At 36.8% G+C, this 115,343-nt stretch carries 94 protein-coding genes, 11 tRNA genes, 3 rRNA genes and 1 pseudogene (1 of these 109 only partly in view); 27 read left to right on the top strand and 82 right to left on the bottom strand.

Going from position 1 to position 115,343, the window contains the following annotated elements; translation table 11 throughout:
- Nucleotides 1-53: 53 nt before the first annotated feature.
- The 13 genes and pseudogenes from LV469_08310 to hflX form a co-directional block, all read right to left on the bottom strand.
- On the bottom strand, nucleotides 54-587 hold the full coding sequence (locus tag LV469_08310; protein UHR02625.1) for a class IV adenylate cyclase: 534 nt from the start codon (nucleotides 585-587) through the stop codon (nucleotides 54-56).
- 31 nt (nucleotides 588-618) lie between these two features.
- Nucleotides 619-1,305, bottom strand: coding sequence for a metallophosphoesterase (locus LV469_08305; GenBank protein UHR02624.1), 687 nt, complete (start codon nucleotides 1,303-1,305; stop codon nucleotides 619-621).
- Nucleotides 1,302-3,596, bottom strand: a complete 2,295-nt coding sequence (locus LV469_08300) for an AAA family ATPase (protein UHR02623.1) — start codon at nucleotides 3,594-3,596, stop codon at nucleotides 1,302-1,304. Before LV469_08300 ends, LV469_08305 begins: the two co-directional genes overlap by 4 nt.
- A complete protein-coding gene (locus LV469_08295) occupies nucleotides 3,593-4,633 on the bottom strand; it encodes a DNA repair exonuclease (GenBank protein UHR02622.1) in 1,041 nt (346 codons plus the stop codon). Before LV469_08295 ends, LV469_08300 begins: the two co-directional genes overlap by 4 nt.
- Nucleotides 4,630-5,526, bottom strand: a complete 897-nt coding sequence (locus tag LV469_08290) for a fumarylacetoacetate hydrolase family protein (protein ID UHR02621.1) — start codon at nucleotides 5,524-5,526, stop codon at nucleotides 4,630-4,632. Before LV469_08290 ends, LV469_08295 begins: the two co-directional genes overlap by 4 nt.
- A gap of 346 nt (nucleotides 5,527-5,872) precedes the next feature.
- A complete protein-coding gene (locus tag LV469_08285) occupies nucleotides 5,873-6,022 on the bottom strand; it encodes a FeoB-associated Cys-rich membrane protein (GenBank protein ID UHR02620.1) in 150 nt (49 codons plus the stop codon).
- A pseudogene (gene feoB, locus LV469_08280) lies at nucleotides 6,019-8,147 on the bottom strand (ferrous iron transport protein B). The gene LV469_08285 and the pseudogene feoB overlap by 4 nt, the downstream one beginning before the upstream one ends.
- Complete coding sequence (locus LV469_08275; protein UHR02619.1) at nucleotides 8,147-8,377, bottom strand: ferrous iron transport protein A; 231 nt, start codon at nucleotides 8,375-8,377, stop codon at nucleotides 8,147-8,149. The pseudogene feoB and the gene LV469_08275 overlap by 1 nt, the downstream one beginning before the upstream one ends.
- Nucleotides 8,378-8,614 (bottom strand): ferrous iron transport protein A, encoded by a 237-nt coding sequence (locus tag LV469_08270; protein ID UHR02618.1) that lies wholly within the window; start codon nucleotides 8,612-8,614, stop codon nucleotides 8,378-8,380. It abuts the gene before it with no gap.
- A gap of 553 nt (nucleotides 8,615-9,167) precedes the next feature.
- Nucleotides 9,168-11,516: a phosphodiester glycosidase family protein gene (locus LV469_08265; protein ID UHR02617.1), complete on the bottom strand. Its 2,349-nt coding sequence runs from the start codon at nucleotides 11,514-11,516 to the stop codon at nucleotides 9,168-9,170.
- Nucleotides 11,517-11,602: 86 nt separating this feature from the next.
- Nucleotides 11,603-12,319 (bottom strand): NAD(+) synthase, encoded by a 717-nt coding sequence (nadE, locus tag LV469_08260; GenBank protein ID UHR02616.1) that lies wholly within the window; start codon nucleotides 12,317-12,319, stop codon nucleotides 11,603-11,605.
- 8 nt (nucleotides 12,320-12,327) lie between these two features.
- Nucleotides 12,328-12,966 (bottom strand): YigZ family protein, encoded by a 639-nt coding sequence (locus LV469_08255; GenBank protein ID UHR02615.1) that lies wholly within the window; start codon nucleotides 12,964-12,966, stop codon nucleotides 12,328-12,330.
- Nucleotides 12,948-14,192, bottom strand: a complete 1,245-nt coding sequence (gene hflX, locus LV469_08250) for a GTPase HflX (protein UHR02614.1) — start codon at nucleotides 14,190-14,192, stop codon at nucleotides 12,948-12,950. Before hflX ends, LV469_08255 begins: the two co-directional genes overlap by 19 nt.
- Nucleotides 14,193-14,331: 139 nt before the next feature.
- Here hflX and LV469_08245 point away from each other — a divergent pair, with 139 nt between their 5' ends.
- Nucleotides 14,332-17,070 (top strand): transglycosylase domain-containing protein, encoded by a 2,739-nt coding sequence (locus tag LV469_08245; protein UHR02613.1) that lies wholly within the window; start codon nucleotides 14,332-14,334, stop codon nucleotides 17,068-17,070.
- A gap of 228 nt (nucleotides 17,071-17,298) precedes the next feature.
- On the opposite strand, the gene LV469_08240 is transcribed toward LV469_08245, so the two are convergent.
- From LV469_08240 to LV469_08090, 31 genes are all read right to left on the bottom strand, one after another.
- Nucleotides 17,299-17,373, bottom strand: a tRNA-Gly gene (locus LV469_08240).
- A gap of 56 nt (nucleotides 17,374-17,429) precedes the next feature.
- Nucleotides 17,430-17,515: transfer RNA gene (locus tag LV469_08235), tRNA-Tyr, on the bottom strand.
- Nucleotides 17,516-17,520: 5 nt separating this feature from the next.
- Nucleotides 17,521-17,596, bottom strand: a tRNA-Thr gene (locus LV469_08230).
- Between the two features lie 35 nt (nucleotides 17,597-17,631).
- Nucleotides 17,632-17,708 (bottom strand) — tRNA-Asp (locus LV469_08225).
- A gap of 5 nt (nucleotides 17,709-17,713) precedes the next feature.
- Nucleotides 17,714-17,789 (bottom strand) — tRNA-Val (locus LV469_08220).
- A 9-nt stretch (nucleotides 17,790-17,798) separates the two neighbouring features.
- Nucleotides 17,799-17,873, bottom strand: a tRNA-Glu gene (locus LV469_08215).
- A gap of 14 nt (nucleotides 17,874-17,887) precedes the next feature.
- Nucleotides 17,888-17,964, bottom strand: a tRNA-Met gene (locus LV469_08210).
- 15 nt (nucleotides 17,965-17,979) lie between these two features.
- Nucleotides 17,980-18,056 (bottom strand) — tRNA-Met (locus tag LV469_08205).
- 4 nt (nucleotides 18,057-18,060) lie between these two features.
- Nucleotides 18,061-18,149: transfer RNA gene (locus LV469_08200), tRNA-Leu, on the bottom strand.
- A gap of 17 nt (nucleotides 18,150-18,166) precedes the next feature.
- Nucleotides 18,167-18,241: transfer RNA gene (locus tag LV469_08195), tRNA-Asn, on the bottom strand.
- 24 nt (nucleotides 18,242-18,265) lie between these two features.
- Nucleotides 18,266-18,382: ribosomal RNA gene (gene rrf, locus LV469_08190) — 5S ribosomal RNA — on the bottom strand.
- A 29-nt stretch (nucleotides 18,383-18,411) separates the two neighbouring features.
- Nucleotides 18,412-21,271, bottom strand: a 23S ribosomal RNA gene (locus LV469_08185).
- A gap of 178 nt (nucleotides 21,272-21,449) precedes the next feature.
- Nucleotides 21,450-21,525, bottom strand: a tRNA-Ala gene (locus tag LV469_08180).
- 97 nt (nucleotides 21,526-21,622) lie between these two features.
- A 16S ribosomal RNA gene (locus tag LV469_08175) occupies nucleotides 21,623-23,150 on the bottom strand.
- Together the 16S, 23S and 5S rRNA genes with 11 tRNA genes alongside form the textbook arrangement of a ribosomal RNA operon.
- A 286-nt stretch (nucleotides 23,151-23,436) precedes the next feature.
- Entirely contained in the window at nucleotides 23,437-24,546 is a 1,110-nt protein-coding gene (locus LV469_08170; protein UHR02612.1) for a tetratricopeptide repeat protein, read from the bottom strand.
- Nucleotides 24,539-25,327 carry a hypothetical protein gene (locus tag LV469_08165; GenBank protein ID UHR02611.1) on the bottom strand — a complete coding sequence of 263 codons (789 nt, stop codon included), beginning with the start codon at nucleotides 25,325-25,327 and terminating at the stop codon, nucleotides 24,539-24,541. Before LV469_08165 ends, LV469_08170 begins: the two co-directional genes overlap by 8 nt.
- Before the next feature lie 150 nt (nucleotides 25,328-25,477).
- Nucleotides 25,478-26,959 carry a sodium:solute symporter family protein gene (locus LV469_08160; protein ID UHR02610.1) on the bottom strand — a complete coding sequence of 494 codons (1,482 nt, stop codon included), beginning with the start codon at nucleotides 26,957-26,959 and terminating at the stop codon, nucleotides 25,478-25,480.
- Nucleotides 26,960-26,982: 23 nt separating this feature from the next.
- Complete coding sequence (locus LV469_08155; GenBank protein ID UHR02609.1) at nucleotides 26,983-28,569, bottom strand: D-aminoacylase; 1,587 nt, start codon at nucleotides 28,567-28,569, stop codon at nucleotides 26,983-26,985.
- A 14-nt stretch (nucleotides 28,570-28,583) separates the two neighbouring features.
- Nucleotides 28,584-29,759 carry a YgeY family selenium metabolism-linked hydrolase gene (locus LV469_08150; protein UHR02608.1) on the bottom strand — a complete coding sequence of 392 codons (1,176 nt, stop codon included), beginning with the start codon at nucleotides 29,757-29,759 and terminating at the stop codon, nucleotides 28,584-28,586.
- On the bottom strand, nucleotides 29,756-30,967 hold the full coding sequence (gene dpaL / locus LV469_08145; protein ID UHR02607.1) for a diaminopropionate ammonia-lyase: 1,212 nt from the start codon (nucleotides 30,965-30,967) through the stop codon (nucleotides 29,756-29,758). Before dpaL ends, LV469_08150 begins: the two co-directional genes overlap by 4 nt.
- Nucleotides 30,968-30,977: 10 nt before the next feature.
- Nucleotides 30,978-31,355, bottom strand: coding sequence for a Rid family detoxifying hydrolase (locus LV469_08140; protein UHR02606.1), 378 nt, complete (start codon nucleotides 31,353-31,355; stop codon nucleotides 30,978-30,980).
- A 164-nt stretch (nucleotides 31,356-31,519) separates the two neighbouring features.
- A complete protein-coding gene (locus tag LV469_08135; protein ID UHR02605.1) occupies nucleotides 31,520-32,206 on the bottom strand; it encodes a PAS domain-containing protein in 687 nt (228 codons plus the stop codon).
- Nucleotides 32,207-32,343: 137 nt separating this feature from the next.
- Nucleotides 32,344-32,664: an alkylphosphonate utilization protein gene (locus tag LV469_08130; protein ID UHR02604.1), complete on the bottom strand. Its 321-nt coding sequence runs from the start codon at nucleotides 32,662-32,664 to the stop codon at nucleotides 32,344-32,346.
- Nucleotides 32,657-33,280 carry a pyroglutamyl-peptidase I gene (locus LV469_08125; GenBank protein ID UHR02603.1) on the bottom strand — a complete coding sequence of 208 codons (624 nt, stop codon included), beginning with the start codon at nucleotides 33,278-33,280 and terminating at the stop codon, nucleotides 32,657-32,659. The genes LV469_08130 and LV469_08125 overlap by 8 nt, the downstream gene beginning before the upstream one ends.
- 171 nt (nucleotides 33,281-33,451) lie before the next feature.
- Complete coding sequence (locus LV469_08120; GenBank protein ID UHR02602.1) at nucleotides 33,452-34,144, bottom strand: LrgB family protein; 693 nt, start codon at nucleotides 34,142-34,144, stop codon at nucleotides 33,452-33,454.
- Entirely contained in the window at nucleotides 34,144-34,494 is a 351-nt protein-coding gene (locus LV469_08115) for a CidA/LrgA family protein (GenBank protein UHR02601.1), read from the bottom strand. The genes LV469_08120 and LV469_08115 overlap by 1 nt, the downstream gene beginning before the upstream one ends.
- 54 nt (nucleotides 34,495-34,548) lie before the next feature.
- On the bottom strand, nucleotides 34,549-35,958 hold the full coding sequence (locus LV469_08110) for an FAD-binding oxidoreductase (GenBank protein UHR02600.1): 1,410 nt from the start codon (nucleotides 35,956-35,958) through the stop codon (nucleotides 34,549-34,551).
- Between the two features lie 22 nt (nucleotides 35,959-35,980).
- On the bottom strand, nucleotides 35,981-36,988 hold the full coding sequence (locus LV469_08105) for an electron transfer flavoprotein subunit alpha/FixB family protein (protein ID UHR02599.1): 1,008 nt from the start codon (nucleotides 36,986-36,988) through the stop codon (nucleotides 35,981-35,983).
- 11 nt (nucleotides 36,989-36,999) lie between these two features.
- The gene (locus LV469_08100) at nucleotides 37,000-37,803 is read right to left on the bottom strand and encodes an electron transfer flavoprotein subunit beta/FixA family protein (GenBank protein UHR02598.1); all 804 of its coding nucleotides are present in this window, start codon (nucleotides 37,801-37,803) and stop codon (nucleotides 37,000-37,002) included.
- A gap of 71 nt (nucleotides 37,804-37,874) precedes the next feature.
- A complete protein-coding gene (locus LV469_08095; GenBank protein ID UHR02597.1) occupies nucleotides 37,875-39,014 on the bottom strand; it encodes an acyl-CoA dehydrogenase in 1,140 nt (379 codons plus the stop codon).
- A 326-nt stretch (nucleotides 39,015-39,340) separates the two neighbouring features.
- Nucleotides 39,341-40,930: an ATP-binding cassette domain-containing protein gene (locus tag LV469_08090; protein ID UHR02596.1), complete on the bottom strand. Its 1,590-nt coding sequence runs from the start codon at nucleotides 40,928-40,930 to the stop codon at nucleotides 39,341-39,343.
- A gap of 204 nt (nucleotides 40,931-41,134) precedes the next feature.
- Between LV469_08090 and LV469_08085 the strand changes: the two genes are divergently transcribed.
- Nucleotides 41,135-43,123: a hypothetical protein gene (locus tag LV469_08085; protein ID UHR02595.1), complete on the top strand. Its 1,989-nt coding sequence runs from the start codon at nucleotides 41,135-41,137 to the stop codon at nucleotides 43,121-43,123.
- Nucleotides 43,124-43,185: 62 nt separating this feature from the next.
- Nucleotides 43,186-44,358, top strand: coding sequence for a polysaccharide deacetylase (locus LV469_08080; GenBank protein ID UHR02594.1), 1,173 nt, complete (start codon nucleotides 43,186-43,188; stop codon nucleotides 44,356-44,358).
- 84 nt (nucleotides 44,359-44,442) lie between these two features.
- Here the strand turns inward: LV469_08080 and LV469_08075 are convergent, their stop codons facing one another.
- The 15 genes from LV469_08075 to mgtE all read right to left on the bottom strand — a co-directional run bounded on the left by LV469_08075 (nucleotide 44,443) and on the right by mgtE (nucleotide 58,157).
- A complete protein-coding gene (locus LV469_08075; GenBank protein UHR02593.1) occupies nucleotides 44,443-46,077 on the bottom strand; it encodes a putative manganese-dependent inorganic diphosphatase in 1,635 nt (544 codons plus the stop codon).
- A gap of 79 nt (nucleotides 46,078-46,156) precedes the next feature.
- Nucleotides 46,157-47,107, bottom strand: coding sequence for a prolyl aminopeptidase (pip, locus tag LV469_08070; GenBank protein ID UHR02592.1), 951 nt, complete (start codon nucleotides 47,105-47,107; stop codon nucleotides 46,157-46,159).
- A 13-nt stretch (nucleotides 47,108-47,120) separates the two neighbouring features.
- Complete coding sequence (locus LV469_08065; protein ID UHR02591.1) at nucleotides 47,121-47,885, bottom strand: polysaccharide deacetylase; 765 nt, start codon at nucleotides 47,883-47,885, stop codon at nucleotides 47,121-47,123.
- A gap of 89 nt (nucleotides 47,886-47,974) precedes the next feature.
- Complete coding sequence (locus LV469_08060; GenBank protein ID UHR02590.1) at nucleotides 47,975-48,199, bottom strand: DUF951 domain-containing protein; 225 nt, start codon at nucleotides 48,197-48,199, stop codon at nucleotides 47,975-47,977.
- A complete protein-coding gene (locus LV469_08055) occupies nucleotides 48,177-49,046 on the bottom strand; it encodes a mechanosensitive ion channel family protein (GenBank protein UHR02589.1) in 870 nt (289 codons plus the stop codon). The genes LV469_08060 and LV469_08055 overlap by 23 nt, the downstream gene beginning before the upstream one ends.
- Entirely contained in the window at nucleotides 49,021-50,097 is a 1,077-nt protein-coding gene (locus LV469_08050) for a hypothetical protein (GenBank protein UHR02588.1), read from the bottom strand. Before LV469_08050 ends, LV469_08055 begins: the two co-directional genes overlap by 26 nt.
- A 116-nt stretch (nucleotides 50,098-50,213) precedes the next feature.
- Nucleotides 50,214-51,560, bottom strand: coding sequence for a hemolysin family protein (locus tag LV469_08045; protein UHR02587.1), 1,347 nt, complete (start codon nucleotides 51,558-51,560; stop codon nucleotides 50,214-50,216).
- Between the two features lie 8 nt (nucleotides 51,561-51,568).
- The gene (locus LV469_08040) at nucleotides 51,569-52,144 is read right to left on the bottom strand and encodes a glucosaminidase domain-containing protein (GenBank protein UHR02586.1); all 576 of its coding nucleotides are present in this window, start codon (nucleotides 52,142-52,144) and stop codon (nucleotides 51,569-51,571) included.
- Nucleotides 52,141-52,620: a tRNA adenosine(34) deaminase TadA gene (gene tadA / locus LV469_08035; GenBank protein UHR02585.1), complete on the bottom strand. Its 480-nt coding sequence runs from the start codon at nucleotides 52,618-52,620 to the stop codon at nucleotides 52,141-52,143. The genes LV469_08040 and tadA overlap by 4 nt, the downstream gene beginning before the upstream one ends.
- Nucleotides 52,621-52,738: 118 nt before the next feature.
- Nucleotides 52,739-52,984, bottom strand: coding sequence for an HPr family phosphocarrier protein (locus LV469_08030; protein ID UHR02584.1), 246 nt, complete (start codon nucleotides 52,982-52,984; stop codon nucleotides 52,739-52,741).
- On the bottom strand, nucleotides 52,984-53,928 hold the full coding sequence (gene whiA / locus LV469_08025) for a DNA-binding protein WhiA (protein UHR02583.1): 945 nt from the start codon (nucleotides 53,926-53,928) through the stop codon (nucleotides 52,984-52,986). Before whiA ends, LV469_08030 begins: the two co-directional genes overlap by 1 nt.
- Nucleotides 53,929-53,985: 57 nt before the next feature.
- The gene (locus LV469_08020; GenBank protein ID UHR02582.1) at nucleotides 53,986-54,951 is read right to left on the bottom strand and encodes a YvcK family protein; all 966 of its coding nucleotides are present in this window, start codon (nucleotides 54,949-54,951) and stop codon (nucleotides 53,986-53,988) included.
- Nucleotides 54,948-55,784, bottom strand: coding sequence for an RNase adapter RapZ (gene rapZ / locus LV469_08015; GenBank protein ID UHR02581.1), 837 nt, complete (start codon nucleotides 55,782-55,784; stop codon nucleotides 54,948-54,950). The genes LV469_08020 and rapZ overlap by 4 nt, the downstream gene beginning before the upstream one ends.
- The gene (murB, locus tag LV469_08010; protein ID UHR02580.1) at nucleotides 55,784-56,686 is read right to left on the bottom strand and encodes a UDP-N-acetylmuramate dehydrogenase; all 903 of its coding nucleotides are present in this window, start codon (nucleotides 56,684-56,686) and stop codon (nucleotides 55,784-55,786) included. Before murB ends, rapZ begins: the two co-directional genes overlap by 1 nt.
- Nucleotides 56,687-56,792: 106 nt before the next feature.
- Nucleotides 56,793-58,157, bottom strand: coding sequence for a magnesium transporter (gene mgtE / locus LV469_08005; GenBank protein ID UHR02579.1), 1,365 nt, complete (start codon nucleotides 58,155-58,157; stop codon nucleotides 56,793-56,795).
- Between the two features lie 180 nt (nucleotides 58,158-58,337).
- On the opposite strand from mgtE, the gene LV469_08000 reads away from it, so the two are divergent.
- Nucleotides 58,338-59,246: an AAA family ATPase gene (locus LV469_08000; protein ID UHR03602.1), complete on the top strand. Its 909-nt coding sequence runs from the start codon at nucleotides 58,338-58,340 to the stop codon at nucleotides 59,244-59,246.
- Nucleotides 59,243-60,838, top strand: coding sequence for a hypothetical protein (locus LV469_07995; protein UHR02578.1), 1,596 nt, complete (start codon nucleotides 59,243-59,245; stop codon nucleotides 60,836-60,838). The genes LV469_08000 and LV469_07995 overlap by 4 nt, the downstream gene beginning before the upstream one ends.
- Nucleotides 60,839-61,064: 226 nt before the next feature.
- Here the strand turns inward: LV469_07995 and gdhA are convergent, their stop codons facing one another.
- The 8 genes from gdhA to LV469_07955 form a co-directional block, all read right to left on the bottom strand.
- A complete protein-coding gene (gdhA, locus tag LV469_07990; GenBank protein UHR02577.1) occupies nucleotides 61,065-62,399 on the bottom strand; it encodes an NADP-specific glutamate dehydrogenase in 1,335 nt (444 codons plus the stop codon).
- 80 nt (nucleotides 62,400-62,479) lie between these two features.
- Entirely contained in the window at nucleotides 62,480-63,913 is a 1,434-nt protein-coding gene (gene gatB, locus LV469_07985; GenBank protein UHR02576.1) for an Asp-tRNA(Asn)/Glu-tRNA(Gln) amidotransferase subunit GatB, read from the bottom strand.
- Nucleotides 63,903-65,348, bottom strand: a complete 1,446-nt coding sequence (gatA, locus tag LV469_07980; GenBank protein ID UHR02575.1) for an Asp-tRNA(Asn)/Glu-tRNA(Gln) amidotransferase subunit GatA — start codon at nucleotides 65,346-65,348, stop codon at nucleotides 63,903-63,905. The genes gatB and gatA overlap by 11 nt, the downstream gene beginning before the upstream one ends.
- Nucleotides 65,349-65,350: 2 nt before the next feature.
- Nucleotides 65,351-65,632 (bottom strand): Asp-tRNA(Asn)/Glu-tRNA(Gln) amidotransferase subunit GatC, encoded by a 282-nt coding sequence (gene gatC / locus LV469_07975; protein UHR02574.1) that lies wholly within the window; start codon nucleotides 65,630-65,632, stop codon nucleotides 65,351-65,353.
- Nucleotides 65,629-67,614, bottom strand: a complete 1,986-nt coding sequence (gene ligA, locus LV469_07970) for an NAD-dependent DNA ligase LigA (protein UHR02573.1) — start codon at nucleotides 67,612-67,614, stop codon at nucleotides 65,629-65,631. Before ligA ends, gatC begins: the two co-directional genes overlap by 4 nt.
- A 1-nt stretch (nucleotide 67,615) precedes the next feature.
- A complete protein-coding gene (locus LV469_07965; GenBank protein UHR02572.1) occupies nucleotides 67,616-69,802 on the bottom strand; it encodes a UvrD-helicase domain-containing protein in 2,187 nt (728 codons plus the stop codon).
- Nucleotides 69,799-70,497: a tRNA threonylcarbamoyladenosine dehydratase gene (locus tag LV469_07960; protein UHR02571.1), complete on the bottom strand. Its 699-nt coding sequence runs from the start codon at nucleotides 70,495-70,497 to the stop codon at nucleotides 69,799-69,801. Before LV469_07960 ends, LV469_07965 begins: the two co-directional genes overlap by 4 nt.
- Nucleotides 70,481-71,470, bottom strand: coding sequence for an S-layer homology domain-containing protein (locus LV469_07955; protein UHR02570.1), 990 nt, complete (start codon nucleotides 71,468-71,470; stop codon nucleotides 70,481-70,483). Before LV469_07955 ends, LV469_07960 begins: the two co-directional genes overlap by 17 nt.
- 247 nt (nucleotides 71,471-71,717) lie before the next feature.
- Here LV469_07955 and LV469_07950 point away from each other — a divergent pair, with 247 nt between their 5' ends.
- From LV469_07950 to LV469_07910, 9 genes are all read left to right on the top strand, one after another.
- The gene (locus LV469_07950; protein ID UHR02569.1) at nucleotides 71,718-72,509 is read left to right on the top strand and encodes an electron transfer flavoprotein subunit beta/FixA family protein; all 792 of its coding nucleotides are present in this window, start codon (nucleotides 71,718-71,720) and stop codon (nucleotides 72,507-72,509) included.
- Nucleotides 72,510-72,518: 9 nt separating this feature from the next.
- A complete protein-coding gene (locus tag LV469_07945) occupies nucleotides 72,519-73,508 on the top strand; it encodes an electron transfer flavoprotein subunit alpha/FixB family protein (GenBank protein UHR02568.1) in 990 nt (329 codons plus the stop codon).
- 267 nt (nucleotides 73,509-73,775) lie between these two features.
- The gene (locus tag LV469_07940; GenBank protein ID UHR02567.1) at nucleotides 73,776-74,663 is read left to right on the top strand and encodes an extracellular solute-binding protein; all 888 of its coding nucleotides are present in this window, start codon (nucleotides 73,776-73,778) and stop codon (nucleotides 74,661-74,663) included.
- 15 nt (nucleotides 74,664-74,678) lie between these two features.
- Entirely contained in the window at nucleotides 74,679-75,587 is a 909-nt protein-coding gene (pstC, locus tag LV469_07935; GenBank protein ID UHR02566.1) for a phosphate ABC transporter permease subunit PstC, read from the top strand.
- Nucleotides 75,580-76,461, top strand: coding sequence for a phosphate ABC transporter permease PstA (pstA, locus tag LV469_07930; protein UHR02565.1), 882 nt, complete (start codon nucleotides 75,580-75,582; stop codon nucleotides 76,459-76,461). Before pstC ends, pstA begins: the two co-directional genes overlap by 8 nt.
- Nucleotides 76,461-77,216, top strand: coding sequence for a phosphate ABC transporter ATP-binding protein PstB (pstB, locus tag LV469_07925; protein ID UHR02564.1), 756 nt, complete (start codon nucleotides 76,461-76,463; stop codon nucleotides 77,214-77,216). Before pstA ends, pstB begins: the two co-directional genes overlap by 1 nt.
- Nucleotides 77,216-77,857 carry a phosphate signaling complex protein PhoU gene (phoU, locus tag LV469_07920; GenBank protein UHR02563.1) on the top strand — a complete coding sequence of 214 codons (642 nt, stop codon included), beginning with the start codon at nucleotides 77,216-77,218 and terminating at the stop codon, nucleotides 77,855-77,857. Before pstB ends, phoU begins: the two co-directional genes overlap by 1 nt.
- A gap of 27 nt (nucleotides 77,858-77,884) precedes the next feature.
- Complete coding sequence (locus LV469_07915; protein UHR02562.1) at nucleotides 77,885-78,565, top strand: response regulator transcription factor; 681 nt, start codon at nucleotides 77,885-77,887, stop codon at nucleotides 78,563-78,565.
- Nucleotide 78,566: 1 nt separating this feature from the next.
- The gene (locus tag LV469_07910) at nucleotides 78,567-80,231 is read left to right on the top strand and encodes an ATP-binding protein (GenBank protein UHR02561.1); all 1,665 of its coding nucleotides are present in this window, start codon (nucleotides 78,567-78,569) and stop codon (nucleotides 80,229-80,231) included.
- A 108-nt stretch (nucleotides 80,232-80,339) separates the two neighbouring features.
- On the opposite strand, the gene LV469_07905 is transcribed toward LV469_07910, so the two are convergent.
- From LV469_07905 to lepB, 10 genes are all read right to left on the bottom strand, one after another.
- Nucleotides 80,340-80,999: a 3-oxoacid CoA-transferase subunit B gene (locus tag LV469_07905; protein ID UHR02560.1), complete on the bottom strand. Its 660-nt coding sequence runs from the start codon at nucleotides 80,997-80,999 to the stop codon at nucleotides 80,340-80,342.
- Nucleotides 80,992-81,660 carry a 3-oxoacid CoA-transferase subunit A gene (locus LV469_07900; protein UHR02559.1) on the bottom strand — a complete coding sequence of 223 codons (669 nt, stop codon included), beginning with the start codon at nucleotides 81,658-81,660 and terminating at the stop codon, nucleotides 80,992-80,994. The genes LV469_07905 and LV469_07900 overlap by 8 nt, the downstream gene beginning before the upstream one ends.
- Nucleotides 81,661-81,763: 103 nt before the next feature.
- Nucleotides 81,764-83,917, bottom strand: coding sequence for a polyphosphate kinase 1 (gene ppk1 / locus LV469_07895; GenBank protein UHR02558.1), 2,154 nt, complete (start codon nucleotides 83,915-83,917; stop codon nucleotides 81,764-81,766).
- A 380-nt stretch (nucleotides 83,918-84,297) separates the two neighbouring features.
- Nucleotides 84,298-84,567 carry a hypothetical protein gene (locus LV469_07890; protein ID UHR02557.1) on the bottom strand — a complete coding sequence of 90 codons (270 nt, stop codon included), beginning with the start codon at nucleotides 84,565-84,567 and terminating at the stop codon, nucleotides 84,298-84,300.
- Nucleotides 84,560-84,847: a DUF2089 family protein gene (locus tag LV469_07885; GenBank protein ID UHR02556.1), complete on the bottom strand. Its 288-nt coding sequence runs from the start codon at nucleotides 84,845-84,847 to the stop codon at nucleotides 84,560-84,562. The genes LV469_07890 and LV469_07885 overlap by 8 nt, the downstream gene beginning before the upstream one ends.
- A gap of 162 nt (nucleotides 84,848-85,009) precedes the next feature.
- Nucleotides 85,010-86,380 carry a short-chain fatty acid transporter gene (locus LV469_07880; GenBank protein UHR02555.1) on the bottom strand — a complete coding sequence of 457 codons (1,371 nt, stop codon included), beginning with the start codon at nucleotides 86,378-86,380 and terminating at the stop codon, nucleotides 85,010-85,012.
- 361 nt (nucleotides 86,381-86,741) lie between these two features.
- Entirely contained in the window at nucleotides 86,742-88,349 is a 1,608-nt protein-coding gene (locus LV469_07875) for a hypothetical protein (GenBank protein ID UHR02554.1), read from the bottom strand.
- A 16-nt stretch (nucleotides 88,350-88,365) separates the two neighbouring features.
- Nucleotides 88,366-88,881, bottom strand: coding sequence for a manganese efflux pump MntP family protein (locus LV469_07870; protein UHR02553.1), 516 nt, complete (start codon nucleotides 88,879-88,881; stop codon nucleotides 88,366-88,368).
- A 48-nt stretch (nucleotides 88,882-88,929) separates the two neighbouring features.
- On the bottom strand, nucleotides 88,930-90,282 hold the full coding sequence (locus tag LV469_07865) for an MATE family efflux transporter (protein ID UHR02552.1): 1,353 nt from the start codon (nucleotides 90,280-90,282) through the stop codon (nucleotides 88,930-88,932).
- Nucleotides 90,272-90,775: a signal peptidase I gene (lepB, locus tag LV469_07860; GenBank protein UHR02551.1), complete on the bottom strand. Its 504-nt coding sequence runs from the start codon at nucleotides 90,773-90,775 to the stop codon at nucleotides 90,272-90,274. Before lepB ends, LV469_07865 begins: the two co-directional genes overlap by 11 nt.
- Before the next feature lie 178 nt (nucleotides 90,776-90,953).
- On the opposite strand from lepB, the gene LV469_07855 reads away from it, so the two are divergent.
- From LV469_07855 to LV469_07815, 9 genes are all read left to right on the top strand, one after another.
- Nucleotides 90,954-91,310 (top strand): GntR family transcriptional regulator, encoded by a 357-nt coding sequence (locus LV469_07855; protein ID UHR02550.1) that lies wholly within the window; start codon nucleotides 90,954-90,956, stop codon nucleotides 91,308-91,310.
- A complete protein-coding gene (locus LV469_07850; protein UHR02549.1) occupies nucleotides 91,303-92,163 on the top strand; it encodes an ABC transporter ATP-binding protein in 861 nt (286 codons plus the stop codon). The genes LV469_07855 and LV469_07850 overlap by 8 nt, the downstream gene beginning before the upstream one ends.
- Entirely contained in the window at nucleotides 92,156-92,875 is a 720-nt protein-coding gene (locus LV469_07845) for a hypothetical protein (protein ID UHR02548.1), read from the top strand. The genes LV469_07850 and LV469_07845 overlap by 8 nt, the downstream gene beginning before the upstream one ends.
- Nucleotides 92,876-92,998: 123 nt before the next feature.
- The gene (locus LV469_07840; protein UHR02547.1) at nucleotides 92,999-94,090 is read left to right on the top strand and encodes a hypothetical protein; all 1,092 of its coding nucleotides are present in this window, start codon (nucleotides 92,999-93,001) and stop codon (nucleotides 94,088-94,090) included.
- On the top strand, nucleotides 94,090-94,731 hold the full coding sequence (locus LV469_07835) for a polysaccharide deacetylase family protein (GenBank protein UHR02546.1): 642 nt from the start codon (nucleotides 94,090-94,092) through the stop codon (nucleotides 94,729-94,731). Before LV469_07840 ends, LV469_07835 begins: the two co-directional genes overlap by 1 nt.
- A gap of 14 nt (nucleotides 94,732-94,745) precedes the next feature.
- Nucleotides 94,746-95,822: a flippase-like domain-containing protein gene (locus LV469_07830; protein ID UHR02545.1), complete on the top strand. Its 1,077-nt coding sequence runs from the start codon at nucleotides 94,746-94,748 to the stop codon at nucleotides 95,820-95,822.
- Nucleotides 95,823-96,291: 469 nt separating this feature from the next.
- Nucleotides 96,292-96,561: a DUF6110 family protein gene (locus tag LV469_07825; GenBank protein UHR02544.1), complete on the top strand. Its 270-nt coding sequence runs from the start codon at nucleotides 96,292-96,294 to the stop codon at nucleotides 96,559-96,561.
- A 3-nt stretch (nucleotides 96,562-96,564) separates the two neighbouring features.
- On the top strand, nucleotides 96,565-98,640 hold the full coding sequence (locus LV469_07820; protein UHR02543.1) for a heavy metal translocating P-type ATPase: 2,076 nt from the start codon (nucleotides 96,565-96,567) through the stop codon (nucleotides 98,638-98,640).
- 144 nt (nucleotides 98,641-98,784) lie between these two features.
- Entirely contained in the window at nucleotides 98,785-99,207 is a 423-nt protein-coding gene (locus tag LV469_07815) for an acyl-CoA thioesterase (protein UHR02542.1), read from the top strand.
- 33 nt (nucleotides 99,208-99,240) lie between these two features.
- On the opposite strand, the gene LV469_07810 is transcribed toward LV469_07815, so the two are convergent.
- Complete coding sequence (locus tag LV469_07810) at nucleotides 99,241-100,893, bottom strand: hypothetical protein (protein UHR02541.1); 1,653 nt, start codon at nucleotides 100,891-100,893, stop codon at nucleotides 99,241-99,243.
- A complete protein-coding gene (locus tag LV469_07805; protein UHR02540.1) occupies nucleotides 100,865-101,806 on the bottom strand; it encodes an aromatic acid exporter family protein in 942 nt (313 codons plus the stop codon). The genes LV469_07810 and LV469_07805 overlap by 29 nt, the downstream gene beginning before the upstream one ends.
- A 118-nt stretch (nucleotides 101,807-101,924) precedes the next feature.
- Here LV469_07805 and raiA point away from each other — a divergent pair, with 118 nt between their 5' ends.
- The 3 genes from raiA (at nucleotide 101,925) to LV469_07790 (ending at nucleotide 106,178) form a co-directional block, all read left to right on the top strand.
- On the top strand, nucleotides 101,925-102,461 hold the full coding sequence (gene raiA, locus LV469_07800) for a ribosome-associated translation inhibitor RaiA (GenBank protein UHR02539.1): 537 nt from the start codon (nucleotides 101,925-101,927) through the stop codon (nucleotides 102,459-102,461).
- Between the two features lie 135 nt (nucleotides 102,462-102,596).
- The gene (locus tag LV469_07795; GenBank protein ID UHR02538.1) at nucleotides 102,597-105,125 is read left to right on the top strand and encodes a ribonucleoside-diphosphate reductase subunit alpha; all 2,529 of its coding nucleotides are present in this window, start codon (nucleotides 102,597-102,599) and stop codon (nucleotides 105,123-105,125) included.
- Nucleotides 105,126-105,134: 9 nt separating this feature from the next.
- Complete coding sequence (locus tag LV469_07790; GenBank protein ID UHR02537.1) at nucleotides 105,135-106,178, top strand: ribonucleotide-diphosphate reductase subunit beta; 1,044 nt, start codon at nucleotides 105,135-105,137, stop codon at nucleotides 106,176-106,178.
- A gap of 92 nt (nucleotides 106,179-106,270) precedes the next feature.
- Here LV469_07790 and LV469_07785 read toward each other — a convergent pair whose 3' ends face one another.
- The 3 genes from LV469_07785 to LV469_07775 all read right to left on the bottom strand — a co-directional run bounded on the left by LV469_07785 (nucleotide 106,271) and on the right by LV469_07775 (nucleotide 114,667).
- On the bottom strand, nucleotides 106,271-112,225 hold the full coding sequence (locus LV469_07785; protein ID UHR02536.1) for an S-layer homology domain-containing protein: 5,955 nt from the start codon (nucleotides 112,223-112,225) through the stop codon (nucleotides 106,271-106,273).
- Between the two features lie 434 nt (nucleotides 112,226-112,659).
- Nucleotides 112,660-113,487, bottom strand: a complete 828-nt coding sequence (locus tag LV469_07780) for a bifunctional 5,10-methylenetetrahydrofolate dehydrogenase/5,10-methenyltetrahydrofolate cyclohydrolase (GenBank protein ID UHR02535.1) — start codon at nucleotides 113,485-113,487, stop codon at nucleotides 112,660-112,662.
- Between the two features lie 67 nt (nucleotides 113,488-113,554).
- Nucleotides 113,555-114,667 (bottom strand): C40 family peptidase, encoded by a 1,113-nt coding sequence (locus tag LV469_07775; GenBank protein ID UHR02534.1) that lies wholly within the window; start codon nucleotides 114,665-114,667, stop codon nucleotides 113,555-113,557.
- 230 nt (nucleotides 114,668-114,897) lie between these two features.
- Between LV469_07775 and LV469_07770 the strand changes: the two genes are divergently transcribed.
- Nucleotides 114,898-115,343, top strand: partial view of an ATP-dependent helicase gene (locus LV469_07770; GenBank protein ID UHR02533.1) — the start only. 1,384 nt of this gene lie beyond the right edge of the window; 446 of the gene's 1,830 nt are visible here — the first part of the coding sequence; the start codon lies at nucleotides 114,898-114,900; its stop codon lies off the right edge, out of view.

Here is a 115,343-nt window from a genome sequence, read left to right as displayed (position 1 = left end):
ACTCCCCCTTTGCAAGAATTATTATAGCACATTGTTTTAATTTGTTATACTATTTATTTTTTATTTTCTTCTTCTCTTTTTAATTCTCTTATCGACTTAGTTGAAATATTGTTTTTGTCGATTTCCAATTCATCAAGTATTTTTTCTATCTCATTTCTGGAGCTGCCCTCTATCTCACAATATGCAAGTCCATCTTCCCATCTGTCCAAATCAAATCTAAGACCCTTGTAGATGTATGATTTTCTATGTTTTTTTAAGTATTTGACATCCTCGTAACCTAAGAGGGCTAGTATTTTTAGGCACTCATCTATGTCGCTTATCTCTGTGGTATGCTCGAGGCTTTCTCTTGCTCCCTCTGTCGATAGCCTTTCTTTGAAGGTCAAATAATTTTTTTCTTCTCTTGTATTTGTATCTCTTGTATGTCTTATTCTCAAATCTCCATATTTTCGATAGTCCTTGTAGTTTTGTGATTCTATTAAAATGTTTACTTGTTCTTCTTCTAGCAAAAATAGTGCGTCTTTTTTTATTTTATCTTCTATTTTTTCAAGCTCGGTATTTAGTATTTTTACTTCTATTTCTCTTTCCATGTTTCCTCCAAAAAAATAATCCCCGGAGGGATTATTCATAAATCTTTACAGGTTTAAAGTCTATGTAGTCTGAAGCCACACAAAGATATTCCACTCCGTTTATGTTTCCATTTACTGCAAACCTGTGGCCATCTGCATGAAGGTGGCCATAAATACATAAATCAATTTTTTCTTTTTCTAATATCTCGGCAAATTCATTTGGACTCATATCTTGGTTAAAGGGCGGATAATGTAGCATACAAATAGTGTAGTTGCCGTCTTTTTTTATAGAGCCTAATGAGTTTTTAAGGCGCAAAAGTTCCCTGGCGAAAATTTTTTCATCATCTTTATCAAAATTCGCACTGTCCTTGGGCGACCATGCCCTTGTGCCGAAAATTCTTATATTTCCATATTCAAATGAATTGTTGTTTAAAAATTTTATGGATTCAAGCCCGAGTCCATTTAGCTTGGATAGACTTGACCACCAATAATCATGATTGCCCTTAGATATTATCTTTTTGCCTGGAAGTCTGTCTATTAAGATGAGATCATCTTTGGCTTCTTCTAGTTTAGTTGCCCAGGAGATATCCCCTGGTACTAGTACTAGATCATCTTCTCCTACTATTTCCTTCCAAGCATTAAAAATCTTTTGATCATGATTTATCCAGTTGGCCCCAAATATATCCATAGGCTTTTGTCCGAGCGAGTCCAGGTGCAAATCTGCTATTGCATAAATCATATCTCCTCCAAATTCAAAAGATTATAGCTTATATTCAAACTTTTTAAGACTTCTTCTTCTCTTTTTTGATGGGTGAAAATTATAATTTGCCTTTCTCTTTCGTACTCACTCAAATATTTCAAGAGGTTTCCAAGCCTTTTGTCGTCATATTCTATAAAACCATCGTCCAAAATCATGGGTAGCTTTTTATTTATTGCTCTTAAAAGGGCAAGCCTGAAGGCGAAATAAAGCTGGTAGAGACTTCCGCTTGAAAGTGATGAGGTCTTTACATATAGGTCCGCTTTTTTGTCAAACACTATGAGGTTGAGATTCTCGTCCATCTTTATTTTTTCGTATCTTCCTTTGGTGATTTCAGAATAGACCTCTTCTAAATTTTGCATGAAAAATGGCGTGGATTTTTTTGAGATTTCATTATCCACATCTTCCAAGGTTTCAAGGGCAAGCAAGATAGCATCTCTTTCAAAATATAATTTTTCGAGATTTTCTTCGAATATGTCCAATCCCTCATTTATGCCTTGCGCTAGTTTCATCTGCTTTTCTTGATTTTTTAAAATTTCAGCCTGACTGCCTATTTTGTTTTCTAAAAGTCTAATTTTTTCAAAGTCACATTCCATAGGAGCCTCAAATCGGGTGTAATTTTTGTTGAGATCTTTCAAAACTCTGCCATCTAGAATGGACTTATTTTTTTCTAACAAAAGCTTTATCTCACTATCTAGCTTTTGCACAGGATTTTCTCTTTCTTGAATTTGTCTTAATTCTTCGAAATCTGTCAAGCCCTTAGATTCTAAAATGTCTTTGAGTTCATCTTCATAGAGCTTTTGTTCCTGCTTCATCTTTTCGATTTTTAAGCCTTCTTCCCTCTTTCTTTCTTCAAGGCTTAGGGCTTTTATCCTTTTTTTGTCCTCATTCTCTTTCATTTCTTCAAAAGAACTTGCCAGTTCTTCGATGCTTTTGAAATCATATTTTTTGCAAAGAGTCATGAGTTTTTTCTTGGCAAGTCCTCTTTCGTCCTCATATTTTAAGACTGCGGCATTGATGTTTTTTAGTCTTTTTTTGTTTCTTTTTTTGCTATCTGCATATATTTTCATCTTTTTGACTGTGAAAATTCCCAAAATCAAGGCTGGCAATATTAATAAAAGAGGATAAGAGGACTTAGTTAGGATAAAGGAAGTAAGGGCTGCAAAAATAAGTGCTGCTGAGATTCCAAGTCTAAAAAAGCAAAATTTTAAGGTCTTATTTAAGACTAACTTGTCCTCTTCTGCTGATGACTTCTCAAATAAAATCTCATGACTGCCTTGACCTCTATATATCTTTATGAGCTTGTCAAAGTCCTCATAATCTAAAGAAAACTCCCTGTCAAATGAGGGGTCTTTTATCTTTTTATCTTGTAAGTCTTTTATCTGCTCTTTGAGATTTTCTATCTTCAAACGCAATTCAAGAGCATTTTCATAGTCCTTGTAGTCGTTTAAATCACACTTTGACAAGTCATATTTCAAAGCATTTATTTTTTTGGTGTTGAGCTGTACTTTTTCAAAAATTTCTTGCGATTCTAGATACTCTTTATTTTTCAGGCGATTTTCAAGGACCTTTCTCTTACTTATGAGAAAGTCCAGCATTTCCTTTTCGCCAAGATAATCTTCCATGCTCTTTAAATCTTCTAGCTTAGTTTTTAATTCTAAAATTTTATCGCTGGTTCTACCTATAAGGGTCTTCTTTCTTCTCTCGTTGCCCAAGTCCTCTAGTTTTTTTATGAGTTTTTCCCTTATTTCTTTTATGGAAAAATTCTCATCCCTGCTAGAATAGTAGTTGGTCAATTTTTCTAAAATTTCATCTTTTTGATCTGCAGCTGTCGCCGGATTTAGAAAAAGCACCGTGGATTCAAAGAGGTCTTTAGTCATATTAAAAAATGCCACACCAGGTTGCGCCACCTTGGAATACCTATAAAGATCTATCTCATCTGTGATATCTCTTGCTTTATCTAAATCTAAGACTAAAACCGAGTCCTTGTCTTTGGAAAAATCTTTAGATATCCTGTAATTTTTCCCATCTTCTAATTCTATGTAGCCGGCAAAATCCCCACCAGTCCAAGGTGTGTACTTGTCTAAGGCTTCTTCAAAAATTCTCCTCTTTGAAGATGTTGAAAAGCCATAGAAAAGTCCTCTTATAAAAGAAAAGCAGGTCGACTTTCCAGATTCATTAGCTCCATAAATCACATTTATCCCTTTAGAAAGGGGCAATTCTTTTTCTTTTAGCTTGCCAAAATTTTTAATTTTAATTTTTGTAAGCCTCATCTTCCCCCTCCTACTATTTCTTTTAAGATGAGATCAAGGGCTCTTTGTTTTAAAGCATCCTTTGGATCAGCTAATTTTTTTATTATTGAGCCAAGAGCCCTATCCTTGTTGGCCTCATAGATTTTTTTAAGATCGTAGTTCGGCTGCAAATCAGATATTATTTCAAAATAAAAAGCCTTCTGGTAAATTTCCTTATCGAAATCTTCTTTGTAATAGAAATCACTCTTTCCTACAAGTCTTATCCTTATTAAATCATCCTTATTTTTATAGACTATATCTTCAATTTTTCTAAATATTTCTTTTAGGCTAAGACCCTCGCAATCAAGACTTATATCTACGATTTTTCTAAGTGAAGTCTCAAGAAAGTTCACACTTTTCTCGTCAAAATAAATCACCCCATGATGCCATGCCTCTTTAAAAGAAAGCCCCTCTGGGCTTCCGGGATAGTAGGCATTTGGCAAAAGTTCAGCCGCCTTGTGAATATGACCAAGGGCAATATAGTCAAAATGCTTGGATAAATCTTTAAGCTCCACAGGTAGATAATTGCCATCTTCCACGCCTGTGTGAAGGACTAGGATATTTTTCCAACTAGGATGAATCAAGCCTTCATCTATTTCAAATTTTTTATTATAAAAATCTTTTCTCCAGCCCATGCCATGGACTCTCACTTGCAAATCTTCAAAATCAAAGTAGGAGTGTTTATCCTTCATAAAAACATAGGCATATTTAGAAATCTCCTCATAGGGCGAGTTCTTGTCGATGTAGTCGTGGTTTCCAGGAGCTATTACAAGTCTGGTCTTTTCTAAACTTGCTATGAGATCGAGTAGCCTTCTTTGGTCTTTTTGCGAAAAGGACTCCCTCTCGAAAAGATCTCCAGCTATAAAAAGAAAATCAACATTTTTTTCATTGCAAATATCAATTGTATTTTCGAAATTTCTCCAAAGATCCCTTCTTCTTTTTTCATAGACATTTGGATCCAAGAAGGCTCTTTTAAAAGTCCTTTCCAAGTGAAAATCTGCTGCATGAATAAATCTCATGGTCTTACCACAACTCTATTCTTTAGTATTCCTAAATTTCCAATTTCAACTTCTACTATATCACCATTTTTTAGATACTTGGGAGGATTAAACCCTGCTCCGACTCCTGCAGGTGTACCCGTAAATATTAGATCTCCTGGCACTAGAGTAAGTATTGAAGAAAGATTTTCAATTAGCTTTTCTATTGGAAAAATCATATTTGATGTGGTATTTTCTTGACGCAATTGACCATTTACATATGATCTTATATTCAAATTATTGTAGTCGAAGTCATCACATTTTAAAATGGATGGGCCTATGGCACAAGCTCCATCTAAACTCTTTCCCATGAGCCACTGATCGTGTAGCTTTTGAAGTCTTCTTTGAGAAAAGTCATTTCCACAAGTGAAACCAAAAATATGAGCTCTGGCATCTTTGGCTTTTATATTTTTACAAGTTTTTCCTATCACTATTACAAGCTCTGCCTCATAATCAAGAGCATCAGCCTTATCTTGGTCAACTATGAAATCTTGACCATGACCAGTGGTGCTATAAACTAGCTTAGAAAAGTAAATTGGCGTCTTTGGTATATCAATTATAGGTCCAAGACCCTTTACCTCATTTACATGCTCCTTGTAATTTTTGCCGACACAAATAGGATTTCTGCGAGGTCTAGATATGGGAGCCAAAAGCTCCAGACTCTTAAAATTTTCTATTGCCTCCGCTCTTTTTAATAAAACATCTATATCAAAAGAAGCATAGTCTTCTATAAACTCCGAGAGATTTCTAATTTCTCTGTCATATATTTCTTTTATGGCAGCTTTTAAATTGATTGTCTTTTCATCTGTTGCCAAACCGAAAATCTCTTCTCCCTTATAAAGAGCTGAAAAAAACTCCATTCTTTTTGACTTCATGTAAAATCACCTCATCTTGATTATACTAGAAAAATCCCCTTAAATAAATTTTATATAATTTATTTTTAGGCAAGCTAAAATCATCTACATTCCTAATCCTACTAATATATCCATCCTTTACAAATTTTATTTAATCTCCATTTGACTTTTATGTAAACTCCTGCAAGCCCAAAGAGTAAATGCCAAGCATATATGTTTTAAATCTTCTAGTGCAAAAAATTTTAAAAATGTTTTTAGAGAACTAAAAAATCGGCATGAAGAAAGAAAACTTCACGCCGATTGAATTATAGTCCTTATTTGCAGATTTAATCTGCCATTTTTATAAGAATTAATATTTAAAATTTTCCTACTTTTTTTCTGGTACTTCTTCGTTGCAAGTAGAATGGCAAGATGAACATCCGCAAGAGCAAGTCGACTTGTTCTTTATCATGTATCTTATTACCAAAAATACGATAATAGCCAATACTACTATAATACCTATTGTAGGTCCGTTCATTCTTTTACACTCCTTTTTACTTTATAAGTTCCCTTGTATTTATCAGGTCTGAATAAGAAGAACAGATAAACTGCCAATACTACTAGGGCAATTCCAGTCCAAATTGTAGGAGCATTTTCTGTTACTACAGGTCCTATTTGATAAATCATAAGGTCTATTGTATATGAAAAGCCTAGTTGGTAAATAATGGCATACCATGTCCATCTAAAGTCATGCATTTCTTCTCTTATTGCTCCGACAGCTGCGAAGCATGGTATTGTCAATTGGTTAAATACCATAAATGAGAAGGCTGAAAGCATTGTAAATTGTGTCATTACAAGACCTGGAAGAGAATCATCACCACCGGCCATAATGCCGTAAGTTGAAACTACTACTTCCTTAGCTACAAGTCCTGTTACAGATGCAACTGTTGCCATCCAATCTCCAAATCCAAGTGGAGCAAATATAATAGATATATGTCTTCCTATAGTTGCAAGAATTGAATCGTTTATATCATCTTCAGCTAAGAAGTGGAAAGAGAAGTCAACTCTAGTTAAGAACCAAATTGCTATTGATGATAGTAGGATTATTGTACCTGCTTTTATTACGAAAGCCTTGCATCTGTTGAAAGTTGCCCTCAATACGTTCTTTGCACTTGGCAAGTGGTATGAAGGAAGCTCCATGATAAATGGTGCAGGGTCTCCGTGGAATTTCTTAGTCTTTTTAAGCATAACCCCGGAAATTATAACAGCCAAAATTCCTGTAAAATATAGAAGTGGAGAAAACCACCATAGAGGTCTTGATCCATCTGCTGATACGAATAGAGTTGATGCAAATAAAGCAATGATTTCAGTCTTGGCACCGCAAGGCATAAAGGATCCAACCATAATGGTCATACGCCTATCGTTGTCATTTTCAATAGTTCTAGTTCCCATGATTCCTGGTACTGAACAACCTGTACCCATTAGAATCGGGATAAATGATTTACCAGAAAGACCGAATTTTCTGAAAATTCTATCCAAGATAAAGGCTATTCTAGCCATGTATCCAACATCTTCTAGGATTGAGATCAAAAGGAAGAGACAAGCAATTACAGGCAAGAATCCTAATACTCTACCTACTCCGCCGATTACTCCGTCAACAACTAGAGATTGAACAACTTATGATACATTAGCAGCTTCCAACCAGCCGCCTACAAGTCCACCAAGGCCATCGCCCATTACTCCATCAGCCCACCAGTCGTTTACTGGACCGCCGACAATCGTTACAGCTACAAAATATACAGCGAACATAATTATCGCAAAAATAGGTATTGCTAAAAATCTATTTGTAACGATTCTGTCGATTTTATCTGAGGTGATTTCCTTGCCACGAACTTTTTTTACAGTTCTGCCTACAACTGAAGATACGTAATTATATCTTTCGTCTGTAACTAGGACTTCACCGTCATTGTCAAAAGCTTCTTCAGCATCTTCTATAATCTTGTCTAGTTTTTTAATTTCTTCTTCTAAAAGCTTAACTTCATCATGGATTTTTTCATCTCTTTCCAAAAGCTTTATAGAAACCCATCTAGAAGCCTTGTGTCCCTTTATCTTTTCTGAGATATTTTCTATATCTTCGATAACTTTTTCAGCTTCTTTTGAAAAGTTTTTCAAAATTCCTTGATTTTTGCCAGCTTCTTTTTTAGCAACATCAATCAACTTGTCGATATTCTTATTCTTTAGAGCTGAAATTTCTACAACAGGAACTCCAAACTCAGCTGAAAGCTTGTCAACATCAATCTTGTCGCCACTTTTTTGCACTACGTCCATCATGTTTAGGGCAATTACAACCGGAATTCCCAATTCACGAATTTGAGTAAAAAGATACAAGTTTCTTTCTATATTTGTCGCATCTATTACATCAATTATTACATCCGGCTTTTCATGCAAAAGAAAATCTCTGGATACAACTTCTTCCAAAGTGTAAGGGGATAGAGAGGAAGGTCTGTAAACTCAACATCCTTGTCCTTCTTATATTTACCTGTCTTTTTTTCAACTGTAACGCCAGGCCAGTTTCCGACATATTGATTTGCGCCTGTCAATGTGTTAAAAAGAGTGGATTTACCACTGTTAGGATTGCCGGCTAAGGCTATATTAATCTTCATCAAGCACCCACCTTTTCAATCTCAATAAGTTCTGCATCTTCTTTTCTAATCGAAAGTTCGTAATCCCTCAAGGATATTTGAACAGGATCTCCAAGAGGAGCTACCTTTCTTACATAAAATTCAGTTCCCTTAGTTATTCCCATGTCCATGATCCTTCTTTTCAAAGGGCCTGCACCAAGAATTTTTACGACTTTGTAGGTTGAGCCAACCTCTGTGCTTTTCAAAGTCATTTACTCATCTCCTTTGATCTTAACTTGAATTCGTTTCGCAAGATCCTTGCCGATCGCTACCCTTGAATCTTTCACAAGGACAATAAGATTGCCGTTGGTCTCACTAACGACTTTTATATCTGCACCTTCCACAAAACCCAGGTTAACTAGGTGTCTGTGAACAGACGGGTCGTTTGTTTTTTCCTTCACCTTGACTATTTCTAGTTTAGCCATTATTGGTGCCATCGGTAAAATCATAAAATCTACCTCCTAGAAATATACTTCAGCAGAAATAAAACTAAACCATTTTCCAAGCAAAATGAAAATGAGCCCATCTCAGTCTGAATTTCAATCCCCCTAAAAATAATTTGATAAAATCATTCATCTATGACGATAACATAGTGATAGTAGATTTCAAACCAAATCTTGAATTCTTATTAACAATTAAGTATTTGCTGACTTCATTGTTTTTAAAGTGTTTAAGCGGTTCTTCTACATTTGTAAAAAAATTTTTATAAAATTTCTTGTCTGAATATATAATAAACTTTGATTGAAAGATGTATTTTTATTTCTTTTTCTCAAAAACTTTCTTATAAAAATACAAGGCTTTTACCGAGACATTTCCTTAATATAGAAAGTTTAAACCACACTTAAAAGAGTATTTAATCTATTTTTAGATACATTTTTTCATGGATTTGAATAAAGCCTGAAAATAAGCGCATAATTTACTATTTATATTTACAAATCAAATTAAAAAATGCACTTCTTCGCTTGCGAAAAAATGCATTTTTGTTTTTATATTTTTTAAATTTTAACTTGGGTTTGTCTTTGCATCAATTTTGTCGTCTATTTTTTTCTTTTCTTCTTTTTTCTTTTCTTCTTTTTTCTTTTCTTCTTTCCTATTTTCTACTTTTCTATTTTCTGTTTTTCTATTTTCTGTTTTTCTATTTTCTGTTTTTCTATTTTCTGTTTTTCTATTTTCTACTTTCCTATTTTCTGTTTTTCTATTTTCTACTTCTTTTTCAGAATTTACATTAGGTTGTGTTTCAGAAATAATTTCTTCATTTGGCGTCTTGTTAAGACCAGCCTTAGAAAGTATAAATACTTTCTTTTCCGGGTGGTTATAGACTACTTCCATGCCCAAATTTTCTGCGACAAATCTTATTGGAACAAAGGTCCTTGATGATTTTATCTTGGCACTAGAGTCAATATCCATTTTCTCTCCATTGACATAGAATTCTTTTTTGTCGACAGGGATTTCAAATTTTTTGTCAGAAAAGTTCAAAATTGCAATTCTATTTTCATTGTCCCAGTCTACCTTTGCCCCCATGGCTTCGGCTATAAATCTTATAGGCACTAGGGTCCTTGAGTCTTCTATAAAGGGTTTGGCATCCAATTTGGCAGGCTTGTCATTTATCTTGTAGTTTAAAGAATTTATGCCGAGTTCTACAAGAGCATAAGACTTGTCAAATATATTGTACTCTAAAGTCTTTTCTCCTCTCTTGTAAACCACCTTGGCATTAGTTGAGCCGGCAAAATCAAAAAGGCTCACATTTCCATAAGCATCGACTTCGCCATTTGCTCCTTCCAAACTTGCTTCAAAGACACTTGGGCTAAGCATTACTTCATTTCCATTAGATTTTTTGCCAATGATTTTTACGGTGAAGTTTTCTCCTGGTCCAAAGAGCCTTTTTTCGCTCTCCAGTCTCACCTTAACTTGATCTAAGTCTTTTACCTCTACTTCTTTTGTGCTTCCTATGCCCTTATCAGTATTTAAAACGACCTCTGTCTTTCCAAGAGTTTTTGCCATCATGTAATTGCCATTCCAATATTGATTTTGAGCCTTGTCATAAAATTCATAAGTGATTTGTGATTTATCCATGGGTTGGAGGGCAGTGTCATAAGCTCCGACAAATTTAAATTCTGCCGACTCTCCTATAATCATTTCTGATGGTCCTTGCATGGTTACGCCTTTTAAAATGCCTGTTGCAGGCATCAGATTATAGACTCCAAGTCCATTTACTACTGGTCTTTCCCCTGCATTTCTTTCAGGGTCTACTACTCTTTTTTGCTCTGTTGCTCCAAGCTCTCTTATGCTCATGGCTGTGGAGCCACCTCCGTCAAGATTGATGGCCCTATAAGCTCCGATTTTTACAAAAAAATCTGAAAGCGCATTTAAGGATATGCCTCTGGATCTTGCAGTTCTTCCTTCAACAGATGCTATATAGAGCGTTTTTCCATTTTCTGATACACCAGCAGCTGTCCTTGCCCTTACACCTCCTAAAACTTTTATATCTTTTGTATATGGTACTTTTTGATACTTGTCTACTAAAAGAGCATGACCTCCCAATAGATTTATCCAGTTATTATCTGGTGTAATTTCCATTTTTAAATCGACTTTTTCGCCGACAGACACATTCTTATATATAAAATCCATAGCCTTGCCTGATGCTTGGATTATGGTCTTTCCTTCAGGTACAGGAAAATCAAAGTTTTTGCCTTCAGAAACTTGCTCAACTCTGCCGTCCTTGTCTAGAAGGATTTCAGAATTTCCCTTGTCTCCTCTTGTTTTTGCCGCCCAAAAATCATTATATACTTGAAAACGGTCTTGATGAGAGTAGGAGTTGTCGGGTTCATACCAATAATATGATTTGTTTAAGCCATCTATTGGAAAGCTTGCCCCGTTGGCAGCTGTAAGTTTACCTTGAAATTTGATTTGATCGATAAAGGCCCCTTCTTCGTTTATGCCAAGTGTGTAAGTATTTTCTATCACGCAGGGTGAAACCATAAGTTTCTTTTCAAGTAGGCTGACTCCCTCGGGTGTGCCTTGCAAACGCATATTGAAAAAGTCTCCATTTACCATGGCAACAGAATTAGATGCTTTTGCCATCTGACTTACTGTCGCTTTTTGGGTGGCCTTTCCAGCTCCCGGGACTATTTTGATGCCCATGTCCTTGTTATTCAAATCCAAGACTAAGAGATTTACTAAAATCTGTTCATCTCCTATGGGGATTCTATAAACCTGCCTTATCGCACCGTGAGTAAGCTTTTCTTCTTCAATTTTTACAAGATTCAAATCTTCCGCTCTTGCAAACGAAAGAATGAAAAGAAGAAAAACTGTAAAAAGAGACAAAATATTTTTAAGTCTTATTTTTTTCATTTTTAATTTAACCTCCAAAATTATATTATGTGAAAAATAGAAATCTCCCCCTGGTTTTGGAGGAGAATTTCATAAATTTAATATTATTATTCTTCTTCCGATGAAAAAGACGGAGCCATGGCCCGTTTATGCTCAGAACGCAAATTTAACTCTTTGATTCTTTTTAAAGTATCGGGATTTATTTTCTCTCCCTTGAGATGCCCGTCAATCTCTCTATAAGAAAATCCCATCTCATCTTCGTCTGTTTGCCCCTTCCAAAGACCTGCAGAGGGTTTTCTATTTATTATCTTTTCTGGAATATTTAATTCTTTTGCCAGCTTGAACACGTCTTCTTTTACAAGATCGGCAATTGGAAGGATGTCCACTCCAGAATCTCCATGCTTAGTAAAATATCCTAAGTAGAGCTCACTCGCATTTGACCCACCGGCGACCAAATAAGATAGGTCTTGGGCATAATAATATAGGCTAGTCATCCTAAGTCTTGGCTTTATATTGGCCCTTGCCAGGGGATTTTTGCTCTCGAAGCTAGCCTTTAGCAAGGCTTGGTAGGTGGATGTCAAATCTACCTTTTCTACCTTCAAATTTAAAGAATTTGCAATTAATCTAGCATCTTGCTCGTCTTCTTCTATGCTCTCACAAGGCATTATCAAGCCAAGGCTATTTTCTGGGAAAACTCTCTTTGCAAGAGCTGCCACAACAGCAGAATCTATCCCGCCAGAAAGTCCAAATACTAGGCCCTTGGCATTTGCTTGTTCAACTTTTCTTTTAATCCATTCTAATCTCTTATCAAGTTTTAAATCCATAAATCCTCTCATTCTACAATTTTACCATCTAAAGTCTTTAAAAGAACTTTTTCTTTCATGGGCAAAGTGTAATTCGCACTAGTTATATCATTCAAATTTTCTATAAATTTATCATAATTTTCTTCTTCTATAAAGACCTCAATATTTACTTTGTCAGTGAAAGATTCTTTCTTTACATATATCTTCTCAGTATTTATATAATAAGACAAAGTACCATGCAAGCTATAATCGTAGCTTAGCTTTAAGTGATAAAAATATTTTATTATAACTATCTTAGCAGCTTTAATGCCAACTTGGGCCCCTCTTGAATAGGCTCTGTAAAGTCCTGCCTTTCCTAAAAGAACTCCGCCGAAATATCTCGTCACAACTATACAAGCATTGACAAGCTCTTCCTTTTTCATAGCATCCAAAATAGGCATACCCGCACTGCCCTGGGGCTCTTTATCATCAGAATATCTTTGTATGCCCATATTCTCTCCGATTATGTAGGCATAGCAATTGTGCCTTGCATCTGAATGTTTTTTCTTGATTTCTTCTATAAAACTTAAGGCCTCATCTTCCGATTGGCAAGGAGCCGCATATCCTATAAAACGCGATTTGTTCTCTTCAAACTCGTCATGTCCCCTATCTAGCAAGCTTCTATACATAGTCCACCCGCTTTTTTTATATCATCTAGGGTTCTGCTACTTATAATAGCTTTGAACTTGGCTCCATTTTCATCATATTCTATTTCTTCGACACAATACTTGGTCTTTATTTTCTCCAAAAGGCCCAAAGAATTATAAGGAAGACTTATTGAATATTTTTTCAAGTCCAAATCTAAAAGTCTTGTAATCTCATCTTGCAGCCTTCTTATGTCCTTTTCGTCAAATGCAGATATGAATATTTTATCTCCGTCTGAACTTGGTAAAACTACATTTTCTATATCCACAAGGTCTTTTTTATTGTAGACCGTCAAAATCTTTTTATCCTTTATTCCAACATCTTTTAATATATCCATGGTGGTCTTATATTCAAGCATCATATCTTCTCCTGCCAAATCAATGACATGAAGAATCAAATCAGAATATTGTATCTCCTCCAAAGTAGACTTAAAAGCCTCTATGAGCTTGGTCGGAAGCTTTGAAACAAATCCAACTGTATCAGAAACTATAATTGATGTCTTGTTGGGAAGTGTTGCCTGACGAGACGACGGATCTAAAGTGGCAAAAAGCATATCCTTTACAAATACTTCCTTGGATTGCTTGTCCTTTAAATTATTTAATATAGTGGACTTGCCTGCATTTGTATAGCCAACCAAACTAACAATAGGAAGATTGGAATCTCTCCTTTCTCTACCAATTGTTTTTCTAGTCTGTTTTGCTTTTTCTAACTTTTGTCTTATAGAATCTATCTCTCTTTTAAGCCTTCTTCTATCAGTTTCAATTATTTGCTCTCCAGGACCTCTAGTACCTATTCCCCCACCTGTTCTAGACCAGCCCTTGATTCCCAAAAGCCTAGGCAGTTCATATTCTAAAGCAGCCATCTTCACCTGAAGCTTGGCCTCATATGTAGATGCTCTTAGAGCAAAAATATCCAATATTAAATTTGTTCTATCTACGACTTTCTTTTTAATTAAATCAGACAAGTTTCTAAGTTGAATGCCCGACAATTCATCATTAAAGACAACTGTATCAATCTCGTTTGATTCACAAACTTCCTTGATTTCCTCTGCCTTGCCCGGTCCTATCAAGTACTTGGGATTATAGCGTTCCATGTTTTGAACAACTTCTATCTCGACCTGACCCCCTGCAGCATAAACAAGCTCTGAAAGCTCCTTCATTGAAGTCTCTAATGAATGCGGATAGGCTCCTAAATTTGTTCCAACTATCAAAACTTTTTCTACTTTATTTGTATTTTCGATAATATCACCTAGACATATTTTAGCACAAAGCCTTCTTTTATAAAATCATGGGAATAGGCAAATATAGTAATACTTAGCTTAAAATGATATAATTTATCCAGGAGGAAAGATGGATAAACAAATTTTCAAAGACAGATTAAAAATTAAATCTTTTAAATCTCTGGATAAAAAATCAAAAATTAAGCTGGCCATTTTGCTTGTAGCTTTTATACTCGCTTTTATTGGTGCTCTTTTTGCTTTTGGAGCTCTTGGAATAATAAAAACAAGCCCCAAAACTGACCTTTCTAATCTTTCCGCTTCTTTTGACCAAACATCAACTATATATAATGAGCATGGAGATCTGCTAGAAAATGTAGAAGCAAAGGAATATAGGACTATAGTTTCCTTAGATCAAATCCCCGACTCCTTAGTTAAAGCCATAGTAAGTATAGAAGATCAAAGATTCTACAAGCACCCCGGCATAGACCTAAAATCAATTATGGGATCTTTTATTACAAATCTAAAAGCTGGGCGAATTGTAAGAGGGGGATCGACTCTTACACAACAACTTGTAAAAAATGTTTACTTGACCAATGACAGAGATTTTGATCGAAAAATCAAAGAAGCCTACCTAGCCCTAAGAGTCGAAAGTCACCTAAATAAAAATGAAATCCTCGAGGCCTACTTAAATAGAATTAACCTCGGACAAGGCGCCTATGGTGTCCAAGCCGCTGCTTGGACCTATTTTTCCAAAGATGTATCTGAATTAAGCCTTGCCGAGTCGGCTCTTCTAGCTGGCATAGCCAAGTCCCCAGCAGAATATCCACCAATCAAACGTTACAGCCAAAAAGATTTAAAGGGAAATGAAGAGATTTTGGCATCAGGCGATATCTCCGGCGAAAATATGTATTTTGTAAAAAACGAAAAAGCCTTTGAAAGGCAAAAAATCGTCTTAAATAAAATGCTCCAACTCGGCGTCATAAGCAAAAAAGACTATGAAGTTGCCATAAAAGAAAATACAGCCGAGCATCTAAAACCCGGACTTAAAAAGTTCCATACAATGAGCTCCTACTCATCAGATTATATTGCAAAGGGCGCCATAGAAATCATATCCAATTTCTACAAGGTATCCCCCGACGAGGCCCAGCACAAATTTTTCACTGGTGGTTTCAAAATTTTCACTTCCATAGATGAAAGAATGCAAGAAGACACAGAGAGTCTATTCAAAAACTTCTACAAACTCTTGAGCCAAGGCTCCCTAAATTACACGCTCGACAACTCAGGCAATATAATCGACAAAAATGGCGATGTGATTTACTTCAATAGATGGGGCTTTTTCGATCAAGATTTCAACTTGAAGCTTGCAGGCAAAAATTTCGAAAAAACTCCGTCTGGCGATCTCTTGTTGACAAGCGGAATTTTTACAAAAGGATCCGATAATCTTGATCTTGTAGATATATGGGAAGAAATTGACGACAGATTAAACACCTACTCTGTGGGCAGCCTGAGAGTCCCTAAAGATCAAGTTGAAATAGGCCTAAATTATATAAATATTAAATCTAGCTTCTTAAAAGATAAAAAAGATTTTTATAAAGAAGAAAATGGAAGCATAACCATTTCAAAAAAATACTTCCAAATTGATGAGAAACCCTCTCCTCAGCCTCAAGGTGCTGGCCTTATAATTGAAAATGAAACAGGCCTTGTAAGAGCTATCGTAGGCGGTTTAGATGTGAAAAGCTCCTCAAAAATGATTTTAAACAGAGCCCTTTCACAAAGAAGTCCTGGATCATCCCTAAAACCACTTTCAGTAATGGCTCCACTTTTAAAAAAAGATACCTTGGCATCTATCCAAGACGACATTCCCATAATAGTTGATGGAGAAATCCTCTACAAAAATCCCTATCCAGGCTACAAGGGGCTTCTTACTCTAAGAAGAGCTCTAGAATACAATTCAAATACAGCATTTGTAAAATTTTTTGAAAAATTGGGCATGAATGAAAGCCTAAATTTCTTAAAAGAACTTGGCTATGATTATGTAGACCATCAAAAAGATAACTATAAAAATGATGAAACAGCCGATTCTCTCGCCCTAGGCAACATGGTAAAAGGACTTAGCCTAGAAGAGCTCACAAGAGGATACCTTGCAATAGCAAGAGATGGAGCCTATATCGAGCCTTCCTGCATACTAAAAATTGAAGACTCATCCGGCTCAGTAATTTATGAACACAAGAAAAAAGAAAGAGAAATTCTAGATAAAAAAATTGCCTTTCTCCTAAAATCAGCCCTATCAACCAATGCCAGTCGTGGCTTTTCCAAGGGTGTCAAATTGAGAAATTACGCAACGGCCGGTTGTCTAGGAGTTAATAAATTTAATTCAACAATCTTCTACGAAGGATTCACCCCCTACTACACACTTGGCATCTATGTCGGGGCAGATTCTCCCAAAATAGGACTTACTAACTATGAAGAAGGCTCCATAGATTTATTTAGAGAAATGTCTAAAATCGCCCATAGAAACCTTCCCGCAGTAAAAGAATTTCAAGTCCCTCAAGGGATAATACAAAAATACATCTGCGAAAAATCAGGAATGCTTGGAACAACAATTTGTGAAGAAGTCGAAGATGGTATCTTAGAATATTTCATAGCTGGCACAGAGCCAACTCAATATTGTAAGGGACATATAAAACTTGAAATCTGCAAAGATTCCGATCGACTTTTTGGTCTAGATTGTCCAAAAAAATCAAAAGAAGAAAAAATTTTCTTCAGAAGAGAACCAGAATATATTCCATCAAAATACAAAGGCATTCTCCCCGACGATTATCAATATGTTCCCGAACTCTACTGCAATGTACACGGAGGTGACAAATGATAAATAAATTAATATTTTTTCTAGCCATCTTTAAAAGGAGAAGAAAACTCATGGCCCTCGGCAAATTAGGAAAAAACTTTTGGAAACTAAAACATTTAAAAAATAAAAAATAATTTTTAAATAGATCACTTATTCGTTTAAGTGATCTATTTTTATATGAAACAGACTTTTAAATTAGATAAAAAATATTGCAAATAAAAATACCTAGGCAAGTCACCTAGGTAAAAATGGAGCGGATGACGAGATTCGAACTCGCGACCCTCGCCTTGGCAAGGCGATGCTCTACCACTGAGCCACATCCGCAAATGCTATTTAATTATACACTCTCAAGAAAAATATAGCAAGAAAGAATTTTAAATTGGTGGAGGAGAGTGGATTCGAACCACTGAAAGCAGTGCTAACGGATTTACAGTCCGTCCCCTTTGGCCAACTTGGGTACTCCTCCAAATGTGGAGCTGGTGGGAGGACTTGAACCCCTAACCTACTGATTACAAGTCAGTTGCTCTACCAATTGAGCTACACCAGCTTATTCAATTTGTAAGCTATTGGTTGTTTGTGTTTTGGCGACCTGGATCGGGCTCGAACCGACGACCTCCAGCGTGACAGGCTGGCATTCTAACCAACTGAACTACCAGGCCAAATATGGTGGGCACAATAGGGCTCGAACCTATGACCCCCTGCTTGTAAGGCAGATGCTCTCCCAACTGAGCTATGCGCCCATATCTTTGTGGTGACCCTGCCGGGAATCGAACCCGGGATACCACCGTGAAAGGGTGGTGTCTTAACCGCTTGACCACAGGGCCCTATACAAAAAAATTGGTAGCGGCGAAGAGATTTGAACTCCTGACACCACGGGTATGAACCGTGTGCTCTAGCCAACTGAGCTACGCCGCCACATATATTAAAAAATGGTAGCGGGAGGAGGATTCGAACCTCCGGCCTTCGGGTTATGAGCCCGACGAGCTACCAGACTGCTCCATCCCGCGTTATTGGTGCCGAGAATCGGAATCGAACCGATACGATGTTTTACCATCGCAGGATTTTAAGTCCTGTGCGTCTGCCAGTTCCGCCACCCCGGCGTTTACGGCACTTCTTGTGGCTCTCAGGGTGGGACTCGAACCCACAACCTACCGGTTAACAGCCGGGTGCTCCACCATTGAGCTACCTAAGATTATTGCCCTCTTAGAAGGGCTATATCCGGCGATTTCCTACTCTCCCAGGCCGTCACCAGCCAAGTACCATCGGCATCTCAAGGCTTAACTTCTGTGTTCGGTATGAGTACAGGTGGTTCCCTTGCATTATTGTCACCGGATTCTTGTTACTACAAAACTACTCACTTCTTTGGTCAAGTCCTCGGCCTATTAGTACTCTCTAGCTTAAAGTATCTCTACTCTTCTACCTTGAGCCTATCTACCTTGTTTTCTTCAAGGGGCCTTACTTGTTGGGAAATCTCATCTTGAGGGGGGCTTCGTGCTTAGATGCTTTCAGCTCTTATCCCTTCCAAACTTAGCTGCTCAGCTATGCACTTGGCAGTACAACTGATGCACCAGAGGTTTGTCCATCCCGGTCCTCTCGTACTAAGGACAGCTCCTCTCAAATTTCCTGCGCCCACGACGGATAGGGACCGAACTGTCTCACGACGTTCTGAACCCAGCTCGCGTGCCTCTTTAATGGGCGAACAGCCCAACCCTTGGGACCTACTACAGCCCCAGGATGAGACGAGCCGACATCGAGGTGCCAAACCTCCCCGTCGATGTGGACTCTTGGGGGAGATAAGCCTGTTATCCCCGGGGTAGCTTTTATCCGTTGAGCGATGGCCCTTCCACGCGGTACCACCGGATCACTAAGTCCGACTTTCGTCTCTGCTCGACTTGTTGGTCTTGCAGTTAAGCTCCCTTTTGCCTTTGTACTCTTTGCACGATTTCCGTCCGTGCTGAGGGAACCTTTGAACGCCTCCGTTACTCTTTTGGAGGCGACCGCCCCAGTCAAACTGCCCAACTGACAGTGTCCTTCTACCTGATTCAAGGTAGGAAGTTAGAACTTTAAGTTTAAAAGAGTGGTATCCCAAAGGTGACTCCACATATACTGGCGTACATGCTTCTTTGTCTCCCACCTATTCTGTACATTTAAACTCAAAATCCAATGTCAGCTTGCAGTAAAGCTCCACGGGGTCTTTCCGTCCTGTCGTGGGTAAGCGGCATCTTTACCGCTACTACAATTTCACCGGATCCTTTGTTGAGACAGTGCCCAAATCGTTACACCTTTCGTGCGGGTCGGAACTTACCCGACAAGGAATTTCGCTACCTTAGGACCGTTATAGTTACGGCCGCCGTTTACTGGGGCTTCAGTTCTAAGCTTCGCTTGCGCTAACTTTTTCCCTTAACCTTCCAGCACCGGGCAGGTGTCAGCTCCTATACTTCGTCTTTCGACTTCGCAGAAACTTATGTTTTTGGTAAACAGTCGCTTGGGCCTTTTTACTGCGGCCTTCCATTTCTGGTTAGGCTCCCCTTCTCCCGAAGTTACGGGGTCATTTTGCCGAGTTCCTTAACAAAGGTTCTTCCGCTCATCTTAGGATTCTCTCCTCACCTACCTGTGTCGGTTTACGGTACGGGCGATTTGTTTCTTGATAGTGGCTTTTCTTGGCAGCTTGGATACGGGCAATTCTCTACTTGTTTTCGATCTGCTTCGCACTTCATCTTTTCTGAGAAACGGATTTGCCTATTCCTCGGACTTTGTGCTTGCACGGTTCACCAACTGACCGCTGCTTTTTTCCTTCTGCGTCCCCACTTACTTTTTTACGATTCAAATCGGTACAGGAATTTCCACCTGTTGTCCATCGACTACGCCTTTCGGCCTTGCCTTAGGTCCCGACTTACCCTGAGTGGACGAGCCTTCCTCAGGATTCCTTGGGTTTTCGATGGGGAGGATTCTCACCTCCCTTGCGCTACTTATGCCAGCATTCTCTCTTGTATATTATCCACAGGGGCTTGCGCCTTCTGCTTCGCCTTTTATACATTGCTCCTCTACCATCTTGCGATCCACGGCTTCGGTATTTGGTTTAGCCCCGGTTATCTTCGGTGCAAAATCACTTGACTAGTGAGCTATTACGCACTCTTTAAATGTATGGCTGCTTCTAAGCCAACATCCTAGTTGTCTCGGTAATTTCACCCCCTTTTCCACTTAACCATTATTTTGGGACCTTAGCCGGTGGTCTGGGTTGTTTCCCTTTTGACAATGAAGCTCATCCCACATTGTCTGACTCCTAACGTTCTAATTTGGTATTCGGAGTTTGATAGGCCTTGGTAATGCTATGCACCCCTTGGCTATTCAGTGCTCTACCCCCAAATTATTTTTTCGTTAAGGCTAGCCCTAAAGCTATTTCGAGGAGAACCAGCTATCTCCGTGTTCGATTGGCTTTTCACCCCTATCCACAGGTCATCCGATAGCTTTTAAACGCTACCCGGTTCGAGCCTCCATTAAATTTTACTTTAACTTCACTCTGCCCATGGATAGATCACACGGTTTCGGGTCTATGGCAACAAACTTTCGCCCTTTTAAGACTCGGTTTCCCTTCGACTTCACCTCTGTAAGGTTTAATCTTGCTTGTTACCATAACTCGCTGGCCCGTTCTACAAAAAGTACACGATTGTGGTGCAGGACCACTTTCGCTGCTTGTTAACATCAGGTTTCAGATTCTTTTTCACTCCCCTCCCGGGGTTCTTTTCACCTTTCCCTCACGGTACTTGTTCGCTATCGGTCACCAAGGAGTGTTTAGCCTTAGGGGGTGGTCCCCCTGTGTTCACACAAAGTTTCTCGTGCTCCGTGCTACTCTTTTGTACTGCTTCTCTTTGCTTTTGTCTACGAGACTGTTACTTTCTTTGGTTCATCTTCCCAGATGATTCGACTAGCTCGGATCTTGCGTTTGTACGGTTGGGCTTCTTCCTGTTCGCTCGCCGCTACTTAGGATATCGAGTTTTCTTTCTTTTCCTCGGGCTACTTAGATGTTTCAGTTCGCCCGGTTCGCTTCCCTATCTTATGTGTTCTGATAGGGATATACAGAGTTTGTCTGTATGGGTTTTCCCATTCGGAGATCTCCGGGTTGTTGGATGTTTGCTCCTTCCCGAAGCTTTTCGCAGCTTACCACGTCCTTCATCGCCTCTTGGTGCCTAGGCATTCGCCTGATGCTTTGATTAACTTGACCTTTGTTTTTACAATAGTTTTTCTATTGTTTCCAGTGAATTGTCATAATCTTTTTTGAAATTTGATTTGACTTTTCTTTTTGTTTTCGTTTTGTAGTTTTCAAGGTTCTTTTGTCGGTTGTGTCCGACTCCTAACACAAGTCTTTGCTTGTGTTAGGTTACATAATACTTGGTATTATGTGGTGGAGATGAGGAGAGTCGAACTCCTGACCTCCTGCTTGCAAGGCAGGCGCTCTCCCAACTGAGCTACACCCCCATGGGTTTTGGTCTTTTTTTGTTTTTGTTTTTGTTCTTTTGCTTTTTGCTTTTTTGTTCCCATTAAAAATTTAAATAGTGTAAGGTGTTTTCCTTAGAAAGGAGGTGATCCAGCCGCACCTTCCGATACGGCTACCTTGTTACGACTTCACCCCAGTCATTGATCCTACCTTCGACGGCTGTCTCCTTGCGGTTGACTCACCGGCTTCGGGTATTACCAACTCCCATGGTGTGACGGGCGGTGTGTACAAGACCCGGGAACGCATTCACCGCAGCATTCTGATCTGCGATTACTAGCAACTCCGGCTTCATGTTCTCGAGTTGCAGAGAACAATCCGAACTGGGATCGGCTTTTTGAGATTTGCTTGATATTACTATTTCGCGGCTCTCTGTACCGACCATTGTAGCACGTGTGTAGCCCAGGACATATAGGGCATGATGATTTGACGTCATCCCCACCTTCCTCCGATTTATCATCGGCAGTCCCTTTAGAGTTCCCATCTTTACATGCTGGCAACTAAAGGTAAGGGTTGCGCTCGTTGCGGGACTTAACCCAACATCTCACGACACGAGCTGACGACAACCATGCACCACCTGTATATAGACTACCGAGGTAGACTAAACTATCTCTAGTTTATTCCTATATATGTCAAGTCCTGGTAAGGTTCTTCGCGTTGCTTCGAATTAAACCACATGCTCCGCTGCTTGTGCGGGTCCCCGTCAATTCCTTTGAGTTTCATGCTTGCGCACGTACTCCCCAGGCGGAGTGCTTAGTGTGTTAACTGCGGCACCGAGATCTCTCCCGACACCTAGCACTCATCGTTTACGGCGTGGACTACCAGGGTATCTAATCCTGTTTGCTCCCCACGCTTTCGTTCCTCAGCGTCAGTTTGTGTCCAGCAAGTCGCCTTCGCCACCGGTATTCTTCCTAATATCTACGCATTTCACCGCTACACTAGGAATTCCACTTGCCTCTCCACTACTCAAGCTATGCAGTTTCTTGTGCTTACAAGGGTTGAGCCCTTGCCTTTCACACGAGACTTGCATTGCCGCCTGCGAACCCTTTACGCCCAGTGATTCCGGACAACGCTTGCTCCCTACGTATTACCGCGGCTGCTGGCACGTAGTTAGCCGGAGCTTCCTCCTATGGTACCGTCATTATCTTCCCATAGGACAGAGCTTTACGATACGAATACCTTCTTCGCTCACGCGGCGTCGCTGCATCAGGGTTTCCCCCATTGTGCAATATTCCCCACTGCTGCCTCCCGTAGGAGTTTGGACCGTGTCTCAGTTCCAATGTGGCCGTTCACCCTCTCAGGCCGGCTACTGATCGTCGCCTTGGTGGGCTGTTATCTCACCAACTAGCTAATCAGTCGCGAGTCCATCTTTGACCGAAGTTCTTTGATTACTTCCTCATGCGAGATTGTAATGTCATCTGGTATTAATCCCGGTTTCCCGAGGCTATCCCTGTGTCAAAGGCAGGTTACTCACGTGTTACTCACCCGTCCGCCGCTAATCTTATCTGATGTCCCTCCGAAAAGTTCTATCTGATCGTCATCGCTCGACTTGCATGTGTTAGGCGCGCCGCCAGCGTTCGTCCTGAGCCAGGATCAAACTCTCGATTAAAATTTCTTTTTTTCGAAAATTTCTAGCTCAACTTTTTCGTTTCACTGACTTTTTCCGCTTTTTTGCTTTCATGTGCTTCTTGTGAAGCTGACTTCTTTGAAGTCTTTTTTTCCTTACACTATTTAATTTTCATGGAATTAAAAACTAACTTCAATGAGTTAGCTTTATTAGTATAACAAGCCAGGCATTTTTTGTAAAGTCTTTTTTGTAAAGTTTTTACTTTTTTTGCTGATTTGTTTCTGTCTTTGCGACAGCTTATATAATTTACCATCTGGTATGGTCTTTGTCAATTAATTTTTATATTTTCCATTATTTTCTTTAGCTCGGGATCTTTTTTTATTTCATAGGCTTTTTTGAATGCTTCAAGGGCTTCTTTTTCAAAACATTCGCTCATGTAGAGCACTCCCAAGTTGTAGAGTATTGTGAAGTCATTTCCTTTTTCTGCTGCTTTTTTGTAGATTTCTATGGCTGATTTCTTGTCGTTTTGTGAGAGCTTTATTAGGGCTTTGTGATTGATGTATTCTGGATTTTCTTCTAGGTCTATTGCCTTGTCTATATTTATGGATGCTTCGTCGTAAATTCCAAGCTTTAACTGACAAATGGACAGATAGTAGTAATAGGTCGAGTTTTGTTGATTTTTGTCTTGGACTCTTTCAAGTTGTTGTAGGGCTTGGTCAAATTTGCCATAGGCTATATAGGCTTCTGCTGCTTCTAGCCTTGCTGGGCTTTCTATTTCTTCGAGATAAGATCTTATCATTTCTTTTTTCCCGTCATCCTTGCTGATATTTAATGCCTTTTCAAAATATAGGTTTGCTTTTACGTAATTTTTGAGATTGGAATTTATTATTCCTAGTTTTATATGGGCTATGTCGTTATTTTTGTCTAGTTTTATCACTTCTTCATAGGATTTTATTATTTCTTTTAAGATGAAGTTCTTTTCTTTTTCACTCAAGTTTTCAAAGTTTTCGTTGTATATGCTCTCTCCAACTATGGCCCATATGAGTTTTATTTCTATGTCATCTTGGTATTTATTTTTTAAATAGTTTAAAATCGCATAAGCCTGGTAAACTTTTCCGTCTTCATATAGGCTTTTAGCCATGTATTTGTAGAAGTTGAAGACCTTGTCTATGTGCGTTTTTATGAAATCTTCATAGGCAGACTTGTATTTAAAATCCATATCTACTCCAAGCAAAATACCCATAGCTTTTAGAATTTCTTTTGTGCCAATTTCTTCTGAATAGTTGCCCTCTTTTACTCCGCTTTTTATGTCGCTTAAAAGTATCGGGACCTCGAATACGTCTTCTTTTGTGTAGTTTTCTATTTTTAGTTTTTTATTTTTTTTAATTCCTATAAAGACTAGGTCATTTAGGCAAGTTTTTAAAATATTCTCAATCATCAAACCACCCGTATTTTCTCTTTCTAGGATTTGAGGCATCTAGAATTTTGAAGCTTTCTATTCTAAAGGCTGTATATAGGCCTAGTGCCAAAAATCCCACAGTTTGCAACAAAATCCTGCTTAAATCCCCTGAAAAAAGGCTATAGAAGAAGTTGGCCTGCCCTCCTACTTGGATGAGGAGATTTTCTTCTATTGCTATGTCTGTTAGTGTAGATTGCAATAAGGTGCTTCTTATGAGAAGGTAGATAGCAATCATAATTATCCAATGCGGAAAGTTTTCTTTCAGGTATCTTGCCGAGGATTCAAATTGGCTTAATCCATAGTTTCCTTTTATGAAGATTTCTTCGGATATTGTGTTAAATATGATAAAAATCAAGGCATAGATTCCTAATGTGATTTTATAATCCATTCCACCAAGTGCCTTACTTATTACAAGTTCTGCTATATAAAGGGTAAACATTGCTGATGTCAAATGCGAAAAAAATGACATATATGATGAGGACAAGTATTTGAAACTTACCCTGCCATAGTAGGCAAAATCATACAATAGAGAGTACATAGCTGATATTATTATAACTTCAATTATATATGATATGATTCCTCCTATTATATTAAACCCGCCTACTCCTGTATTAAATGTGCTTAGTAAAAACCCACTTATGTTTAATATGATATTAAAAATCATAGGCAGAAATATTATTATTGGAGCTGTCTTTATTTTATTTTTGGTGTTTTTTAAAGCCTTTTTATAAACTTTTTTTAGGTCTTCAAATGTATTCATGTCGCCCTCCTTTTTTTTATATTTTAGCATTGAAATCTTTTACTGTAAATTTTAATGGCAAGGCAACTTACTAGTCTAGTGTAAATTAGACTTGTTGCAGTTTTTTGCAATAAAAAAACTAGTGGCATGCCACTAGCTTTTTTATTTTTATTAATCTTCTGAAAACTCAATCATAGGTGCTGGTTTACCACCAGATGCAAGATCTATTTTTGTCACTATATATATTACCACGAAAGCCACTACTGCTCCTGGTACGATTGCGCTTAGTCCCCATGGATTGTTAAGAGCAAATATCCAAATAGCTGAAACGATAGTTCCTGCTAAGATGGCTATGAAACCCGCTTTTTCTGTTACATCCTTCCAGAAAAGACCGCATACAAAGGCTGCAAAAGGTCCTGCCGAGCGAATGGCAAATGCACTCATCATTACGCTTATTATGTTGGAGTTTGATAGAGCAACTCCCAATCCGAATAGACCTGCTGCTATCATTACTACTCTTGAAACCAAGATTTCTTTTTTAGCATCAGCTTTGCCACCAGACAAGTATGGAAGATAGATGTCATTAGAAAACATTGTTGCAGTTCCTATCATATTTCCAGATGCACTTGAGATTGTAGCGGCTACAACTGAAGCTAAAACTATTCCTGATACAAATGATGGAGCAAATCTAATTGTAGCATCTGCAAGGGCAGATTTAGAAATGCCTGCAGCAGCATATCCATCTATAAAGGTGTAGGCTATAAGTCCTATAAGAGCTGGCACTATTGCATAAACTGCTGATAGTATACCTGCAATCATTGAACCTGCCTTAGCTGCAGTTCCAGTTTTTGCTGATGAGAAAGTTTGTACAATTTCTTGACCAGTAGGGAAGGTCATACAATACATGGCTACATATCCAAGTACAGTAGGAAATCCTATCTTGCTTATACTTAATAAGTCAATGCCATCGCCTGTTGCTTGAGAAACTTCTTTTGCCTTTGCAAATAAGTTTGATACTCCCCCAATTTGTGGATTGCCAAGCATTATAAATAAAGCCACTGTCATACCCACAGTTATGAAAAATACGTGCATCATGTTTGCAGAAGCTACTGAAGCAAACCCGCCAATCATAGTATAAGCAATAACTACAATTGTAGTTATTATGGCTGCTGTTGAAAAGTCCAGTCCTGTCAATACATTTATTATAGATGCAGTCGCGATTATTTGCGCTCCTGTTGCCATAAATAGAGCTAGAATAGATGTTATTGCAGTTATAACGTGAGATGGCTTTCCATATCTCATACCAATTATTTGTGGTACTGTATTTGCAGATGATCTCCTGAAATAGGATGCTACAAATGATACTAGGATAAATCCTATACCTGCCGCTATTACATACCAAGCTGCAGATATTCCGTATTTATATACATTAGTTGCGATACCAGTTGTGGACGCTCCACCTGTGTTAGCTGCAAACAAAGTCCCTGCCAAGACTAGAGGCCCTAAAGACTTGCCCGCCATCAAGAAATCTTCATTTGCATTTCCTGATTGGGATTTTTTCTTTTGTCTATATGATGCCACTAATCCAATAGCAACTGTTGCAATCATATACAGTAGTATAATGATCAAAGCTGTTTTCTGGCTAGAATTCATTTATTTCCCCCTTATTAATTTAATTATCTACCTTCGAACCTCAATACTTTACCCGCTTTTTGAGGTGTAGCCTTTCCATTTTCTATTAGGACTACTCCATTTACTATTGAATAATCGATTCCTTTTGCATATTGCTTAGGATTGTTGTAGTCTCCCACATCTATGATGTTGTCAAAATCTATTACAAGAACATCGGCTGCGTATCCGTCTTTCAAATAACCCCTGTTTCTTAGACCTAGTGTATCTGCCGCCTTTCCAGACATTTTTCTTATAGCAGTTTCAACTGGGAATACTTTCTCGTCTCTACAATATTTTCCAAGAACTCTAGCAAAAGCTCCGTACAGTCTTGGATGGGGTTTTGCCCCTATGATTCCATCTGTACAAACATTTTGCTCTTCTCTTTTCATGAAGGTCTTAACGTGTTCTTCGGTTCCATAGAAGTCCACAAGTCCTACTATGTTTTCTTCGTCTCTAATTAAGTCGAAAATTGCATCATATGGATCCTTGCCAGTAGCTTCTCCAAGTTCTACTAGACTCATACCTACATACTTTTCGCTTTCCTTATTTTTTACGAATGTTATGAAAATACCTTCTAGGCCTGCGAAATCTATAAAGTTATCCCAACCAGGTATGCCATTTTTAATGTCTTCTTTCATTTTTTCTCTTAGGTCTTTGTCATAAAGCCTTTCGATTAATTTGTCAGTTCCTCCATCATGTACCCATGGTGGTAAAATTACCGACATCATAGTAGAGCCGGCTACATATGGATATTGGTCTAGAGAAATCACCATGTTTTCTGCCTTGGCATCGTCAAGTTTTTTGATAATAGCTGGTATCTTGTCCCAGTTGTTCTTACCGCAAATTTTGAAGTGAGAAAAATGCGCTCTACATCCACTGTCTCTTGCTATTTTCAAAATTTCATCCATTGATTCAAGCATTGCATCAGCTTCTGATCTTTGATGAGTAACAAATATACCGCCATTTTTCTTTATAACTTTTCCAAGTTCAATAAATTCATTTACATCAGCATATACACAAGGTGGATAAATCATTCCAGTACTCATTCCGAAAGCACCAGCATCAAAAGCCTTTTGCAGTTCCTGATTCATTCTTTCTTGTTCTTCTTCTGTGGGTTTTCTGTTTTCAAGTCCCATTGAAACCATTCTCAAGTTTCCATGTGGAGCTAGATAAGCTATGTTTGGTCCCAGTTCTAATTCGTCAACTTTCTTTAAATAATCCTCAACACTTCTCCAAGTCCATTCATAGTCGTATTCTCCTTCAAGACCTGCCATAGCCTTTTTCCATGGTTTTATAGTTTCTTCTGAAATCGGTGCTGGTCCCATGCCGTCTTGAGCAACTACTTCAGTAGTTATCCCTTGGAATAATTTAGCCGGAAGATAAGGGTTGTCTATTACTGGAAGAGATGAATGGGAGTGAGTGTCTATAAATCCTGGTGTTACAATTTTACCCTTAGCATCTATTACCTTTTTTGCTTCGGCTTCTCCATCCAAAAGAGTTATTTTTCCGTCTTTTATTGCTAAATTCTTTTTAAATGGCTTTTCTCCAGTTCCGTCAACTATGGTTCCATTTTTTATCAAAATATCGTACATACTTACCCCCTTTTTTATTTCAACAAAGCTTCCATTACAGCTTCGTATGCTTCAACAGACTTTTCAAGCTCTGAAATTTCTATATACTCATCAAGTGTGTGAGCCAAGTTTTCTTGAGATGGTCCTATGCCTAGAGTTTTAATCTTTGCTTCTCCTGCATAGTGGCTTCCGTTTGTGCAGAAGTTATATTGTGTAACTTCAGGATTTTGTCCCTTTTCATTTAATTTCTTAACAACTGCTTGAACCCAATCTTCATTTTCATCATATATCCAGCCTGGGAAAAATCTCTCGCCTTCAATTTCAATACCAGTAAAGCAATCTTCTTTTCCTACTGAATAGTAAGCCTTAGCCTTCAATTCAGGATCTTCCTTCATCATTTTTTCCAATAGTTCTTTTATAGGTGCTATTACAGACTCCTTAGTTTCATTAACCAAAAGTCTTCTATCATAAGTTGCTATACATCTTTCTGGCACTACTGATGCTCCTGGATAAGGGCTAGATTTTATATCTACAAGTTCTAATATTCCATCTCCCAATCTTTCATGATGGGTCGGCTTTAATCCTCTTATAGCCTCAACAACTTTGCACATCTTATAAACTGCGTTTATACCCTTTTCAGGATTTGCAGAGTGAGCTGGTTTTCCTTCGATTTCAATCTTAATTTCAGCTCTTCCTCTTTGTCCTATTTTGACATTACATCTTGAAGCTTCTCCTATTACTACATAGTCTGGCTTTGTATATGCACTTACTTCTCTTGCTGCTACACCTTCAAAGCACTCTTCGTGAACGATTCCAGCAACAAAAATTTCTCCTGCAAAATCTCTATTTGTCTTATTTTTAAATTCATTCGCTGCCACAGCCATAGCTGCAAGTGCGCCCTTCATGTCACTAGTTCCACGTCCATGAACCTTTCCATCGTGAACTTCACCTGCAAAAGGAGGATATTTCCACTCTTTTTCATTTGTAACAGGCACAGTGTCCATATGTCCGTCAAATACAATCTTAGGACCAGGCTTATTACCCTTTATGTGTCCTATTGTATTTCCATACTTGTCTACATGAACATCGTCAAATCCATTTTCTTTAAAATACTTGGTCAGTTCTTCAGAAACTCCCTTTTCATTTCCTGAGTAGCTTTGTCTTCTTATTAATTTTTGTGTAAGTTCTACAACTGCATCTTTTTTGTTCATTTTCCCTCTCCTAAACTTGAATATTTACCATCCCAAACAACGTCTAAATAATTTTTCTCGTCCGTATCTCCCTCTGTCGATACAAATACTAAAACTGAATTTTCATCAATTCCCAATTGTTTTTTGTAATTATCTAAATTTGAATCGCTTAAAATTTTACTTATCACACCAAATGATGCAGCTCCACTCTCTCCAGAGATTAATTTATCATCATTCTTGTAGGGGTTACCAAGCACCCTCATTCCATAAGCTGCTAGAACATCCGGCGCAGATATGAAATGCTCACAATAATCTAGAAGTACCTTTAGACCAAATGTATTAGGCTCTCCGCAAGCAAGCCCTGCCATTATAGTTTTGTGATCTCCGCCTACTATAACTCTTTCTGCAGCCTTTGCCGATTCATAAATGCAGGCTACAGTTTCTGGCTCCACTATTGTAATTACAGGCTTGTCATCTCCCTTGTACATATTTGCGAAAAATCCTGTCGCAGCTGCCGCAAAAGACCCTACTCCAGCTTGCAAAAATACATGTGTTGGCTTTATTTCTTCTTTTTCTAATGATGTGTACATTTCCCAAGCAAGAGTCATATAGCCTTGCATAATCCATCTTGGTATATCTTCATATCCGTCCCATGCAGTGTCTTGAACCATGATATATCCATTGTCTTCAGCTAGTTTGTTCGCTTGTCTTACAGCATCGTCATAGTTGCCATCAGTTACTATAACCTTGGCACCTTCTTTTTCTATATTATCTATTCTCTCTTGTGCAGCTCCATAAGGCATATATACTATCGCCTTTTGCTTTAATTGATTTGCAGCCCAAGCGACTCCCCTGCCATGATTTCCATCCGTAGCTGTTACAAATGTAACTTGTCCTATCTTGTCCGCTATTTCTTTTGATACCAATCTTTCATAAGGTAGGTCTTCAATTTCTAATCCAAGCTTTTCAGCTATGACCTTTCCTATTGCATAAGATCCTCCCAACACCTTGAAAGCATTTAGACCAAATCTGTATGATTCGTCCTTTATAAGGATTTTTTTAACCCCGAGTTTTTTAGATAGATTTTTTAAATCTCTAAATGGCGTTTCTTCATACATGGGAAAGCTTCTGTGATAGTTATAAATTTTTTGAGCTACTTCATGATTCAAAAAACTTATGTCATACTTTTGCTTATTCTCAGACTTTCTACTAAAAATATCCAGTGTCATGTTTTCCTCCTTATACAATTGCTATAACTTCTATCTCTACCTTAGCATCTTTAGGAAGTGCAGCTACTTCAAAGCAAGATCTTGCTGGATAGGCTCCTTCTTCGAAAAATTTTCCATATACTTCATTCACTTTAGCAAAATTTTTTATATCAGAAAGTAGCACTGTAGTTTTTATCACTTTATTCATAGAAGAGCCAAGTTCTTCAAGAATGTTTTTAACATTATTCAAGCTATTTTCTGTTTGCTTTTCTATATCCTCTGGAATTTCTCCTGTATTCTTATCAAGAGGAAGTTGTCCCGAAACGTACAATAAATCCCCTACTTGCACAGCCTTTGAATATGGTCCTACTGCAGACTTATCTGCATAAAATTTAATTTTTTCTTTCATTTTTTTCATCCTTTCCAATAATATTTCTTTATCTGTGATAGATAATTCTTAATTTAATAAAATATTATCATGCTGATGATTAATTGTCAATGTTTTTTGAAAACATTTTCATGCAAATAATAAAATAGACTCTAATCTTTCATTTAGAAAAATTAGAGTCTATTTTATTGGTTTAAATATCTATAAATTGTGGCTTGTGAACATTGTAAATTTTCAGCTACAAAAGGGACTGCGCCTTTTAGCTTAAACATTCCCTTTTTACTAAGCTCGTGAACTATGTTTATTCTATCTTCTGCCTTCAAATAATCCACAGGAATCTTTATATCTGCAATCACTTCAGAAAATATATTTTTCATAAGTTCATCCATGCTCTCATAGTATTCCTCGACTATGGCAGTATTATTATCTACCACGTCTTTTTTGTCTTTTATAATTTTTGTGTATTCCCAGTTCTTGGGGTGAAAAGATTTAGTTATGTTTTCGAGCAGACTTATATATCTTTCATCTGTAAAGTTTATGCAAAGTAGACCAATAACTTCAGCATGTTCGTTTTTAATAAACATTGTAGCTGATCTAAAAATTTTATCTCCCGACATGCCTTTATAATTTACGATAAAATCTTCTTTTTCATAAACTTTTTCCTGAATCATTTTCAAAGCTGACTTAGTTATGGGGCCGCCAATATTTCTGCCACTCAAATTATTATTTACTATCTCAACAATCGTATTAGGCAGCAAACTCAGGTCGTGTATGATTATTTCATAATCTGGGCCCAAGTAGCTTCCCAAAAATCTCGCCAAAACTTTATAATTCTCCATCAAAAAATCATTTCTGGTAAATTCGTACTCCATTGCTCTCCTTTCTAGTCTGTAATGATGTATTAACTTATTTCTCTATCACTCTTTTATAATCATTTTAACATAAATACTTTTTCTTTTAAGTAAAATTCGGCGATTAATCGCAGTTTGTCCTTCTATTTGTAATTGTCTTAATTTATTTTCTTTACAACTGAAGATTTTAGATAGATTGCCCCAAACCCTTCGCACTTGGCATCTATGTCGTGACCATTTACTGGCTCTATTATTTTAATATTTACAGCTTTTGTGCCTCTTTTTATGGTTTGCTTTCCAAGTTTTAAGTCTTTGATTGTAACTACCGTGTCCCCATCTTCTAGGATATTGCCAACAGAGTCTAGGGTTTTCATATTCTCAAGGCATTGTTCTGTCCAAAATTGCCCACACTCCGGGCAAGAAAACCCAGTTCCATCTGGATAACCATATTCCGAGCCGCAATAAATACACTTAATCAATTCTTCCTCCTTCTATGTCTTTTATTATTTCTTCTATCGCCACTTCTATGGCCTTCTTAATTGTATCAAGTTCCATAAAAGGTTTATTTTGTGGAGAATCGATGACTTGCTCTTTGATGTAGGGTATATGAACAAATCCTGATTTTATATTTTTTTGCTTACAATACAAGGCTGTGGAATACATTATGTCATTGCAGACATAGGCTCCAGCTGAGAAGGAAAGATAGGCAGGGATCATATTTTCTTCCCACTTTTTTAAAATTTTTTCTATTGGAAGATTTGAAACTATTGCATCAGGACCATCTTCTGATATTTTTTCAAAATAGGGGCTATTTGAAAATTCATCTGGCTGCTTGCTGTGTCTTAAATTTAGTCCTATGTATTCAATACTAAGAGCAGAGCGTATGCCTGCTTGTCCTATGGATAAGACTGCATCAAAGTCTAGTCTTTGCATTTCATTTTTAATTATCTCGGCAGCTTTTTTGAAAGCTACTGGAAGTAGAAGTGGATATATGTTAGCTCCATACATCTTACCCTTTATTTTTTTTACGACTTCCCAAGACGGATTTATTTTTTCTCCTCCGAATGGTTCAAATCCAGTCAAAAGTATATTCATCTATCATCCTCTTCTTTCTTTTTGCTTTTAAAAAATTTTAAATATATGTTAGAGACTTTTTCATATTTATTTGCAATGCATAACACCCTGCATTATAACATATGTTCTAAGTAATACAAGGCTATTTGAGCATATAAAAAAGACCTTGTTATATAACAAAGTCTTCTTTCTTTATCCTAAAATTTTAATAATCACTGGGATTATTATTACTGATATAAATCCTGCAAGTGCGATTGCAAGGCCAGACATACCGCCTTCAACCTCTCCCATTTGCAAGGCTCTCGAAGTGCCTACTGCGTGAGCAGTCGTGCCTATTGATATACCTTTTGCAACAGGGTCTTCAACCTTTATAATTTTTAGAAGAGTTGGGGCAATTGCAGCTCCCATTATTCCAGTTAAAACTATACTTACAACTGTTATTGACACTATGCCGCCGTATTCTCCAGATAAAGCTGTTCCTATTGCTGTTGTCAAAGATTTTGGCACAAGGCTATATTTTAATTCTTGAGACCAACCAAAGATTTTAGCTCCAGCATATATGGTCAAAACTGATGTCATAGCACCAACAAATACACCTATAATTACAGGTACTATGTTTTTGATTAAGAGGTCTAGATTCTTGTATAGATTTACAACCAAAGCAACTGTGGCTGGTGCAACTAAAAAGGTTATATATTGACCTCCTACATTAAAATCTTCATATTCTATCTTGAATATTTTTAAAATTCCAATGCACATAAACATCGCCAGCAAAAGGGGATTGAATAGAGGATTCTTTATTTTTTTAGAAATCCAACCACCCAAAATATAAGTAAATATTGACAGTAAAATTCCGAAATAGGGGGTTTTGATGAAAGTTTCCATTATTTTATCCTCCTTTTTTGAATAAAAGATATTACCTTGGCTGTGACAGCCATTGTTGCGATATTAGATACAATAAGTGTTATAAGTATTGTAACAATGTGTGAGCCTAGTAGCTCAACTTGATCCATAAGAGATACTGATAGTGGCACAAACAAAAATGCGAGATTTCCCAATACTGCCTTTGATGTGTCTTCAACAGATTCTAGCTTGAACACCTTTAATACTAAAAATATTAATAAAAATACCATACCATAGACAACTTCTGGTATAGGGAAATTTATAAGGCTCCTACAGATTCTTCCAAGCATCAGACACAAAAATAAGATTCCAAATCCTTTTAAATGTTTCATAATAGCTCCTTTATAAAAAATAAAGGGCGGTAAACCCGCCCTAATAATTTAATGTTAGATTACCTTGCCGGGATTCAAGATTCCCTTAGGGTCAAATACTTGCTTTATGCCCTTCATTAGGTTAATCTTTGTTGATCCTTCGTATTCAGCTAGGAATTTAGTCTTTCCGTGTCCAACGCCGTGTTCTCCAGAAAGTTGTCCGCCTACTTCATAAGCCTTCTTATAGATGACTTCCATAAACTTGTCAACTTGCTTTAAGAATTCTTCTTTTTCCATATCATTTGATACAGTGTAGATGTGAAGATTTCCATCACCTGCGTGACCAAAAGATTTAACTTGGAAATCATAATTTTTAGCTTCTTCGTTAACATATTCAAGATAATGTGCAATTTCACTTACTGGAACAACTACGTCACATTCATCTAGAAGTTTTGATTCAGCTTCTATAGCTTCAAGGAAAGCTCCTCTTGCAGACCATGCTGCCTTTTTCTTATCTGGTGTATCTGCTATAAATACATCAAGAGCTCCTTCTTCAAGCACTAATTCAGCAGCCTTTTCTACTGTTTCAAGTAGAGCTTCTTCATCATTGCCATCAAATCTTATCAAAAGATAAGCGCCTGCTTCCACTCCGTCAATAGAAGTTGGGAAGTTTTTCTTTCCGATGTATCTTTCAGAAGATTCTACGATTTCTCTTTCCATAAATTCAATTGATTGAGGATCTAAGTGATTTCTCTTTAAAACCGGCACTGTTGAAATACAATCAGCCAACTTTTCATATGGAACTATTAGTGATATGTCAGATGTTGGAGCAGCTAAAAATCTCAAATACAGTTTTGTTATTATAGCCAAAGTACCTTCAGAACCGATGATCAAATTGATTAGAGAATATCCTGTTGAAGTCTTAGTTACATTTGCACCAAATTCAGTTATTTCACCTGTTGGAAGTACAACTTCCATCTTAGCTACATAATCTCTTGTTGTACCGTACTTAACAGCACGCATACCACCTGCGTTTGTAGATACATTTCCACCAACAGTTGCATATCTTTCGCCTGGATCTGGTGGATATAGATATCCTTTTTCCGCTACAGCTTCTGCCAAATCGTTTAAAAGAACACCTGGTTCAACTGTTACGATGAAGTTGTCCTCATCATAATCCAAAATCTTATTGAAAGTTTGCATATCAATCATTACTCCGCCAGCAAAAGATACACCCGCTCCAACAAGACCTGAACCAGCACCACGTGCTACTACAGGTATTGTATTGTCATAGCAAATTTTCACTACGTTAGCAACTTCTTGAGTGCTTCTAACTTCTACAAGTACATCTGGTTTTCCTGAACCATATATAGGCATCTCATCATGGAAATAGTCTTCATTGATTTGGTCCCCAGTGTAAACTTTGCCTTTTACGGCTGATTTTATTTGTTCAATTATTTCAGGCGTTATTTTATTAAATTCCATATATTCTCCTTAAGTAAATATTTTAAGATTCTTTTCTCTTCTTTAGTTCTTCAGTTAAAATAGGAACTATTTGGAAAAGATCGCCAACAAGACCATAATCGGCAACTCCAAAGATAGGAGCTTCTGGGTCTTGGTTTACAGCTATTATTGTACCCGAGCCTGACATACCTGCTATATGTTGGATGGCTCCAGATATACCAATTGCTATATAAAGCTTTGGTCCTACTGTCTTTCCTGATTGACCAACTTGATGTTGGTGAGAAATCCAGCCTGCATCTACTATGGCTCTTGATGATCCTACTGGTGCATTAAATACATTAGCAAGATCTTCTACAAGTTTAAGATTGCTTTCTTCTCCTAATCCACGACCACCTGATACTATAACTTCAGCTCCTTCAAGGTCTATAATCTTTTCTCCTTCAGGAATTATAGTCTTTATAACTTTGGTACGAATCTTTTCTTGTGGATAATCTATTGTCTTAACTTCTACTGGCACATCTTTAGCTTCAACTTCAACTTTTCTAAATACACCTGGTCTTACAGTTCCTATTTGTGGTCTGTGGTCAGGGCAAATAATTGTAGCCATTAAGTTACCGCCAAATGCTGGACGAGTCCAAAGCACTTCTCTCTTTTCAGCATCATAATCAAGATGAGTACAATCTGCTGTTAAACCTGTGTGAAGTCTTGAAGAAACTCTAGGTCCCAAATCTCTACCTTGGTTAGTTGCTCCTATTAGCATTGCATTTGGTTGATATTCTTCAACAAGTTTTGCAATTGCATTTGCATAAACTTCAGTATTGTATTCTTCATATACTGGGCCTGAAACAGTAATTATCTTATCTGCTCCAAATTGCTTAGCTTGTTCTACAGCTTGGTCAACTTTTCCGCCAATTATTACTGCAACAACATCTTCTCCTGATTGGCTTGCCATTTCTTTTGCCGGTGTCAACAGTTCAAGGCCTACATTCTTAGCCTTGCCATTTTCATCAACTTCTACTATTACCCAAAAATTTTTATAATTTTCAAACATCGTATGGCCTCCTATAATAACTTAGCGTCTTCAAGAGCTTCGATAAGTCTTTGAACTGCTACTGCAGGATCCTTTTCTTGGATTATGACGCCCTCTTTAGTTTGTGACGGTGTGAATGTTTTCTTAACGCGTGTAGGAGAACCTTTTAGACCAATCTTTGTAAGGTCAATTTCAGGGAATGATTCTACTGTTAAACGACCTATTTCTGCCTTTTTAGCCTTCAATTTATTCTTGATTGAAGGATATCTAAGCTCATGAGCTTTTGTAAATGTAACAAGACATGGCATTTGAGCTTCTATAACTTGGTTTCCGAAATCAAGTTCTCTTGTAACATGTGCATGCTTTTCGTCTGCAATTTCAAGTTCTACGGCATAAGTAACTTGTGGTACATCCAATTGTTCAGCTATTTCAGGACCTACTTGTGCAGTATCTCCATCTATGGCTTGCTTTCCGCAAAGTATAAGGTCAAATTTGCCCTTTTCTTCTTCTAGTTTTTTGATTGCATTAGTCAAAATGTAGCTTGTTGCTAAAGTATCTGATCCGCCAAACTTAGCATCTGATACCAAGTAAGCACTATCAGCTCCAACAGCTATACAATCCTTAAGCATTGGTTCTGCTTGAGGTGGTCCCATTGAAACTACTGTAACCTTTACTTCGGGGTCTTTATCCTTTAATAGCAAAGCTGCTTCTAAAGCATATCCATCAAATGGGTTCAAAATACTTTGTACGCCATCACGGATAAGTGTGTTTTTAACAGGGTCTATTTTGATTTCACTTGTATCTGGAACCTGTTTAACGCATACTAATATGTTCATAGATATCTCCTTTTTTATATTTTCAAAACAAAAGAGGTAGGATCCTACCTCTTTTGGTTATTTGATCTTTCTTAGTTTAAAAGAGCTCCGGAGATTACCATTCTCATAACTTCTGAAGTTCCTTCATAAATTTGAGTTATCTTGGCATCTCTCATCATTCTTTCTACTTCGTATTCTTGGCTGTATCCATATCCACCGAATAGTTGAACGGCTTCTGTTGTTACATACATAGCTGTTTTTGCTGCAAATAGTTTTGCTGTTGCAGCATCTACTGTGTATCTTTCTCCATTGTCTTTCTTAACTGCAGCCTTGTAAACAAGGTGTCTTGCTGCTTCGATTTCTGCAGCCATGTCTGCTAGTTTGAATTGAGTGTTTTGGAATTTTGCTATTGGTCTTCCAAATTGTTCTCTTTCTTTTACATATTTAATTGCTTTTGCAAGAGCGCCTTCAGCAATTCCAAGAGCTTGAGCTGCGATTCCTATTCTACCGCCATCAAGAGTATTCATAGCGATTTTGAATCCTTCGCCTTCTTTTCCAAGAAGATTTTCCTTTGGTACCTTGCAGTTTGAGAATACTAGTTCGTAAGTTGATGAACCTCTGATTCCCATCTTCTTTTCTTTTGAACCAAATTCAAATCCTGGCATTCCTTTTTCTACTATAAATGCTGAAATACCCTTTGTACCTTGGCTCTTATCAGTCATTGCAAATACTACATAAGTGTCTGCATACTTTCCGTTTGTTATAAATATCTTTGAACCGTTTAGAACGTAATGATCTCCGTCCAAAACTGCTGTTGTTCTTTGTCCTGCTGCGTCAGTTCCTGCGTTTGGTTCAGTTAAAGCAAAGGCTCCAAGTTTTTGTCCTGATGCAAGAGGTACTAAATATTTTTCTTTTTGTTCTTTTGAACCCCATTTTTCAATTGCTCCTGCACCTAGAGAAACATGTGCTGAAAGAATTACGCCTGTGGTAGCGCATACTTTTGACAATTCTTCAACTGCCAACACGTATGTAAGTGTATCCAGACCTGTTCCTCCATCTTCTTCTGAAAATGGCAAGCCGAAAAATCCCAATTCTTGCATTTTTGCTACATTTTCTTCTGGGAATCTGTGGTTTTCATCAACTTCAATTGCTATAGGAGCAACTTCATTTTCTGCAAATTCTCTAAACATAGCTTGCATTTCTAATTGTTCTTCACTTAATTTAAAATCCATAATTTCCACCTTTCAAAATAATATACTTATGAGGACGAACCCTTCGCCTTCATTTACCGCAAAGAATAAATCCAAAGCCATATTTTATCTTGCCCTTTGCATAAAAATGGCAACATAAAACAAGGTAAGAATTTTTTCTATGCACTCACCTCTTATATTATATCAGATAATTATTTAAATTTAAGTAGTAATGTTATATTTTTATCTATTTTTCTTCTATAAAACATTCTTTGCCGCTTAAAATGTCTTATCAGAAGAGCTTTCTTGTTTTTTAAAGCTCTTCTGTATATAAGAATTTTTTTAAAATTTTTATAACTATGTTTATGTCATCCCAAATATTTTTCAACATAGTCGTCATAGCTTCCAAGATAGTCAACAAAGCTGCCATCATCTTTTATTTCAATTATTCTATTGGCAACAGTGGCTATAAATTGGTGGTCTTGCGATGTGAAGAGTATGTTGCCCTTGTAAGATATGAGTCCATTGTTTACTGCTGTGATAGATTCCAAGTCCAAGTGGTTGGTTGGTTGATCAAAAATTAATAGATTAGTGGGTTCTATCATCATTTTTGAAAACATCATCCTGACTCTTTCTCCTCCTGAAAGCACGCTTGCATCTTTGCCAGTTTCATCTCCTGAAAAGAGCATTTTGCCCAAAAATCCTCTTATGAAGATTTCGCTTTGTTCGGTCGAGTATTGTCTTAGCCAATCAATGAGGTTGATGTCCTTTTTATCAAAAAATTTGTTGTTGTCCTTGGGAAAATAGTCCTTTGTTATTGTCTGACCCCACTTGAAACTACCGTCATAGTCTTCTATATTTCCGACTAAAATTTCAAATAAGTCTGTGATTGCTATTTCGTTTCCTATAAAGGCAATTTTGTCATTCTTGTTGACCCTAAAAGACATCTTGTCTAAAATCTTCTTTCCATCCTTTTCATAGGAAAGGTCTTCAACAGATAAAATTTCATTGCCCGGTTCTCTAGAAAGAGCAAATCCAACAAAGGGGTATCTCCTAGATGATGGCTTTATATCATCAAGGGTTATCTTGTCTAGAAGTTTTTTTCTTGAAGTAGCCTGTCTGGACTTGGATTTATTGGCTGAAAACTTAGCAATAAAGGCTTGTAGTTCTTTGATTTTTTCTTCTTTTTTCTTGTTTTGGTCTTTTGCCATTTGCAGGGCGAGTTGAGATGACTCATACCAAAAATCATAGTTGCCCACAAACATATTGATCTTGCCAAAATCTATGTCCACCATATGAGTGCAGACCTCATTTAAAAAATACCTATCATGGCTTACTATTATCGTTATAGCTTCAAAATCCAGGAGAAAATTCTCAAGCCATCTGACAGCTCGTACATCCAAACCATTTGTCGGTTCATCTAGCAAGAGGATATCAGGACTTCCAAAAAGAGCCTGAGCAAGCAAGACCTTTACCTTGTCTGCTTCTGTAAGGCTACCAGTCAAATCATAGTGGACTTCTGTCGGGATTCCAAGTCCTTGAAGTAGAGATGATGCTTCTGATTCAGCTTCCCAGCCTCCAAGCTCAGCAAACTCCGCCTCTAGCTCCGCTGCCCTCATGCCATCTTCATCATTAAAATCTTCCTTCATGTAGATAGCATCTTTTTCCTTTCCCAAGTCATATAACCTCTTGTTTCCCATGATAACAGTATCTAGCACTGGATACTTGTCATAGGCATAGTGGTCTTGGGCTAGCTTTGACATTCTAGAGTTTTTAGAAATCGAAATGCTTCCAGTAGACGGTTCCTTTTCCTTGGATAAAATTTTTAAAAAAGTTGACTTTCCCGCCCCATTAGCACCTATAATTCCATAGCAATTGCCAGGTGTGAATTGGAGATTGACATCGTCAAAAAGCACCTTGTCAGGGAAAATCACACTCAAATCATTTACACTTATCATTTTATTCTCCTTTTTATTAATCATAATGATTATAGCATAAGCAAAGTTTCATGCTAATTAATATTTAATAATATCTCTATTTGAAAAAGCCCCAGTCCTTGATTTAATAAAAATTCATTAAAATTTTGCTTATGTAAGCCTTTTGTAACGATTTCATGAAATGGCTGTGCTATTATAAAGTTATTAAAAGAAAGGAGTAAAAATATGAAGAAATTATCTATAAGTCTTGCGGCCTTGCTCTTATTTTCATCTTTTACATATACCAAGGTCCAAGCTTCTCAAAAGCAAGAGTCCCCTCTTAAGTCATCCAGCGCAAAAAACGATGCAAGATTAAACGAAAAAAATATTGTTCGACTCAAAAACCTCTTTGCAATCTCCAATTCTTATGACGGCTTTGACTACTCGTCATTCTCAGAAAACGATGAGTTAAATCTGTCATATAGCTGGTCAAATACTAAAACAGACGACAATATTTACATACGCACCGACGGCAAGGGCAACATTATCTATGCCAATATAAATGAAAATATTCACAAAAAAGAAAAAGAAGAACAAGCTATAAAGCTTGTTTCCAAAGAAAGTCTTATTAAGCTCGCAGACAAGTGGGTCAAAAAACTTTTAACAGATGGCTCATCTTATACTCTAAAAGAGGCAAGACTTGATAAAGATCCCTTTGCTTATAAACTTATCTACCAAAGATCTGTGGGCGGTATTGATGTCCTGGGCGACACTCTTAATCTTTCTTTTGATAAGAATCTAGACCTCAAATTTTTTTCAAGGGAGAGTCAAAGTCTAAAGTATCCAGATTCTTCTTTTTCTGAAAAAAATAAGATATCTCGTGAAGAAGCCATTAGGCTTTTTAAAGAAAAAAGGCCCCTGCTTGCAGGATATAAGGAACTTTATTCTTCTAAAAAAGTGAACTTAGAAGATGTAATTTCTATTGAAGATGAAGCCTTATTTTTAGATGCAATTAATAAAAAGTTTTTCTTGCCAGATTCCAGTCTAAAATACTCTTACTTCTCAAATGATGAAAAAGCTAAAGAGGCTCGTGATTCTGGTCTTAGTCCTTTTGAAAAACGCGAGCTTGAATCCTACTCAAAACTAAAAAGCTTTGAAGAAGCTAGCAAGAAGGCTGAAAAACTATTTAACTTACATAACCCTTCTAGCAAGGGTTTGATAAAAGAAGCTGACGGCTCTTATACTTGGAATTTTTCCTATGATAAAAATAATGCCTACTTAAGTCTTGATGCTGAAAATTTAAATCTGGTCGCTTTCTCAAACCCAAATACTTCTCAACAAGCATCTAAAAAAGTTTTATCTGAAGAAAAAGCTATCGAAATCGCCAAAAAATTTATAAAAGAAAAGACTCCCGAGCTCTCTTGCGATTTTAATCCAAATAGGGCAATTGTCCACTCCCGAAAAGATGCCTATGACATTTCCTTTAATCTATATATAAAAAACAGACCTGTATTTGACAAGTCTATCAGCCTTTCAATAGATAGAAAAAATGCAAAAGTCACAGACTTCAACAAAAATTACAAGCACATCCAAGCACCAGCATCTACAATAAGCGCCAACATAAAAGCTGCGGAGCAAAAGCTATATTCAGAAAACAGCTTTAAAAATTACTACATTTATGATCAAAACAAAATTAGACTAATCTACTCTTTTGAAAATCTCAATCCAATTTTCAAATCTGATGGAAGTAAATATTTCGAAAACTTCACTTCCGAATTTGAGTATGAAAATATTGATGATTCCAAATATAAAGATGAAATCTCTATTTTGAAGGACTACTCCATAGGTATAAATAAAAAGGTCCTAACCGATGAAATAAGTCGCTCAGACCTATTTAAACTCATTTATCCTGAGTCTACTTTCAGAGATTTGTCCTACTACCGCGAGAAATATGGCTATTCAGATAAAGAAATGGGAGAAAGTTTAAAAATCAAAGAGGCTCTAAAAATTTTAGCCAATGAAACATTCTTCAATTATTCGAATGAGTTGAGCCCAGAAATTTTTGACAAAAAACTCTTTAAAAACTCTAAATATCTAGATAAAGATGACATAACTCAAGTCTACTTCAGCTATTCTTACAAAATATTTGAAGATAGGGCTACGGATTTTAACAAGAATCTAAGCACCGAGGAGGCTCTTCACTATTTCTACAATTTGATTATAAATCTTAACTAATTTGTAAAAACATATTTCAAATTTCGTGTTACAATATCCCTTAGTGAATAAGAGGTAGGATGATGAAAAAATTTGAACCATTTGAAATAGACACAAATATAGAAATAAAGCACAAAAAAACTACAAAAAAACAGGCGACTAGCAATCCAAATGCAAAATCTCAGAGAAGAGATGAAAAGACCGAAAGAAATGAAAATGATAAAAAAGCTCCACGCAGTCCAAGAAGAACTAGAAATCCTAAGAGAAGAGCAGCTCTTCGAAGGAGAAGATTTTTTACAAGGCTCGGCCTTATTTTAATCTTTATTTTAATTCTTGCTGGAGCCTTTAAAAAATTGTCTTTCTCAAACAAAGCCAAAGATGCCCAAGTTCCACAGGCAAATTTGGGGCGCTGGTACATCGGCAAAATGCTAGAGGAAAAAAGAGGTATTTTTAATCAAGAAGACACTTTCTACAACAACGCCTTGGAGCTTTCCACTATTGCCCAAGATTCCATGGTCAATTTTGAAAATAAACTCATGCCTGGAAGCGCTCACCTTATAAAAGCCGACAAGTACGCCTATAAAACTAAAGAAATCAGAGAATATATAAGGGGCGAGAAGACTTATACGGGTGATGACAAATTAGTATTTCTAACTTTTGATGACGGTCCTAATAGAACAATAACTCCTCAAGTTTTAAAAATCTTGCAAAAAGAAAAAGTAAGAGGAACCTTTTTCCTCATTGGTAGGAATATGACAAATAAAAATATTCCCGTCATGAAGGCCATAATAAATAATGGCAACTCCATAGCCCTGCATTCATATTCTCATGACTATGATTCACTCTATCCAGACAAAAAGGCCTCCACACTTGATATCTTGAGTGAAGCCAAATTATCCGCTCAAAGATTGCAAGAAATCTTTGGAGAAAATTTCCATTCAGGCGTTTGGAGATATCCTGGCGGTCATATGTCTTGGGATGACATGGAAGCTGCCGACAAGGGTCTTTCAGATATGGGCATAGAATGGATAGATTGGAATTCTCTTGCAGGAGATGCAGAGATAAAAAGTTTAAGACCAGAAACTCCAGAGGGCATGATTCAATACACAATTAATTCTCTAAATAAGAATGTGCACAATAATGTGGCTGTAGTTCTTATGCACGATGCTATAAATAAGCAAGTCACAGTGAATGCCCTCCCAGGTATAATTAAATACTTTAAGGACAACAACTATAAATTCTGTATCCTCAAGTAGAAGAAGCTAAATAATATGTACAAATAAAAAAACCGAGAAGATATACAAATCCTTGCGGGGATTAGTAGATATCCTCTCGGTTTTTTATTTACTTTTTTCACTAATTGCCATAGACAATTTTGGAATCAGCTGTTTTTTTCGAGACAAAAGTCCCTCGGCTAAAAACTTGCCATCAACGCTTTCTTTATCAAACTGCCTTGCCAACTCCTCTTTGAACTTTCCAACTACAAGCACTTCAGAAAGCTCTTTGAATATGTCAGTTATCATAAGAACAAAAGATTCCACATCTTCCCTCTTGATGTAATTTTCCATAGAAAGCCTAAGGTCTTTTTCAACTGACTCTAGACTATCTAAATCCATAGTAAAAATTTGGCAGACCCTTACATTTTTGCCTTCAAATGAAAAATTCTTCACATCAGTTTTTAAAAGTTCTTCAGGCTTTTTGCCTTCCAGACTAGTGCCAGCTCTAAACATCTTCATGGCAAAATCTTCTGGATCAAGAGCTGCAATCTTACTCATTTTAGAAAGCACATAGCGATCAGTTTCAGTAGCTGTTGGCGATCTAAAAAGCAAAGTGTCTGAAATTATAGCAGCACACAAAATTCCAGCAATTTGTCTAGATGGCTTGATTCCATTTTCAAAAAACATCTTGGATACAATTGTAGCAGTCGAACCTACAGGTTCATTTCTAAAAAATATTGGTGCAGAAGTCGCTATGTTGGCGACCCTGTGATGATCTACAATTTGTAAAATCTCAGCACTATCCAAATCATCGATAGATTGATTTCTCTCATTATGATCTACCAAAATTATCTTTTTTCTCAAATTGGAAATCAAATGATATCTGGAAATGTTGCCTATTACTTGATTTTTATCATCCAAAACTGGATAAGACCTAAATCTGGATTTAGCCATCTTATCTCTCACATCATCTATCAAGTCATCCTTGTGAAAAACAACCAAATCATCTTTTGTCATCACATAGCCTACAGGAACTGCTTGGGGCAAAATCCTCGCAACCATAAAGGTTGAAAGCCCTGTTGAAATTACGCTTACTCTGTGTTTTTTTGCAAGCTCCAACAATTTTTCATCCAATTTTGTAGACAAGGTGAGAATCAACAAAGACACATCTTTTTTTATGCTGGCTTCTTGGTCATTTTTGTCATCACCCAAGATTACTATGTCCCCACTGTCAATAAAGTCTTTATTTTTAATTGCCTTTATTGCCATTTTCCCAGAAAACGGTCTTGCATTTTCAGGCAAATAAATCACTTCTGCCTTCAAAACTTCAAGTATATTATCAAGGCTTGTGCCAGATCTGCCTATAATCGTATCATCCCAAACCTCCATATAGGATGAGGCGATATTAGAAAGGCTGACAATTCCAATAAGATTTTCATCATCATCTACAACTGGCAAAGAGCTATTCTTGTGTCTTTGAATCAAATCCATAGCAGCTGCCAAAGACAGATTCGGATTCACGCAGTAGGCAGAATCCATCTCAATATCTCTTATTTGTGGCTTGATGGATGTTTTAAGCCTTGGCTTTTCAATATTAAAATAATTAAGAACAAATTCCGTCTCCTTATTTAACTCACCAAGTCTTATTGCCTCAGCATCTTCTCCCATTTTATTTTTCAGCTCTGCAAGAGCAAGAGCAGAGCAGATACTATCGGTGTCAGGATTTTTGTGACCCGTTATATAAATCTTATTTTTCATATTTCCCCCAAATCCAAAAATATTTCACGTCATAAATTATAAGCTCAATTTTTAGATTTTATCAACAAATTTAAAACTTTTAATCCCAAAATTCTTTCGCCTTGAAGGCCTCGGTTGCCTCAATTAAGGCATCTAGATTTTCCTCATCATAAGGAGTGTGCCCAGCAAGACCAGCTATTAATTTTACATTTTCAAGCTTCTTGCTAAGAAGATAGGCCCCCTCAAATAGGCAATCCATATCATACCTGCCATGTACTATAACAGTCCTTATGTCTTTTATTATATGGGCATGATCTAAAATGTAGTCTAGATTGTCCCAAAACATCTTATTGACCCAAAAATGGCACTCTATTCTAGCCATAGAATAAGCATAGGTGTCATCCATCACTATTTCCTCTTTTGGTCTTAAACTTGTGATAGAAGACTCCCAAGAAGACCAAATGCGAGCAGCCTCTAGGCGGATGTTTTCATCATCTGACATGAGTCTTTTGTAATAGGCTGCGATAAAATCTTTTCTCTCTTCTTTTGGTATATAGTTTTTATACTTTTCAAAAGCTTCAGGAAAAATTTTAGATACTCCACCCTCTTGATAAATCCAATCTATATCTTCTTGTCGTCCTAAAAAAATTCCCCTCAAGATAAGTCCTCTTACCCTTTCTGGATGACTTATAGCATAAGAAAGAGCCAGAGTAGAGCCCCAAGAGCCTCCAAAAACTAACCACTTATCTATCCCCAATTCTTCTCTTATGGCTTCCATATCACTTATTATGGCAGCTGTATTGTTGTTTTCGACAGAGCCAAGGGGCTTGGATTTTCCCGATCCTCTTTGGTCAAACAAAATTATCCTATAAAAATCTGGATCAAAAAATCTCCTAGACATGGGACTTGTACCACAACCCGGACCCCCATGTAAAAATACAACTGGTCTACCCTTGGGGTTACCCGATTCTTCATAATAAATTTCATGCCCCGAGTCTCTTTTTATATAATTTGAGAAATTTTCCCTTATTTCAGGAAATAAAGCTTTCATCCTAATCCTCCCTCTACTTTAAAACACCAAATTCATATTGATATTTTTTCAAATGCTTTATTATATCTGGCAAAGTTTCCACAGTTAAATCCTTGCCTCTTGCATCATGCATCAAAATTACAATGCAATTGTTGTTCTTGTTGGCATTTATAGTCTTATCCAGATAAGATAACATCTCATTTTTAGTCTTGGGTCTTCTTGATTTAGGTGATGCATCCCCTACCGAGGCATTCCAATCCATCCATTCGACTCCTCTTGATTTCAAAAGTTCATCTGCCTTTTCCATCTTCTTCCAAGACATATGTCCTCCCGGATATCTAAAGGTTTTGCTATCAAAATTTTTGCCCAGATACTTGCGAAGACTTTCAAGTGTCAGGTCATATTCATATAAAATTTGATTTGGATCTGCTATTCTATTGGGGTACAGGTACTTATAATCATGTGAAAAAGTATGAATCCCTATAGAATGCCCCTCACTTAGAGTCCTTTTTAATATGGGAGCTGTCGACTTGGATACACTCCTTCCCACCACATAAAAAGTTCCCTTAACATTCTCTTTTTTCAAAATATCTAAAACCTTCAAGGTGTTTTTGGAAGGTCCATCGTCAAAAGTCAAAAAACACAGTCTCTTTTCCTCCTTGGGATAAGACTTACTCGAAACTCTTGGATCTGTATAAGATCTTATCAGCTTAGTATCATAAGCTTCTTCTGCTTGCACTTTCCCAAAAACTATGCACAAGCAAAAAATTCCAAGCATAAATTTAATTATTTTTTTCATTACAATCTCCTCAAAATTCTACAAACTACAAGGTATTCCAGCTCAAAATAAAGAAAAATTTCAAGCTAGATTCTATTAAAAAAGATGACCTAGTCCTCGTCTAATTTGTTGTGAATTATACTTATGAACTTATCATCCTTCTTTATTTTTCTAACTCTTTTTTCAAAATCAATTCGAGAAAGCCAAAGCATTTTCCCACATCCCATACACTTTAGCTTTATATCAGCTCCAGTTCTTGTGATTTGCCACAGATTTTCACCGCAGGGATGAGGTTTTTTTAAGGTCACTACATCATTTAATTTGTATAAGAGCATCTTCTTCCTCCAAATTTTTCCTATTCAGGGTCTTTATCCCATTTTTTTGCAAAACTTCTATGCACTTTTGCCTTATTTCATAGTCTAAGTCCCAATTCTTACCCCAATCAGTAAAAAATGCTAGACTTATTTCATAGCTCAAGGCAAAATTTCCAGTCACACCCCATACATCTGGGCCGCTTTTTATATCCTTTCTATCTTTAAAAGGCTTTAGACTCTCTTTTAAGATGTCAATGACTTTTTTAGGATCCTCATCTGCACTTATTCTAAGAACTATAAGCGTTCTTTGTAGACTCCTGGACTTGTTTATAAGTCCTTGAATCTGCCCATTTGGCACTATATAAATTTCACCAGAATTATTTTTTATTTTTGTAAGTCTTATGCCTATCTCGGTTACATAGCCTTCAAATTCATTCAAGACAATATAATCGCCCACGCTTATGACATCCTCTGTGATTAAAAGCAAACCCCCAATCAAGTCCTTTATAAAGGATTGGGCTCCCATACCTATTAATAAAGAGCCTATTCCCAAGGTTGCAAAAAGATTTCTAGTATTGTAGCCAAATATGTTTAAAATAAACATTGCTCCTATAAAGTATACAAAAAAGGCGAGACCCTTCTCTAGACCACCTGTAAGAGTGTCTATTCTAGGAAAAGATGGCAAATTCTTGATTCTATCCTTGCTCTTCCAAAGCTTAAATGCCCTTTTTATAAGATGAACCAATAATTTTGCAAAAAGCAAAACCAAGATTACAACAAGAATCTTTCCCCATATTCCATTTTTATTTATCAACTTTCTTAGTTCTATGACCTCTTTTATCTTAATCTTTCTTACCTCCCGCATCATCTATATCCTTGATGGCACCCTTGGATGGGTTGCTCCTTGTCTTTATTACCTTGTATAAGGTCAATCTTTCATTTCTCAAAGTAGCAAGCGAAAGACCATTTATCTCAACCTTGTCCACCTCGCCTGGAAATCTCGTATAGTATTCCCTCCTGCTTCCAAGCTCTCCTCCTATATCTTGACCGCCTATTACATAAATCGCTCCAGAAATTTTTTCAATCCTGTCGGCATTGGCAGCAACCACAAGCTTGTCAGTTTCCTTTAAACCCATAGAATAGGTTGACAGAATGCCCGAGTGCAAGAGGTAAATTTTATTTTCATCTATGAGAACTCCGCCCACATTTGGAATTTTAACCTCGCTAAAATCCTCATCATCAAGCTTGTAAAGGGCCTTGTCGGTTACAAATACCATATACTTACCCAAGTTTTTCAAGGCAAAGACTACCTCATTCATAAGAGTCTTTTCAATTTTTTTGCCAGATCTTAAAAGTTTCACGATGGACTTGTGGCCGGTAGAATCCGCAAAAATTTCTGCAACTGCAAAATTCTCCCTATTTTTCACATCAAAAGATAGAATATAGTTTGGCGTTTTATAAATCTTTTTGAGTTCTCTTTCATAGTCCCTCAAATACAAGGTTTCATTGTCCTTCTCCTTGACATGAATTATTATATTTTTATTTTGGACTTCTATATTGAAAACTTCCACCGGACTTACAAAACTATCTATTAAAAACCCTCTGTCATCGTATTGGTTTATTTTTCCACTTTCCAAATCTAGGACAAAGGCATAATCTCCGGAAAAGAAAATTTTAAAATTCTTTGAATTGATGCCTATCCTGTCCAAGACTCTCCCGTCTTTGCCAAAATAATAGAGGTAGTCTCCGTTAAATGCCATCAAAGTACGAGATGCCAAGTGAAAGTCCTTGACATTAGAAAGTTCAATTTCTTTTACTCTCACAATTTCTTTTTTGTTCTGCAAAAAGCCGTAAAGCCCAACCATAAATACAATGAAAAGGACCAGACCCAATAAAAATTTCTTAGTAAATTTATTCATATTAACCATCCTTATAACTATGACTAATTATAACAAATTTTAGGAGCTTATACTAAAAACTTAGCATTTTATGTTAGCAATAAAAAACCGGCGCTTTCAAGCTTCGCCGGCTAAATTTATTTTTCTATCTTATTTTTTTCTACATCATCAAAAACTTCCAACCTTATCTTCTCTATCCTATTTTCGTCGACCTTCAAGGTGGTCATCTTTATAGTTTTGTCGCCACTTTTGTAGATGGCGACATCTCCAGACGAACCATCCGCTGGAATATATCCGAGAATTTCTAGCATAAGACCTCCAAGGCTCTCATGATTTTCTGAATTCAATTTGAGATTTAACTCATCAGATAAAAAATCCAGCTCTGCCTTGCCCTCTATTATATAGGCTCCCTTGCCAAGAGGCTCAATTAATTTATCCTCCTTGTCAAATTCATCCTCGATTTCTCCGACAATCTCCTCTAAAATATCCTCCATGGTAACTATGCCTGAAAAGCCACCATATTCATCTATTAGAATGGCAACATGGTTTTTATTTTTTTGTAGTTCTTTTAAAAGCTTGTCAATTTTTTTCGTTTCTGGCACAAAGTAACAAGGCTTTAAGACCTTATTCAAATCAATCTTTTTAAAATTATTTTGAGAATAATTTATAAAGAGATCCTTTATATAAATTGTTCCGATTATGTCATCCGGACTCTCATTATAGACCGGCGCCCTAGAATATCCAGACTCCAAAATCCTAGGAATCAAATCAACTCCAAAGTCCTCCTTGTCCACCATAAAAATATCCGTCCTTGGTGTCATTATCTCATAGGCCATCTTATCATCAAAATCCATGATGTTTACAATCATCTCTTCGCCCTCAAGATTTATAACCCCTTGTTCCTTGGAAACTCTTATATAGGACTTCAACTCCTCCTCAGAGATTTTTTCTTCTACATCTTCTGAATATAAACCAAAAATCTTCAAAACAAAAGTGGTAGTAAGTGATAGAAGTTTTACAAAAGGAGCAAATACAAAGGATGCAAAATAAATGATGCCCACGCTCGAAAGAGCAATTTTTTCCGGCTTTTGCAGAGCCACCCTCTTGGGTACTAATTCTCCAAAAACTAGAGTTATAAAAGAAAGAACAATCAAAATAAAGACCAAGGCTATAGCTTGAGCATAAGGTAAACCTAAGTTGGTCAAATAAGAGCCCAGCCTTGTGGAGACAGTTTGAGATGCTGAACCTGACGAGAAAAATCCAGCAAGTGTTATGCCTACTTGAATAGTTGACAAAAACTTGGTTTGATCCTTAGATAAATTCATAAGCTTTTTAGCTCTTTTGTTGCCTTCTTCGGCAAGCTTTTCTAGCTTATTCTTATTACAAGATACAATAGCCATCTCTGCCGAAGCAAAAAAAGCATTAACACCTGTCAAAATTGCTATAAGTAAAATTTGCATTAAAAATCGGGGCCACGGGTCCATATATCCTCCTAATCGAGCCTTGTTAGTTCGTAAATTTCAATAATATTTATAATCTTACTTGCATAATCTGGATCAGTTGCATAGCCACACTTTTGCAGAGCTACAGCAGCCCCGTCATAGGTCTTGGCATCCAAGACATCCTTGTATCTTTTTGCCTCTGAAATGAGCCTTCCATAATGATCAAAAGACTCGAGAGGGTTCTTGTAGACTCTAAAAGATTCGTAAGCAACAATCTTTTCTCCATCTACAAACTCCGTCGTCTCCAATTTAATCTCATCGCCATCACCATTAGATTTGATGCCAAAATAGTTGTTAAAATCCGTCGCTAGTCTAGATTTTCCAAAATTGCTTTCAAGAGCCGATTGAGCAAGCACTACTGATGGAAAAAGCCCATACTTTTTGCCTATGTTTTGGGCGATTTCTTCATGTTTTTTTAAATATTCAAGATCAATTTTGCTATCTGCATCCCTTCTATGACCATTTTTTGTGCAAAAGCTCAAAATTAGAGAGCAGATAAAAATTATAAGGGTAAAGGTCAGAAAATTTTTTAAATATTTTTTCCGCCTAATCCTTCTCTTTTTCATAAAACACCCTTGTTTTTCTTTCTCAGATTTTTAAAAAATCTGGATATTATGTAGGAGGAAAGTTTTCCTAAAAGTCCTACCTCGACTGAAATCTTGTGATTAAAACCATCCTGGTTCAAAAGATTTATAAGACTTCCGCAAGCACCCATTCTATCATTCATCACAGCTATATAAGCCTTCTTTAGCCTGGCCTGGATAAGAGCGCCAGCACACATGGCACAGGGCTCGAGGCTGACATATATTGAGCAATCCTCCATGTGCCAAGTCTTTAAGATCTCGGCAGCTTTTCTTATGGCTAAAATTTCGGCATGAGCAGTCGGATCATTTAAAAAGACCTTTTGATTGTGACCTCTTGCCACAATCTCATCTCCTTTTACTATAACGCATCCCACCGGCACATCATCATTTGCATATGCAATAAGGGCCTCTTTTAAGGCCTCTTTCATGAAATACTCGCTTTTATTTGTCCTATCCATCTTTCACCAAAACACTAAATTAAATTACATTTTATCAATACTCTTTAAAAAATACAAGAAATCACAATTTGCATAAGAAAAGGAAGACGTCTTTGGACCCCTTCCTGCAAATTAGATCTTATATAATCTTTTCCAAAGAGGCGAGAGCTTCTTCCTCATCTGGGCCCTGGCAATAAATCTTCACCTTTTCACCAGCGAAAATGCCAAGACTCATAATACCTATTATACTTTTGCCATTTACTCTCTCATCGCCCACTTCAAGAGTTATCTCAGAAACAAATTGGTTTGCCGTCTTTACAAACAAGGCGGCTGCTCTAGATTGAAGACCGTCCTCCTTTGATACCTCAAGTAATTTTTCTTTCATTATTCTCCACTCCTTAAGTTATTAGCAATTTCCTCTATTTTTTTAAATCTGTGATTTACTCCACTTCTACCTAAAGGCGGATCCAACATAGATCCCAAATCTTTAAGGGAAGCCTCCATGTTTTCTAGTCTCAATTCACAAACTTCAAAAAGCTCTTGTGGGAGCTTCTTCAAGCCTAAGATTTTATCAATAAGCAAGATATCTTCTCTCTGTCTTACAGACGCCTTCACTGTCTTATTGAGATTTGCCGTCTCACAATTCACAAGTCGGTTTACATGATTTCTCATGTCCTTGAGAACCCGTATATTTTCAAAATCCAAAACGGATTTAGTAGCATCAATAAGAGCCAGGAGATCGGAAATCTGTTCAGCTTCTTTTAAATAGAGAACGTATGAATCATTTCTTTCAGTTATTCCTGGTCTGAGTCCAAAATCTTTCAAAAGCAGCTCCAAACCATGAGCGTGCAGTTCATTTTTCATGACAAATTCCATATGATAGGATTTTTCCGGATTACTTATAGAACCAGCCCCCAAAAAAGAGCCTCTTATATAAGCTTTTTTACAATCTATCGAGTTTAAAAGCTCCCTGGGCAAATCAAAATTGGGCATGAAATAGTTATCGTTTCTTATGAAATCCGTATCATATAACAAAACCTTGACCACATCATAATCATCCACGACTATGTTGTAGTTGTTGTTCTTTTTCAAACTGGTATTTCTTGACACAAAGGCTGTCACATTTTCTCCATAAAATCTCTTTATGAAAGTGAACATCCTCCTAGCAACAGAGGCATTTTCAGTTACAAACCTAATGCTGGGGCCCTTAGAAGTCAAGGAAATCTTGGAATTCATCCTGATAAATCCCGCAAGCTCTGCTTCCACAGTTGAAGTTTTCTCATTTTTTACTTTTGCAGCTTCATTTTTAACAAAATTTGAAAAGCTCATACTACTCCTAATTTATAATTATACAAGAACTTATAAGCCTTGTAAACAAATGTTTTCCTAGCTGTCGAGATCTTCCATAATCTTGCCACAAATTCTTATAGAAGAATGTCTAATGCAGTCTTGGTCGTCATTGATAAAATTACCCATTATGGCTTTCATATTCTCACTCTTTAAATAATCCATATCTTCCTTAGAAATATCAATATAGGTCTGATTCTTTTCTTCATATCGTTTTAAAAGCTCGGCCTCGGGCACCTTTGTATTTATAAGCACCCTATCTATAAAATCTCCTCCATGATCCTTTATAGCCCTTATATGGTCACTTATGCTATAAGAGTCGGTCTCTCCCTTTTCAGTCATAATATTTCCTATATAATAAACTCTGGCTGAAGATTTTCTTATTGCCTCTGGTACGCCCTTTACTATGAGATTTGAAATTACAGAAGTATAAAGAGAACCTGGTCCTAGAATTATTGCATCAGCATCCAAAATTGCCTCTTCTGCTCTAGAAAAAATTTGGGCCCTTCTTGGGAAGTTTGAAAGTCTTTTAATTCTCGTTTTCTCTCTAAAAGCGACCTCTCCAATCTTGGACTCGCCTATACATCTGTTAGAATTTTCAAATTCAGCCTCTAGGTGAACGTTATCCAAGGTTACAGGAAAAACTCTGCCCGATATATTTAAAACTTTGGCAGCTTCATAGATGGCAGTTTCGAAATCCTGATAGATTTCAGTTAAAGAGGCGATCAAGAGGTTGCCGAAATTTTGCCCTTCAAGAGGGCCTCTTTTAAATCTAAATTGAAGCAGCTTTTCCATAGAAGAGGAAGAATTTGCAAGAGCTACAAGAGCATTTCTAAGATCTCCTGGTGGCAAAATTCCCATTTCCCTTCTCAAAAGTCCAGAGCCCCCACCATCATCTGCCATAGTTACAATAGCCGTAATCTCAGATGTGAAAAGCTTTAGACCTCTTAAAATATTCGAGACTCCGGTTCCTCCTCCTATCACCACAAATTTTTTATTTCTCATTTCAAATCCCTGTGCCTTAAAGAAATCTTATAACCTGCCTTTTCCAAGTCGTAAGCAAGCTTGCATGCAATGGCAACAGACCTATGATAACCCCCAGTACAACCTATTCCAATGACAAGGATTGACTTGCCTTCAGCCTTGTAGTTGGGTATTAGAAAGTTTAAAAGATTCATAGTTTTTGAAATAAAAGTCTTGGTCACATCATTTTTTAAGACAAAATCTCTTACCTTGTCGCTAAGTCCATTTTCTTCTCTGAGTTCTTTTATATAATATGGATTTTCTATAAATCTAACATCAAAAACCAAATCAGCATCTAAAAGGATTCCATTTTTGAATCCAAAAGAATTAATAGAAATCAATATGTCCTTCTCGCCACTTCCAAGAATATCCAACATCTTGTTTTTGATGTCCTTATTCTTGTAATCACTAGTATTTATTACAAAATCGGCCCTATTCCTCAAATCTTCTGTCAATTGTTTTTCTTTTCTATAACCTTCTACAATGTCCGAAGATAGAGGATGGGGTCTTCTCTTTTCCTTATAACGCCTGATTATGCAATCCTCATCTGCTTCCAGAAAAATTATCCTAAAATCAACACCCATGGTCTTTAATCCATCAAGGGCCTTGGAGAGATCTTTAAAAAATGGTCTTGCTCTTAAATCAATAACAACAGCAGCCCTATCCAAGTCATCCCTGCCCATTGAAAGCTCCACAAATTTAGATAAAAGAGCCGGAGGCAAATTGTCCATGGCGAAATAACCCATATCTTCACAAACATTTAAAGCTTGAGACTTGCCGGCTCCCGAAAGTCCGGTAATAATTAAAATCTCCATTATTGCCTCCCTATAATTTTTACTTCTCTCTCAATTTCAATACCATATTTGTCATATATTATCTTTTGCACAGTCTCTATGAGATCTATGACCTCAGAGGCAGTGGCTTCTCCTCTATTTATTACAAATCCGCAGTGCTTTTCTGAAATTTGTGCATCTCCAAGTCTAAATCCCCTAAGGCCCGCATCATCTATAAGTTTACCTGCAAAATAGCCTTCTGGCCTTTTAAAGGTAGAACCAGCAGATGGATATTCAAGAGGTTGTTTAGAGATTCTCCTTTGCATGAGATCTTTCATAAGAGCATTTATACCTTCCTTGTCTTTTTCTTGCAATTTTAGCTTGGCAGACAAAACCAAAAGTCCCTCGTCAAATACTCTTGAATTTCTGTATCTAAAATTCATTTCCTCATTAGAAAACTCTCTAATATTTAAATCTCTATCAAGCACTCTTACAGATTGTATAATGTCTTTAATCTCGCCTCCATAGGCTCCGGCATTCATAGAAACGCCACCTCCAAGGCTTCCTGGTATCCCATGGATAAATTCAGCTCCCGAAAGAGAAAGGTCTCTTGCATAATTTGCAAGAGCTTGCATAGAAATGCCAGCTTGTGCATTTATTATGTTTTTTTCATGCTCAATTTTTGAAAAATTTTCTCTTAAAAAAATTACCAAGCCTTCAACTCCGCCATCTCTTACAATGAGATTAGACGCCTTGCCTAAAATCACATAGGAAACATTATGCTTAAAACAAATTTCCAAGAGACTCACAATATCCTTTTCACTTTTTGGAAAAGCCATGGCATCAGCCGGGCCTCCTAACTTGAAATTAGTATAAGCTTTTAAATCTCTATTATAAAAAATATCTATATCATTAAAATCTTTGAAAATTTTATGTAAATCCATACTCCACCTCATATTCATTATACTATATAGCCCTCAAAATAAGAATAAAAGCAGCCCTCTATCGCATTAAAAAAGGAGTTCCCAAGAACTCCTTTAAATGAATTACCTATATTAATATACCAAGCAAAAAAGATGCGAGGTTAAAATAAATTATAAGCACAACCGAGTCTATAATAGTCGTTATTACAGCCGATGCCATAATGGCTGGGTCTATATGGACTCTCTTAGCAAGCATGGGAAGCGCTGCTCCCAAAAGCTTGGAAAGAATGACGGTTATGATAACTGTAAAAGAAACAAGGGCAGATACTACAACTCCAGCCTTTGTAAATATCATCATCCTAACAAAGTTTACACATCCCAAAACAGCCCCTGCAATAAGACCTACACTCATCTCCTTAAAAATTACCTTGAGAGCATCTGAAAGGCTAATTTCTCCAGTGGCCATGGCACGGATTACAACAGTTGAGGCTTGAGAGCCAGAGTTACCACCTGTATCTGTAATCATGGGTATGAAGGTAGTTAAAATTATATACTGACTTATAATATATGAATAATTGTCTATAATTCCAGAAGTCAAGGTAGCAGAAATCATCAAAATCAAAAGCCATGGAATCCTGTTCTTGGCAAGTTGCCATGGAGTTTGGTCCAGGTATTCGTCATCAGATGGATTGACTGCAGCCATCTTGTGAAAGTCTTCTGTTGTTTCTTCTTCTACTACATCCATGATATCGTCAAAAGTTATGATACCACAGAGCCTGTGTTCTGAATCCACAACTGGCAATGCAATGTAACCATATCTCACAAACATATCTGCTACCTTTTCTTGGTCGTCAGTAGTATTTACAAAGATTACATCCTCTTCCATGATGTCCTTGATTAAAAGGTCTTCGTTAGACACAACTATGGTCCTAAGCGAAACAAAACCTATTAGCATCTTATACTCATTTTCAACATAGCAAGTATAGATGGTTTCCTTGTCAACCCCAGTTTTTTTAATGTAATCCAAAGCCTGCCTTACAGTCATATCCGGCTTTAAATGCACATATTCTATTGTCATGATAGATCCGGCAGAATCTTCCGGATATCTCAAGAATTCATTGATTACCTTTCTTTCTTCTGGTGTAGATGAAGCCAAAAGTTTGGTTACAACATTGGCTGGCATCTCTTCCAAAATGTCTATTCTATCGTCAAAGTCCAATTCCTTTAATATGTTTAAAATTTCAGTATCATTTATAGAATTTATGATACGAAGTTGGTTGAAAGTTTCCATATAAGAAAATACTTCCGAACCCTTAAGTTTTGGAATCAGCCTAAAGACAATAAGCATATTTTTGTCGTCAAGGTCCTCAATAATTTCAGCTAAATCAACGACGTTTAAATCCTCTATGGCGTCCTTTAGTTCTTTAAGTTGTTTTTCTTTAATGAGTTTGTTGAAATACTCCCGGTATTCTTGGTATTCCTTATGATCCATTTCATCACCCCTTCAAGATAGAATACTATCATAAAAAGACCATTTATAAAAGAATTAAGTTAGAAAGAATTATCAATCCTCTTTCAATTAATAGAAAATACCATTTTAAATGTGATAGAATTGTTAGATAAATATAAATATAAGACCTCATATAAAATCATAAAGGAGTAAAAAATGCAAATAGAAGAATATTTAAACATTCAAAATTTGGATGATAATTTAAAAAAAGAAATTCTAGACTTTAGAAAAAAAATGCATCTAAGACCCGATTTGGAAAGAAAAATCCCGGTCCCCAGTTTTAGATACAGGGGGAAAGCATCTCTTGAAAAGGCAATCATAGCCCTTCTAAACGGATCTAATATTCTAATCCAAGGTCCCAAGGCTACTGGGAAAAATGTACTCGCCCAAAATCTCGCATACATCTTTGCAAGACCCATCTACACTGTCAGTCTAAATATAAACTCGGACTCAGAAGCTTTAATAGGAGCAGACACTTTTAAAAATAATGAAGTTGTATTTAGAGAAGGCCCCGTTCTAAGAGCTGCAAAAGAAGGTGGTTTTTTAATTTTTGATGAAATAAATATGGCAAGAAATGAAGCCTTGAGCGTCCTGCACTCCCTCTTGGATTTCAGACGCATTCTAGATCTTCCTGGTGGAGAAATTGTTGAAATTAATAAGGCCGCCCGCTTTATAGGCACGATGAACTACGGCTATATGGGTACTAGAGAATTAAACGAGGCCCTGGTTTCCCGATTCATGGTTATAAATCTAGAGCTAATTAGTGAAGAAGATCTTAAAGACCTTTTAAGAGAAGTCCTGCCACTAAAAGAGGACTATGTAAAAATTTTCTCCCGTCTTTTCAAGGACTTGGAAGAAAAATCTCTAAAATCAGAAATTTCATCCCGTCCGATAGATTTAAGAGGCCTAATAGAGGCTCTAAAACTTATGAAAAAAGGACTTGGAATTTATCCTGCTCTTGAAATGGGCCTTGTCCATAAGTCTTTTGATAAATATGAAAATCAAGTTGTAGAAGATGTAATAAAAACTCTAATCCCAAAGACTACAAAAGCAGAAGAGATTTTCAAATGAAAATTTTAGACCCTTATAGACTGGAAAATATCCTCTGGACAATCTCGGGAAAATATGAGAGAAAAGCTCCATCAACTCTTATTGAAACAGACCTTTATTTCCTTGGGCTGCTAGGTCTTTCGCAAAGGGAAAATTCATATGAAATCTTAACATTTCTCCTAGAAGAAATGGCAAAAGAAAAACCCCAAGGTCAAGATCCCTATGGAAAAAAGGAAAACCAAATCAAAGCGGAAAACAAACACCTATTAGCAGAACTTTCATATCTGCTAGATTGCATCTACAAAGATAAACTTTTAAAAGAAAGACCTGGTATATATGCCAAAAGAAAGGCCTACTTGGAAAGTCTACCCAAGCTAGAAATTAAAAAGCCAAAAGATTTTGACCAGGCTCTTGAATACTTTTTGCAGAGCTTGCAAAGCCTTGGTAGGCAAACAGAAGACAGAGAATATATAAAAGACTTTAAAGATAAAAAGAAAAAAAGAAAAAATTTTTCCAGCAGAGAACAACAATTTTTAAACCTTTACGACTTGGAAAAATACACACTTGGTTCTGCAGAATTTACAGAGCATCTCTTGGGCGATGAGAGTTTAGAAAATGCCGATGCTCTTACCAAGGCGGAGAAAATCCGCAAAAAATCAGTCGAAGACAAGTTTGGTAAATCTGCCTATCCCTCTTCTCTTACAGGCAAAATAGAGCAAGCCATCTCATCTGGTATCCATCAAAATATCAAACTTCATTTTACCAAAAACGACTACCCCCAAAGCCCCAAGGGTGAATATTCCAAGGAAAAACTAGAAAAAACAAAAAATGTCAACAAAAACTACTACGAAAAAAATAAAATTGCAATAAATCGCCAGGCTCGTTTTCTCTGCGACCTCATAAAAAATTTGCTTATCAAGCAAGTGGATGATGATATAGAAAGAAAAAACAGCGGCAAGGTGATACCCTCAAAAATTTGGCGAAGTAAACTCGGTGAAACTAAGCTCTTTATAAAAGACATAAAAAAAGACCACACAAGCTACAAAATTACCCTCATCCTAGACTCATCTGCATCTTTAAAAGAAAAGGAAGCCCAAATAGCAAGTTCAGCCTACATCATCGCAAAGGCTATAAGCATGGCACAAATTCCAGTAAGAGTCCTCGGCTTCAAAAACTTTTTTAACTACCAAATAGTTGATGTTCTAAAAGACTTCGACCAAAATGGGCTAGATAAAATATTCTCCTACCAAGCCCTTGGAGCCAATCGTGATGGCTATGCCATAAAAGCTATAAAAGAAATTACAGATCCAAGTTGCAAAAACATCTTCATAGTCCTATCAGATGCCAGTCCAAACGACGAGATGAATATAGCCCTCTTGGAAAACAATGCTAAGGCCTACACAGAAAAAATCGCTGTCGAAGATACAGCCAAGGAAGTTCTAAGAGCAAGGCTTACAGGTATCCAAGTCCTCGGAGTATATGCCGGCAAGGAAAAAGATCTTCCCAAGGAAAAATATATCTTCGGTCAAGATTTTGCCTATATAAAAAATATAGAAAATTTCCACAAAATAGTTGGCAATTTCTTCAAACAGGTCTTTGCCAATAAGGCATAAATTTATTTAAAACTGACCCCACTAAAGGGGTCATTATTTATTTGCCTATGTTCTTTTAATTTTTTGATTTTTCCTATTTGAATTTTCTTGCAAGAATTTTTAATTTTTCCAAATAAAAAATGTATAAGGCTTAGGTCCTTATACATTTTTCATCTTCTCATAAAGAGATTTTAACAGCTTATTTTTGCAATTTATTTTTATTAATTATATTTATTTGAAAAATTTTTTAGCAAATTCCTTGAGCCTGCATCGCTTCTGCAACTTTTGAAAATCCTGCTATGTTGGCACCAACCACAAGGTTCCCTTCTTGTCCATTGTCCTTGGCTGCTTTTAGACAAGTTTCACAAATCCTTACCATTATATCTTTTAGCTTTTTATCCACTTCTTCAAAGCTCCAAGAAATGCCAGCATAATTTTGACTCATTTCCAAACCTGATGTGGCAACTCCACCAGCATTGCAAGCCTTGGCAGGTCCAAATATTATACCGGATTTTTGCAAATATTCTATGGCATCAAGTTCTGTTGACATATTTGAGCCTTCGCAAACCATCTTGTAGCCATTTGCCACTATAGTTTTGGCATCATTTAAGTCTATTTCGTTTTGAGTTGCACATGGCAAGGCTATATCAGCCTTTACCTTATATATTTTTTCGTTTTCATAGTAGTGAGCTTTAGGTCTGTATTTAAGATAGTCCTTTACTCTTCCCTTTTTCACTTCTTTGATATCCTTTAGGATGTCAAGATCTATCCCTTCTTCATCATATATGAAACCATTAGAGTCAGATGCTGTCAAGACTTTTGCTCCTAGCTCCTGGGCTTTTTCAATTGCATAAATCGCAACATTGCCAGCTCCACTGACTACCACTCTTTTGCCTTTCAAGTCGTCCTTATAATGCTTTAAAAGTCTTTCTACAAAATACAAAAGTCCATAGCCAGTTGCTTCTTTTCTAGCTAGAGAGCCTCCATAGCTAAGTCCCTTGCCAGTGAAAACTCCTTCATAAGAGTTGGCAAGTTTTTTGTATTGGCCGAACATATAACCGACTTCTCTAGCTCCTACTCCTATATCTCCTGCTGGCACATCCAATCTATTTCCTATGTGTCTATATAATTCATTTACAAAACTTTGACAGAAATTCATAATTTCAAAGTCATTTTTACCCTTGGGATCGAAGTCTGAGCCACCCTTGCCTCCCCCCATGGCTATGCCAGTTAGAGAGTTTTTAAAAGTTTGTTCAAATGCCAAAAATTTTATTATTGAAAGATTTACAGAAGGGTGAAATCTAAGTCCCCCCTTGTAAGGTCCTATGGCTGAACTAAATTGCACTCTGTAACCTGTATTCACATGAACCTTTTGGTTGCGATCTAGCCAGGGCACCCTAAACATGATAACTCTTTCTGGTGTCACAAGTCTTTCTAAAAGAGCTTGCTTTCTGTACTCTTCTTCATTTTCTTCTATGACTCCTCTTAAGGAACCCAAGACTTCTCTTACAGCTTGGTGAAATTCTTTTTCTTGGGGAGCTGATTTTTCTACTTTATCTATTATTTCTTCTATATATCCCATTTTATTCCTCCTTTTTTTTATTATATTTAATAGATTTTCATTATGCAATTAAAAAAAGGATCAAAAGTGATCCTTTTTATTTAAAAATTTTTGAGTTTTTCTGTTATAAGTTCATTTGCGATTTGCGGGTTGGCCTTGCCCTTTGAACTCTTCATAACAAGCCCCACTAAAAATCCCAAAACCCTAGTCTTGCCATTTTTAAAGTCTTCTATGCTGGATGGATTTTCTGCCAAGACTTGATCTACAATTTTTTCTATTTCATCTTGATCTGAAACTTGAATTAGTCCTTCTTCTTCAACTATTGCTATAGGGTCCTTGCCTTCTTCAAACATTTTTCTAAAGACATTCTTGCCTGTTCCTATGCTTATCTTTTTATCGGATATCATCTTTAAAAGATTCAAAAGGGCTTCTTTTTCGAATTTGAAATCCAAAATTGGGTTTTGATCTTCGTCCTTTTCTGCCCTTCTTAGGACTTCTCCCAAGAGCCAATTGCTAAGCAAATTATAATCCTTAAAATTCTTGGCAAGGTCTTCGAAATAATCTGCAAAATCCTTAGTCGATGTCAAGACTGAAGCATCATAGTCTGAAAGTCCATAGGTGTTTTTAAACCTGATTTTCTTTTCCCAAGGTAGCTCCGGCATTTTGTTTTTTATTGCTTCTATTTCAGAATTACTTATCATGACAGGTGGCAAGTCGCCTTCTGGTGCAAATCTATAATCTGATTCCGTGTATTTTATTCTCATGATAAGAGTCTCTTCTTTTTGATCATCCCAACGCCTTGTTGTCCTAAGTTCTTTTTTATTATTCTTTAAAAGGTCTATTTGCCTATTTATTTCATAGTCAATCGCCTTTTCCACTCCCCTAAAAGAGTTTAGATTCTTCACTTCTGTGATGGCAGTTCTTTCTCCAGTCTCTAAGTCTTTTACGTTTACATTGACATCACACCTCAGAGAGCCTTCTTCCATTCTGCAGTCAGATATCCCCAGATATTTTAAAGTGGCCTTGAGTTTTTCTAGAAAAGCTCTAGCCTCTTTTCCAGATGACAAATCAGGCTCTGTGACTATTTCTATAAGAGGCACTCCAGCTCTATTGTAATTTAAAAGAGTGTCCTCATCCATGTGCATGGACTTGCCAGTATCTTCTTCCATTTGAACTTGAATTAGTCTTATGTCCTTGGGACCATCATCAGTATCTATACTTATATGACCTCCCTTGCATATGGCCTTATCCGTTTGACTTATTTGAAAGCCCTTGGTGAGGTCGGGGTAAAAGTAATTTTTTCTCATAAATCTTGAGATATTATTTATTTTTGATGAAAAGGCAAGACCTGCCATAACTGAATACTCCAAGACCTTTTTATTCAAAACTGGCATGGCTCCTGGCAAGGCAAGACAAACTGGACAAGTCCTTGTGTTTGGCTCTGCTCCAAATTCATTCTTGCAGGAGCAAAATGCCTTTGTTTCTGTGGCAAGTTCCACGTGAATTTCTAATCCTATAATTGATTTATATTTCATTTATACTCCTTTCAAGACCAAATGCGGCTTTTAGCAAGTCGTCATCGCAAAAAGCTCTTGACATAAGCGAAATGCCGACAGATAATCCATCGCTTCCTAAAGGCATGGGAAGTGAAATGCCTGGTATGCCTGCCAAGTTTGCAGACACCGTAAATAAATCTTGAAGATACATTTCCACAGCACTCATGTCATAGTCAAGTCTAAATGGTAAAACTGGGCTTGTAGGACACATTACGAGGTCGAATTTTTCGAAGGCCCTTTCAAAGTCTTTTATTATAAGTGTTCTGACTTTTTGCGCTTTTTCATAGTAGTCTTTTGCAAACTCCAAAGACATAATATGGGTACCTATCATTATTCTTCTTTTGACTTCGTCTCCAAATCCTTCGGATCTGCTCTTTATATACATGGCATTTATGTCATCATAATCCTTAGTGCGATGTCCATATCTCAAGCCGTCAAAGCGAGCCAGATTAGAAGAAATCTCTCCATTTACCAAGATGTGATAAGTTTCTATCCCATAGTCCAAACTCGGCATGGAAACATATTCAACTTGAGCGCCCTTGCTCTTTAAAATTTCGAGAACCTTTTGAAAATCTTCCTCGACTCTTTTATTTAACTGGGCGTGCTTTAGGATATCTGGCATGGCAATTTTTAAACCTTGTAACATCTTCAAAGATTCTTCTTCATCTAAATTCAAGTTTTTAATTTTGCTATTTCCGATTGAAGAAGCATCCCTTGGATCCTTATCGACAAGGACTTTAGAAAGTAAGAGAACATCTTCTACATTTCTTCCTATCACTCCTGGCGAATCAAAAGTATTTGCCATTGAAGTGACTCCATATCTGGATATGCTGGCATAGGTTGGCTTGTAGCCTACAAGACCACAAAAGCTTGAAGGTTGTCTAACAGATCCTCCAGTGTCTGTGCCGACAGAAAGTATAGCTTCTTTTGCTGCCACAGATGATGCAGACCCACCCGAAGAACCACCCGGACTCAAATCTGGATTTAGAGGATTTTTGCTGGGGCCAAAATATGACGTCTTTGTAGATGCTCCCATGGCAAATTCGTCCATGTTTACTTTTCCTATAATTATTCCATCTTCAGCTTTTATTTTTTCTATAAGAGTAGCATCATAGGGTGCGATATAATTTTCCAACATTTTCGAGGCGCAAGTCTGTCTTACTCCTTTTAAGGCTATGTTGTCTTTTATAGATATCACAAGTCCAGCCAAGCTTCCAATTTCTTTTCCTTCTGAAATTTTCTTGTCGATTTCATCAGCTTTTTTTATGGCTTCATCTTGGCAAAGGCTTATGAAAGAGTTGTATTTGTTTTCTTTTGCTCTTTTAATATAAGCTAGTAGCAGGTCTTTAGCTTTGATTTCACCATCTATAAGCTTTTTTCTTATTTCTTTTGCATCTAAATTTAATAAATCCATACTCACTCCACAAATTTTATTATGTCAAAATATCCATACTTCTTGCCTTGAGTGTTTTTAAGAGCATCTTCTTGACTCAAGGACTCTTTCTCTTGGTCATCTCTTAAATTGTTGTAGATTCCACTGACTTGTATGGTCGGATCTATGCCTTCTGTGTCTACCGATTTTATTTTTTCAATAAGATCCATAGTTTCTGAAAAGTCTTTGGAAAATCTCTCTATTCCTTCCTCTGAAAAAGAGAGGTAGGCTATCTCCGCTATGTGTTTTATATCTTCTTTTTTCACTTCTGCCTCCTAAGATTTTCATATTCATCTTCATCTATTATTTTTATACCAAGTTCTCTAGCCTTGTCAAATTTTGAGCCTGGCGACTCTCCTACAAGAAGTAAGTCTGTATTTTTACTTACAGATGATGATACTTTTGCCCCTAGCCCGACAAGGACATCCTCGTATTCTTTTCTGGGTCTTGATAGAGAACCTGTAATTACTATTCTCTTGTCTTTGAAATAGGAATCGGGACTAGCTGTTTGTTCAGCCTTTTTAGGTTTCACATACTTTTTCAATTGCTCTAAAGAACTTACTATGTGAGAATCTGTAAAAAATTCAACTATGGTCTTGGCTGTTATTGGTCCTATGTCCTCAAGCTCCATAAGCTCATCATAAGTAGCCTTTTCAAGAGCTTCAAAAGAGCCATAGTGGCTTGCTAGATCTCTTGCAGTCTTTATGCCCACATTTCCTATGCCAAGTGCATAGATATAATTTACCAGTTCTGGTGTCTTGGATTTTTCTATGGCGGCTAAAAGATTGTTTGACTTTTTTTCTTTGAAGCCATCAAGCCTTATTAAATCTTCGTATTTTAGCTCATAAATTTGGGGCAGTTCTCTCAAATCCAAATTCTTTAAAAGTTTTTCTATAGTTTTTTCAGAAAGCCCCTCTATATTCATCCCATCACGAGATACAAAATGCACCATCCTAGCCACCAGCTGAGGCTTGCAGGATAGAGTATTGGGGCAGAAAAAGTGAACGCCATCTCTTATTAGCTCTGTGTGGCAATAAGGACATTCTTTTGGCATTTCTATCTCTTGTGTCTTTTCTTCGCTCGGCAAGCTACCAAGGATTTCAGGTATTACATCATTAGATCTTCTTATAAGCACTCTAGAGCCTATCCTAACTTTTTTTCTCAAAATATCATCATAGTTATTTAGAGTTGCCCTAGATACAGTAACTCCACCTATGTCAACCGGCTCCAAAATTGCAGTCGGCGTTACTTTAGAAGATCTGCCTACATTCCATTGTACCTTCAATAACTTAGTTGATACTTCTTCAGCTTCATACTTATATGCTATTGCCCACCTGGGGAACTTATTGGTAAATCCAAGTTTTTCCCTCATGGCAAAATCATCTATTTTTATAACTGCACCATCAATCAAGACTGGTAAATCCGATCGGATTTCTTCGATTTTTTTTACTATCTCAAGAGCTGCTTTTATCCCCTTACATCTTCCGGTATGCTCATCCATTTTAAAGCCTTCTTCTTTCAAAAAGGCCTTCATTTCGTGGTCTGTATCAAAAGTTTTGCCTTCTATATAGTTGACATTGTAGAAATAGGCTGTGAGATTTCTCTTGGCAGTGACCTTGGGATCCAAATTTCTAAGAGCACCTGCCGCTGCATTTCTCGGATTTTTCAAAAGCTCCAAATTTTCTCTTTCAGCATACTTGTTGTAGGCATCAAAAGACTTAAAAGACATGAGTCCCTCGCCTTGAACTTCCATCTTGCCCTTGTAGGAAACAGATAGAGGTACAGATTTTATCGTCCTTACTTGGGCTAAGATTTCTTCTCCGATTATTCCATTGCCCCTTGTGGCAGCTTGGACTAAAATACCCTGGTCATAGGTCAAATTTATGGTCAAGCCATCAAATTTTAACTCTACGACATATTCTATCTTCTCATCCTTATAGTCCTCGCCCAAAATTTTTAAATTTCTATTTTCCCATTCTATTAAATCTTCTAAGCTTTTAGATTTTTCTAGGGAATAGAGGGGCGATAGGTGGGTGTGTTTTGTAAATTTTTCTAGAATTTCTCCTCCAACTCTTAAGCTCGGAGAATCTTTTAGAACTAAATTTTCTTCTTTTTCTAATTTTATAAGCCTATCATAAAGCTCATCATATTCTTTATCTGAAACTAGCGGATCGTCCAGGGTGTAGTAATTGTAGTTTAATTTATTGAGCCTTTTTATTAGGCTTTTCATTTCTTCAATTTTTTCCATCTCAAATCCTCTCTAAGGGAGCTACGGATTCCTTGAGCCTTTTGAGTCCCTTGTCCTTAAAAGATACAGTAAGCTCATAATCTCCATCTTTTTCCCTTCTCATGACAACCATGCCCTCTCCCCACTTTTTGTGGACTACCTTATCTCCTGGCAAAAAATTTTCTGAAGTAGAGGAAACATCCTTCCTACTTATACTCTTAGCCTTTACATAACTTGAATGATGCATCTTGCTTGATGGTTTGAATTCTTCCTGAGTATTTACCCTTGCCTTATTTTGCGTCTTTACCTCAATTGTGTCTCCCAATTCTTTAATAAATCGAGAAACAAGACTCGGCATGGTCTTGCCAAATTTCGTTCTGTGCTCAGCTGAAGAAATATAGAGTTCTTCCTTAGCTCTAGTTATGGCAACATAACAAAGTCTTCTCTCTTCTTCAACTCCACCCTCTTCTTCAATAGACATAGACGAAGGGAAAAGCCCCTCTTCAAGTCCCACTAGAAAAACTACTGGAAATTCAAGCCCCTTTGCCGCATGAATTGTCATAAGGGTAACTCCTCTATCAGAGCTTTCCTTGTCCACATCCGATAACAGACTCATTTCCTGCATGAAATCTTCTAAATCCTTGTCTGGATTTTGGTCTTCAAATAATTTAGCCGCCGATATCATTTCTTCTATATTTTCGATTCTAGATCTTGCAGTTGGACTGTTCTCCATTTTAAGACTTGCCATATAGCCACTTTTTACTGCGACCTCTTCCATGATTTCTGGTATAGACTTCTTGCCAATTTGCTCGGCAAAATCTTCAATCATCTTTTTAAATTCCCCTAGACTACTTGCTGCTTTTTTGGGTAAAAGATTTGCATCCATGGAAGATATCCCCTCATAAAGACTTATGTTTTCATCGGCGCAGAAATCTTCTAGCTTTTTAAGGCTGGTCTCACCTATACCTCTTTTGGGTTCATTTACTACTCTTTTAAAGCTCACATCATCCTTGGGGTTTATTACCATTCTTAAATAGTGGAAGATGTCTTTTACTTCCTTTCGGTCATAGAATTTTAAACCTCCCACCACCTTATAGGATATGCCATTTCTTATGAGCTGGTCTTCAAAACCTCTTGATTGGGCATTGGTCCTATATAAAATTGCCATGTCTTCAAGGCTTCTACCCTTGTAATTTTGTTGGATTATGGTGTTTATTACTTCTTTTTCCTCTGTATAGGAATGGTCGTAGTTATGGTAGACTATATCCTTGCCCTCAGATAAATCTGTCCAGAGATTTTTTTCTAGTCTTTGCTTATTATTTTTTATGATTCTGTTGGCTGCATTTAAAATTTTTTTGCTGGACCTGTAATTTTGCTCCAAAAGAATTATTTTTGCATTCTCAAAGTCCTTTTCAAAATTTAATATATTATTTATATCTGCCCCTCTCCACTTGTAAATAGATTGGTCAGAATCACCCACAGCAGTTATGTTGGGGTTTTTGCCTGAAATCAATTTTATAAATTTATACTGGCTTGCATTTGTGTCTTGATACTCGTCCACAAATACATAAGAAAAACGCCTATTATAAAATTCTCTTACCTGCTCATTTTTTTCTAAAAGTTCAACTGTCTTTATAATCAAATTGTCAAAATCAAAGGCATTATTTTGTTTTAGCCTTTTTTCGTATTCCTCATAGACCTTGGCAATTTCATAATCATATATGCTTTCTCTGCTGGTCTTTAAAAACTCCCCTGGCCCTATCATGGTGTTCTTTAAGTTGGAAATTTTCGCTTGAATGCCCCTGTCCGAATAGATTTTAGGCGACAGATTAAAATCGGAAATTATATCTTTTATAAGACTTCTGGAATCCAGAGTGTCATAGATTGTAAAGTTGGATGTATAGCCAAGCTCTTTGGCAAAGCGGCGCAAAATTCTCACACAAATAGAGTGAAATGTGCCTATCCACATATTTAAGTCTGAGCCTATTAGCCTTGCAGCTCTTTCTTGCATCTCAAGAGCGGCCTTATTTGTAAAAGTAATAGCCAAAATATTGTAAGGATCCACTCCCAAATCTTTTACTAAATAAGCTATCTTGCTTGTAACTACCTTGGTCTTTCCCGAGCCAGCTCCTGCCAAAATTAGAAGGGGTCCCTTTGTGTATAAAAGGGCTTCTCTTTGTCTTTCATTTAAATCGGTCAAATAATTCATCTTATCTCCATCAAATCTTTAAGGACTTCTCCTGCAAGAATATAGCCTGCCACCGGCGGAACAAAAGACATAGATCCCGGTGTCGACTTGTCATCTAACTCTATTAAAGGCTTTCTTGGAGCTTCCTTAGAATAAACCACTTTCAAATTTTCTATATTTCTCTTTTTAAGCTCTCTTCTCATCACACGAGCTAGGGGGCAAATACTGGTGTCTTTTATATCAGCCACCTCAAAAAGACTGGGATCGAGTTTGTTGCCTGTTCCCATAGAAGATATTATCTTCTTGCAAGCCTTTTTTGCATTTTCAGCCAAAAGCAACTTGGAGCTTATCATGTCTATACAATCCACGATGTAATCATAAGATTTCAAATCAAAATCATCAGCCGTGTCCTTATTGTAAAACTTTTCAATCGCTTTTATCTGAGCCTTTGAATTTATCTTTTGCAATCTCTCTTGCATGACTTGGACCTTGGGTCTTCCAATTGCATCAAGAGTTGCTATTATCTGCCTGTTGAGATTTGAATAATCAACAACATCTCCATCAACAAGGCATATCCTTCCAAGTCCAGACCTTATAAGGGCCTCGCAGACGGGTCCGCCCACTCCTCCAAGTCCAAAAACAATGACTGCCTTGGAGCTTAAGGCTGATATTTTTTCCTCGCCCACAACCATTTTAGATCTAATTAGCGGATCCATTTATATTTACCATACTCATGTCGACAAGTTTGCCATCAATGAGCTTTCCTCTAAAGCTATATACTTCGTTTAAGTTAAAGCTATATCCTAAATCATAAAAACTCTTTTCAAAATACTTAAAGTCTTGGATACTGCCTTCAGGCAAAGATATGTTGTTGGATTTTTTTATCTTTACTTGCATATCATAAATGTGAGAATTTTCATCCAACTTAGCACTCAAAACTTCACATTGGATTTCAAAATCCTCTTTGTTGGCCTCAGCTTCTTCTTGCTTTACCTCATTTTGGATGTAAAATAAAATTTTGCTAGTAGCACTTGCCATCTCGGCTCTTCTTATAAACTTGCTACCATTAAAAAATCCATCAGAACCAGTCGGAGCAAATATATTTTCTCTTATTAAATTGGCTAGATATCCCTTTACAGAGTCGGGTATATTGGCTACATCCTTGTGTTTTAATAGAGCCAAATCTCCTTCATTATTAAATCCGAGACTTCTAGCTATATATACGCTTACGGAGTTTCTATCTGGGTAGGTTGGATTTTTGTCCTTTAACATGCCAAGGCTTTTGGCATTGTTTAAAGTTTTTTCAGTAAAACCACCTCTTGCCAATATAAAAGAAACTGCAGGTCTTGCCCACGAAGGCACTCCCAAATTTTCACAGACGGGTCCATATTTTTGTAGGCTAGCTTCTTTTTCTTTTTCACTAGGATTTAAGCTCTTGTAAAGAATTTGAGCAACTTCCAAAAAAGAAACAGGCTTCTTTGGCTTAAAAGTCCCGTCAGGATAACCATCAATTATATTGAGATTTGACAAATAATCCACGTCCTTATAAACCCAGCCAAAGCCACCTTCAGTTTCTACATCTTCAAAAGTTTTTGCCTCAACCTTCTTAGGCAGGATATTTAAAAATAAAAATCCGCAGAAAGAAAGAGTTAATATCTTTTTTAATTTTTTGCTTATATTAAAGTCCATAATTCCTCCAAAAATTTTTCTTCATTTAGAGTTTATTATATCACAAGTCTTGGTATATCAGTTTTAACTTGCGGTGATTTCTTAGACTTTAAAGCCCCAAAAATATATATTTTAAAGGCTTAGAATTAAAATATAGATAATTAATATAATTTTAGGGTATAAAGAAAAACGTGAAGACAATCTGACGATTGCAATTTTATTTTTTATTATTTGGGAAATAAAATATTTATTATTTTGGAGGTATTTGATGAACATTTTAGTTTGCGTAAAACAAGTTCCAGATGTTTCACAAGTAGAAATTGATAGAGAAACCAACAACCTCAAAAGGGACGGAGTAAAAAGTATAGTAAATCCTAGTGATTTAAACGCTCTCCAAGCTGCTCTTGAAATCAAACGTGTCACAGAAGGAAAGGTAACAGTTATAAGCATGGGTCCACCCCAAGCTGACGAAGCTATAAAAGAATGTCTTGCAATAGGAGCCGATGATGGCTATGTGATTTGCGACCAAGCCTTTATAGGAAGCGATACCCTTGCAACATCATATGTACTTAGTCAAGCGGCAAAGAAACTCGGAGATTTTGATTTGGTCTTTACAGGCACAAATTCAATCGATGGAGACACTGGACAGGTAGGTCCTGAATTGGCTGAACTTTTGGGAATCAACCAAGCCACCTATGTAAAAAGTTTAGAAATCAATGAAGAAAATAGAAGCGTAAGTGTTACAAGAGATTTGGAATTTATGGAAGAAAAGGCCTACGTCCAACTTCCCGCTCTTTTCTCAATAATTAGAGATTCCAACTTTGTAAATTCTCCTTCCAGAAAAAAATTGATTCAGTTAAAAAAAGAAGAAATTAAAATTTTGACTGCCAAGGATTTAGATTGCGATGAAAATAGAATTGGGATGAAAGGCTCTGCAACTGTCGTTTCTGAAATTTATCCACCAGAAGAAGTTGAAAAGGGTCAATTTGTCGAAGGAAGCGTAGACGAACAAGTAGACAAGGTAATCGAAATCCTTGCAAATCATGAACTTATTAAGTAGGAGGCAATAATGGAAAATAAAAATTTATGGGTTCTTGCCTTATCTGAAAAAGGAAAACTATTAGATGTAAGTGCCGAAATCATATCAATGGCAAGATCTCTTGGTAAAGAAATGAAAGAAGAAGTCGTTGCCCTTGTAATTGCAAATGAAAATACAGAAGAACTTGCAAAAGAAGCTTTATCTTATGGCGCAGATAAGGTGTGTCTTGTAAAAGGAGAAGAATATGACCACTACAAGACTCTACCCTTTACTAATGTGCTTGATACGATGATAGAAAAATACGCTCCCCTAGCAGTATTTATCCCGGCAACAGCAAATGGAAGAGATCTCGGCGGCAGAATATCTGCTAGAAGAAGCCTAGGACTTGTAGCCGACTGCATAGATGTTAAAAGCGCAAAAGATTCCAAGACTATAGACTGGGTAAGACCTACTTTTGACGGCAAATTGATTTCAACAATAAGAATATCCACCCTGCCGCAAGTTGGCACAATAGGCCTTGGTGTCTTTAAAAAGAGATTAATAGAAAATCCTAAGACTGAAATCTTTGAAGAACAAATTTCTTATGAAGGTCCAGCTTCTGGATACAGTATCATAGAACATGTAGAAAAGAAGATCCCGAGAGAAAAAGATTTGAGCCAAGCCAAAAAAGTTATAGGCATGGGTATGGGACTAAAAGACCCGGAAAACTTCAAAATCGGTCAGGCCTTGGCAAAAGAATTGGGCGCATCTGTTGGATTTTCAAAGCCAATTATTGATAAGGGTTGGGAGCCGAGCCAAATGCAAGTTGGTGTAACTGGCAAAAAACTAAAATCTAAACTCTACTTTGCCCTTGGCATATCTGGAGCAAGGCAGCACACAGCAGGTCTAAAAGATGTAGATGTAATAATCGCAGTAAATAATGACAAAGACGCAGCCATATTTGATGTCGCCCACTACAATGTGGTCGCAGACCTTTTTGAATTTGTTCCAAAACTCACTGAAAAATTAAAAAATATGTAAGTTTTTAAAAACACCACCTCTTTTGTGAAGGTGGTGTTTTTTATTTACACTTTCATGTAAATACATAATAAAATAAGTGATTCTATTATTTTAAAGCTTTACTTATGCTATGTCTTCATTCTATATGTCTTTTTTTTATCTTTTTCATTAAATAAAAAAGCAAAAAAGTTTACACAAAATTTACAAAAGATCTATATTCAATTTACAAATGAAAATTATAATGACCTTGAAATTAAATTCTATTATATTTTGAAAGGATGAAAATTAATGAAGTTAAAAAATTTTGGAAAGGTCGCTTTAATTTTATGTCTCGGAGCAAGCCTTGTGGCTTGTGGAGATGACAAAAAAGAAAATTCTACAGCTAAAGAAACCAAGGCTAGCTCCTCAATCAATGTTATTACAAGAGAACAAGGCTCAGGTACAAGATCAGCTTTTACAGAACTCACAGGAGTCCTTGTTAAAGATGGAAATACTAAAACAGATAAGACTTATGCTGAAGCAGCTGTTCAATCTTCTACTGATGCAGTTCTAACCACTGTACAAAATGATGCCGCAGCTATTGGCTACATTTCTCTTGGCTCATTAAATGACGATGTTAAGGCCTTAAAGGTTGAAGGCATTGAGGCTACTGCTGAAAACATCAAGTCAAATGCTTATAAACTTGCAAGACCCTTTAACCTCGCTTACAAGAAAGATGTTGATGAAAAAACAAAAGACCTTGTAAACTTTATTATGTCTGATGAAGGTCAAAAGATTTGCGAAGCGCAAGGATATGTTGCGAATAAAAATAAAATTGCTTACCAAGCAATTGATAATGATGCAAAATTAACTGTTGCAGGCTCAACTTCAATCACCCCTCTTATGGAAAAGCTGGTCGAAGCCTATAAGGTTAAAAATCCCAAGGTGGAAATCAACATCCAATCTAATGGATCATCTGCTGGCATGACTGCTGCAATGGAAGGAACAGCACAAATTGGTATGGCATCAAGAGAACTTAATGATGAGGAAAAAAATGCTCTGGATTTTACTGTAATAGCAAGAGATGGTATAGCAGTTATTGTAAATAAAGAAAATACAGCTGAAAATGTAACTATTGAAAATCTAAGACAAATCTTTACAGGAGAATTAACAGACTGGTCAGCACTTGTGAAATAAGTTTGAAGGGGAAAAATGGAAAATATCAATATAAAAGATTCTAAGGATAATAAAAAGCTAAGAGCATTTTCATGGGAAGAAATATCTAGATATTTCTTCTTATTTTGCTCCGTCTTATCCATTTTCTTTTTGCTCCTAATTTGTATCTTTATCTTTAAAGACTCCCTAGCCTTTATGGCAAGGGTGGGAGTAAAGGATTTTATTTTTAGTGACGCTTGGGCTCCTATGAATAAGCCTCCAACTTACGGTATCCTATCCATGGTACTTGGCTCAATAATCATCACAGCCATATCATGTATGGGAGCGATAGGTATTGCCATCATGGTAGCCTCTTACTTGACATTTGATTGCCCAAAAAACATCTACAAATTTTTAAAACCAGCTTTAAATCTAATGACAGCAATACCATCTATTGTCTATGGTTTCTTTGCCCTAACAATCATAGTACCCATTAACAAGAGCCTTTTTGGCGGCGACGGGATGAATATACTAAGTGCATCAATCCTGCTTTTAATAATGATATTGCCAACAATAATTTCTATGGCAGAGGCTTCACTTAGGACTGTGCCAAAGTCTTATTACTCGGGTTCGCTTTCGCTCGGAGCAAGTCATGATGAGACGATAACAAGAGTTATGATTCCTGCTGCAAGATCTGGTATCTTTGCAGGAATAATCCTTGGTATTGGACGGGCTATCGGTGAAACTATGGCGGTAATTCTCGTTGCTGGTAACCAAACAAGGCTTACTCTTAATCCCCTAAAGGGAATTAGGACTATGACTACAAACATCGTTCTTGAAATGGCTTATGCTGCTGGAGAACATAGACAGGCTCTTATAGCTACAACAGGCATCCTATTTATATTTATCCTAATTATAAATTGCGCCTTTTTCATAATTAAGAATAGGAGAGGAAAAAATGACTAAAATAATTGTCCTAAGTCTCTTGGCCCTATTTATAATATCAATTCTCGGCCTTCACTTTGTAGGCAAGATGTCCTTTTACAAAATAACGACAAGACTTTTTTCAGCTATGACTTTTGCTATCCTTATTTTTATAGTTTTATTTGTTGTGATTAAAGGGGCCTTGTCCTTTAGACCTGGCATGTTATCCCTTAACTATACAACAGAAAATCTTTCCATGGGCCCTGCTATTGTAACAACACTTATAACAGTTATTCTTTCGATTTTATTTGCCTCACCTATCGGGATTTTCACAGCCATATTCTTAGTAGAATATACAAACGTTGAAAACAGACTTATAAAATCTATAAGACTTGCAACAGAAACTCTTGCAGGCATCCCTTCAATTGTCTACGGACTTTTTGGGATGATATTCTTTGGGCTAAAATTAAAAATGGGATTTTCTATTATTTCCGGTGTCCTAACAGTGTCAATTATGATACTTCCAATTATAATAAGAGCCACTGAAGAGGCCTTAAAGTCAGTCCATCTATCTATAAGACAGGGTTCCTTTGCCCTTGGTGCCGGCAAACTTAGGACAATATTTAAGGTAGTCCTTCCAATTTGTATTCCAGGCATTTTATCCGGAATAATTTTATCAATTGGTCGTGTAGTGGGAGAAACTGCTGCCCTAATGTACACACTTGGAACAGCCACGACACTTCCAACATCAATAACATCTTCTTCAAGGACACTTGCCCTTCATATGTATGTGCTTTCATCAGAAGGAAAACACGTGGGTGAAGCTTACGCAACCGGCATGGTCTTATTAATTTTAGTCCTAATAATAAACTGGTCTTCGACAAAACTTGCAAACAAATTTAGTGAGGTTAGATAATGAATAATAAAATGAGTGTAAGGGACTTAGATCTCTACTATGGAAACTTTAAGGCCCTTAACAATATAAACATAGACATAAAAGAAGGGGAGATCCTTTCCTTTATTGGCCCATCAGGTTGCGGCAAATCCACCCTATTAAAATGTTTAAATAGGATGAACGACCTAGTCGTCGGCTGCAAGATTGATGGCGAAATAAAACTCGATGACGAGGATATCTATGCGAAGAATTATGATGTTAATAAACTTAGAAAAAGAGTTGGGATGGTCTTCCAACAACCCAATCCCTTTCCCATGAGTATCTACGAAAATATTGCCTACGGTCCAAGAACTCATGGTATTAAAAACAAGGCTCAGCTTGATGAAATTGTTGAGTCATCACTTAAACAAGCTGCTATTTGGGACGAAGTGAAAAATGATTTGAAAAAATCTGCCCTGTCCATATCAGGTGGTCAGCAGCAAAGGCTTTGTATAGCAAGGGCACTTGCAGTTAATCCGGAAGTTATCTTAATGGACGAACCCACATCTGCCCTTGACCCCATTTCCACAGGAAAAATTGAAGACCTTGCCCAAGACCTAAAGGACAAATATACGATTGTCATTGTAACTCACAACATGCAGCAGGCTTCAAGAATTTCAGACAAGACTGCCTTTTTTCTAAATGGAATGATCGTTGAACATGCAAAGACTGTGGATATCTTTACAAATCCAAGAAAAGAAAAAACAGAATTATATGTAACAGGAAGGTTTGGCTAATGAGAAAGAGATTTGATGATGAATTAAGACACTTAAACAACTTGCTATTAGAGATGGCAAGTTTAAATGAATCTGCAATTAAAAAGGCGATTTCACTTTTAGATGGAAAAGACCAAGCTATTGCAGACGAAGTAATTCAATACGAAAAAAATACAGATGAGTATGAAAAGATTATTCAAAACCAATGTCTTAAAGTTTTTGTAGAGCAACAACCAGCAGCAAGCGATTTGAGAAAGGTTTCTTCTTACTTAAAAATGATTACAGATCTAGAAAGAATTGGCGACAATGCAAGAGACATTGCAGAAATTTGTATGGGCTTACCCACAGATTATGACACATCAAGATTTCCTCTTATAAAGGAGATGGCTGATGAAACTGTAAATCTTTTAAACAGGTCTATTGATTCCTTTGTAAATTTAGATCTTGAAGCTGCAAAAAAAATTAACAGAGATGATGACGTTGTAGATAATTATTTTCTACTGATAAGGGAGCAATTAGTTGATATAATTAAATCAGATTTTGACTCAGGTGCTGCAATTGATTTTATAATGATTGCCAAGTATCTAGAAAAAATATCCGATCATTGTGTAAACATTGCTGATTGGGTAATTTTTTCAATTGAAGGTTCGAAAATAGAATAAAAAATCAAAATTTATAAGGATGATTTTATGCTAATTTATCTTGTTGAAGATGACACATCAATTTTAAAACTAATTGAATACTCTTTAAATGCAAAAGGTTATGAAGTGAAGGCCTTTGAAAGAGGCGAGGACTTTTTTAAAGCTCTTGATAATAAAAAGCCCGACCTAGTCCTTTTAGATATAATGCTTCCTGACATGGACGGCATCGAAATTTTAAAAAGACTAAGAAAGATTAAATGCCTATCAGATACTTGGGTGATTATGATAACTGCAAAGACATCAGAATATGATGTCATCTCTGCCCTTGACCATGGAGCAGACGACTACATGAAAAAACCCTTCTCCGTTATGGAACTAATATCAAGAGTGGGAGCTGTTAAAAGACGTCTAGCTCAAAGAAAAAAAGAAGATGACATCTTAGACTTCAATGGAATTGTAATAAGGGATAGCAATCGGTCTGTTATAATCGATGAAAAGCAAGTTGACTTCAGCTTGAAGGAGTATGAAGTTTTAAAATATTTGATTTTAAATAAGGATATAGTCATCTCTCGTGAAAAACTTCTAACAGAGATTTGGGGATATGACTATGAAGGCGAAACTAGGACTGTTGATATGCACATAAAGTTAATAAGAGATAAGCTCGGGTTCAAGAAAAAATATATAAAAACAATTAGAGGTGTTGGCTATATGTTAACTAAGGAGGTTTAGAATGAGAAAAAGAGTTTTCAGATATCTCCTTGGGGTAGCTCTCTTGACCTTATTTTTATCTACTGTTGTTTCTATGTTTATTTATTACAAGGGCTATGCAAAAAGATCCAACGATGACCTCAGAAGTATTGTAACTGCCATGGGCGAAAGTCTAAATAGATATGATGACGATACATCCTACTTAAAAAGTCTTGCAAATAAAAATTTGGACTACAGAATCACCCTAATAAGAGAAGATGGACAAGTCCTTTACGATTCAAAAAAAGATGTAAAACTCCTGACATCTCATAAGGATAGACCAGAGTTCATCGAAGCCAAAAGACTTGGCTATGCCCAAGTGGAAAGATACTCCAACACCCTATCTAAGGACCTCTACTATGTAAGCCTAAGGCTTGATGATGGAAACATGATAAGAATCTCTAGAGAGATGGATAACCTAATAGGAGCCTTTACCAAGGTGCTGCCCCTTGACATATTAATGTCTTTTATAATTTTTATAGTAACAGCCTTTGTATCAGATAGCCTAACTAAAAAGACCTTTGATCCCTTAAATAATTTGGATGAAGATTTGCTTAAACTTGATACAAATATGTTCCCAGAAATAAGCCCCTTCATAAATAAGATAAAAAAACAAAATAAGACCATCGATCAAAGCTATACAGAGATTGCAAAAGAAAAAGATACCATCAACACAATCTTAAAAAACATGAAAGAGGTCCTTATAATTGTCGATGAAAACAAAAATCTTTTGACAGTCAATGACTCCGCAAAAAAAGTTTTTAATTCAAAAAGAAATATTCTTGGAGAAAATATAATAAACCTCATTAGAGATGAGGCCATTTTGAAGATGGCAGATGCGGCCCTCTTGGGCAAAAGCTCTGAAGCCGTAACAAGCATAGGAACTAGAGAGTATAAGTGCTATGTAAATCCTGTCTTTGAAAATAAGATAGTAAGAGGACTTTTGATTCTCTTCATTGATGAGACAGAACAGATAAGAGCCCTTAGACTGCGTGAGGAATTCTCGTCCAATGTCAGTCACGAATTAAAGACTCCCCTTACATCAATCTCCGGTTTTTCTGAACTCCTTGCAAACAACTTGGTAGAGGACAAAGACAAAGAGAGTTTTTACAAACTAATTTACGAGGACTCCAAAAGACTTCTAAATCTCGTTGAAGACATCATGAAAATTTCCGGACTTGAAAATTCAGGAGACTATGACAAGGAAGAAATTGATTTAAGAGAAGTAATTTCTGAAATCTTAAATGGAAATGAAAAACTGATAAAAGAGAAAAAAATCACAGTAAATCTAGAGGGTCATGGAGTAGTTTTTGAAAATAGGACCATGATGTGGGAGCTCTTCTCCAACTTAATAATTAACGCAATTAAATACAACAAGGAAGATGGAAAGCTTGATATAAATATCTCGGAAGAAGAATCTTCTTACCTAATAGAGATATCAGATACAGGCATTGGCATACCAAAAGACGACCTCGCTAGAATTTTCGAAAGATTTTACAGGGTGGACAAGTCTAGAACAAGAAAAGTCGGTGGCACAGGGCTTGGTCTTTCAATAGTAAAACATATCTTGCAAAATATTGATGGAAAAATAAAAATTTCTTCAGATTTAGGTCAAGGTACAAGTATTGAGTTGAAGTTAAAAAAATAAATAGAAAAAATCAAAAGATATTATTATAAAACTACATTGTAAAACTAAAAATATGTAAGTATTAAATAAAAAAAAGACTCGGCTTGCGAGTCTTTTTTGTTTGGTCTATTATTTTCCCATTTCTTTTAAGTCGTCTGCAATTATGAGTTTTGCTCCTGTTGCTTCTTGAACTTGTTCTTTTGTATATTCGGGATTTATTTCTGTTAGTTTTATTCCCTTGTCTGTGATTTCCATTACTCCCATTTCAGTTATTATCATGTCAACGCATTTTGCTCCTGTCAATGGAAGGTTGCATGCAGATAGGATCTTGTGGTTACCCTTTTGTGTATGTTCCATTGCAACTATTACCTTCTTTGCACCTGAAACAAGGTCCATTGCTCCGCCCATGCCTGGTACCATTTTTTTAGGAATCATGTAGTTGGCAAGGTTACCTTCTTCGTCTACTTGAAGGGCTCCTAGAACTGTCATGTCCAAGTGACCGCCTCTTATTAGACCAAAGGATGTTGCTGAGTCAAAGTAAGCTCCATGAGCTAAAACAGATGCTGGTTGACCACCTGCATTTACAACTGATGGGTCTGCATCTTCTGGTGCTGGTGCTGGGCCAGCTCCTGTATATCCATTTTCTGCTTGAAGAGTTACAAATATACCTTCTGGTACATAGTTTGATACTAGAGTTGGAAGACCAATTCCCAAGTTAACTACGTCACCATCTTTTAATTCTTTTGCTACTCTTTTTGCTATAAATTCTTTTATTTGTTGCTTATCCATTTATTTTACCTCCATCTACAATGTCGGTTACAAGTACTCCTGGCACTCTTATATTGTCAGGATTTAATTCTCCAATTTCTACAACCTTGTCAGCTTGTACTATAACTGTCTTTGCAGCAAAAGCCATAAGAGTGTTGAAGTTTTGAGTTGAGCCATGGAATTCAAGATTGCCAAACTTGTCTGCTTTTGCGCAGTTCAATAGAGCAACATCAGCCTTTAGTGGTTTTTCAAGCAACCATTTTTCGCCATCGATTTCGATAATTTTTTTACCTTCTTCGATTTCCTTGCTGCCTAAGCCAGTCTTGGTCAATACTCCGCCAAGTCCGTATCCACCGGATCTAACTTGTTCTGCTAAAGTTCCTTGTGGTACAAGTACAACTTCTGTTTCTTCTTCTGACATTTGTCTTCCTGTCTCTTTGTTTGTTCCTATGTGAGATGCGATGATTTTCTTAAACATTTTCTTTACAACCATCTTGCCTACACCTACTTCAGGAAAAGCTGTATCGTTACAGATAAGGGTAAGATCCTTTAAATCTGTGTTATCAGCTATGTAGTCGAGTATCATGTTTGGGCCTCCACATCCTAGGAAACCGCCCACCATTACTACGTCACCGTTTTTAATTTTCTTTACGGCTTCTTGTAAACCTATTAGTTTGTTCAATTTTTTCACTCCTTTTGCATAAGCTATAATTAACAACTAAATGCCTAAATTCATTATAGCACAAATTCACGTACAATTTTAAAAAGAAATTCTTTTTCGGCTTTTAACTTTTAAAGAATTTTTTTATGCCCTTCCATAGACTTTTTTGGCTTTCTTCTTTTTTCATTTCTCTGTAATCAAGCACTTCTGCCTTGGCACTTGCCATCATATAGTCTTGGGATGAAAAGCTTTTTTCTTCTGTATAGATTCTTTCATAATTTTTGTCTTTGCCTAACTTTCTTGATTTTTGATTGTCCTGCCACTGGATGTTTAAATAGTCTAGGATTTTTTCTCTTGCATTTTTGTCTTCTATTGGACAGGCTATTTCAACTCTTCTGCTTGTATTTCTAGTCATGAGATCTGCTGATGATATATAAATTTTAGAGTCTTTCTCTCTGCCAAAAATATAAACTTTGTCGTGCTCCAAAAATCTTCCTACAATAGATCTTACCTCTATGTTTTGGGTCAGCCCTTCTATTCCTGGTACCAAGCAGCATATGCCCCTTATTATGAGTCTTATTTCTACTCCCTTTTGGGAGGCTTCTGCCAATTTTAAAATGAAGTCTTTATCTGTTAGGGCATTGAATTTAAAAAAGATAAATCCGTCTTTTCCCTTTTTTATTTCCTTGTCTATAAGCTCTAGGAATTTCTCTTTTAAGTTGCTTGGGGCTTGTAAAAGTTTTTTGTACTTGCCATCTAGTTTTCCCATTTGCATATTGTTGAAAAATTCTATTTCATCCTGGGCTATTTGCTTATCCGATGTGATAAGTGATATATCCGTGTATTGTTTTGCCGTCTTTTCGTTGTAGTTGCCTGTTCCTATTTGACTGATGTATTCCATGCCTTCTCTGCCCTTTTTTATTATTAGACAAACTTTAGAATGACATTTATAGTTTTCTATTCCATATATGACTTTTACCCCAGCTTCTATTAGGGCTTCTGAATAGTCTATGTTGTGTTGCTCATCAAAACGGGCTCTAAGCTCCATAAGCGCCAAGACATCTTTGCCATTTTCGGCAGCCTTCATAAGCGAATAGGCTATTTTAGAATTGGAAGAGAGTCTGTATATTGCTATGCGAATTGCTACTACATCTTTATCAGTTGCAGCCTCTTCTATAAGGGCTAAGAATTGGTTTATATCCTCATAAGGATAGATAAAGAGCAGGTCTTTTTCTCTTACCTGATCTAAAAGTTTCTTGGACATATCTAGCTGAGGATTTTTTTGTGGGCTAAATTCTGTAAAGGAAGTGTGCTTTAAAAGCTCACTGTCCATCTTATTTGCAAAATCATAGACATAGGACATATCCATGGGTGAGCTGAGGTCAAAAATCTGTTCTTTTTCTATTTTTAAATTTTTGCAGAGAAACTCCTCCAGACCACTAGATAGCTTTTTGTCCGTTTCAATTCTCACCGCTTGAAGCCTTTTTCTTTTTTTTAGAATATTTTTCATAGAGTCTCTGTAATCCAAATCCTGGTCTGCAATTTCTGATGCCAAAGTCAAATCTGCATTTCTTGTGACTCTTATAGTGGTGAAATTTAAGATTTTCCAATCACTATATACGTCTTCAAAATAATATTTTATTATTTTTTCAAGTCTTATGTATCTGATTTTATCTGGATCTTGAAAATAAAAAATTCTATCCGCTGCCTTGGGTATGGGAAGGATTCCTATTTTTTTGCCACTGTCATTTTGAATTTCCCCTATTAGATAGGATTGCAAATTTTCAACAAAGGGAAAGGGATGATAAGAGTCTATGACCATGGGAGATAAAATAGGTTCTATAAAATTTCTATAATAGGACTGGATGTGTCTTAGGTCGATTTTGGATAGATCTTGTAGCTTCATTTCGCAGATTCCTTCTTCAAAAAGGTCTTCGCTTAGCCTTTGATAGATTGAATCTTTTTGCCTGTAAAGGTCCCTTGTTTTTTTGAAAATTTCATAGAGTTGCTCTTTTGAAGTCATTTTTGTTTTACTATCGCCCGGATCCGTTTTTAGAAGGCTTAAATCTGTCAAAGAGCCCACTCTTACCATGTAAAATTCATCAAGATTACTGGTAAAGACAGCTATGAATTTTAATTTTTCATATATTGGCACAAGTGGATCCATTGCCAACTCTAGAACTCTTTCATTAAATTTTAACCAGGACAATTCTCTATTTTGAGCTATCTCATATATGTCCATTTCTCTATTGTTGTTTTCTTTGCTTTCTATGGTCATAAAAGGGCCTCCATTTTCTTACAAGCTTCAAGTCTTAATTTCTATTTTGCGTCATCCCCTTTATATGAACGCATTTTTTGACTCTTACGCTCGGCAGATTTTATTGTCTTATTTTCATTTAGCAATTTTTTATTTTTAAATCGTTTTGCCGATTTAAGATTATATTTCCCCAATCGAAGGTTCCTTCTCCTACGATATAATCTACTTACATTGTAACAAAATTTGTAAGTCTCGGGGCGAGAATCACAATTTTATTTACAATTTGCAAACTTTTTTTGGGCATAAAAAAAGACACCTGATAGCGTCCACTAAATAAAAGCAGCAAACCCTTCGATTTGCCGCTTTAACCTATCGAGATAAATTTTTGAATGATGCATTCATCATAAGTTTTTTATCTTGAATTTTTCGTCATCACTATTCCTTCTATGAAGCCAATCTTCCATATAAAATCCTACCAAAACGACAGCCTGCAATAACGAAGAAAAAGCACCAAAATTCACTGAAAATAGGATGGCTACAGCAATCGTAATAATCCAAACTGCACCAGGTATAATCCATTTATTTGCTTTTCTGCTTTTACCAACGTAAATTTCAAGTCCGGCTAAAACAATGCCCATCACCAAGTAAAGAAGCAATAACTCTCTATTCATTTGCTTGTCTCCTTTCATTGTATTTATCAATCAGTTTCTTAGTAGTTTCATAATCATATTTATCTTGCAAAGCTAAAGACTTAATGAACTTCACGTACGAATCTTCATCCACCTCCATAAGCTTTACCTTTTCAATTAACTGATTAAGATTACTTCTGATTATGTGGTAGGAGCTATCATAATAGTCAGCCATGCTCTTCAATGATCCAGACGATAAAATGAACTGCTTAATAAATGCTATTTCATTATCATCGAGATTAAAGATCCAATCATTCTTCATTACAATACTCCTTTCTCTTTTATATTAACTTATTTTCTAATAATATTCAATATTAGTCTTCTGTTTTTTACTTTTATTCGACTATCAATTTAATTTTATTTTGAAAAGCGTACAACAATAACCCAAGCATAAAAAAATCCCCCATAAAGGGGGATTGAATTTTTACCAGATTAAGAAGCCGACAGATACTAGAATACCTACATAGAATAGTATAACTACGCAATATCCCATGATATCTTTTGCTCCAAGTTTTGCAATACCAAGTGCTGGAAGAGCCCAGAATGGTTGAAGCATGTTAGTCCATGCATCTCCCCAAGCTATTGCCATTGCAACTTTTCCTGGATCCACGCCAAGTTTGATACCTGCTGGCATTGTGATAGGTCCTTGTACTGCCCATTGTCCACCGCCTGATGGAACGAACATGTTAATAAGACCTGCTGCCCAGAATGTTATCATTGAGAATGTTCTTGGAGTTGCAATTCTCAAGAATCCGTTTGTGATAACAGATGCTAGAGAAACGCCGTCTGCGTTTGCACCAACCATCATACCCATGATTCCTGCATAGAATGGGAATTGAAGGATGATACCACCAGCTGCTCCTGCAGAGTCATTGATAGCATTTACATAGTTTATTGGTGTCTTGTGGAATAGGATTCCTAGTGTCAAGAAAATCAAGTTTACTATGTCAAGGCTTAGTACAAGACCCTTTGTTGCAAAGTGTTTGAATAGGAATATTGCAGCTATAACAACTACAAATAGAGATAGGATAACTGAGTTTTCAAGTCTATCTGCAATTGTCCATTCGCTCTTAGGTTTAACCTTTTCTGCACGAAGTCTCAAGATTTCGTCTTCTTCTTCGAAAATCTTAGGATCAACAGCTACAGTGTGAGCTGCATCTGGATGCATTGCCTTGTTTACAAATGGAATTGTAAGGATTACAAGCCATACCATTATAAGGTTTTGTACTGAGAAAAGTGTTTCTTTTACAGGAATGATGTGATCCAAAGCTCCAAGTGTAACCTTAGTAACTTCTTCAGCGTTTGTTGCAAGTGCTAGAGGAACAGATCCTGAAGCTCCGGCATGCCATACAACGAATCCTGAATAAGCAGATGCAATAAGCAATCTGTAGTCAACGTTTTTAACTTTTTTAGCAACTTCCTTTGCAAGAAGAGCTCCTACTACTAGTCCAAATCCCCAGTTAAGCCAGCAGCAAACTGCTGAAACAAATGTTGTAATTATAATTGCTGATCCTGGTGTCTTTGGAATTGATGCAATCTTACCAAGAAGTTTCTTTATTGGTGCTGAAGATGCAAAAGCGTTTCCAAGCACTAGAACTAGGGCCATTTGCATTGTGAACGCTAAAAGTCCCCATACTCCTTTGCCCCAGTGGTTTATCATTTCCATTGGGCCTTGTCCTGTTGCAATGATTGCCCCAACAAATGTAACTATAGATAGTATAATCGCAAATATGAATGCATCGGGCAAAAGTTTTTGAACTAATGCAACACAACCGTTAGTAAATTTCTTAAACATATTGTACCTCCTCATTGTAAAAACTTACTAAACATTTACTAAACTGTTTTTATTATTATACCACATCGTGAAAAAAATAGTATTTGGAAAAGCTTTTCTTTTCGATATCTTGGTCTTAAATTTATTAAAGATGAAAATAGATTTTGCCCATATGCCTTTTGTTGCGTCTTGTGCATTCTTTAAATTTTTATATATTTTATTTATTTTTCTATATTTTTTTAACTATTATTTTTTTTATTTTATTTTAAAAAAATAATAAGCCTCAAAGGACTTATTATTTTTATTTATAATGAAATTTAATTTTAACTTTAAATTTAGACTTTCACTTTTAATTAAAAAATGTTTGCCTATTTTGCAATTATTAGAGTTTAAATTTTTGTGCTTCTTCTACTATTTCTTCTGGATACTTGTTAAGTTTCAAAATCTCTATCGCGTTTCTACTTGTGGTGGGCCCCTTCTTTAATTTATAGTCGAAGATGATATCCCCGTCTTTGATTTCTTCTTCAAAATGATAGTTGTCGAAAGTATCTTTTAAGATTTCAGTAAGTTCTATATCATGGGTTGCTGCAATGACAAAATTTTCTTTTGAAAGATAGTTTAAAAGGGCCTTGGCAGCGGCTATTCTGTCATGAGTATTGGTCCCTTTGAAAACTTCATCCAAGATAAATATCTGGCCTTCTTTTCCAAGCATTCTCTTTATGGCTATGGTCTCTGCCATAAAGTAGGAAATCTTTTTATCCAAACAATCTGATATATCTATGGAGCTTATTGGCTCTACCCTTTTGCTTGTAAATTTTTTGCCTATGGCAAAGCCAAGTCCTTGTGCCATGATCTGACTCATGCCTATTGTCCTAAGAAAGCTGGACTTGCCTGACGCATTGGATCCTGTCAAGATAACTGGTCTTGAAAAGGAAAATGAATTGGCTACAGAATATCCCTTGAAATACATAAGGGGATTGTGGAGGTCTTGTCCTTCTAGCTTATCACTAGTTTCTCTAAGGCAAATATCATCTTTTAAAATCTGTCTAAGCGAGGCTAGACCCAGATACATATCAATTCTACCTGTGTGCAGATAAGTTTCTTTGAGCTTGTCCAAATTTTCGTTCAAAAACTTTGTTGACTTAAAAAAGTTTCTGGCTTCTAAAAGGCAAAATACATTTAGTAGGTCATACATAAAATCAGCATCAGAGCCAGTTTTCGAATAGTTTTTACCTACGCTTTTTAAGGCCTTGTCCAAGAATTTTTTCTTGTCTTTTAACCACTCTTGGTCTTGTCCGAGTTTCAAATCCGATATGGCGATTTTTCTGGCGATTCCGACATAGGCTCTTATCCTGGAAAATGTAGCTGACTGCCCTTTACTTTTTTTAGAAAGATAGATATTCAAAAGATAGTTTACATAGTAAAGGGGGATGACTGATAAAAGACCTGCCCATCCCAAAAATTTATAAGCCAAAATTGTGTAAATGGGAGCAAGGGAACACAAATAAATGAGTCCTCTTAGTTTATGTAGTTTTCCAAGATCTATCCCAGATGCAAGGCTTCTAAAAAGACTTTTATCTTTTAAACTTCCAAAGCTTATAAAAAGAAGTCCCAAGTCCAAAGCCTTTTTTTGATTAGAGAGAATTTCAGATATGATTTCTTCTTCTTTTTTATCATAGTCGCCCTTTTTTAATTTTTGATAAAGAGCTTGACTTCCCATTAGGCAAAAAGATTGATCCAAATAGTTAAAAAGACTATCCATCTCCATGTCATTCCAGGATATGTCATCTAAATTATCTGACGTTTTTTCAAGCGCCTTTACAAGATCCAGCCTTCTAGAATGCAGGGTCATCTTGTAAAAATCATGTTTTAGCTTTGCTGTCATGATTTTTTTGTACTTGATTCTCCTGTAAAGATCAAAGACAAATCCCAAAAGTAAAATAGTGCCAATTAAAAGTAATATAGGAAAAAGCTCTTTTAATATCTCCATATAAATCTCCTGTGTTTTATGCCAAATAAAGCAGATTAGCTATCAAAATTTTCAAACCCATAAAAATTAGAATAATACCTCCGACAAGCTCAGCTTTTTGCTTATAGCGCATCCCAAAAGCATTTCCCAACCTTACCCCAAGAAGAGAAAGAAAAAAGGTAGTGGCTCCTATTAAAAGACTGGAAGTCACTATATCTATATGTAAAAAAGCAAAAGAAACGCCAACTGCAAAGGCATCTATGCTAGTTGCTATGGCAAGAATAATCATAGACTTCCTATCTGTGCCTCCAGGCTTACAAGTATTTTCTCTCGATTCCAAAATCATATTTATCCCAATAAAACCCAGGAGAAAAAAAGCTACCCAGTGGTCATACTTATCAATCACGGACTCGAAAGTCTTGCCAAGAACATAGCCCAAGATAGGCATCAAGGCCTGAAACAATCCAAAATAAAACCCCACTGTCAAAATATCTTTATAGGCCTTTTCTTTGATTGAAAGTCCCTTGCAAACAGCAGCTGCAAAAGCATCCATTGAAAGACCTACCCCAATTACAAATACAGATAAAATTTAAATCTCCCCCTATGAAACTCTAGAATATTTCCATTTTCCCCTCTTGTAATAAAATAGCATGGTCAAAAAATGCCCCAAGTCTGCCAGCATATAGGTCGAATACATAAACTTGATTGGCAGATGCAAAACACTTACAGTCAAAAACAATAAGGGCAATTGAATAAACCACTGCGAAACTAAGCCGGCTATAAATATTGGCAAGTTGTAGCCCGAACCGTAAAATACGACTGCAAGACCAAAACCATAAGCCAAAAGCGGCAACATAATTGTGGAATAGGTAATCATACCTGCTCCAAGCTCTAAGACCTCTTTCTCCCCAGAAAAAAGTCCCACTAGTGTCTGTGCATTAAACATTATATATACACAAAAAACAAGCATTATAAAGGCCCCAAAAAGCCCTGTAACTCTTGCACACTCTTCTGCTGATTCTATATTGTCTTCTCCGAGTTTTTGTCCTGCTATTACAGAACCGCCCATGGAAAGACCCGATATTGGAAAAAAGGCAAAGCCATAAATTTTGGTTCCCACTCCAAAAGCTGATATGGCATAGTCCCCATAATAAGATACAAATTTTATTATGACTGCTGCAAATAAAAATCTAAATAAGACCTGCACTCCATTTGCAAAGCCTATTCTTATCAAGGCTTCATCTATCTCATAATCCAATCTAAAGAGCCCTTTTAGCGATAATTTAATAATCCCCTTGCCCTTAAAAATTATCACAAGACCCACTGTGAAAGAAATAAAAATTGAAATCACTGTCGCAAGGGCGGCGCCTTTTACGCCCAAACCAAAACCCTTAAAGGGCATATAGGGGATTTGGTCAAACATTAAAATCGGATCGAGTATGAGATTTACAACAGTTGCAAGTAACATTATATAAAAGGGTGTCTTTGAATCTCCTGCGCACCTAAAAATAGTGTTGATTGAATAAGAAGCGAAAAACATGGGCAGAAAATAAATTCTAAGTCGCCCATAATCAAGTCCCGCTTCTATAATCTTGGGATCCTTGCTATATAGTTTTAAGATGGGTTCTAGCAAAAAATAAAGCAGAAATGCAGCTATCAAGGCCACAAAAACCTTAAAAGTTATAGTTTGTTCTGCCACCCTATTGGTCCTTTCGTAGTCCCCTCTGCCATAATTTTGCGAAATAAGAGATATGGAAGATGCTCCGATTATTTCATTTAAAAATAAAAAAATTGCCATTATGGTCGAAAACAGAGTGACTCCAGCCAAGGCCTCAGAAGAAATCTTCCCCACCCAAGCCATGTCGACTATATCATAAACAGACTGTAAAACCATGGCCATCATGGTGGGAAAAGATAATTTCAATAAGTCATTAAACATCTTGTTACTTTTCATAATTTACCAATTTCTCAAAAGGATAAATTCTGAATTTCACAATTCCTTTTACATCTTTCATTTTTATCGGTCCAAGTATCCTAGAATCTATTGAGTTGGGCCTATTGTCTCCCAGGACAAATACTTGATCATCTGAGAGTTCCCAATGAGAAGTCTCTCCGACTGGCGAAGTTTCTGGCTCAGATGTGTATGGCTCTTCTTGAGCTTCTCCGTCTACAATTACCTTGCCATCTTCTATATCCACAACTTGACCCGGCAAAGCTAAAACTCTCTTTATCAAGAGTTTGTCTTCAGCAGGAGATTTTAAAATCACTATTGAGCCTTTCTTTATATTTTGCCTTACTCCAAGTTTAGATACAAAGAGTAAATTCCCGCTTTGTAATGTCGGATACATGCTTGATTGTCTTACTATGGAAATATTAAAAATAAAACTGCGTATCAGTATGGCAAGGCCACACGCCAGCAGTATAATCGCAAAATCTTTTTTCTTCATATAAACCTCCTTCCAAAATCTTATCACAAGTGCTTGCAAATAAAAACTTGCCTTAGCTATTTATAGCAAATTTTTTTGTCTTTTAAGATTTTTTTAAAATTTTTTTAAAAACACTTGCAAGTAAAAAATTCTTTGTTATAATTACATTAGTCATGTAGTTAACCTCGGAGGTGGTTATGTGGAAAATAGTCTTCCAATTTACGTGCAAGTTGCAAATTACATCAAGGGAGAAATAATTTCCGGTAAATTTAAACCGGGTAGTCTTTGTCCATCTACAAATGAGTTGTCAAAGCTTTTTAATATAAATCCCGCAACGGCAGGCAAGGGTCTTAATATTTTAGTTGATGAAAATATCGTCTACAAAAAAAGAGGCATCGGCATGGTCGTTTCTGATAATGGCAAGGCACTTGCTCTGGAAATAAAGAAAAATGATTTTTATGAAAGCTATCTGCCCTTTTTATCTAAAGAGATGAAAAGCTTGGGCATTAGCTTGGACGAATTAGTAAAAAAACTAAAGGAGCTAACCAATGATTGAATTAAAAAATTTATCCAAGTCCTATGGTAAAACTGAGGTACTTGAAAATATCAACTCCGTTTTTGAAGACGGAAAAATTTATGGCCTTATAGGGCAAAATGGATCTGGCAAGACCACTCTTATGAAAATTATCGCAAACCATATTAGAAAATATCAGGGTGAAGTTTTGCTAGATGGAAAAAAGATTGCAAACGACACATCTGTTTTGGAAAAAATCTCCTATGTTGGAGATGGATTTTCTAAATCGAACTCCTCTCTTAACTGCGGCATAAAAAATATTTTTAAAAATGTTAAAAGCCTAAGACCTGAATTCGACTCAGAATATGCAAATGAGCTTTTAGAAAAATTTTCTCTTTCTAAAAACTTAAAATACAAAAAGCTTTCAACAGGAAACAAAACCATAGTCGAACTTATAATAGGTCTTGCTCTTAGAAGTCCCATATCTATTTTCGATGAGCCTTCATCTGGTCTTGACGCAGTAAATAGATACAAATTCTATAGTCTACTCATGGAAGATATAGAAAAATATCCTCGCACAGTAATAATCTCAACCCATATAATTGGCGAGATTGAAAATTATCTTACAGACCTCAAGATAATCCATAAGGGTCGCTTCATCCTAGAGGATGAAGTCGAAAATGTTCAGGATAAGGCTTATAAATTCAAAGACCACAAGCCTGAAGGCAAAAATATCTTGGCAAAAGAATCTGTTGCTGGTTCAACCTTTTACTTTGTCTATGACAATTTCACAGGCGATGAACTTTTAAAGATGCAAGATGACGGTGTCGAATTTGAAAAAATTGATTTACAAAAATTTTTTATAGCAATGATTGGAGGAGCACATTATGAATAAAAGTATAAAATATGATTTGAAAGAAGGACTGGCTAACAATGCCTGGGGATTTTTAACCATTTTATTTATAATTCTTTTAAGTGTCCTTTTAAATAGGCCAGGCAGCTTTGGAATTCAGATTACAGAAGCCCCTCTTGCCATGGTTAAGCTGGGATATGTTTCTTATATAATCGTTTCAACACTTGTAACCTTCGCAATCACATGTTTGGTTTTAATGCCTTGGGTCAATTCCTATACTGGCATGTACAACCGATTTGAAACACTTGTAAGACTTCAAAATTCAAGGAGAAATTTCATATTTTCAGAAATACTACTTGAGCTTGCCAATGCTCTTATTGCCTTTATCTGCCTTTTGATAGCTCTTTTTGTAGCTGTTGGAGATTTAAGCAAATTCAATCATAATTTGTCCGAGTTTTTTAAGGGTATACCCTATGTTGAAATGGCTCTTTACTACATCCTATGGCTTTCCTATGCTCGCTTCTTTGCGGCTTTAAATTATCGTTTTGGTGGAAAGTTTTGGATAGCTCTTTGTGGCTTTTTTATCCTTACTAACATCTTGCTATTTCAATTTATAACCGGCATAAGAATCTTTGGAGATTTTATTCTCAGTATGCCAAAAGGAAATTATATTCTTATTATTCTTCAAATTGTCGTGCTTTTAGCCATCTCTTGCTATTCAATAATGACACAAGATTTGAAAGGTAATAAGTGACTTTAAGACTAGTGAAACTTTTTGTTTAACTAAACTTAGACTTTTTTTAGAAAAAACTTAACACATAGTTTAAGCCACATATTTTATAATATTTATAGTTAAATCTTTTAGGAGGCGACTTTAATGAAAGTTTTAATAATTACTTCAAAATGTGGCATGGGTCATTATAAGTCCGCTCTTGCCATCGGTGAAGATTTGGAAAAATGTAATTTTATAAGCGAAGTAAAATATTTAGATTTGTATGATTTCTTGATGAAAAAACTGGCTCCCATCTTTTATAGGGCCTACTCACTTGTGGTTAACAAGGGAAATCATCTCTACAATTATCTTTACAATAAAAAATTAAAATCCACCCATCCCCAATCTAAGTTCGAAGAGCTCCACTCAAAGGGCTTGGGTAGATTTAAAAATTTAATAGAAAGAGAAAATCCCGATTTGATAATCTCAACCTTTTCTCAAGCAAGCTCACTTGTAGCTTCTTACAAAGAAAAATACAAGTCCTCCATTCCACTTCTTACTTGGATTACAGATGTAAAACCTCACTACGGATGGATAAATGAATATACCAACTACTATTTCGTAGCTGGTGAAGACGGTAAAAATGACCTTATAAAAAGTGGTGTGCCGGCAAATAAAATCTATACCGCCGGCATACCCGTCGATTTAAAATTCAAAAATTTTAGTTCCAATATAAAAAAGGACAAGATTTTGGTTTCGGGTGGTGGACTTGGAATTTTGCCAAAAGACCCCAATTTTTATAGAGAACTTGAAAAAATAGAATCTGCCCCCGTCTATGTAATATGTGGGAAAAATGAACACTTACTCAAATATTTGAGAACTCATTTTCCCAAGCTAAAATCTCTAGGCTTTGTAGATAATATGCCCGATTTGATGAGACAAGCCCAACTCTTGATTGCAAAACCCGGTGGTGTGACAAGTTTCGAAGCCATCTACTCCGAAACACCCTTGCTGCTTTTGCCAGTAAAACTGGGTCAAGAAATTTTTAATGCAAACTTTTTAAAATCAAGAGGTCTTGCCATGAGTCTTGCAAAAGATCCCTTCAGCGGCAAAACTGACTACTCCCTCATAAGCTCTCTTGCAAGTGACCAAAGAAGCCTTGAATTTATGAGAACTTCCGCCTGCAATTTGAAATCTTCCATAGATTCTTCTGTCCTAATCGAACTTTTAAAGAGCGAAAAAAGGCGGGTGTCCTGATGAAAAATATCTTTCTCGTCCTTCTTTTTCTCATTACTATATATGCCATATATTCTCCCCTGCCCTGTCTGTATTTCAAATATATACGCAAGGAAAGATTGGGAAAAGATAATTTAATACTGAGCTTTGATGATGGCCCCAACAAAGATTTTACAAAAGAATTTTTAAAACTTCTAAAATCCAAAAATCAAAGGGCCATCTTCTTTCTGGTCGGCGAAAAAATCAAGGCCTATCCAGATATTGTAGAGCTTATAAAAAAAGATGGCCACGAGTTTGGACTACATTGTTACAGGCACAGTCATCCAGCCTTTTGGTCAATCAGAAAAACAAAAATGCAGATGCAAGCCTGCCTTAGAGAATTTGAAAATCTCGGCATAGACGTGAAATATTTTAGACCTCCTCATGGCTGGGTTAACCTTGCCATGTTATACTATATAAAGAAATTTAAGCTAAGCCTCGTGCTTTGGAATCATATACTTGGCGATTGGGACGAGAATTTACCAAAAGACAAACTTGCCCATGATTTAAAAAAAGCTATAAAAGATGGTGGTCTTATTTTACTTCACGACTCCAATCACAAGATGATTTCCACTTCAAAGGCCCCGTTAAATACTCTTTACGCTTTAAAAAAATCCCTTTGATCTTAGGAGAATTGATGAACACTAATTACTTAAAAAAATATTGGCTCCACTTAGCCATTACAATTTTACTAATAATCATCACCTTGACATTTACCATAAAAAAAGACGAAGTGATAATGCTGCCTTCAGTCTTAAAACAAGTACCTATAAAATATATAGCGGCCATTATCGTATCAATCTTTCTCTTCTTTCTCTGCCAAGCCCAAGCGGTAAAGATTCTCTTGTCAAGCCTTGGGTTTCCAATAAAGCGCAGCAGAACCATGGCATATACTCTTATTGACTATTACTTTTCAGCCATCACACCCGGCGCCATAGGCGGTCAACCAGCAGAAATATTTTTTATGAGAAGAGACGGCATAGACGTGGGTTCGTCTTCCTTAGTCATGTTGATTTTTAATGGTATTTACCATTTTTCAGTAGTGGGGGTCTTGTTGATTTCATCCATTATAAAACCGAACATAGTAACCAGCTTTTTTTCTAAACAGCCAGTTTTTCAATACTTGTTTTTGTTTGGTCTTATGGCCCAAATCTTTTTAGTATCACTTTTTTGTCTTTTAATATTTTCAAAAAAGTTGATGCCCAAGATTCTCGGCGCCTTGGTAAGCAAATTGGAATTGTTCGCCTTTTTTAGAAAGAAAAATTTGAGCACTAGACTAAATTATATGCTCGATGAGTATAGACTTGGGGCGAATTGGATAAAAGAAAATCCCTTTTTAGTTTTAAAACTCATCCCCATAGGCCTCCTTCATATATTTTTATATTACAGCGTCGGCTTTTGGGTTGCCAAGGCTCTAGGCTCCACTTCACCTAGCTTGATAGAAATGGTCTGCCTCCAAGGCATCTTTACAATGACCTTCGAAGCCCTCCCCCTTCCAAGCGGTGTCGGCATAGCCGAGAGAGGATTTCTAAGCATCTTTGAGCCTATTTATGGCCACGATAATCTAGCAGCCGCCATGCTTATCACAAGAGGCCTGACCTTCTACCTCTTTCTATCAGTAGGCGCCTTCACATCCCTCTTTTTACAAGCAAACAAAGTAAAAAGGTCGGGCAAATTTGTAGAAAGAATAAAAAATAAAATTAAACACAAATAAAACTCAATCCTGTCCTTTCGAATAGAAGCTAAGTAAAATTAGAATCTACTCGAAAGGATTTTTATTTGCAAAAATTGATATTTTAAAATTTTTAATATTTTAAATTTATTTTGTATTTTTATAAGACCTTTTAAAAATTGATAATTGTTTTAATTTTCATGTAAATGATGTAGACTATTAGTTGAAGAGACTTTCTCCAATAATGCCTTTAGGCTTATAGGCATCTCGTTATCATTTATCACTTATGCCGATTAAATTTCACTAATGATTATCAATAAGTTCCCTCGGTATTACTCGTATATCAAGATAAATCATTCGATAGAATATTTGAAATTCAGCCAAATTTTAAAAAATTAAAAATTTTTTTAATTTTTTTCAAAATACTTATTGATAAATGATAATGATAGTGCTAATATAGTCTATAGAAAACGTAGTGTTACTACTTAAAAAAATTTATGAGGTGAAAAAAATGAAAAAAAGATTATTAGGTATTGGTGCAGGTGTTGTATTAGGATTTTTAGGAGAACAAATAATTAAATCAAATGCAGTAAAGAAACTTGCAGTATCTACTGTAGCTGGCGGCTTAAAGGTAAAAGAAGGCATTGACAAGACAATAGAAAAAGTAAAAGAAAATGCTGAAGACATCGTTGCAGAAGCTAAAGTTAAAAAAGCTGAAGAAGCTAAGGCTAAAGTAGCAGAAGAATCAGTAGAAAATCTAGCCGAAGAAGAAATTCTATAATCTATGAAGGCAAAAATTTCTCATAGGACTCTTGGTAGAATCAGGTTTTCCTGTGATCATATCTTCTCTTACTCTCGTGCCAACAAGCTCAAATACTTGTTGGAAAAAATAGACGGAGTAAGTTATGCCAAGGTGTCCACAATTACAGGCAGTATTATTGTAAATTATGATGAGGAAGCTCTTGGCAGAGTATGTAGATTTATTTTAGATTTCGACCCTTCCTATTTGGATACATTTGAAATCGAAGACAAGTCATATATACCGCTTGAAGAAAAGGAACTCTTTCACATAATAAGAGATGCTTTCGAAGTGAGATTTGTGATGAAAAATTTCATCCCTGCTCCATTCGGCAGCATCGTCATACTTTTGAGGGCGGCCAGATTTATTAAAAAGGGTCTTGTGTCTCTTTACAATAGGAAACTAAACGTAGAGGTGCTTGATGCCACAGCCATAGGCGTATCTTTGGCTACAAATGATTTTGGCGCAGCTTCTTCTATAATGTTCCTACTAGACTTGGGCGAAAGTCTTGAAGATTGGACACTTAAAAAGTCTCAAGGCGATCTAGCCAGAACCTTAGAACTAAATGTAGATAAGGTCTTTGTCCTAGAAGGCAAAGAAAAAGTAATTAAGAATCTTAGAGATGTACAAATTGGAGACATTGTCGAAGTCAGCATGGGTACTACAATCCCAGTAGACGGCAAGGTTGTAAAAGGCGTAGGCATGGTAAACCAATCTTCCTTTACAGGCGAAAGCATCCCAGTAAAGAAAGAAGAAGGCAAGAGTGTATTTGCCGGTACAGTTTTGGAAGAAGGCATGCTTCTTATCGAAACCGAAAAGCTTCATGACGACTCTAGGATCAACAATATAATAAAATTAATTGGAGAAAACGAAAAGAATAAGTCCTTGGCACAGAAGAAGGCGGAAAATATGGCCGACTCCCTAGTGAAGTACTCCTTCATAGGCGCTGCCCTCTCCTATCTCTTCACAAGGTCTATAAATAGAGCTAAGGCCTTTTTAATGGTGGATTTCTCTTGCGCTTTGAAACTTACCATTCCAATAGCAGTTATGAAGGCTATGAGCCAAGCTGGTCAAAATGACATCTTGGTAAAGGGCGGCAGATATCTAGAAAATCTCGCTCTAGCCGACACTATTGTATTTGACAAGACCGGTACTCTTACAAAATCTACACCAAGTGTAGAAAAAATAATCGCCTTTGATGGTCATTCAGAAGATGAATGTTTGAGAATTGCAGCCTGCTTGGAAGAACACTTCCCTCACTCCATAGCCAATGCGGTTGTGGATGCTGCAATCAAAAAGAATTTGAAACACGAAGAAATGCACTCGGAAACAGAATATATCGTAGCTCATGGGATTTCTTCCAAGATTGACGGCAAGACTGCCCTTATAGGATCTGCCCACTTCATCTTTGAAGATGAAGGAGTAAAAATATCCGCCAAGAAAGAAGCTCTTGTTGAAAGTCTAAAGGAAAATTATTCCCTTCTCTATCTGGCCTACAACAAAAAGCTCATAGCAGTTTTATGTATAAGCGACCCCATAAGAGAAGATGCAAAAGAAACCATAGACGAGCTAAGAGAACTCGGCTTTACCAATATAGCTATGCTAACAGGTGATGCAGAGAACTCCGCTTCCTATGTTGCAAAGCAATTGAATTTAGACTACTACAAGTCGCAAGTTCTGCCCGAAGATAAGGCAGCTTATGTCAGAGAGCAAAAAGCCCTTGGCAGAAAAGTCGTAATGATAGGCGATGGAATAAACGACTCTGTGGCTCTTTCTGGTGCTGATGTTGGTATAGCAATGCACAAGGGAGCAGACATAGCAAGAGAAATTGCCGATATAGCAATAGGCTCAGATGATCTAAAATCAATTGTAAAACTTGTTAAAATTGCAAAGGGCCTGCAAAAGAGAATAAAATCTGATTACAATCAAATAATCTCCTTTAACTCTCTACTAATTGCCCTTGGTTATTTCCAAGTGATTTCAAACACAACTTCATCCCTTCTTCACAATTCATCAACCGTATCAATTGCGCTTGAAAATATGAAGGAATACAATATTTGAATTTGAAAACTTTTTGAAGTTAAAAAGACTGAAGATATATTTCTCCAGTCTTTTTTGTTTTAAAAAATAAGTCCATTGCAGAAACTTTTCATTGGGGGTAAAATCCAGATAAGAGATTGATTTAAATAAAGGAGGACTTATGATATGAAAGCAAACTCAGACAAATTAAAAACTTGGCGATTTGTAAAAAGTGAAGACCTCAATCACCATGGCACCCTCTTTGCAGGACGGGCCGCTGAATGGTTTGTTGAAACGGGACTTATGACGACCTGCTCCTATGTGCCAGCCGATCAAATAGTCCTTGTAAACATAGACCAAATGTCCTTTTATAAACCCATAAAGCTTGGTTCTCTTATAGAATGCACAGGTCAAATGGCATATCTTGGCAAAACTTCATTTATAGTTTACATCTCTTTTAAAGTAGACCAAGAAATCAAGGTGGAAGGCTTCATAAGCTATGTAAATGTCGACGAAAACACCAGACCCCTGCCCCATGGTTTAGAGCTTGAAATCACCGATGAAAATAGGCAAATTCACGAAAAAGCCAAAAAGTTTTTAAAAAAATAAAGCCGACTTGAGATGACCTCTCTAGTCGGTTTTTTAATTATTTGAAATTTTTATAAGACTTGATTCACTTCTAAAATACTTTTTGAAAATAAATCTACCCAAATCAGTGAGAATAAAGTCATAAGAGTTCAGCTTTTCCCCTGGCCTTAAAAGTCCAAACTTGCACATAAGCAAAAGATAATAGCCGAATTTTCTATTTGACTCGTCTGTCACGCCTTTTTGTAAGATAGTGTCCAAAAATTTTTCGAAAGTATTTCTAAATCTTGCATTTTGATTTTTGACATAACTTATAAACCTCGTTATCAAAAAAGCGCCCTTTTCAAATTCGTCCATCCTATCATAAATCAAGATGCGAAGATCCTCTTCCAAATACAATACGTCCATCTTGTGAAGCACAAAAAATTTCTTCTCCAAAACTAAATCATAAAAAATTTGAAGCTCTGGAAAATGTCTAATCTTAAAAGTCTGTACTTGATTTGTAGGCTCTAGATTTAGATGGTCAGCCAATCCAAGAAGGCTTTTTTGATAAAGCCCGCTTTTGTCATTTAAAACAGCCACCTCATTCTCATAGAAAAAATCCCTAAAGTCAGAAAATTCGTAGGCAATTTTTAGACTACCCATCTTCAAGGCTCTTAACTTTTCTACGATTTGCTCATCAAAATAATGGACTTCATCTCTTGATAATAAATTTTTTATGTTGATGAGCTCACCCTTCAAACTTTCTAAATTTGAAATTTTTTCAGCAAATTCTTTAGCGTCTATAAATTCATAAATATTAATAAGCAGTCCTAAAGTGTAGTTGAAATCTTTTAGGCTGTAAAATCTGCCTTCCTTGACTCCCTCTTTCAAGTATTCTCGCAAATTTCTTGCCGAGATAAAATTCTCGCCCCTATCTTCTAGGCTAAAATAAAAAATGTTATCCAAGGCATTGCAGACCTTATCCAAGTTATAAGAATACTTGGCTATGAATTTTTGCAAATCCAGCCTGTCATCAAAATATAGATTTTCAATCTCAGCTACCATTGAAAAAATTTCCTCTTCAGCCTGGTCTGCCACAATCCTAACAACAGTAGAACTGACTCCGTAAAAAAAATCTGGAGCAAAGTTCTTCAAGCTATACACAATCTTTTCTCTATCGAGCATACCTTGGTTTGCCTGTCTTAAAATATAAAAGACCTCACTCTTTATCTGATCGAGAAAACCCTCCTCTATGTCAGAAATTATGCTAAAGGGTATGCCCTCTCCATCTTTTATTAAAAATCGACCAAAAAGCACCAGGGAGTTCTTAAAAAAGAAATCAGAAAAATATATCTTCTTCATCTTCAATTTTTCATTTAAAATGACATCTTCAAAATAAAAGAAAGTTTCGTCCTCATCGTAAAGTCTATAAAGACTGTAATAGGACTCACACAAGATATCATGTATTTTTAAAAGGTCTTGTCCGCTCTCCTTGCCTCTTACAAAATTCATCCTAAAAAGTCTATCTAAATTCTCCCTGCCTTCTTCTGTATCAAAAAGTATATAAGAGGCAAAATCTTCGTATTTTATCAAAGACTTCACTGTGTCTTCAAATTCAGCAGATTCAAATCTCACATTGTCATAACCGGTATTTGATTCAAAAATAGCTCTCGCCTTCTTGCCCAAGCTCACTGCTCTATCAAGAATGTCCAAATTTTTTTCTGTCATAAGCAGTTTCCTCCTCTTTCTTTATAAGTCTATACACTTCCTCCATACTATCTAGAGCCATGGAAAGTTGATAATTATATACTAAATCAGGCTCATTATTAGATCTCATAGTATGGTCAAAAATAGAGTATTTATAAATTCTGGAAATTTTTTCCACATTTTTTATATCTATCTTGCCATCATTGCCATACTCCCACAAAATCTTCATCCTCAAATCCAATTCCAGAAGCAAATCATTTATCTTGTCGCATCTTTTGAGGTCAATCTTAGGCATAAAGAAGTGATTGGATTCAGACTTCATATGCCCGTGCATTTGCTTTAAATGATTAATCTTAGAATCAAACTTATGCACATCATCAGGTCTGCCATTGATGATATGGTTCAAATAAAGGTCCTTTATATTTTTATATATAGCCTCGGCATCCTTGATGAAGTTGCCATGAGTATTGGGTGTGAAAATCAAAAGATTTACAAGAAATCCAACAGCAACACCAAGCAAGGTGCCATAAATCCTATCCAGTCCGTACACAAACGTACTCTTGGCAGTAGTTGCCAAACACGCCATAAAGACAATAGTCGAAAGACTAATAGACTTTTCCGCCTTTAAAATCAAAAGCAGCTTAATAATTATAAGTATGCCTACCCCACCTGCAATCGGTCTTAGATACGGACTTGGAAACAAATACGCAAAGCTCGTTCCCAAAATAACACCCAGAACAGCTGTAAAAGCCCGATTCCATATACTTTGAAAAGACTCGGCAAAAGTCGGTTGCATAGATGTTATGGCAGCAATCGCAACAAAAACAGGATAATGTATTTTAAAAAGCATGGCCAAGTACATACCAAGGCAAACAGCTATGGCAGTCTTGATGGCCCTCATGCCCACAAAATGTTTTAACTCATAATAATTCATACTTTACCTCTAGTCTTAGTATAACAGATTGGGGAAAATTTTATTGTATGAGTATTATTTGAAAACGATTTTATATTTTGATCTTAATGGGTATAATATATAAAAAGGAGGACTTAATATGAAATTAGAATTAGTTGGTAAAAATATCTCTTTGACAGAAAGCCTAAAATCAAAAGTTGAAGACAAGCTATCCAAACTTGACAAGTATTTCTCCGACGAAATCTTGGCAAGAGCAACTCTCTCCTCGACCAAGGGCAACCAAAAAATCGAGGTAACCATCTTTTTGCCTGGCACAATTTTAAGAGCTGAGGATTCGTCTTCCGACATGTACTCATCAATAGACAAGGTACAAAACTCTCTGGAAAGACAAATAAAAAAATATAAAACAAGACTCAAGAAAAGATACAAGGACAACACTTCTATAAAATTTGAAGAAGTAGAAAGCCCAATAGAACATGAAGATGAAGATGAAAATACAATCGTAAGGAGAAAATCTTTCGATCTAAAACCTATGATGGAAGAAGAAGCAGTCCTTCAAATGGAACTTCTAAACCACAACTTCTTCGTCTTTCTAAATGGCAATACAGAAGAAGTAAACATAGTCTACAAGCGTGAAGACGGAGACTACGGCATAATAGAAGCCAAGCTAAAATAAACTCTATCATGTGAATTAATAGCACCCAGCAAGGGGTGCTATTTTTTTATTATTTATGCCCCCATATCTAACAAGTTATGGTATGATGATTAAGGTATTAAAAAATTAAACACAATATATAGAGATGGTGATCAAATGCAAATCAAAAAGAGAAAGGGGAACTTGGCACCTTTCGACAAAAATAAAATTTCAATAGCCATGAAAAAGGCCTTCGATTCAATAAATAAAACTCCCGCAGATGGAGAAATAGAAAAAATGACAGACCTAATCGAAGAAAAACTACAAAAAAATTTTAGTGGAAAACACAATCCAGGCGTAGAAGAGATTCAAGATTTAGTAGAGCTTACGCTCATTGATTTCAAACACATAGATGTGGTGAAGTCCTTTATCCTATATAGGCAAATCCACTCTAGAGACCGCAAAATTTTCGAATCTTTCAAATCTTATATGCCAAATATAGACATAGAACAGATTTTAAGAAAAATCAGAAAAGATTTCGACAGCAAAAGATATGACCTCGAATCTCTCTTCTTAAAATTTCAATCCTTCACAAAGGCCACCACAAAAGATAAGGAAGCTCTCGGTCTTCTAACTAGAGCAGCTGCCGAACTCACAAGCAAGGAAGCTCCCAAGTGGGAATATATAGCTGGCAGGCTCTTGAATTTGGACTTAAAGCTAGATCTAGAAGAAAATTTAAAAGAGCTAAATTCCTCCTCTTTTTACGACAAAATTAAATACATGGAAAATCTCGGCCTCTATGGCAAATACATTTTAGACTCCTACACAAAAGAAGAAATAGACCAACTAGAAACCTATATGGACAAGAGTAGATGCGAGCTTCTGACATATTCTGCCTTGGATCTTCTCATAAAAAGATATCTTATAAGAACTCACGATGGCAAAATTTTAGAGTCGCCCCAAGAAATGTATATGGGAATTGCCATGCACCTCATGTTAAAAGAAAAAGACCGCCTAAAGTGGGTCAAAAAATCTTATGACATCCTGAGCAAGCTACAAATAACAGTCGCAACCCCTACCATGTCCAATGCCAGAAAGCCCTTCCATCAACTTTCATCTTGCTTTATAGACACAGTGCCAGATAGCCTTGAAGGCATTTACAGATCCATAGACAACTTCGCCCAAGTGTCCAAGCATGGCGGCGGCATGGGTCTTTATTTCGGCAAGGTCAGAGCCAACGGATCAGACATCCGCGGTTTCAAAGGAGCTGCCGGAGGAGTTATAAGATGGATAAAACTAGCAAATGACACAGCAGTGGCAGTAGACCAACTCGGTGTCAGACAAGGTTCTGTCGCCTGCTATCTCGATGTTTGGCACAAGGATATACCCGAGTTTTTACAACTGAGAACCAACAATGGCGATGACAGGATGAAGGCCCACGACATCTTCCCTGCCGTTTGCTATCCCAATCTCTTTTGGAAATTGGCAAAAGAAAACATAAATGCCAATTGGTATATGTTTGACCCTCATGAAATAATGGCAAAAAAAGGCTACTGTCTAGAAGATTTTTACGGAAAAGAATGGGAAGAGCGCTACTGGGATTGTGCCTATGACCCCACAATCTCAAAGAGGATTTTGACGGTAAAAGATATGGTTCGTTTGATTTTAAAATCCATGACTGAAACCGGCACTCCCTTCACCTTCAACAGAGACCATGTAAACGAAATGAATCCCAACAAGCACGCTGGCATGATATATTCATCAAATCTCTGCACTGAAATCATGCAAAACATGTCTCCCATAGAAACAATCTCAACAGAAATAAAGACAAAAGACGGAGACACCGTAGTAGTAAATACCACAAGACCAGGCGACTTCGTAGTCTGCAATCTGGCATCGCTTGTGCTCGGCAACATAGACCTAGATGACAAAAATAAGCTCGAAGACATCATCCAAACAGCTGTAAGAGGCCTTGATAATGTAATTGACCTAAACTACTACCCCCTACCCTATGCCAAGATTACAAATAGAAAATATAGAGCCATAGGTCTGGGTGTGAGTGGCTACCACCACGCTCTAGTAAAAGACAAGATAGCCTTCTCGGATTTGGAAGACCACAAAAAATGGGCCAACAGAGTTTTTGAAGATATCAATTATTTTGCCATCAAGGCCTCCATGCAAATAGCCAAAGAAAAAGGCTCCTATGGTCTTTTTGAAGGCAGCGAATGGCAAAGTGGAAAATACTTTGAAAGAAGGGACTACTACTCCAAGAGATGGCTAGAGCTACAAGAAGACATAAAAGAAAATGGACTTAGAAATGCCTATATAATGGCAATAGCACCCACAGGCTCAACATCCATACTAGCAGGCACAACAGCAGGCGTAGATCCACTTATGAAAAGATACTTTCTCGAAGAAAAAAAGGGTTCCATAATCCCCAGAGTCGCCCCCGATCTAAACGCTCAAAGCTTTTGGATTTATGAAAACGCCCACGAAATTGACCAATTAATTGCAGCCGAAGTTGCCGGTATCCGCCAAAGGCACATCGACCAAGGTCAATCTATGAACTTTTACATCACAACAGACATCACCATGAGAGGACTTTTAAACCTCTATATAAGAGCCTGGGAAGTCGGAGTAAAATCCATTTACTATGTGAGAAGCAAGTCGCTTGAAGTCGAAGAATGTGATTATTGTGCAAGTTAGGAGGAAAAAATGACAGAATTAAAAAAACGTGGTCTCTTCAACGAAGATGGAGACATAGAATTATCAAAGAGAAAGATTTTTAACGGAAACACAACCAATTTAAACGATTTTAACAATTTAAAATACCTCTGGACATCAGACTGGTATAGACAAGCCATGAATAACTTTTGGATACCAGAAGAAATAAATCTAAACCAAGACATAAAAGACTATAGACTTCTGGACCAATACGAAAAGACGGCATACGACAAAATAATCTCCTTCCTAACCTATCTGGACTCCCTGCAAACAGCCCAGTTGCCAAACCTGCAAGCCTATATAACTGCAAACGAGATAAACCTCTGCCTCTCAATCCAGGCCTACCAAGAATCCATCCATTCCCAATCCTACTCCTATATTTTGGATACCATTTGTTCGCCAGAAGAAAGAACAAAAATCCTCTACCAATGGAAGGAAGACAAGGTCTTGCTCGAGAGAAACAAATTCATAGGCGACCAATACAATGACTTCCTAGAAGAAAAAAACACCTTCACTTTCATGAAGGCCCTAATAGCCAACTATATCTTAGAAGGAATCTACTTCTACTCCGGCTTTATGTTCTTTTACAATTTAGGTCGCATGGGCAAGATGCCAGGCACAGTCCAAGAAATAAGATATATAAATAGAGACGAAAACACCCACCTCTGGCTCTTTAGATCCATAATTATAGACCTCAAAAAAGAAAGCCCCGAGCTTTTTACAGATGACAAAGTAGAATTTTATAGGCAAATGCTAAAAAAAGGTGTCCAAGAAGAACTCTCCTGGGCAGCCTATGTCATAGGAGACAATATCCAAGGCCTAAGCCTTGAAATGGTAAGCGACTATATAAAATACTTGGGCAATCTCCGAGCCAAAAATTTGGGCTTTGAAGAACTCTATCCAGGCTATGACAAGGAGCCAAAATCCATGGAATGGGTCAGCGAATACTCAGATCCAAATGCCATAAAAACAGACTTCTTTGAAGCAAAACCATCAGCCTATACCAAATCAAGCGCCATAGAAGATGACCTTTAAAATTTAATAATCTAAATACAAAAAACTGTTGGATTTTATTTCCAACAGTTTTTTTGTAAGCCCCTCGGCTCGTATTTAGTTTTAAGCTAAGCCTATCTGTCTATATTAGATATTAGAGCATATCCTTCTAGATCGTATAGATAGGAGTAGGATGTGCTTGCTACAAGTATTTCAAAGTAAGCCCAATGGCTTTCTTTTAAGTCTGTGAAGCCTTTTATTTCACTCTTTACTTTTCCTAAGCTATTTTCCTTAACTTTTCTTTTGTCGAAGTGATTTAAGATTTTTACTGCTTCTGCTCTTGTTATGGCTGCATCTGGTCTAAAGCTTCCGTCTGGGTAGCCTTTGATGTGGCCGTTTGCATAGGCTCTTTCTATGGCTTCTTGATACTTGTGTCCTCTTATGTCTTTCATGTTAGTTGTTTTTTTGTTGTCTTTGTCTAGATAGAAGAGGGCTCTTGCGAATTCTGCTCTTGTTATGGCTTCGTCTGGTCTGAAGTTTCCATTTTCGTCTGTTTCCATGAGGTTTTTCTTTATCATGGCGTTTATCGCTGAGTTGTACCATGCATCTTTGGTGTCTTTTAGACCTGGGTTTTTGCTATTGCTTAGGTCTAGTCCTGCTAGTTTTGCTATCATTGAGGCTGCTTCTGCTCTTGTTATTTTTCCATTTGGTCTGAAGCTTCCGTCTGGATATCCTTTGATGTAGGCTTCTTTGTGTCTTAATTCGACCTTCTTTTCTTCTGTCTTTTCTACTTTCTTTTCTTCTTCTTTTGCCGGTCTTATTATTATGCCAAATTGAAGTTGTCTTGAGTAGCTATTGTTTACAGAGTTTTCTTGTGCGTTTTGATTTCTTCCTGAAGCTTCTGCTACAATGTTTGTTATTTCGTTTTCGTTTCTCGCATTGTCTATGTTTCTTTCTGCTTCTTGTCTTTGTTCTGGACTTAGGTTGTTGAGGTCTGAGATTTTTTTCTTGGCGTTTTCTTTTTGTGCTTCTAGAACTATGCCATCTACTTGTGCCTTGTCTGCTGCCCCGTCTACTCTTCTTTCGTAGTCATCTTTTTTGTTTTGGTCTAGCTTGTCTAGGGCTTCTATTTTTCGTTTTGCTTCGTCTTTGTATTCTATTAGACTTTTTCTTTCAGTTTGCTTTGTATTGGCATCTTCTACTGCTGCATTTATTGCATTTTCATCTTGGGCTTGATTTATTGCTTCATCTGCTGCTTGACGTTCTCCGTCTTCTAGCTTGTCCATAGCGGCTATTTTCTTTTTAGCATTTGCTTTTTGAGCGTCTAGAACTGCACTATTGATGTCGTTTTCGTTTTGCGCCCCTTCTATTCTTGCTATGAAGGGTGATTTTTCATCTTGGTTTAACTCTTTTAGTGCTTCTACCTTAGCCTTTGCTTGCACCTTTTTTTCTTCTAGGCTTCGTCTTTGATCTTGATCTGCTTGGGCATTGTCTACTACCGTATTTACTCCGTCTTCATTTTGTGACTGGTCTATTGCATTATTGGCATTTTCTTTCTCTGTTGGTGTTAGCTTGTCCATCTCAGCTATTTTCTTTTTAGCATTTTCTTTTTGAGCTTCAAGGACTATGCCATCTACTTGAGCCTTGTCTGCTGCCCCGTCTATTCTTCCTTCGTAGGCGTCTTTTTCATTTCGGTCTAGCTTGTCTAGTGCCTCCACCTTAGCCTTTGCTGCTTTTTTATCTTTTTCCAGTTGTTCTTTTGCTTGTATCTTTTGTTTTACTTGGTCTAGACGGTTTGTAAGGTCTTGCTTCCAAGCATCTTTTACCTTTCCTATTAAGTCTTCTACCTTGCTTATATCACTTGGTGTTAGACTTGCTACGTCTTTTCCTTCTAGGACTTTTAATTCCTTGTCTGCTTGGATGTATTTTTCTACTTCTGCTAGACGGTTTTGTAGATTTGTTTTTTCCTTGCTATCTCCTAGCTTGTCTACTGCTGTCTTGGCTGTATTGTAGTTGGCTTCCGTTTTTGTTTCTTCCGCTTTTTCAACTAAACTTGTTGCTTCTTGAACTTCTGCTCCCAGCCTTTGATTTTGTTGTCCCTGAGCTCTGTTTACTACGTCTTCTATGTCGCTTGCATTTGATGATTCTTCTATGGATTTATTAAAATCTTTTTTCTCTTTTGGTGTTAACTTATCCATTTCAGCTATTTTTTTCTTGGCGTTTTCTTTTGCTGCATCTAGGACCACTTTATTGACATCATCAATAGTGTTGGCATCTGTTACCTTCTTTTTGAAACCATCTTTTTCTGTCGGGCTTAGCTTGTCCAAGTTATTTATGGTTTCTTCCGCTTTTCTTTTTGCTGATTCTAGTTTTTTTGCCGCTTCTTTATTGTCTTTATTTTGTGCATCCGATACTTTTGTGTCTATTTCATCTTTATCGCCTGCATTTTCGATGCCTTCTTTTGCTTTTTTCTTATCTTCTTTTGATAAGTTGTTCATGTCATCAATTTTTTTCTTGGCATTTTCTTTTTGAGCTTCTAGAACTATCTTGTCTACATCATCAATTGTGCTTGCGTCTTTTACCCTTGTCTTGAAGCCATCTTTTTCTGTAGTGTCTAGCTTTTCTAATTTGTTTATGGCTTTTTCTGCTTCGGTTTTTGCTTCGTTTAGTTTTTTAACCTTGTCTAGACGATTATTCAGTTCAGTTTTCTTGCCGGTGTCTGTTACCTTTTCTACCTTTGCTTGAGCAGCTTGTATTTCTCCGTCTGTTACGTTTCCTTTTTTGTCTTCAAGCTCTTTTACTGCTTTTTCTGCTATGATTTGATTTAGTTTTTCTTGCAGTTCTTGCTTTTTGTTAGGATCTGTAACTTTATCTATTTCTTCTTGAGCCTTTTTGATGTTTTCGTCTGTGATGCCATCGCCTGTTAGTTTGTCTAGAGCTTTTTGGGCTTCGCCTTGAGCGTCTTTTTCTTTTTTGTCTGTTTTTACTTTTTCAAGGCGATCATTCAAGTTTTGTTTTTTGTCTGCGTTAGTTACCTTGTCTATTTTTTCTTTGGCTTCTTGTATTGCATCATCGGTGACATTGGCATTTGGTTTTTCAAGATCGGAGACTGCTTTTTCTGCTTCGTCTTGTAGTCCCTTGGCTTTTTCCACTTCACCTATGCGACGATTTAAGTCATTTTTCTTTCCTTCATCGGTGACTTTGTTTATTTTTTCTTTGGCTTTTGTTATTTCTCCGTCTGTTACGTTTCCTTTTTTGTCTTCAAGCTCTTTTACTGCTTTTTCTGCTATGATTTGATTTAGTTTTTCTTGAAGTTCTTGTTTTTTGCTAGGATCTGTAACTTTATTTATTTCGTCTTGAGCCTTTTTGATGTTTTCGTCTGTGATGCCATCGCCTGTTAGTTTATCTAGAGCTTTTTGAGCTTCGCCTTGGGCCTTATCTTCTTTTTCTTTTGCCTTTTTCGCTTCTTTTACTTGGTCTAGACGTCCTTCTAGGGCAGTTTTCTTGTTGTTGTCTGTTACCTTGTCTATTTTTTCTTGAGCAGCTTGTATTTCTTTGTCTGTTACGTTTCCTTTTTTGCCTTCAAGGGCGGTAACTGCTGCTTCTGCCACTTTTTCTTTTATGGTGTTTAGACGATCTGTTAGGCTTTGTTTCCAGTCTTGTTTTACTGTATTTATTAGACCTTCTGCATTGCTTATGTCGTCGTTAGTTACTCCTTCTATGCTCTTGCCTTCGATTTCTTTTAATTTATTGTCTGCCTTGATGTATTTGTCTACTTCTGCTAAGCGATTTTCTAGATCTGTTTTGGCTTGTCCATTTTCTAGAGCGTCTACTTTTGCCTTGGCTTGGTCGTATTTTTCTTGTGTCTTGGCATTTTCTGCTGCTACTACCAATGCTGTTGCTTCTGTTAGTTTTTCGTAGGCTGTTTTATTTGTTTTTATGGTGTTTAGACGTTCTGTTAGGCTTTGTTGCCAGTCTTCTTTTACTGCGTTTATTAGACCTTCTGCACTGCTTATGTCGTCGTTACTTACTCCTGCTATGCTCTTGCCTTCAATTTCTTTTAATTTATTGTCTGCTTTGATGTATTTGTCTACTTCTGCTAGACGATTTTGTAATTTTGTTTTGTCTTGACCTTGTGTTAGGGCTTCGACTTTTGCCTTGGCTTGGTCGTATTTGTCTTGTGTCTTTGCTTGTTCTGCTGCTTCTACCAATGCTGTTGCTTCTGTTAGTTTTTCGTAGGCTGTTTTATTTGTTTTTATGGTGTTTAGACGTTCTGTTAGGCTTTGTTTCCAGTCTTGTTTTACTGCTTTTATTAGATCTTCTGCGCTGCTTATGTCGCTTGGTGTTACGTCTGCTATATTTTTGCCTGCAAGGTCTTTGATAGCTTTGTCTGCTTTGATGTATTTGTCTACTTCTGCTAAGCGATTTTCTAGATCTGTTTTTGCTTGTCCATTTTCTAGAGCGTCTACTTTTGCCTTGGCTTCACCATATTTTTCTTGTGTCTTTGCTTGTTCTGCTGCTCCTACTGCTGCTGTTGCTTCTTCTAGTGCCTTATTGGCTTTTCCTTGAGCCGTCGCTTTTGCTTTGACGGCTTCAACTGCATCTGCGTTTTTGGCGCTGTCTACCTCTCCTTGAAGGGCGGTGATGTCACCTTGTTTTAAGCCCTCGATGCCTGCGATGGCGTTTTTTGTTTCTTCTTTTTTGCTATTTAAGTCTTTTAAGGCTTGGATGGCTTGGGTCAGTTCATTGGCCTTGCCATCCACTTGGTCTTGATCTCGTTGTGTGCCATTGTCTATGGCTCCTACCACGGCCTTGGCTTCATCTACCTTGGTCTTTAATGCCAGGGCAGGATCGGAGGTCTTGTCTTTTTCAAGCAAGCCTTCCGCTTCTTGAATTTTCGCTGCAAGGTCTGCCTTATTCACGGCTTTGGCGCTGGCAGTAAAGGTTTCGTCTTTGGTAATGGCTGTGTCTTGTTCCGGTGTCCAATAAATTTTGGTGCCGAATCCGTTTTGGGCAGTGGCTTTTGGGAATTCTCCTGCCGGTAGGCTTGTGCCATTTTTTACATAGAAGAAGGTGTTTTCTCCCTCCATGTCCACGCCACTCCCCTTGGCAAAGGTCACCTTGTGGGCATCTTGTGGTTGAGCATATGTTGGGTTTTTGTCGTATACCTTTTGCCCTTTTTGGGGTTTGTAAGCGGCTACAGCGGTCTTTAAGGCATTGGCAGCTGCATCCACCTCACCTTGGGAAACTTCATCATTATTAAACTTTTCTTTTGCCGTCTTTAAAGTGCTTTTAAGGGTCTCATCGACACTTTTTGTTACCCAAGTTCTAAAGACAGGGACATTCTCCCCATTATTGGCGATGACATCTGCCTTGGTTAAAGCGTCTGCAGCTTTAATGGCTTTATCTAACTCTTGCTTTTTCGAAAGCATATACCAGGTGCCGACGAAACGAACATAATTCCAACGTTCCTGTAGGTCATCAGGGCTATAGTTTGGGAGGCTTCTTCCTAAATACCATTTATCCCTTGGGTTTTGTTCCCAACCTTTAAATTTCCATTCATTTCCATTGCTAGGGTCTTTCCATTTGGTAGGGGTGGGGTCTTGTGGCCCTTTTGGGCTATACATAGGTCCTTTTTCCCAACCATTAGGACTTTCCCTAACATATATTCCATAAGGCTTGGGGGCTATCTTTTTTAGGGCATCGGGAAGCTCTCCTTGGCTTGCTTTAAATTCAAAGATAATTCGATTAATATAAAGACTTATTAAATTGTTATATTCATAACTTTCCTCATCATAATAATCGCCATTTTTTGCCCATATCGTAAGTATAGTTTTAGGTCCCCCATCTTCATATTGATCTCTTCGCGGACCCGGATCTTTAATCAATACACATGTTATGTCCGGATTTCCTTTAAATTCCAATCGGTCTTTAGTCCAACGGTCTCTAATATCTACTATCCCTGAATATGATCGGGCAAAGGCTGAAAATGGAAAGACTCCTATTAGCATAATAAGGGCCAGAAGTATGCTCCATAGCCTTCTTGCTTCAAATATTTTTTCTTTTTTCTTTTCGTATTTTTCTTTCAAAACTTTCACTCCTTCTTATCCTTGTTGAGATTTTGATACAAAGATACAATTCTAGTCTGATTGTAATTATATATATCTATATCTATATCTCAAGTAGGCATCAGGCTATGTCTAGGCTCTACATTGTATTTTTTTCTTCACATTCTTTTTGTGAATATGTAGATTTTTTTGATTAAAACTCACTTATGCTCGTTTTAAAAGTGTACTGCTTCTATTTTTGACCGCAAAAAAATTTTTTTGAAAGCAAAAATAGGAAAAGACAAGGCTCATGGTCTCCTTGTCTTTTCCTATTTATGATTCTATTTAATTTTTGTCGCTTTGTTTTATACTTTAAATTATTTTTTTGTCGCTTTGTTTTATGCTTTAAAAGTTTTTTTGCTTCTCTAATCTTTTTGTAAAATGAATTTAAAAATACACTTATAAAATTATAGATTTCATCTTTTATTTTTCAAAAGTTCTTTAAATAAAAGCAGGTTGGTAAGACTGCCGACTCCACCCGGCACCGGGCTATAAGCTGCCACTCTGTCAAAAGCAGATGGATGCAGATCCCCACAAATCTTGCCCTCAGCGTTGAAGTTGATGGATATATCTATCACCACTTGCTTGTCTGTGAAGTAGTCTTTTGTAAATTTTTCGGCCCTTCCCGTAGCAAGAAATACAAAGTCTGCCTGTCTTATTTCTGCTTTCAAGTCGGCTGTTTTGGAGTGGGCTAGGGTCACTGTGGCATTTTTATTCAAAAGCAGGGAGCAAAGGGGTCTGCCCACAACCGAGGACCTATTTATCACGAGTGCCTTTTTGCCTTCAAGCTCATAGCCATAGTAGTCCAAGATCATGACTGCCGCCTGAGCAGTGATGGGAAAGTGTCCACTTTCATCTCCTGTGAAGGCTCTTGCCAAATTTTTAGATGTCATGGCGTCAAGGTCTTTTTTAGGATCTAAAAAATCTTTTATTTCGTCTTCTTTGATATGGGAAGGCAGGGGTCTAAAGATGAGGACTCCACCTATTTTTTCGTTTTGATTGTAGGCCTTTATGGCGTCTTTTAAATCGGATGGGTCTGCGTCTTGTGCGAGGTTTTTGTTTTCGACTTTTATGCCGAGTTCTTTTGCAGTTTTTTCAAGGGCTCTTTCGTAGGAGAGGTCTTGAGGATTTTGACCCAGCCTTATGAGACCAAGTTCTGGTGGGTTGTTTAAATTTTTTATTTCTTTTTCTAGTTTTGTCTTTAAGAAGCTTCTCACTTCTTTGCCTGATAGGATTTTTGACATACTTCCTCCTTGTATGGGCGAAATTTGCCCATAAAAAAAGTGCAGCCTAAGCCGCACTTGTGTCTTATTATTTTATAACTCTGGATGCACTTACATATCTGGTGCTGTAATAGCCTTGATCCAACTTGGATACTATTACTCTGCCTTGACCTGATGATGCGTGAACAAATTCTCCATTTCCTATATAGATGCCTACATGGGAAACATATCCTCTGCTAAGTGTGTCAAAGAATACCAAATCTCCTGCTGCTAAATCTTCTTTTTCGATTTTTATGCCGACTTCAGATTGGTCTCTCGATGACCTTGGCAATTTGATGCCGAATTCATTTGTATAAACTGCATACACAAAGCCGCTGCAATCGTAAGATTCTGGGCCAGCTGTCGCATAGACATAAGGTGTGCCAAGCTTATCTAGGGCTGAGGAAATTATATTTGAAACCTTGCTATTGTCTGCTACGAAGCTTGGTCTTTCGACTGTGCCGAGCTTGTTTCTAAATTCTTCTGGTACGACTTCTATTCCTGCTTCAGCCATTTCTGCCGCTTCATTGCTTGATACGTTGTTGGGTAGGCTATTTAGGCTTACACAGTCTCCAGCAACTCTGTATTCATTACCATCCTTTAGAATGACAAAGAGTCCATCTACAAAGTCAACCACATCCAGCCTATCGCCTTTTTTGAAAAGGATAGTCTTTTGTCCGTCTTTTAGGCTGAAGTCTTTTTTGGCTTCTGTCGATGTTACAAATCTTTGGGAGTTGGATATGGCTTCAAGTGATGACTTGCTTACAAGTCCCTTTACTCCGTCTTCTGCAATTACAAGAGCTGTCGCATCTTTATCTTCTAAAAGTCTCAATTCTTCTCCTAAGAAAAGATTTCTAACCGTCTTACCATTGTTTTTAATGCCGGTATTTTTTACAACTCTAAATAACTTTATGTTGGTTTCAGTCAAAAGGATCTTTTCTTTGGGGACATTTAGTCTTGCTTCTCCCTTTGCCACTATGAAAGAAGACCCCTTGGTCTCTTTGATGGAGACCCTTTCACCTACTTTAAATTCTATCTTTTTGCCACTGTATGTAACTGTCTGATGTGGGTTTAGAAAAACTCCAGCATCTTTCATTCCGACAAAGGACGCCACGGCTAAAGTCGCAAGTCCCAGCGGAAAAACTTTTTTTATATTAAACAAATGAATACACTCCTTAAGTTATCCTAGATATTTCTTCATCGTCTTGTAAATTATAACAAATGATTTTTAAGAAATCAATAAAAAGTTACAAATTAGTTACGAATCTTTTAATATTTCTAAAAATCTACGCTTTATAGCCCAAAAATGCAAGCCTTGAAAGAGCTTTTTTTTATTTATCGGGGCAATTTTTGATATAATTAGCCTAGACTTTAAAAAAAGAGAGCGGTTTTATGAAATTTTCAGATGAACAAATTCTCGCTTCTAAGCACTTTCTTGGCCCTGCCCTAGTCCTAGCTGTGCCGGGTGCAGGCAAGACTACTCTAATCTTGAAGCGGTGCAAAAATTTAATAGATAGGGGCGTTGACAAAAAATCTATTCTTTCAATCAGCTTTTCAAAGGCTGCGGCTCTTAATATGCAGGAAAGATTCAAAAGAGATTACCCAGCCTATGCTCCTATAAAGTTTGCGACTATTCACAGCTTTTGCTTTGGCATAATCATGCACTACTGCCGGCTCAGATCTAAGACTTTGAAATTTATTGATGCTGACGGCTCACCCGGAAGTCTTTTAAGTCTAAAGAAGATCATGGAAAAAATGGGGCTTGCTCCCCTTACAGAGGAAAAGCTTACAGTCTTACTAACTGAAATTGGCTATGTAAAAAATATGTGTATGGATGC

The sequence above is a fragment of the Peptoniphilus sp. GNH genome (assembly GCA_021307325.1).
In the GTDB taxonomy this organism is placed as follows: domain Bacteria; phylum Bacillota; class Clostridia; order Tissierellales; family Peptoniphilaceae; genus KA00134.
The sequence above is the reverse complement of the archived record's forward strand: the minus strand, read 5'-3'. Positions and strand labels throughout refer to the sequence as shown.

What these genes read in the sequence shown, in the direction of transcription:
- LV469_08110 (UHR02600.1), bottom strand. Translation starts at nt 35,958, where the DNA reads ATGGAATTTAATAAAATAACGCCTGAAATAATTGAACAAATAAAATCA.
- LV469_07950 (UHR02569.1), top strand. Translation starts at nt 71,718, where the DNA reads ATGAACATTTTAGTTTGCGTAAAACAAGTTCCAGATGTTTCACAAGTA.
- LV469_07995 (UHR02578.1), top strand. Translation starts at nt 59,243, where the DNA reads ATGAAAATTTTAGACCCTTATAGACTGGAAAATATCCTCTGGACAATC.
- LV469_08140 (UHR02606.1), bottom strand. Translation starts at nt 31,355, where the DNA reads ATGAAAGAAAAAATTAAATTTTATGCAGATAAGTCTGCAGTAGGACCA.
- nadE (UHR02616.1), bottom strand. Translation starts at nt 12,319, where the DNA reads ATGGATTTAAAACTTGATAAGAGATTAGAATGGATTAAAAGAAAAGTT.
- LV469_08115 (UHR02601.1), bottom strand. Translation starts at nt 34,494, where the DNA reads ATGAAACATTTAAAAGGATTTGGAATCTTATTTTTGTGTCTGATGCTT.
- LV469_08245 (UHR02613.1), top strand. Translation starts at nt 14,332, where the DNA reads ATGGATAAACAAATTTTCAAAGACAGATTAAAAATTAAATCTTTTAAA.
- LV469_07915 (UHR02562.1), top strand. Translation starts at nt 77,885, where the DNA reads ATGCTAATTTATCTTGTTGAAGATGACACATCAATTTTAAAACTAATT.
- LV469_08160 (UHR02610.1), bottom strand. Translation starts at nt 26,959, where the DNA reads ATGAATTCTAGCCAGAAAACAGCTTTGATCATTATACTACTGTATATG.
- LV469_07955 (UHR02570.1), bottom strand. Translation starts at nt 71,470, where the DNA reads ATGGACTTTAATATAAGCAAAAAATTAAAAAAGATATTAACTCTTTCT.
- LV469_07905 (UHR02560.1), bottom strand. Translation starts at nt 80,999, where the DNA reads ATGGATAAGCAACAAATAAAAGAATTTATAGCAAAAAGAGTAGCAAAA.
- LV469_08020 (UHR02582.1), bottom strand. Translation starts at nt 54,951, where the DNA reads ATGAGAAATAAAAAATTTGTGGTGATAGGAGGAGGAACCGGAGTCTCG.
- LV469_07830 (UHR02545.1), top strand. Translation starts at nt 94,746, where the DNA reads ATGAACACTAATTACTTAAAAAAATATTGGCTCCACTTAGCCATTACA.
- LV469_07885 (UHR02556.1), bottom strand. Translation starts at nt 84,847, where the DNA reads ATGAAGAATGATTGGATCTTTAATCTCGATGATAATGAAATAGCATTT.
- LV469_08040 (UHR02586.1), bottom strand. Translation starts at nt 52,144, where the DNA reads ATGAAAAAGAGAAGGATTAGGCGGAAAAAATATTTAAAAAATTTTCTG.
- LV469_08305 (UHR02624.1), bottom strand. Translation starts at nt 1,305, where the DNA reads ATGATTTATGCAATAGCAGATTTGCACCTGGACTCGCTCGGACAAAAG.
- LV469_08255 (UHR02615.1), bottom strand. Translation starts at nt 12,966, where the DNA reads ATGTATAGAAGCTTGCTAGATAGGGGACATGACGAGTTTGAAGAGAAC.
- LV469_08100 (UHR02598.1), bottom strand. Translation starts at nt 37,803, where the DNA reads ATGAACATATTAGTATGCGTTAAACAGGTTCCAGATACAAGTGAAATC.
- pstA (UHR02565.1), top strand. Translation starts at nt 75,580, where the DNA reads ATGACTAAAATAATTGTCCTAAGTCTCTTGGCCCTATTTATAATATCA.
- raiA (UHR02539.1), top strand. Translation starts at nt 101,925, where the DNA reads ATGAAATTAGAATTAGTTGGTAAAAATATCTCTTTGACAGAAAGCCTA.
- LV469_07850 (UHR02549.1), top strand. Translation starts at nt 91,303, where the DNA reads ATGATTGAATTAAAAAATTTATCCAAGTCCTATGGTAAAACTGAGGTA.
- LV469_07910 (UHR02561.1), top strand. Translation starts at nt 78,567, where the DNA reads ATGAGAAAAAGAGTTTTCAGATATCTCCTTGGGGTAGCTCTCTTGACC.
- LV469_07890 (UHR02557.1), bottom strand. Translation starts at nt 84,567, where the DNA reads ATGAATAGAGAGTTATTGCTTCTTTACTTGGTGATGGGCATTGTTTTA.
- LV469_07870 (UHR02553.1), bottom strand. Translation starts at nt 88,881, where the DNA reads ATGGATGCTTTTGCAGCTGCTGTTTGCAAGGGACTTTCAATCAAAGAA.
- LV469_07865 (UHR02552.1), bottom strand. Translation starts at nt 90,282, where the DNA reads ATGAAAAGTAACAAGATGTTTAATGACTTATTGAAATTATCTTTTCCC.
- LV469_08300 (UHR02623.1), bottom strand. Translation starts at nt 3,596, where the DNA reads ATGAGGCTTACAAAAATTAAAATTAAAAATTTTGGCAAGCTAAAAGAA.
- LV469_07825 (UHR02544.1), top strand. Translation starts at nt 96,292, where the DNA reads ATGAAAAAAAGATTATTAGGTATTGGTGCAGGTGTTGTATTAGGATTT.
- LV469_07795 (UHR02538.1), top strand. Translation starts at nt 102,597, where the DNA reads ATGCAAATCAAAAAGAGAAAGGGGAACTTGGCACCTTTCGACAAAAAT.
- LV469_07815 (UHR02542.1), top strand. Translation starts at nt 98,785, where the DNA reads ATGAAAGCAAACTCAGACAAATTAAAAACTTGGCGATTTGTAAAAAGT.
- rapZ (UHR02581.1), bottom strand. Translation starts at nt 55,784, where the DNA reads ATGGAGATTTTAATTATTACCGGACTTTCGGGAGCCGGCAAGTCTCAA.
- LV469_08150 (UHR02608.1), bottom strand. Translation starts at nt 29,759, where the DNA reads ATGAACAAAAAAGATGCAGTTGTAGAACTTACACAAAAATTAATAAGA.
- gatA (UHR02575.1), bottom strand. Translation starts at nt 65,348, where the DNA reads ATGGATTTATTAAATTTAGATGCAAAAGAAATAAGAAAAAAGCTTATA.
- gdhA (UHR02577.1), bottom strand. Translation starts at nt 62,399, where the DNA reads ATGGGATATATAGAAGAAATAATAGATAAAGTAGAAAAATCAGCTCCC.
- LV469_08270 (UHR02618.1), bottom strand. Translation starts at nt 8,614, where the DNA reads ATGATTTTACCGATGGCACCAATAATGGCTAAACTAGAAATAGTCAAG.
- LV469_07965 (UHR02572.1), bottom strand. Translation starts at nt 69,802, where the DNA reads ATGAATTATTTGACCGATTTAAATGAAAGACAAAGAGAAGCCCTTTTA.
- LV469_08310 (UHR02625.1), bottom strand. Translation starts at nt 587, where the DNA reads ATGGAAAGAGAAATAGAAGTAAAAATACTAAATACCGAGCTTGAAAAA.
- LV469_08045 (UHR02587.1), bottom strand. Translation starts at nt 51,560, where the DNA reads ATGGACCCGTGGCCCCGATTTTTAATGCAAATTTTACTTATAGCAATT.
- LV469_08170 (UHR02612.1), bottom strand. Translation starts at nt 24,546, where the DNA reads ATGATTGAGAATATTTTAAAAACTTGCCTAAATGACCTAGTCTTTATA.
- LV469_07810 (UHR02541.1), bottom strand. Translation starts at nt 100,893, where the DNA reads ATGACAGAAAAAAATTTGGACATTCTTGATAGAGCAGTGAGCTTGGGC.
- LV469_07835 (UHR02546.1), top strand. Translation starts at nt 94,090, where the DNA reads ATGAAAAATATCTTTCTCGTCCTTCTTTTTCTCATTACTATATATGCC.
- LV469_08075 (UHR02593.1), bottom strand. Translation starts at nt 46,077, where the DNA reads ATGAAAAATAAGATTTATATAACGGGTCACAAAAATCCTGACACCGAT.
- murB (UHR02580.1), bottom strand. Translation starts at nt 56,686, where the DNA reads ATGGATTTACATAAAATTTTCAAAGATTTTAATGATATAGATATTTTT.
- LV469_08155 (UHR02609.1), bottom strand. Translation starts at nt 28,569, where the DNA reads ATGTACGATATTTTGATAAAAAATGGAACCATAGTTGACGGAACTGGA.
- LV469_08295 (UHR02622.1), bottom strand. Translation starts at nt 4,633, where the DNA reads ATGAGATTTATTCATGCAGCAGATTTTCACTTGGAAAGGACTTTTAAA.
- LV469_07805 (UHR02540.1), bottom strand. Translation starts at nt 101,806, where the DNA reads ATGAATTATTATGAGTTAAAACATTTTGTGGGCATGAGGGCCATCAAG.
- LV469_08050 (UHR02588.1), bottom strand. Translation starts at nt 50,097, where the DNA reads ATGAATAAATTTACTAAGAAATTTTTATTGGGTCTGGTCCTTTTCATT.
- LV469_07945 (UHR02568.1), top strand. Translation starts at nt 72,519, where the DNA reads ATGGAAAATAAAAATTTATGGGTTCTTGCCTTATCTGAAAAAGGAAAA.
- pstC (UHR02566.1), top strand. Translation starts at nt 74,679, where the DNA reads ATGGAAAATATCAATATAAAAGATTCTAAGGATAATAAAAAGCTAAGA.
- LV469_08165 (UHR02611.1), bottom strand. Translation starts at nt 25,327, where the DNA reads ATGAATACATTTGAAGACCTAAAAAAAGTTTATAAAAAGGCTTTAAAA.
- LV469_08275 (UHR02619.1), bottom strand. Translation starts at nt 8,377, where the DNA reads ATGACTTTGAAAAGCACAGAGGTTGGCTCAACCTACAAAGTCGTAAAA.
- whiA (UHR02583.1), bottom strand. Translation starts at nt 53,928, where the DNA reads ATGAGCTTTTCAAATTTTGTTAAAAATGAAGCTGCAAAAGTAAAAAAT.
- gatB (UHR02576.1), bottom strand. Translation starts at nt 63,913, where the DNA reads ATGAAATATAAATCAATTATAGGATTAGAAATTCACGTGGAACTTGCC.
- LV469_08265 (UHR02617.1), bottom strand. Translation starts at nt 11,516, where the DNA reads ATGAAAAAAATAAGACTTAAAAATATTTTGTCTCTTTTTACAGTTTTT.
- LV469_08285 (UHR02620.1), bottom strand. Translation starts at nt 6,022, where the DNA reads ATGAACGGACCTACAATAGGTATTATAGTAGTATTGGCTATTATCGTA.
- LV469_08135 (UHR02605.1), bottom strand. Translation starts at nt 32,206, where the DNA reads ATGGAGTACGAATTTACCAGAAATGATTTTTTGATGGAGAATTATAAA.
- ligA (UHR02573.1), bottom strand. Translation starts at nt 67,614, where the DNA reads ATGGAAAAAATTGAAGAAATGAAAAGCCTAATAAAAAGGCTCAATAAA.
- LV469_08120 (UHR02602.1), bottom strand. Translation starts at nt 34,144, where the DNA reads ATGGAAACTTTCATCAAAACCCCCTATTTCGGAATTTTACTGTCAATA.
- LV469_08065 (UHR02591.1), bottom strand. Translation starts at nt 47,885, where the DNA reads ATGAAAAAAATAATTAAATTTATGCTTGGAATTTTTTGCTTGTGCATA.
- LV469_08095 (UHR02597.1), bottom strand. Translation starts at nt 39,014, where the DNA reads ATGGATTTTAAATTAAGTGAAGAACAATTAGAAATGCAAGCTATGTTT.
- tadA (UHR02585.1), bottom strand. Translation starts at nt 52,620, where the DNA reads ATGGATAGGACAAATAAAAGCGAGTATTTCATGAAAGAGGCCTTAAAA.
- LV469_07875 (UHR02554.1), bottom strand. Translation starts at nt 88,349, where the DNA reads ATGGAGATATTAAAAGAGCTTTTTCCTATATTACTTTTAATTGGCACT.
- pstB (UHR02564.1), top strand. Translation starts at nt 76,461, where the DNA reads ATGAATAATAAAATGAGTGTAAGGGACTTAGATCTCTACTATGGAAAC.
- mgtE (UHR02579.1), bottom strand. Translation starts at nt 58,157, where the DNA reads ATGGATCATAAGGAATACCAAGAATACCGGGAGTATTTCAACAAACTC.
- LV469_07940 (UHR02567.1), top strand. Translation starts at nt 73,776, where the DNA reads ATGAAGTTAAAAAATTTTGGAAAGGTCGCTTTAATTTTATGTCTCGGA.
- dpaL (UHR02607.1), bottom strand. Translation starts at nt 30,967, where the DNA reads ATGACACTGGATATTTTTAGTAGAAAGTCTGAGAATAAGCAAAAGTAT.
- lepB (UHR02551.1), bottom strand. Translation starts at nt 90,775, where the DNA reads ATGAAGAAAAAAGATTTTGCGATTATACTGCTGGCGTGTGGCCTTGCC.
- LV469_08090 (UHR02596.1), bottom strand. Translation starts at nt 40,930, where the DNA reads ATGATAAGTGTAAATGATTTGAGTGTGATTTTCCCTGACAAGGTGCTT.
- LV469_07790 (UHR02537.1), top strand. Translation starts at nt 105,135, where the DNA reads ATGACAGAATTAAAAAAACGTGGTCTCTTCAACGAAGATGGAGACATA.
- LV469_08080 (UHR02594.1), top strand. Translation starts at nt 43,186, where the DNA reads ATGAAAAAATTTGAACCATTTGAAATAGACACAAATATAGAAATAAAG.
- LV469_07960 (UHR02571.1), bottom strand. Translation starts at nt 70,497, where the DNA reads ATGGATCCGCTAATTAGATCTAAAATGGTTGTGGGCGAGGAAAAAATA.
- pip (UHR02592.1), bottom strand. Translation starts at nt 47,107, where the DNA reads ATGAAAGCTTTATTTCCTGAAATAAGGGAAAATTTCTCAAATTATATA.
- LV469_07820 (UHR02543.1), top strand. Translation starts at nt 96,565, where the DNA reads ATGAAGGCAAAAATTTCTCATAGGACTCTTGGTAGAATCAGGTTTTCC.
- LV469_08055 (UHR02589.1), bottom strand. Translation starts at nt 49,046, where the DNA reads ATGATGCGGGAGGTAAGAAAGATTAAGATAAAAGAGGTCATAGAACTA.
- LV469_08105 (UHR02599.1), bottom strand. Translation starts at nt 36,988, where the DNA reads ATGTTTGAAAATTATAAAAATTTTTGGGTAATAGTAGAAGTTGATGAA.
- LV469_07840 (UHR02547.1), top strand. Translation starts at nt 92,999, where the DNA reads ATGAAAGTTTTAATAATTACTTCAAAATGTGGCATGGGTCATTATAAG.
- LV469_07780 (UHR02535.1), bottom strand. Translation starts at nt 113,487, where the DNA reads ATGTCAAAAATCCTATCAGGCAAAGAAGTGAGAAGCTTCTTAAAGACA.
- LV469_07880 (UHR02555.1), bottom strand. Translation starts at nt 86,380, where the DNA reads ATGTTTAAGAAATTTACTAACGGTTGTGTTGCATTAGTTCAAAAACTT.
- ppk1 (UHR02558.1), bottom strand. Translation starts at nt 83,917, where the DNA reads ATGACCATAGAAAGCAAAGAAAACAACAATAGAGAAATGGACATATAT.
- LV469_08060 (UHR02590.1), bottom strand. Translation starts at nt 48,199, where the DNA reads ATGCTCTTATACAAATTAAATGATGTAGTGACCTTAAAAAAACCTCAT.
- LV469_08085 (UHR02595.1), top strand. Translation starts at nt 41,135, where the DNA reads ATGAAGAAATTATCTATAAGTCTTGCGGCCTTGCTCTTATTTTCATCT.
- phoU (UHR02563.1), top strand. Translation starts at nt 77,216, where the DNA reads ATGAGAAAGAGATTTGATGATGAATTAAGACACTTAAACAACTTGCTA.
- LV469_08030 (UHR02584.1), bottom strand. Translation starts at nt 52,984, where the DNA reads ATGAAAGAAAAATTACTTGAGGTATCAAAGGAGGACGGTCTTCAATCT.
- LV469_07845 (UHR02548.1), top strand. Translation starts at nt 92,156, where the DNA reads ATGAATAAAAGTATAAAATATGATTTGAAAGAAGGACTGGCTAACAAT.
- LV469_08125 (UHR02603.1), bottom strand. Translation starts at nt 33,280, where the DNA reads ATGAATATACTTTTGACTGGATTTGAACCATTCGGAGGAGAAAAAATA.
- LV469_08290 (UHR02621.1), bottom strand. Translation starts at nt 5,526, where the DNA reads ATGAAGTCAAAAAGAATGGAGTTTTTTTCAGCTCTTTATAAGGGAGAA.